The organism is Pseudomonas sp. NPDC098740, from assembly GCF_044760065.1.
Lineage (GTDB): Bacteria > Pseudomonadota > Gammaproteobacteria > Pseudomonadales > Pseudomonadaceae > Aquipseudomonas > Aquipseudomonas rossensis.
On sequence record NZ_JBIWAM010000007.1, the window covers coordinates 169,824 to 253,378 of the forward strand.

Annotated in this window: 72 protein-coding genes, 1 tRNA gene and 4 pseudogenes (1 of these 77 only partly in view); 30 read left to right on the forward strand and 47 right to left on the reverse strand. The window is 58.1% G+C overall.

Going from position 1 to position 83,555, the window contains the following annotated elements:
- From glyA to fdhA, 7 genes are all read left to right on the forward strand, one after another.
- On the forward strand, positions 1-93 hold the 3' portion of the coding sequence (gene glyA, locus ACIQU2_RS11455) for a serine hydroxymethyltransferase (protein WP_347802030.1). The gene continues 1,161 nt to the left of window position 1, outside the view; the window shows 93 of its 1,254 coding nt (coding positions 1,162-1,254); its start codon lies off the left edge, out of view; the stop codon is at positions 91-93.
- 23 nt (positions 94-116) lie between these two features.
- Positions 117-1,367 (forward strand): sarcosine oxidase subunit beta, encoded by a 1,251-nt coding sequence (locus tag ACIQU2_RS11460; RefSeq protein WP_007947735.1) that lies wholly within the window; start codon positions 117-119, stop codon positions 1,365-1,367.
- A gap of 14 nt (positions 1,368-1,381) precedes the next feature.
- The gene (locus tag ACIQU2_RS11465; RefSeq protein WP_008147095.1) at positions 1,382-1,711 is read left to right on the forward strand and encodes a sarcosine oxidase subunit delta; all 330 of its coding nucleotides are present in this window, start codon (positions 1,382-1,384) and stop codon (positions 1,709-1,711) included.
- On the forward strand, positions 1,708-4,725 hold the full coding sequence (locus tag ACIQU2_RS11470; protein ID WP_403140603.1) for a sarcosine oxidase subunit alpha: 3,018 nt from the start codon (positions 1,708-1,710) through the stop codon (positions 4,723-4,725). Before ACIQU2_RS11465 ends, ACIQU2_RS11470 begins: the two co-directional genes overlap by 4 nt.
- 91 nt (positions 4,726-4,816) lie before the next feature.
- The gene (locus ACIQU2_RS11475; protein WP_403140605.1) at positions 4,817-5,449 is read left to right on the forward strand and encodes a sarcosine oxidase subunit gamma; all 633 of its coding nucleotides are present in this window, start codon (positions 4,817-4,819) and stop codon (positions 5,447-5,449) included.
- Positions 5,450-5,651: 202 nt separating this feature from the next.
- A complete protein-coding gene (gene purU, locus ACIQU2_RS11480) occupies positions 5,652-6,509 on the forward strand; it encodes a formyltetrahydrofolate deformylase (RefSeq protein ID WP_131060662.1) in 858 nt (285 codons plus the stop codon).
- Between the two features lie 181 nt (positions 6,510-6,690).
- Positions 6,691-7,890 (forward strand): formaldehyde dehydrogenase, glutathione-independent, encoded by a 1,200-nt coding sequence (fdhA, locus tag ACIQU2_RS11485; RefSeq protein WP_007947729.1) that lies wholly within the window; start codon positions 6,691-6,693, stop codon positions 7,888-7,890.
- 61 nt (positions 7,891-7,951) lie between these two features.
- Here the strand turns inward: fdhA and ACIQU2_RS11490 are convergent, their stop codons facing one another.
- Genes ACIQU2_RS11490 through ACIQU2_RS11500 form a run of 3 tightly spaced genes read right to left on the reverse strand, consistent with a single transcriptional unit; the run spans position 7,952 to position 9,903 of the window.
- Positions 7,952-8,626 (reverse strand): anti-sigma factor domain-containing protein, encoded by a 675-nt coding sequence (locus ACIQU2_RS11490; RefSeq protein WP_403140608.1) that lies wholly within the window; start codon positions 8,624-8,626, stop codon positions 7,952-7,954.
- Entirely contained in the window at positions 8,623-9,258 is a 636-nt protein-coding gene (locus ACIQU2_RS11495; RefSeq protein WP_403140610.1) for a sigma-70 family RNA polymerase sigma factor, read from the reverse strand. Before ACIQU2_RS11495 ends, ACIQU2_RS11490 begins: the two co-directional genes overlap by 4 nt.
- Positions 9,259-9,312: 54 nt before the next feature.
- Positions 9,313-9,903, reverse strand: a complete 591-nt coding sequence (locus tag ACIQU2_RS11500) for a fasciclin domain-containing protein (protein ID WP_347802025.1) — start codon at positions 9,901-9,903, stop codon at positions 9,313-9,315.
- A gap of 320 nt (positions 9,904-10,223) precedes the next feature.
- On the opposite strand from ACIQU2_RS11500, the gene ACIQU2_RS11505 reads away from it, so the two are divergent.
- The gene (locus ACIQU2_RS11505; RefSeq protein WP_403140614.1) at positions 10,224-10,784 is read left to right on the forward strand and encodes a DUF2780 domain-containing protein; all 561 of its coding nucleotides are present in this window, start codon (positions 10,224-10,226) and stop codon (positions 10,782-10,784) included.
- A gap of 20 nt (positions 10,785-10,804) precedes the next feature.
- On the opposite strand, the pseudogene ACIQU2_RS11510 reads toward ACIQU2_RS11505, so the two are convergent.
- Positions 10,805-10,906: pseudogene (locus ACIQU2_RS11510) on the reverse strand (acyltransferase); the annotation flags it as partial.
- Between the two features lie 307 nt (positions 10,907-11,213).
- On the opposite strand from ACIQU2_RS11510, the gene ACIQU2_RS11515 reads away from it, so the two are divergent.
- The 4 genes from ACIQU2_RS11515 to creD all read left to right on the forward strand — a co-directional run bounded on the left by ACIQU2_RS11515 (position 11,214) and on the right by creD (position 15,467).
- Positions 11,214-11,720, forward strand: coding sequence for an ATP-dependent zinc protease (locus ACIQU2_RS11515; protein ID WP_033053442.1), 507 nt, complete (start codon positions 11,214-11,216; stop codon positions 11,718-11,720).
- 74 nt (positions 11,721-11,794) lie between these two features.
- Positions 11,795-12,475 (forward strand): two-component system response regulator CreB, encoded by a 681-nt coding sequence (gene creB, locus ACIQU2_RS11520; RefSeq protein ID WP_403140617.1) that lies wholly within the window; start codon positions 11,795-11,797, stop codon positions 12,473-12,475.
- A complete protein-coding gene (gene creC, locus ACIQU2_RS11525; RefSeq protein WP_347802022.1) occupies positions 12,475-13,893 on the forward strand; it encodes a two-component system sensor histidine kinase CreC in 1,419 nt (472 codons plus the stop codon). Before creB ends, creC begins: the two co-directional genes overlap by 1 nt.
- 203 nt (positions 13,894-14,096) lie before the next feature.
- Complete coding sequence (gene creD / locus ACIQU2_RS11530) at positions 14,097-15,467, forward strand: cell envelope integrity protein CreD (protein WP_403140620.1); 1,371 nt, start codon at positions 14,097-14,099, stop codon at positions 15,465-15,467.
- Positions 15,468-15,642: 175 nt separating this feature from the next.
- Here creD and ACIQU2_RS11535 read toward each other — a convergent pair whose 3' ends face one another.
- The 8 genes from ACIQU2_RS11535 to ACIQU2_RS11570 form a co-directional block, all read right to left on the reverse strand.
- On the reverse strand, positions 15,643-16,272 hold the full coding sequence (locus ACIQU2_RS11535) for a glutathione S-transferase (RefSeq protein ID WP_403140622.1): 630 nt from the start codon (positions 16,270-16,272) through the stop codon (positions 15,643-15,645).
- 68 nt (positions 16,273-16,340) lie between these two features.
- The gene (locus ACIQU2_RS11540) at positions 16,341-16,520 is read right to left on the reverse strand and encodes a hypothetical protein (RefSeq protein ID WP_347802019.1); all 180 of its coding nucleotides are present in this window, start codon (positions 16,518-16,520) and stop codon (positions 16,341-16,343) included.
- Positions 16,517-17,647 carry a PepSY-associated TM helix domain-containing protein gene (locus ACIQU2_RS11545; protein ID WP_403140624.1) on the reverse strand — a complete coding sequence of 377 codons (1,131 nt, stop codon included), beginning with the start codon at positions 17,645-17,647 and terminating at the stop codon, positions 16,517-16,519. The genes ACIQU2_RS11540 and ACIQU2_RS11545 overlap by 4 nt, the downstream gene beginning before the upstream one ends.
- A gap of 72 nt (positions 17,648-17,719) precedes the next feature.
- Entirely contained in the window at positions 17,720-20,149 is a 2,430-nt protein-coding gene (locus tag ACIQU2_RS11550; RefSeq protein ID WP_403140625.1) for a TonB-dependent siderophore receptor, read from the reverse strand.
- Positions 20,150-20,265: 116 nt separating this feature from the next.
- Complete coding sequence (locus ACIQU2_RS11555) at positions 20,266-21,237, reverse strand: FecR domain-containing protein (protein ID WP_403140627.1); 972 nt, start codon at positions 21,235-21,237, stop codon at positions 20,266-20,268.
- On the reverse strand, positions 21,234-21,752 hold the full coding sequence (locus ACIQU2_RS11560) for an RNA polymerase sigma factor (protein ID WP_403140630.1): 519 nt from the start codon (positions 21,750-21,752) through the stop codon (positions 21,234-21,236). The genes ACIQU2_RS11555 and ACIQU2_RS11560 overlap by 4 nt, the downstream gene beginning before the upstream one ends.
- Before the next feature lie 275 nt (positions 21,753-22,027).
- Positions 22,028-22,735, reverse strand: coding sequence for a PolC-type DNA polymerase III (locus ACIQU2_RS11565; RefSeq protein WP_403140633.1), 708 nt, complete (start codon positions 22,733-22,735; stop codon positions 22,028-22,030).
- Positions 22,732-24,672: a putative nucleotidyltransferase substrate binding domain-containing protein gene (locus ACIQU2_RS11570; protein WP_403140636.1), complete on the reverse strand. Its 1,941-nt coding sequence runs from the start codon at positions 24,670-24,672 to the stop codon at positions 22,732-22,734. Before ACIQU2_RS11570 ends, ACIQU2_RS11565 begins: the two co-directional genes overlap by 4 nt.
- A gap of 252 nt (positions 24,673-24,924) precedes the next feature.
- On the opposite strand from ACIQU2_RS11570, the gene ACIQU2_RS11575 reads away from it, so the two are divergent.
- Complete coding sequence (locus ACIQU2_RS11575) at positions 24,925-25,371, forward strand: response regulator (RefSeq protein WP_134420510.1); 447 nt, start codon at positions 24,925-24,927, stop codon at positions 25,369-25,371.
- A gap of 159 nt (positions 25,372-25,530) precedes the next feature.
- Here the strand turns inward: ACIQU2_RS11575 and ACIQU2_RS11580 are convergent, their stop codons facing one another.
- Positions 25,531-27,708, reverse strand: a complete 2,178-nt coding sequence (locus tag ACIQU2_RS11580; RefSeq protein WP_403140639.1) for a malate synthase G — start codon at positions 27,706-27,708, stop codon at positions 25,531-25,533.
- 479 nt (positions 27,709-28,187) lie between these two features.
- On the opposite strand from ACIQU2_RS11580, the gene ACIQU2_RS11585 reads away from it, so the two are divergent.
- The gene (locus ACIQU2_RS11585) at positions 28,188-28,706 is read left to right on the forward strand and encodes a glycine cleavage system protein R (protein ID WP_347802011.1); all 519 of its coding nucleotides are present in this window, start codon (positions 28,188-28,190) and stop codon (positions 28,704-28,706) included.
- Between the two features lie 215 nt (positions 28,707-28,921).
- Here ACIQU2_RS11585 and rarD read toward each other — a convergent pair whose 3' ends face one another.
- The 5 genes from rarD to ACIQU2_RS11610 form a co-directional block, all read right to left on the reverse strand.
- A complete protein-coding gene (gene rarD / locus ACIQU2_RS11590) occupies positions 28,922-29,809 on the reverse strand; it encodes an EamA family transporter RarD (protein ID WP_403140642.1) in 888 nt (295 codons plus the stop codon).
- A 162-nt stretch (positions 29,810-29,971) separates the two neighbouring features.
- Positions 29,972-30,946, reverse strand: a complete 975-nt coding sequence (locus tag ACIQU2_RS11595; protein WP_033056251.1) for a serine/threonine protein kinase — start codon at positions 30,944-30,946, stop codon at positions 29,972-29,974.
- A gap of 207 nt (positions 30,947-31,153) precedes the next feature.
- The gene (locus tag ACIQU2_RS11600; protein WP_403140645.1) at positions 31,154-33,055 is read right to left on the reverse strand and encodes a PhoX family protein; all 1,902 of its coding nucleotides are present in this window, start codon (positions 33,053-33,055) and stop codon (positions 31,154-31,156) included.
- A gap of 58 nt (positions 33,056-33,113) precedes the next feature.
- On the reverse strand, positions 33,114-33,878 hold the full coding sequence (locus tag ACIQU2_RS11605; protein WP_403140648.1) for a TOBE domain-containing protein: 765 nt from the start codon (positions 33,876-33,878) through the stop codon (positions 33,114-33,116).
- A 63-nt stretch (positions 33,879-33,941) separates the two neighbouring features.
- Positions 33,942-34,682 carry a ComF family protein gene (locus tag ACIQU2_RS11610; protein ID WP_403140651.1) on the reverse strand — a complete coding sequence of 247 codons (741 nt, stop codon included), beginning with the start codon at positions 34,680-34,682 and terminating at the stop codon, positions 33,942-33,944.
- Between the two features lie 92 nt (positions 34,683-34,774).
- On the opposite strand from ACIQU2_RS11610, the gene bioB reads away from it, so the two are divergent.
- The 7 genes from bioB to ACIQU2_RS11645 all read left to right on the forward strand — a co-directional run bounded on the left by bioB (position 34,775) and on the right by ACIQU2_RS11645 (position 41,851).
- Complete coding sequence (gene bioB, locus ACIQU2_RS11615) at positions 34,775-35,830, forward strand: biotin synthase BioB (protein ID WP_059407420.1); 1,056 nt, start codon at positions 34,775-34,777, stop codon at positions 35,828-35,830.
- A gap of 136 nt (positions 35,831-35,966) precedes the next feature.
- Positions 35,967-37,145 carry an 8-amino-7-oxononanoate synthase gene (gene bioF, locus ACIQU2_RS11620; protein WP_403140655.1) on the forward strand — a complete coding sequence of 393 codons (1,179 nt, stop codon included), beginning with the start codon at positions 35,967-35,969 and terminating at the stop codon, positions 37,143-37,145.
- A complete protein-coding gene (locus ACIQU2_RS11625; RefSeq protein WP_403140658.1) occupies positions 37,138-37,869 on the forward strand; it encodes an alpha/beta fold hydrolase in 732 nt (243 codons plus the stop codon). The genes bioF and ACIQU2_RS11625 overlap by 8 nt, the downstream gene beginning before the upstream one ends.
- Entirely contained in the window at positions 37,862-38,674 is an 813-nt protein-coding gene (gene bioC, locus ACIQU2_RS11630) for a malonyl-ACP O-methyltransferase BioC (protein WP_403140660.1), read from the forward strand. The genes ACIQU2_RS11625 and bioC overlap by 8 nt, the downstream gene beginning before the upstream one ends.
- Entirely contained in the window at positions 38,671-39,351 is a 681-nt protein-coding gene (gene bioD / locus ACIQU2_RS11635) for a dethiobiotin synthase (protein WP_403140662.1), read from the forward strand. The genes bioC and bioD overlap by 4 nt, the downstream gene beginning before the upstream one ends.
- Before the next feature lie 120 nt (positions 39,352-39,471).
- The gene (locus ACIQU2_RS11640; protein WP_403140664.1) at positions 39,472-39,768 is read left to right on the forward strand and encodes a pyrroloquinoline quinone biosynthesis protein PqqE; all 297 of its coding nucleotides are present in this window, start codon (positions 39,472-39,474) and stop codon (positions 39,766-39,768) included.
- Between the two features lie 277 nt (positions 39,769-40,045).
- Complete coding sequence (locus ACIQU2_RS11645) at positions 40,046-41,851, forward strand: phenylacyl-CoA dehydrogenase (RefSeq protein WP_347803183.1); 1,806 nt, start codon at positions 40,046-40,048, stop codon at positions 41,849-41,851.
- Positions 41,852-41,939: 88 nt separating this feature from the next.
- On the opposite strand, the gene ACIQU2_RS11650 is transcribed toward ACIQU2_RS11645, so the two are convergent.
- Complete coding sequence (locus ACIQU2_RS11650; protein ID WP_403140666.1) at positions 41,940-43,523, reverse strand: hypothetical protein; 1,584 nt, start codon at positions 43,521-43,523, stop codon at positions 41,940-41,942.
- A gap of 404 nt (positions 43,524-43,927) precedes the next feature.
- On the opposite strand from ACIQU2_RS11650, the gene ACIQU2_RS11655 reads away from it, so the two are divergent.
- The 3 genes from ACIQU2_RS11655 to ACIQU2_RS11665 all read left to right on the forward strand — a co-directional run bounded on the left by ACIQU2_RS11655 (position 43,928) and on the right by ACIQU2_RS11665 (position 49,070).
- Positions 43,928-45,217, forward strand: coding sequence for a GGDEF domain-containing protein (locus ACIQU2_RS11655; RefSeq protein WP_403140668.1), 1,290 nt, complete (start codon positions 43,928-43,930; stop codon positions 45,215-45,217).
- Positions 45,218-45,307: 90 nt separating this feature from the next.
- Positions 45,308-47,104 (forward strand): acyl-CoA dehydrogenase C-terminal domain-containing protein, encoded by a 1,797-nt coding sequence (locus ACIQU2_RS11660; protein ID WP_403140671.1) that lies wholly within the window; start codon positions 45,308-45,310, stop codon positions 47,102-47,104.
- 187 nt (positions 47,105-47,291) lie between these two features.
- Positions 47,292-49,070, forward strand: a complete 1,779-nt coding sequence (locus tag ACIQU2_RS11665; protein WP_403140674.1) for an acyl-CoA dehydrogenase C-terminal domain-containing protein — start codon at positions 47,292-47,294, stop codon at positions 49,068-49,070.
- Between the two features lie 227 nt (positions 49,071-49,297).
- Here the strand turns inward: ACIQU2_RS11665 and ACIQU2_RS11670 are convergent.
- Positions 49,298-49,522 (reverse strand): annotated as a pseudogene (locus ACIQU2_RS11670) (LysR family transcriptional regulator); the annotation flags it as partial.
- Between the two features lie 253 nt (positions 49,523-49,775).
- On the opposite strand from ACIQU2_RS11670, the pseudogene ACIQU2_RS11675 reads away from it, so the two are divergent.
- The 3 genes and pseudogenes from ACIQU2_RS11675 to ACIQU2_RS11685 all read left to right on the forward strand — a co-directional run.
- Positions 49,776-49,901: pseudogene (locus tag ACIQU2_RS11675) on the forward strand (addiction module toxin RelE); the annotation flags it as partial.
- A complete protein-coding gene (locus tag ACIQU2_RS11680; RefSeq protein WP_403140677.1) occupies positions 49,894-50,211 on the forward strand; it encodes a helix-turn-helix domain-containing protein in 318 nt (105 codons plus the stop codon). The pseudogene ACIQU2_RS11675 and the gene ACIQU2_RS11680, both read left to right, overlap by 8 nt.
- 83 nt (positions 50,212-50,294) lie before the next feature.
- Positions 50,295-50,453: a YqaE/Pmp3 family membrane protein gene (locus ACIQU2_RS11685; RefSeq protein ID WP_007904205.1), complete on the forward strand. Its 159-nt coding sequence runs from the start codon at positions 50,295-50,297 to the stop codon at positions 50,451-50,453.
- Positions 50,454-50,518: 65 nt separating this feature from the next.
- On the opposite strand, the gene ACIQU2_RS11690 is transcribed toward ACIQU2_RS11685, so the two are convergent.
- From ACIQU2_RS11690 to ACIQU2_RS11735, 10 genes are all read right to left on the reverse strand, one after another.
- Positions 50,519-52,345 carry a S9 family peptidase gene (locus tag ACIQU2_RS11690; RefSeq protein WP_403140681.1) on the reverse strand — a complete coding sequence of 609 codons (1,827 nt, stop codon included), beginning with the start codon at positions 52,343-52,345 and terminating at the stop codon, positions 50,519-50,521.
- Positions 52,311-53,465: a pyrroloquinoline quinone biosynthesis protein PqqE gene (gene pqqE / locus ACIQU2_RS11695; RefSeq protein ID WP_165353321.1), complete on the reverse strand. Its 1,155-nt coding sequence runs from the start codon at positions 53,463-53,465 to the stop codon at positions 52,311-52,313. The genes ACIQU2_RS11690 and pqqE overlap by 35 nt, the downstream gene beginning before the upstream one ends.
- Positions 53,458-53,733 carry a pyrroloquinoline quinone biosynthesis peptide chaperone PqqD gene (pqqD, locus tag ACIQU2_RS11700; RefSeq protein WP_403140682.1) on the reverse strand — a complete coding sequence of 92 codons (276 nt, stop codon included), beginning with the start codon at positions 53,731-53,733 and terminating at the stop codon, positions 53,458-53,460. Before pqqD ends, pqqE begins: the two co-directional genes overlap by 8 nt.
- A complete protein-coding gene (pqqC, locus tag ACIQU2_RS11705; protein ID WP_403140685.1) occupies positions 53,730-54,482 on the reverse strand; it encodes a pyrroloquinoline-quinone synthase PqqC in 753 nt (250 codons plus the stop codon). Before pqqC ends, pqqD begins: the two co-directional genes overlap by 4 nt.
- A gap of 22 nt (positions 54,483-54,504) precedes the next feature.
- A complete protein-coding gene (gene pqqB / locus ACIQU2_RS11710; protein ID WP_403140687.1) occupies positions 54,505-55,416 on the reverse strand; it encodes a pyrroloquinoline quinone biosynthesis protein PqqB in 912 nt (303 codons plus the stop codon).
- 76 nt (positions 55,417-55,492) lie between these two features.
- The gene (pqqA, locus tag ACIQU2_RS11715) at positions 55,493-55,567 is read right to left on the reverse strand and encodes a pyrroloquinoline quinone precursor peptide PqqA (RefSeq protein ID WP_009045898.1); all 75 of its coding nucleotides are present in this window, start codon (positions 55,565-55,567) and stop codon (positions 55,493-55,495) included.
- A 155-nt stretch (positions 55,568-55,722) separates the two neighbouring features.
- Positions 55,723-58,155, reverse strand: a complete 2,433-nt coding sequence (gene pqqF, locus ACIQU2_RS11720; protein ID WP_403140689.1) for a pyrroloquinoline quinone biosynthesis protein PqqF — start codon at positions 58,153-58,155, stop codon at positions 55,723-55,725.
- Positions 58,156-58,261: 106 nt separating this feature from the next.
- On the reverse strand, positions 58,262-59,056 hold the full coding sequence (locus tag ACIQU2_RS11725; RefSeq protein ID WP_403140691.1) for a carbon-nitrogen hydrolase family protein: 795 nt from the start codon (positions 59,054-59,056) through the stop codon (positions 58,262-58,264).
- Between the two features lie 12 nt (positions 59,057-59,068).
- Positions 59,069-60,751: a flavin monoamine oxidase family protein gene (locus ACIQU2_RS11730; RefSeq protein ID WP_403140693.1), complete on the reverse strand. Its 1,683-nt coding sequence runs from the start codon at positions 60,749-60,751 to the stop codon at positions 59,069-59,071.
- A gap of 156 nt (positions 60,752-60,907) precedes the next feature.
- Complete coding sequence (locus ACIQU2_RS11735; protein ID WP_007980298.1) at positions 60,908-61,369, reverse strand: Lrp/AsnC family transcriptional regulator; 462 nt, start codon at positions 61,367-61,369, stop codon at positions 60,908-60,910.
- A gap of 205 nt (positions 61,370-61,574) precedes the next feature.
- Between ACIQU2_RS11735 and ACIQU2_RS11740 the strand changes: the two genes are divergently transcribed.
- A complete protein-coding gene (locus ACIQU2_RS11740) occupies positions 61,575-62,222 on the forward strand; it encodes a peptidase M41 (RefSeq protein WP_403140801.1) in 648 nt (215 codons plus the stop codon).
- 83 nt (positions 62,223-62,305) lie between these two features.
- Here ACIQU2_RS11740 and ACIQU2_RS11745 read toward each other — a convergent pair whose 3' ends face one another.
- Complete coding sequence (locus ACIQU2_RS11745) at positions 62,306-62,581, reverse strand: DUF3077 domain-containing protein (RefSeq protein WP_403140696.1); 276 nt, start codon at positions 62,579-62,581, stop codon at positions 62,306-62,308.
- Positions 62,582-63,074: 493 nt separating this feature from the next.
- On the opposite strand from ACIQU2_RS11745, the pseudogene ACIQU2_RS11750 reads away from it, so the two are divergent.
- Both ACIQU2_RS11750 and ACIQU2_RS11755 read left to right on the forward strand, forming a co-directional pair.
- Positions 63,075-63,439 (forward strand): annotated as a pseudogene (locus ACIQU2_RS11750) (type II toxin-antitoxin system RelE/ParE family toxin).
- Entirely contained in the window at positions 63,432-63,737 is a 306-nt protein-coding gene (locus ACIQU2_RS11755; protein ID WP_056741296.1) for an XRE family transcriptional regulator, read from the forward strand. The pseudogene ACIQU2_RS11750 and the gene ACIQU2_RS11755 overlap by 8 nt, the downstream one beginning before the upstream one ends.
- Before the next feature lie 381 nt (positions 63,738-64,118).
- Here ACIQU2_RS11755 and ACIQU2_RS11760 read toward each other — a convergent pair whose 3' ends face one another.
- The 16 genes from ACIQU2_RS11760 to rpsU all read right to left on the reverse strand — a co-directional run bounded on the left by ACIQU2_RS11760 (position 64,119) and on the right by rpsU (position 83,548).
- The gene (locus ACIQU2_RS11760; protein ID WP_403140699.1) at positions 64,119-65,882 is read right to left on the reverse strand and encodes a hypothetical protein; all 1,764 of its coding nucleotides are present in this window, start codon (positions 65,880-65,882) and stop codon (positions 64,119-64,121) included.
- Entirely contained in the window at positions 65,879-67,003 is a 1,125-nt protein-coding gene (locus ACIQU2_RS11765) for a hypothetical protein (RefSeq protein ID WP_403140702.1), read from the reverse strand. The genes ACIQU2_RS11760 and ACIQU2_RS11765 overlap by 4 nt, the downstream gene beginning before the upstream one ends.
- 861 nt (positions 67,004-67,864) lie before the next feature.
- On the reverse strand, positions 67,865-68,425 hold the full coding sequence (locus ACIQU2_RS11770) for a hypothetical protein (RefSeq protein ID WP_403140707.1): 561 nt from the start codon (positions 68,423-68,425) through the stop codon (positions 67,865-67,867).
- A 191-nt stretch (positions 68,426-68,616) separates the two neighbouring features.
- Positions 68,617-68,889: an antitoxin VbhA family protein gene (locus tag ACIQU2_RS11775; RefSeq protein WP_403140710.1), complete on the reverse strand. Its 273-nt coding sequence runs from the start codon at positions 68,887-68,889 to the stop codon at positions 68,617-68,619.
- Positions 68,890-70,096: 1,207 nt separating this feature from the next.
- Positions 70,097-71,173 (reverse strand): type IV secretion system protein, encoded by a 1,077-nt coding sequence (locus ACIQU2_RS11780; RefSeq protein ID WP_403140713.1) that lies wholly within the window; start codon positions 71,171-71,173, stop codon positions 70,097-70,099.
- Position 71,174: 1 nt separating this feature from the next.
- Positions 71,175-71,438, reverse strand: a complete 264-nt coding sequence (locus ACIQU2_RS11785) for an EexN family lipoprotein (RefSeq protein ID WP_323550995.1) — start codon at positions 71,436-71,438, stop codon at positions 71,175-71,177.
- Positions 71,435-71,737, reverse strand: a complete 303-nt coding sequence (locus ACIQU2_RS11790; protein WP_403140717.1) for a hypothetical protein — start codon at positions 71,735-71,737, stop codon at positions 71,435-71,437. The genes ACIQU2_RS11785 and ACIQU2_RS11790 overlap by 4 nt, the downstream gene beginning before the upstream one ends.
- Before the next feature lie 482 nt (positions 71,738-72,219).
- A complete protein-coding gene (locus tag ACIQU2_RS11795) occupies positions 72,220-72,474 on the reverse strand; it encodes a hypothetical protein (protein ID WP_403140718.1) in 255 nt (84 codons plus the stop codon).
- Positions 72,475-72,526: 52 nt separating this feature from the next.
- Entirely contained in the window at positions 72,527-73,306 is a 780-nt protein-coding gene (locus ACIQU2_RS11800; RefSeq protein ID WP_403140721.1) for a helix-turn-helix domain-containing protein, read from the reverse strand.
- A complete protein-coding gene (locus ACIQU2_RS11805; RefSeq protein ID WP_403140723.1) occupies positions 73,303-73,545 on the reverse strand; it encodes a plasmid-related protein in 243 nt (80 codons plus the stop codon). The genes ACIQU2_RS11800 and ACIQU2_RS11805 overlap by 4 nt, the downstream gene beginning before the upstream one ends.
- 277 nt (positions 73,546-73,822) lie before the next feature.
- The gene (locus ACIQU2_RS11810; RefSeq protein ID WP_403140725.1) at positions 73,823-74,878 is read right to left on the reverse strand and encodes a site-specific integrase; all 1,056 of its coding nucleotides are present in this window, start codon (positions 74,876-74,878) and stop codon (positions 73,823-73,825) included.
- 125 nt (positions 74,879-75,003) lie between these two features.
- Positions 75,004-75,080 (reverse strand) — tRNA-Ile (locus ACIQU2_RS11815).
- A 15-nt stretch (positions 75,081-75,095) separates the two neighbouring features.
- A complete protein-coding gene (locus ACIQU2_RS11820) occupies positions 75,096-78,842 on the reverse strand; it encodes an EAL domain-containing protein (RefSeq protein ID WP_403140728.1) in 3,747 nt (1,248 codons plus the stop codon).
- A gap of 122 nt (positions 78,843-78,964) precedes the next feature.
- Positions 78,965-80,815, reverse strand: a complete 1,851-nt coding sequence (gene rpoD, locus ACIQU2_RS11825; RefSeq protein WP_008147190.1) for an RNA polymerase sigma factor RpoD — start codon at positions 80,813-80,815, stop codon at positions 78,965-78,967.
- Positions 80,816-80,882: 67 nt separating this feature from the next.
- The gene (dnaG, locus tag ACIQU2_RS11830; RefSeq protein WP_403140732.1) at positions 80,883-82,850 is read right to left on the reverse strand and encodes a DNA primase; all 1,968 of its coding nucleotides are present in this window, start codon (positions 82,848-82,850) and stop codon (positions 80,883-80,885) included.
- A 482-nt stretch (positions 82,851-83,332) separates the two neighbouring features.
- Positions 83,333-83,548, reverse strand: a complete 216-nt coding sequence (gene rpsU / locus ACIQU2_RS11835) for a 30S ribosomal protein S21 (RefSeq protein ID WP_002551877.1) — start codon at positions 83,546-83,548, stop codon at positions 83,333-83,335.
- Positions 83,549-83,555: the final 7 nt, after the last annotated feature.

Below are 83,555 nucleotides of genomic sequence, written 5' to 3' on the forward strand. Positions count from 1 at the left end.
GACATCCTCGACAACCTCGGCGACGCCGACGTAGAGGCCAATGTTGCGCAGCAAGTTTCAGCCCTGTGCGCGGACTTCCCGGTTTATCGCTGAGCGCGGTTTTGGAGTAAATGACTATGCAACGCTACTCGGGCTTCGGCCTCTTCAAACACTCCCTCAGCCATCACGAAAACTGGCAGAAGATGTGGCGCACGCCGACCCCTAAAAAGGTCTATGACGTGGTCATCGTCGGCGGTGGCGGGCATGGTCTGGCGACCGCTTACTACCTGGCCAAAGAGCACGGCATCACTAACGTGGCCGTGGTCGAGAAAGGCTGGCTGGGCGGCGGTAACACCGCGCGCAACACCACCATCGTTCGCTCCAACTACCTGTGGGACGAGTCGGCGCACCTGTACGAACACGCGATGAAACTGTGGGAAGGCCTGTCCCAGGACCTGAACTACAACGTGATGTTCTCCCAGCGTGGCGTTTACAACCTGTGCCACACCCTGCAAGACATTCGTGATTCCGAGCGTCGGGTCAGCGCCAACCGCCTCAACGGCGTGGACGGCGAACTGCTCGATGCCAAACAAGTGGCCGACGAGATTCCGTACCTCGACTGCTCCAAGAACACTCGCTACCCGGTGATGGGCGCTACCGTCCAGCGTCGCGGCGGCGTGGCCCGTCACGATGCCGTGGCGTGGGGCTTTGCCCGTGCCGCCGACGCACTGGGCGTGGACCTGATTCAACAGACCGAAGTGATCGGTTTCCGCAAGGAAAACGGCGTGTGCATCGGTGTTGAAACCAACAAAGGCTTCATCGGCGCCAAACGCGTCGGTGTAGTGACCGCCGGTAACTCGGGGCACATGGCCAAACTCGCCGGTTTCCGCCTGCCGATCGAATCCCACCCGCTGCAAGCGCTGGTGTCCGAGCCGATCAAACCGATTATCGACAGCGTGATCATGTCCAACGCCGTACACGGTTACATCAGCCAGTCCGACAAGGGCGACCTGGTGATCGGCGCCGGTATCGATGGCTACAACGGCTACGGCCAACGTGGTTCGTACCCGGTGATCGAGCACACCATTCAGGCCATCGTCGAGATGTTCCCTGTCTTGTCCCGCGTACGCATGAACCGTCAGTGGGGCGGCATCGTCGACACCACGCCGGACGCATGCCCGATCATCTCGAAAACCCCGGTGCCGAACATGTTCTTCAACTGCGGTTGGGGCACCGGTGGCTTCAAGGCAACACCTGGCTCGGGCAACGTGTTTGCCGCGAGTCTGGCCAAGGGTGAAATGCACCCATTGGCTGCACCTTTCTCCATCGACCGTTTCCACAACGGTGCGTTGATCGACGAACACGGCGCTGCTGCGGTTGCCCACTAACAGGAGAAATCCCCATGTTGCATATCTTCTGTCCTCACTGCGGCGAACTGCGCTCCGAAGAGGAATTCCACGCATCCGGCCAGGCGCACATCCCGCGTCCACTGGATCCGACCAATTGCACCGACGAGGAGTGGGGCGACTACATGTTCTTCCGCGATAACCCTCGCGGTCTGCACCACGAGCTGTGGGATCACGTCGCCGGTTGCCGTCAGTACTTCAATGCCACCCGTGACACCGTGACCTACGAGATTCTCGAAACCTACAAGATCGGCACCAAGCCACAATTCACCGACAAGACCGATAGCCCGAAAGCGGCCGCCACGGCTCTGGGAGAGAAGGTATGAGCCAGATCAATCGCCTGTCCAACGGCGGACGGATCGACCGCAACAAAGTGCTGAGCTTCACCTTCAACGGCCAGAGCTACAAAGGCTTTGAAGGCGATTCCCTGGCCGCCGCCTTGCTGGCCAACGGTGTCGACATCATCGGTCGCAGCTTCAAGTATTCCCGTCCGCGCGGCATCTTTGCCGCCGGCGCCGAAGAGCCGAACGCTGTGCTGCAAATCGGCGCGACCGAAGCCACGCAGATCCCGAACGTACGCGCCACGCAACAAGCGCTCTATCAAGGTCTGGTCGCCACCAGCACCAACGGCTGGCCGAGCGTGAACAACGACATGATGGGGATTCTCGGCAAGGTCGGCGGCAAGCTGATGCCGCCGGGCTTCTACTACAAAACCTTCATGTACCCGCAATCGTTCTGGATGACTTACGAGAAATACATTCGTAAGGCTGCCGGTCTTGGCCGCTCGCCGACCGAGAACGACCCGGACACCTACGACTACATGAACCAGCACTGCGACGTGCTGATCGTCGGCGGTGGCCCCGCTGGCCTGGCCGCTGCACTGGCGGCTGCCCGCAGCGGTGCACGCGTAATCCTCGCCGATGAACAGGAAGAGTTCGGCGGCAGCCTGCTCGATTCCCGCGAAAGCCTCGACGGCAAGCCTGCCAGCGAGTGGGTCGCCAGCGTCATCGCCGAGCTCAAAGACACCCCGGACGTGCTGCTGTTGCCGCGCGCCACGGTCAACGGTTACCACGACCATAACTTCCTGACCATTCACGAGCGCCTGACCGATCACCTCGGCGACCGCGCCCCGATTGGCCAGGTCCGTCAGCGCATCCACCGGGTTCGCGCCAAGCGTGTAGTGCTGGCGACCGGCGCTCACGAGCGTCCGCTGGTTTACGGCAACAACGACGTGCCGGGCAACATGCTCGCCGGCGCTGTGTCGACTTACGTGCGTCGTTACGGCGTGGCACCGGGCAAGAAACTGGTGCTGTCGACCAACAACGATCACGCCTATCGCGTTGCTCTGGATTGGCTCGACGCCAGCCTGCAAGTCGTGGCGATCGCCGACGCCCGCAGCAACCCGCGTGGTGCGCTGGTGGAAGAAGCACGTGCCAAAGGCATTCGCATCCTGACTGGCAGCGCCGTGATCGAGGCCCGCGGCAGCAAGCACGTGACCGCCGCTCGCGTTGCCGCGATTGATGTGAAAGCACACACCGTGACCAGTCCTGGTGAGTGGCTCGATTGCGACCTGGTCGCCAGCTCCGGCGGTTACAGCCCGGTGGTTCACCTGGCGTCGCACTTGGGTGGCAAGCCGATCTGGCGTGAAGACATCCTCGGTTTCGTACCGGGTGAAGCACCGCAGAAACGCGTGTGCGTCGGTGGCATCAACGGCGTCTACGGCCTCGGCGATTCCCTGGCCGATGGTTTTGAAGGCGGCGCCCGCGCCGCTGCCGAAGCCGGTTTCAGCGGGGTCGAAGGCACCTTGCCGAAAGCCCTGAGCCGTCTGGAAGAACCGACGTTGGCGCTGTTCCAGGTGCCTCACGAAAAAGGCACCGCACGCGGGCCGAAGCAATTCGTCGACCTGCAAAACGACGTCACCGCGGCCGCCATCGAACTGGCAACCCGCGAAGGCTTCGAGTCGGTCGAGCACGTCAAACGCTACACCGCACTGGGCTTCGGCACTGACCAGGGCAAGCTCGGCAACGTCAACGGTCTGGCCATCGCCGCCCGTTCGCTGAACGTGACCATCCCGCAGATGGGTACCACCATGTTCCGCCCGAACTACACGCCGGTCACCTTCGGTGCTGTAGCCGGTCGTCATTGTGGGCACATCTTCGAACCTGTGCGTTTCACCGCGCTGCATCACTGGCACGTGAAGAACGGCGCCGAGTTCGAAGACGTCGGTCAGTGGAAGCGTCCTTGGTACTTCCCGAAAAACGGTGAAGGCCTGCACGCTGCCGTTAAACGCGAATGCAAAGCCGTGCGCGACAGCGTCGGCCTGCTGGACGCTTCGACCCTCGGCAAAATCGACATTCAGGGCCCGGATTCGCGCGAGTTCCTCAACCGCATCTACACCAACGCCTGGACCAAGCTCGACGTGGGCAAGGCCCGCTACGGCCTGATGTGCAAAGAAGACGGCATGGTGTTCGACGACGGCGTCACCGCTTGCCTCGCCGATAACCACTTCGTGATGACCACCACCACCGGCGGCGCTGCACGCGTGCTGCAATGGCTGGAAATCTACCACCAGACCGAATGGCCAGACCTGAAGGTGTACTTCACTTCCGTGACGGATCACTGGGCAACCATGACCCTGTCCGGACCGAACAGCCGCAAGCTGCTCAGCGAAGTCACCGACATCGACCTGAGCAACGAAGCGTTCCCGTTCATGACCTGGAAAGAAGGTCTGGTCGGCGGTGTGCCGGCGCGGGTGTTCCGGATTTCGTTTACCGGTGAACTGTCGTACGAAGTCAACGTGCAAGCCGACTACGCCATGGGCGTGCTGGAAAAAATTGTTGATGCTGGCAAACAGTACAACCTGACGCCATATGGCACTGAAACCATGCACGTTCTGCGGGCCGAGAAGGGTTTCATCATCGTCGGGCAGGACACTGACAGCTCGATGACTCCGGACGACCTGAACATGGGCTGGTGTGTCGGTCGCACCAAACCATTCTCGTGGATCGGTCAGCGTGGCATGAACCGCGAAGACTGCGTGCGTGATCAGCGCAAACAGTTGGTCGGTCTGAAGCCGATCGATCCGACCAAATGGCTGCCGGAAGGTGCGCAACTGGTGTTCAACACCAAGCAAGCGATCCCGATGACTATGGTCGGTCACGTCACCTCCAGCTACTTGCACAACTCCCTGGGCTATTCGTTTGCCATGGGTGTGGTCAAGGGCGGCTTGAAGCGTATCGGTGAGCGAGTATTCGCACCGCTGGCCGATGGCAGCGTGATCGAAGCGGAAATCGTTTCTTCGGTGTTCTTCGATCCAAAAGGTGATCGCCAGAACATCTGACACAGCGATTCCCTGTGGGAGCGAGCTTGCTCGCGATGGCGGCAACGCTGCTTCCACAGGGAGTACAAAAAGAATTCAGGACAGGTGCTTTATGACCACAGCCAATGTTTACCAACAACGCCCAACCACCGGGGCCAAGGCCGAGTCGTCGCTGCATCACGCCGACCTCGCCAGCCTCGTGGGCAAGGGTCGCAAAAGCGCCGGCGTGATGGTGCGTGAGAAAAAACTCCTCGGCCACCTGACCATTCGTGGCGATGGCCATGATGCTGCGTTCGCTGCCGGTGTGCACAAAGCCCTCGGTATCGAATTGCCGGGCGCGCTGACCGTCGTCGTCAAAGGCGAAACCAGCCTGCAATGGATGGGGCCGGATGAATGGCTGCTGATCGTGCCGACCGGTGAAGAATTCGCCGCCGAGCAAAAACTGCGTGAAGCGCTGGGCGACCTGCATATCGCGATCACCAACGTCAGCGGTGGCCAGCAGCTCCTTGAACTGAGCGGCCCGAATGTGCGCCAGGTGCTGATGAAGTCCACCAGCTACGACGTGCACCCCAACAGCTTCCCGGTCGGCAAGGCAGTCGGCACCGTGTTTGCCAAGTCGCAACTGGTGATCCGCCATACCGCCGAAGACACCTGGGAACTGCTGATTCGTCGCAGCTTCTCGGATTACTGGTGGCTGTGGTTGCAGGATGCGGCCGCTGAGTACGGGCTTAGCGTCCAGGCGTAACACAGCGTTGAGGTCATGACTGCTGTTGTGGCGAGGGAGCTTGCTCCCGCTCGGCTGCGCAGCAGTCGTAAAACCTGAATCCGCGTTCCTTCTGAAGGAATGCGGTTGCTGATTTGGGGTCGCTTCGCAACCCAGCGGGAGCAAGCTCCCTCGCCACAGAGTTCTCTCTGATCACAGATGTAGCAGCAGGAGTCACCGCACTATGAGCCGCGCCCCAGACACATGGATTCTGACCGCCGACTGCCCAAGCGTTCTCGGCACCGTGGACGCGGTGACCCGCTTTCTGTTCGAGCAGGGCTGCTACGTCACCGAGCACCATTCCTTCGATGATCGGCTCTCGGGCCGTTTCTTCATTCGCGTGGAATTCCGTCAGCCCGACGGCTTTGACGAACAAGCCTTCCGCGCAGGGCTCGAAGAACGCGGCCAAGCCTTTGGCATGATCTTCGAACTCACTGCGCCGAACTACCGGCCAAAAGTGGTGATCATGGTCTCCAAGGCCGATCACTGCCTCAACGATTTGCTCTACCGCCAGCGCATCGGCCAGTTGTCGATGGACGTGGCCGCCGTGGTTTCCAACCACCCGGACCTCAAGCCGTTGGCGGAATGGCACCAGATTCCGTACTACCACTTCCCGCTGGACCCGAACGACAAACCGTCGCAGGAGCGTCAGGTCTGGCAGGTGATTGAAGAGTCCGGCGCCGAACTGGTGATCCTTGCCCGTTACATGCAAGTCCTGTCGCCAGAGCTGTGCCGCAAACTCGACGGTAAGGCGATCAATATCCATCACTCCCTGCTGCCGGGTTTCAAGGGCGCCAAGCCCTATCACCAGGCCTACAACAAGGGCGTGAAACTGGTCGGCGCCACGGCGCACTACATCAACAACGACCTGGACGAAGGCCCGATCATCGCCCAGGGCGTAGAGGCCGTGGACCACAGTCATTACCCCGAAGACCTGATCGCCAAGGGGCGGGATATCGAAGGGCTGACCCTGGCCCGGGCCGTTGGTTATCACATTGAACGACGGGTGTTTTTGAACGCGAACAGAACGGTGGTTTTGTAGCGTATTGAAGACCGCCAAAAGATCGTCCGAACGCGGCCCGAACCTTCGGCAGCTCCTACAGGGATATGCGATCGGCGTAGGAGCTGCCGAAGGCTGCGATCTTTTGACTTACCGAGCAATCAACGCGCCGCCGATCTATGGCGACGCGACCGCTACATAAAAACAACAGCGAGGTGAAAGCATGTCTGGCAATCGTGGTGTGGTGTATCTCGGCAATGGCAAAGTCGAAATACAGAAAATCGACTATCCGAAAATGCAGGACCCGCGCGGCAGGAAGATTAATCACGCTGTCATCCTGCGTGTGGTTTCCACCAACATCTGTGGTTCCGACCAGCACATGGTGCGCGGTCGTACTACGGCTCAAACCGGCCTGGTATTGGGTCACGAAATCACCGGTGAAGTGATCGAGAAGGGCAGCGACGTCGAGAACCTGCAGATCGGCGACCTGGTGTCCGTCCCGTTCAACGTCGCTTGCGGGCGCTGCCGTTCCTGCAAGGAAATGCACACCGGTGTCTGCCTGAGCGTTAACCCGGCGCGTCCGGGCGGTGCTTACGGTTATGTCGACATGGGCGACTGGACCGGCGGTCAGGCTGAATACGCGATGGTGCCGTATGCCGACTTCAACCTGCTGAAACTGCCGGATCGCGATCGCGCGATGGAAAAAATCCGCGACCTGACCTGCCTCTCCGACATCCTGCCGACCGGTTACCACGGCGCAGTGACGGCCGGCGTTGGCCCGGGCAGCACCGTGTACATCGCCGGTGCCGGACCGGTCGGTCTGGCGGCTGCCGCTTCCGCTCGCCTGTTGGGCGCGGCCGTGGTGATCATTGGTGACGTCAACACCGTCCGCCTGGCGCACGCCAAGGCTCAGGGTTTCGAAATCGCCGACCTGTCCCTGGACACCCCGCTGCACGAACAAATCGCTGCACTGCTGGGCGAGCCAGAAGTGGATTGCGCCGTCGACGCCGTGGGCTTCGAAGCGCGTGGCCACGGCCATGACGGCGTGAAACACGAGGCTCCGGCCACTGTGCTCAACTCGCTGATGGGCGTGGTTCGGGTCGCCGGCAAAATCGGTATCCCAGGCTTGTACGTGACTGAAGATCCGGGTGCAGTCGACGCAGCCGCGAAGATGGGCAGCCTGAGCATCCGCTTCGGTCTGGGCTGGGCCAAATCCCACAGCTTCCACACCGGCCAGACGCCAGTGATGAAGTACAACCGCCAGCTGATGCAGGCGATCATGTGGGACCGCATTCACATTGCCGACATCGTTGGCGTGGAAGTCATCAGCCTGGATGACGCGCCACGTGGTTATGGCGAGTTCGATGCGGGCGTACCGAAGAAGTTTGTGATCGATCCGCACAAACTGTTCAGCGCAGCGTAAGGCTTCACGCAAAACAAAACGGCGACCTTCGGGTCGCCGTTTTTTATGGCTGGAACGATCATTAAAGGGCTGCCAACGCCCCTTGATACAACACCGGCCCCGTTGGTTGCCCCGTCGGCGAACCGCCCTTCGGTTCAAGACTGACCGCCAACGCAATCGGTTTGCCGATCAACGTCTTCTGCGCATCGCTCAACTCTACGCGCCCCTTACCGTCAGCCGGAATCACCCCAAGTGAAATCGGCTTGCCATCCGCCGGAATCGCCCACAACTCCAGACTGCGCCCCGGATCAACCGCCGCCAGAGTCAGTGGCTCGACCTTCAGGTAGTTCTCGTGCGCTTCAACCTTCAGCGCAGGCTGCGCGTCGGCAGTCAGCAGCGTGGCGCTGAAACGCGCGCTGTCGCGGTTATAGATCACACCCAACGTCACGGCGATCACCAGCGAGCAAACCGCCGCCGTCACTCGCAACCAGCTCCAGAACCGACGTTTTTCCGGCATGTGCAGCACTTGCGGCTCAATCCGCGCCGTAATTCCCTGCCACACCCGCTCCGGCACCGGCTGCTCGGGCAGTGCGTCGGTCAAACTGCTCAGGTTTTCCTGCCACTGCGCCAGTTCCGCGCGCAATGCGGCGTCCTCCAACAACAACTGTTCGAAACGCCGACGAGCGGCAGAAGGCATCAAACCAATGGCGTAATCGGCGGCGAGGGCGCGGCGCAGGGTGGGGGTTTGATAGTTCATGATTCAAGGCACCTGCGCAGTCGCTCCATACCGCGGCGGATCCAGGATTTCACCGAGCCCAGCGGCGCGGCCAGGTGTTCGGCGAGCTCAGAGCAGGACAACCCCTGAAAGTAAGCCACGGTGATCGATTGACGCTGCATGCCGTCGAGGCTTTCCAGGCACCGGTTCAAGGCGTTGGCCTCACGGGCACGGCTTAGCTGTTCGTGGGCCGAAGGGCTTTCATCCACCAGCGCCTGTTCTTCAAGGTCGCTCAACGGCCGGTCGCGGTGTTTGCGCAACTGATCGATGGCCTGATGACGGGTGATGTTGATCATCCAGGTCAGCGGTGCCGACAGATGCGCCTCGTAGCGCGAGGCGTTGTTCCAGATGCGCACGAAGCTTTCCTGCAGCACTTCTTCAGCCAGATCCGGCCGCCCCATGAAACGCAGCGCTACGCCATGCAGCCGTGGGCCGACGCTGCGGTAAAGCGTCTCGAAAGCGCGGCGGTCGCCCAGTGAACACTGGGCCAGAAGCTGCCTGAGCTGATCGGCGTCGGCGATGTGTATGGCAGTTCTCCAGGCAATCGAGGTGGGCTGCGTGAGGTATCGGTTGCAGGCAGAGGTTAGTTCACGGTGCGCGGTTGTTCCATTCACGGGCGGCCACCTCGAAAAACCGCCGACCCCGATGTGCAGGGTCGGCGGCACCCCTCAGCTTTTCGGCATCAGTACTTTGTCGATGACCTGAATCACGCCATTGGACTGGAACACGTCATAGGTGGTGATGTCGGCGACGTCACCTTTTTCATCCTTGATGGTGATGTTGTGCGGGCCGTTCATCATCGCCCACAGCTTGCCGCCTGCGACGGTGGTCAGTTCGGCCTTGCCGCCACCGGCCTTGATCTTCTCGGCCAGGGTCATCATGTCGAGTTTTCCGGCGACCACGTGGTAGGTGAGGACGTGAGTCAGGGTCGCCTTGTTGGCGGGTTTGAGCAGGTTGTCGACAGTACCCGCCGGCAGCGCGGCGAAGGCCGAGTTGACCGGGGCGAACACGGTGAACGGGCCTTTGCCCTTGAGGGTATCCACCAGGCCAGCGGCTTTCACGGCGGCGACCAGGGTGGTGTGGTCGGCGGAGTTCACCGCGTTATCGATGATGTCCTTGCTCGGCATCATGCTCTGGCCGCCGACGATGACCGCGTGGCCCGTGTCTGCCGCTTGCACGGTGTTCAGGACGAATCCGCCACCAAGGGCCAGGATCAGCAGGCTGGCCATCAACGGCGTTTTGATCGAAGTGCGTTTCATGGTGATGATCCTCGTGCAGGGAATCGGCCAGGAAGGTCTGTCCGTGCTTGATATACGCGGGCGGGGCCAGACGGGATGCAGCGCGACTGCATTCTTTTTTGATGTGGACCTGTAGGAGCTGGCGAAGCCTGCGATCTTTTGATCTTCAGCGCATTCAATTCCGCCAACAATCAGGATCAAAAGATCGCAGCCTTCGGCAGCTCCTACAGAATCCGCGACAAACTCACTGGGCTGGGAACAATCCATGGGGATGCCAGTCCAACACACGGTTTTTCGCCGTCCATTGCCGGGCGGTTTTCATGGCACATGAGGATGTCTGAATGAAGATTTCACGCGGTTTTGCACTGGCTTCGCTGATGTGTCTGGCGCCCAGTCCGGTCTTTGCTCAGTTCAGCCTGTTCGATGCGGCCAATGCCCTCTCCGGCACGCAGAACGATGACGCCGCCGCGTCCGCGCCGACTGTGACGACCGCGCAGACGGCCGGTCTGCTGAGTGCGCTCAGCCAATTGAACGTGACACCAGAACAAGCCATTGGCGGTGCCGGGGCGATGCTCGGTCTGGCGAAGAATCAATTGAGCTCGACCGACTACTCGGAGTTGTCCAAAAGCGTGCCCGGCATCGACTTACTGTCGGGTGGCGGCGAACTGGGCCTCCTCAGCGGCTTGCTTGGCTCGTCCGGTAAAGCGGCAGGTCTGGACAACGTCTTGGGCAACGTGAATAACACCAACGACCTGAACAGTGCCTTCAGCGCATTGGGCATGGACACTGGCATGATCGGCCTGTTTGCCCCCGTGCTTCTGCAATTTTTCGGTCAGCAGGGCGTCGGCGGTTCACTGCTGCAAAACCTGGGCGGGATCTGGGGCGCAGGCACCGGTAGTTGATTCAGCGGCGCGCGGCGCGCAATGCGTCGATCCTTCTCGATCCAGAGCTGGTTGACCCAGTTCTGGATGGTTTCGCGGGTCTTGAAGTCGATGATAACCCTCGGCACGTTGCCGCTGATCAGCAATGATAAGCAGCTTCGGACGGCAGGCCAAATCGGCGACGACGAATGTTTCACCTTCGAACCGCTAACCTCCCAGAGTTATGAGATCTCTGTGGCGAGGGAGCTTGCTCCCGCTGGGCTGCGAAGCGGCCCCAAAACCATGCACTTCGATTTTTCAGGTACACCCTGTGAGCCGTACTACGACTGCTGCGCAGCCGAACGGGAGCAAGCTCCCTCGCCACAAGGGTTGTACTGAACCAACTATCGTTGTTTTTTGCGGTCTAGAATTTGGCCTCTGTGCCCCAATTTCCTCAAGGAAGCCCATTACGTGAAATCCCTCCTTGCACTGCTTTCCCTCGTGGCCCTGCCGGTCCTGGCTGCTGAGCCGACCCTGTACGGGCGCTATGAATACATCGCGCTGCCGGAAATCGGTGGTGAAGTCCTCAAGGCCAAGATGGACACCGGCGCCCTGACCGCGTCGCTGTCGGCCAAAGACATCGAAACCTTCACCCGCGATGGCGACGAGTGGGTGCGCTTCCGCCTCGCCACCAAAGGCGCGAGCAACAAGGTCTACGAACACAAGGTCGCGCGGATCAGCAAGATCAAGACCCGCTCCGAAGAAGACGAGGACGACAAGGAAGCGGTCGAGCCCACCAAGCGTCCGGTGGTTGATCTGGAACTGTGCCTGGGCAACGTCAAGCGCACCGTTGAGGTCAACCTCACCGACCGCAGCAGCTTCAACTACCCTTTGTTGATCGGTGCCAAAGCCTTGCGTGAGTTCGGCGCGGCGGTGAACCCGGCACGGCGCTTTACGGCGGACAAACCCGACTGCTGATTTCAAGTGGTCTCATTGACGTGACGTGAGCCTTGGGGCACCGTTCGCCCACTTAACTCCCGGGCTCGGACGCCATGCCTCATATCCTGATTGTCGAAGACGAAGCGGCGATTGCCGACACCCTGATTTTCGCCTTGCAGGGCGAGGGCTTCACCACCACCTGGCTGAGCCTTGGCGCCGCTGGGCTTGAGCATCAGCGCCAGACTCCGGCCGACTTGATCATTCTGGACATTGGTCTGCCGGACATCAGCGGCTTCGAGACCTGCAAGCAATTGCGGCGTTTCAGCGAGGTGCCGGTGATCTTCCTCAGCGCTCGTGATGCTGAAATCGATCGCGTCGTGGGCCTGGAAATCGGTGCCGACGATTACGTGGTCAAGCCGTTCAGCCCACGGGAAGTGGCGGCGCGGGTCCGGGCGATTCTCAAACGCATGGCGCCGCGAGCGACCGCCGCGGTGTCATCGGCGCTGTTTCGCATTGACAGCGAGCGGGTGCAGATCAGCTACCGCGGTCAGCTTCTAACCCTGACCCGCCATGAGTTCCGTCTGCTGCAATCCCTGCTGGACCAACCCGAACGGGTCTTCAGCCGCGAGCAATTGCTCGATGCGCTGGGCGTCGCCGCCGATGCCGGGTACGAGCGCAGCATCGACAGCCACATCAAGAGCGTGCGCGCAAAATTGCGTCAGGTGAAGGCTGACGCAGAACCGATCCAGACCCATCGCGGCCTCGGCTACAGCTACAGCCCGGGGCGTAGCTGATGCCGCTGGGGATCCGGATTTTTCTGGTCTACGTGCTGTTTATCGGCCTCACCGGCTACTTCGTGCTGAACACCGTGATGGAAGAAATCCGTCCAGGCGTGCGCCAGTCCACCGAAGAAACGCTGGTCGACACCGCCAATCTCATGGCCGAAATCCTGCGAGACGACTTCAAGGCCGGCACCCTGAATCAGAACCGCTGGCCCGAGCTGCTCAAGGCTTATGGCGAACGGCAACCGAAGGCGAACATCTGGGGATTGCCGAAGAACCAGGTCAACCACCGGATCTACGTCACCGATGCCAAGGGCGTTGTGGTGCTGGACTCCAGCGGTGTGGCAGTGGGGCAGGATTACTCGCGCTGGAACGATGTTTTACTGACCCTGCGAGGCGAATACGGCGCTCGTTCCAGCCGCAGCGATCCGGACGATCCGAACTCCTCAGTGATGCACGTCGGCGCCCCGATTCGCGACAACGGCCAGATTATCGGCGTGGTTACCGTCGCCAAACCCAACAGCTCGTTGCAGCCATACGTTGATCGCACTGAGCGGCGATTGCTTGCCTGGGGTGCCGGGCTGATCGGCCTCGGTCTGCTGTTTGGCGCGTTGTTGTCCTGGTGGTTGAGCGCGGCGCTGCGGCGATTGACGGCTTATGCACAGGCCGTGAGTGAAGGCCGGCGGGTCGAGGTTCCGCACTACCGTGGCGGCGAGCTGGAGCAACTGGCGACTGCGGTGGAGCAGATGCGTACGCAGCTAGAAGGCAAAGCCTATGTCGAGCGTTACGTGCACACATTGACCCACGAACTGAAAAGCCCCCTGGCGGCGATTCGCGGCGCAGCGGAGTTGCTGCAAGGCGAGATGCCGCTGGCCCAGCAACAGCGTTTTGTCAGCAACATCGACAGCGAAAGCGCGCGGATGCAGCAGTTGATCGAGCGCCTGTTGAATCTGGCCCTGGTCGAGCAACGCCAAGGGCTGGAGGAACGGGTGGCGGTGCCGCTGGCGAAGTTGGTAGATGATTTGCTGAGCGCTCAGGCGGCGCGCATCGAAGGCAAGCAGTTGCGCGTGGAACAAACCATTGCAGTGGATCTGGTGCTGACCGGTGAACCGTTCCTGTTGCGTCAGGCGCTGGGCAATCTGCTGGAGAACGGTTTGGATTTCACCCCGGCTCAGGGTTTGTTGCGATTCAGCGCCGAACGCATTGGGGAGCAAATTGAGTTCAGGTTGTTCAACCAGGCTGAGGCCATTCCCGACTATGCGTTGCCCCGACTGAGCGAGCGCTTCTATTCACTGCCGCGACCGGACAGCGGGCGCAAGAGCACGGGGTTGGGGCTTAACTTCGTTGAAGAGGTGGTCAAGTTGCATGGTGGAGCGGTGAGCATTGGTAACGTCGACGACGGCGTTGAAGTGACTTTGCGCCTGCCTTAAAACCGAGTCGCTTCCATCGCGAGCAAGCTCGCTCCCACATTGGGCTTCGGTTGTGAATTACATCTGTGAACTCACCCAGATCCCTGTGGGAGCGAGCTTGCTCGCGAAGGGGCCGGCCCAGTCTCCACACACTCTCCACATTCCTCCCATAAATCCCCCACACACCCCTCCCAGACTCTCCCCATCCAAACAGGGAGAGTCCCATGAACCGCAGCCTGACCATAAAACTCGGGGCAATTGCCCTTCTCATTCTGTTGTTGCTGATCCCGCTCCTGATGATTAACGGCGTGATCCAGGACCGCCAGCAACTGCGCGACGGTGTCCTCGAAGACATCGCCCGCAGTTCCAGCTATAGCCAGCAACTGAGCGGGCCGCTGATGGTGGTGCCGTATCGCAAAGTGGTGCGCACCTGGAAGCTCAACGAGAAAACCAACGAGCGTTACCAGGAAGTGGGTGAAGAACGCGGCCGTTTGTATTTCCTCCCGGAGCGCTTCGAACTCGACGGCCAGGTCCAGACGGAACTGCGTTCCCGGGGCATTTACGAGGCGCGTCTGTTTCATGCAGACAACCGCATCAGCGGGCATTTCTCGCTCCCGGCTCAATTGGGTATCAAGGAGGATTTCGCCGATTACCAGTTCGATCAGCCGTTTTTGGCGGTCGGAATCAGCGACATTCGCGGCATCGAAAACGCCCTGAAACTCGAACTCAATGGCCAGAAACTCGACTTCGTCCCCGGCAGCCAGGTGGGCTGGTTAGGGGAGGGTGTGCATGTCACCCTGCCGGCGCTCGACGCGAAGCAAGCTACAGAATTGGCCTTCGGTTTCGACCTGCGACTGCAAGGCACTGGCCAGTTGCAGATTCTTCCGGTGGGCAAAACCAGCAAAGTATCGCTGGCCGCCAATTGGCCGCATCCGAGTTTCATCGGCAACTACCTCCCGGCCCAGCGTGAAGTCAGTGATCAGGGTTTCACCGCCAATTGGCAGACCTCGTTTTTCTCCACCAATTTGCAAGAGTCCTTGAGCAGCTGCGTGTCCGGCGGCGGTTGCGAAGCCTATACCGGCCGCAGTTTCGGGGTGAGCTTCATCGACCCGGTGGATCAGTACCTGAAAAGCGATCGGGCCATCAAATATGCGTTGCTGTTTATCGTCCTGACCTTCGCCGGTTTCTTCCTCTTCGAAGTGCTGAAAAGCCTGGCGGTACACCCGGTGCAATACGCGCTGGTAGGCGTGGCCCTGGCGTTCTTCTACCTGCTGTTGCTGTCACTGTCCGAGCACATCGGCTTTGCCCTGGCGTACCTGCTGTCGGCGGGCGGCTGTGTGTTGTTGATCGGTTTTTATGTCTGCCACGTGCTGCGCAGCGTGCGTCACGGCTTGAGTTTTTCGGCGGGATTGGCGGCGTTGTATGGCTTGCTCTATGGCTTGCTCAGTGCAGAGGATTACGCGTTGTTGATGGGTTCGCTGCTGTTGTTCGGATTGCTGGGCGTGTTCATGGTGCTGACCCGCAAGCTGGACTGGTATGGGATTGGACAGAAGTCGGCCAAGCCGCTGGCGTTTGATATGGGAGCGGTGGAATGAGCCGGTCGTTGGGGTTGCGTGAGGATCAGCGGGAAGGAGAGGTGTTGGCGACGCTGATTTACAGGTTGTTTCCCGAAAGATCAAAAGATCGCAGCCTGCAGCTCCAGGAGCACGCGTTCGGCGTAGGAGCAGCCGCAGGCTGCGATCTTCTGAGGCCGGCATGGCCGGCCAAAGATCAGACCTTCGGCATAGTCGCCAGCATCGAGGCCCGCTGACTCACCTCGAAGTACCAGTTCGCCAGCTTCGGATTCGTCGTGCGCCATTCCAGATCCGGATGGCGCAAATCCAGGTAGCCCAACGCACAGGCAACACTGATCGCCGCCACATCGAAATGGCTGGTCAGCTCGGCAATCGCGTCGACTTCCAGCAATGCCAGGCCGCGACGAATCTTCTCGCGCTGGCCATCGAGCCACTCGTCCCAGTGTTTTTCCGGGGCACGCAGGGCGACTTCATAACGAATCAGCACCGCGGCGTCCATGATCCCGTCGGCCAGGGAGGCCAGGGTCAGGCGCCGCCAGCGGGCCGAGCCGTTTCGCGGTATCAGCGGGTTGCCGACGTGCTGGTGGTCGAGGTAATCGAGGATCACCCGGCTGTCATGGATGACGTTGCCATCGGCCAGGCGCAAGGCCGGAATTTTACCCAGCGGATTGTCTTCGTTGAGTATCAGGTCCGGGCTGACTGGTGTGAGCACGCAGTCTTGCAGCGCCACGCGGTCCTGTTGACCGGTTTCGTGCAGCAGCACCATGACTTTGCGAACGAAGGGCGATAAAGGATTGTGGAACAGGGTCATGCTGGCGGCGGACATGGCAGCGTCTCGGTATGGGGCAGTGCTGGGCAGCATAGCGCGTGGATCACGCAACAGGTTCGGTGTTGTTATCGGCGTTGCAGCAGGCCGCGCAGGGCGAGGATTGTGGGAATGCCCAGGCCCAACCAGCTCAATGCGTCCCACACGCCATCCCCCAGCAACGCGGCAAACAACCCCGCGGCGCTGAGCAGGGCGATAACCGTTGGGGTGGAAAAGACCTTCCAGAAATTCGACTGCCGCGGCCTCATGCTGGACTCTCCGCGTTCTCGAGCACCGGTTTCGCCGCCTTGCGCCGCACCACCCACAGGTAAACCCCGCTGCCGAGCACGACGATGGTCAGCACGTCCAGCGTCGCCCAGAGGATCTTCATCGGCATGCCACCGTAATCACCGAAGTGCAACGGTTGTGACATGCCCATGGCGTCCATGTACCACGGGCGTTCGGCCACGGCGGTGACTTGCAGGGTGCTGGCGTCGATCAGCACCGGTGTCAGCAGGTGCGAGGTCAGGTGAGTGCTGCCTTTCATGAACACCGCGTAATGGTGTTCGCTGGAGAAGCGTGTGCCGGGGAAGGCGATGAAGTCCGGCTGCGTGCCCGGTGCGACTTCCTTGGCGATGTCGAGCAAGCGGGTCGCAGGCGCCAATTGTGTCAGTGGCGGCGCATCGCGGTACGGCGCGACCATCGCGCTCAGGCTGTCGTTGCGCCACGCGGCGATCAGCAGGTCGGCGCAGGCGCTGATGACGCCGGTGACACCGACCACCAAGGCCCAGGTCAGGGTTACCACGCCGATCAGGTTATGCAGATCGAGCCAGCGCAGACGGGTGGATTTGTCCTGGCGCACGGTGGCAAATGTCAAACGCCGCATGAACGGCAGGTACAGCACCGTCCCGGACACAATCGCCACCACGAACAGAAGGCCCATGAACGCCAGCAGCAACTTGCCCGGCAGACCGGCGAACATGTCCACGTGCAGGCGCAACATGATCATCATGAAGCCACCGTTGGCCGACGGCATTTCCAGCGCTTCGCCGGTGCGGGCGTCGAGCATGAAGGTGTGAGACGAATTCGGTTCAGTGCCGGCGGTGGCCGCCATGATTGTGATCGCGGCGTTGGGCTCTTCTTCGTCAAAGCCGAAATACTGCATGACTTCGCCGGGACGATGCTGTTCAGCCGCCTGCACCAACTGCTGCAAATTCAGCAGCGGGGTGTCCGCCGGCATCGCCTTCAATTCAGCGGCATCGCCCAGCAGGTGGTCGATCTCGTGATGGAAGATCAATGGCAGGCCTGTCAGCGCGAGCATCAGCAGGAACACGGTGCAGATCAGGCTGGTCCAGGTGTGGACGAAGGACCAGCGGCGAATTGTTTTACTTTTCATTTCATAGCCTTCAGAAATACCAAAGCCGTCCATGTCGGACGGCTCGGGTCTTGGGCGTGTCAGGTCAGGCCATTACCACTTGTAAGTGGCACTGGCGACGACGCTGCGTTGGTCGCCGTAGTAGCAGTAGAAGCTGTCGCACGTGGAGATGTAGTCCTTGTCGAACAGGTTGGTGGCATTCAGTGCCAGGGAGGCGCCTTTCAGGCTGTTGTCCAGACGGCCCAGGTCGTAATGAACCGCGGCGTCGAACACCGTGTAGGCGTCAGCCTTGCCGAGCGAGGTATTGCCCTGGTCGCCGTAGGTATTGCCGGTGTAGCGAGCGCCGGCACCGATGCCGAAACCGTCCAGCACACCGTTGTGCCAGGTGTAATCGGCCCACAGCGAAGCCTGTTGGTTGGGCATCAGTTGCAGGCGATTGCCTTTGAAATCGCCTTTCTGCACTTCGGATTTGGCCAGGGTGTATGCGGCGATGACCTTGAGGTTCTCGGTCACGTCGGAGACGGCTTCCAGTTCCAGGCCTTTGACTTTTACTTCACCGGTCTGGCTGGTGATCGAAACGCCGTTCGAGTTGGTCGTGGTGACGGAGACGTTTTTCTGGGTCAGGTCGTAGACCGCAGCAGTCAGCAGGGTGCTGCTGCCAGGCGGTTGGTACTTGATGCCCAGTTCCCACTGTTTGCCTTCAGTCGGTTTGAACGAATCGGTCGGCGATGCCGTGGCGTTGCTGGTCGGCTGGAACGACTCGGCGTAGGACAGATAAGGCACGAAGCCCGAGTCGAACACGTAGCTGATCGCCGCGTTGCCGCTGAAGTTCTTGTTCCGTTCGGTGTTGGTGGCGTCGCCTTTGTTGAAGAATTTGGTGCCGGTGTGGACCCAGTCTTCACGACCACCCAACGTCAGACGCCATTGGTCGAGGGCCATTTGGTCCTGAACGTACAGGCCGGTCTGGTAGGTCTTCTGGTTGTAGTCGTAAAACGCCGCCGAACGCGGCGGACGAACGATGGGTTGGCCATAGATCGGGTTGTTGACGTTGGTGGTCAGACCGTCGCCGAAGATCGAGGTGTAGTTGGTGTTGGTGCGCTGGTGATCGAGGCCGATCAGCAGGGTGTGACGGATGTCGCCGGTCGCGAAGTCGCCCTGGAAGTTGTTGTCCACGGCGAACTGGCTGATGTCCTCGTCGACACTGGTGCTCGAGCGGCCAACGTTGCCGTCGGCATCGACCTGGGTGAACGGGTAGGCGCCGGGGGTGAGGGCCTGGAAGGACAGGTCCGATTTGGTGTAGCGCAGGTTCTGCTTGAACTGCCAGACATCATTCAAGCGATGTTCAAAGGCGTAGCCCAGTGCGTAATAGGTGCGGTCGTAGAATTCCCAGTCCGGGTCGCCCAGGTTTTTGTGATGGGAAATCTTGCCGAGCGGTGAATGGATCCTGGTGCCTTGCACCGGCAGGAACTGGCTGGTGATGCCGGTATCGTCACGGGTGAACTGGGTGAGCAGGGTGAACCGGGTGTCTTCGTCGATGTTCCAGGTCAGGCTGGGCGCGATGTTGTAGCGCTTGTTGTCGACGTGGTCGATCTGCGTGCCGCTGTCGCGCACCACACCGCTCAAACCGTAGAGGAACTGGCCTTCGTCATCGATCTTGCCGGTGCTGGCGAAGTTGATCTGGCGATGGTTGTCACTGCCGTATTGCACCTGGATTTCATTGCTCGACTCGGCGCTGGGGCGACGGCTGACCATGTCCAGCAAGCCGCCTGGCGGGGTCTGGCCGTAAACCGATGAGGCCGGGCCGCGTAGCAGGGCGAGGCGATCGAGGTTCCAGGTTTCCTGTTTCGGGTTGGCATACACGCCTTTTGGCAGTGGCAGGCCGTCGAGGAATTGTGTCGGTTCGAAACCGCGTACGCGCAGCCAGTCGGCACGGGTGTCGCTGCCGTAGCTGCTGGCGACGATGCCGGGCATGTAGCGCACGGCGTCATCGAGGCTATGCACATTGCGGTCGTCCATTTGCTCGCGGGTGGCGATCGAAATCGAGCGCGGCGCTTCGACCAGCGCGGTATCGGTCTTGGTACCGGCGGCGGTGCGGGTCGCCAGGTAACCTTGCACCGGGCCCCAGGCACTTTCAGTGTTTTCCACGCCAATAACGGCGGTTTCCGGCAGGGCCATCACACCTTGGGGCACGGCCACCAGGCTGTAGGTGCCAGCGCTGCTCTGTTCCAGTTGCAGACCGGTGCCGCGCAAAGCTTCGCGCAGGGCGCCGGCAGCGTCGAACTGACCTTTGACCGGCGCCGAGGTCTTGCCTGCCGCCAGTGAAGGATTCAACGACAGCGCCAGACCGGCCTGGCTGGCGATCTGGTTCAGGGTGCTGGCCAATGGCGCGGCCGGCAGGTTGTAGGCGCGAACGCTGGACGCCTGTTCAGCGGCGATCAGCTGACTGCTGGCCAGAGGGGCACAAAGGGCAATGGCAATCGCCAGCAAGCTGGGGCGCAACAAGGTGTCTAGCGAGCGGGACATACAGCGGCTCCTGAATGGAAATATTTCTCAATTGCCTAGGTGCCGAACGAGAATTCAAAAGTGATAGGGCTGATTGAAAATAATTTCGATTCAGTAAGTGGTCGTTTGTGGCGCGATCACTTGATCTCAGTCTTTGCCGATACCGTCACCCACCACGGCGTGTGCTGTTCGATCTGCACCGGCAGGGTCGGCAGCAGGGCGCTCAGGGCCAGATCGGTGTCGTGCAGCGGGAAGCTGCCGGTGATGCGCAGGTCGGCGATTTCTGGAGCAACGCCAAGATGTCCGCGTCGATAACGACCGAGTTCATGGATCAGGTCTTCCAGCCGTGTGTTGTCCACCACCAGCATGCCGCGGGTCCAGGCATCGGCGCCGAGGTTGAGCGCGACGATCGGCCCGAGGCCATTGCTGCGCATCAGGACTTGTTGGCCTTCACGCAGAATCTGCTCTTCAGGACTCGACTCGGGATGGGCGGCCACCGCTGATTTCAGCACGCTCAGGCGCGTACCTTCTTCTTCACGCTTGACCAGGAACCTTGTCCCCAGTGCACGCATGCTGCCTTCGCGGGTTTCGACGATAAACGGCCGAGCGTCGCCATGGCCGGTTCCGACGAGGATTTCCCCTTCCTGGAGGATGATCAGCCGTTGTTTTTCATCGAAACGTACATCCACGGCACTGTGGGTGTTGAGGTTGAGCAGCGTGCCGTCGGTCAGGCGCAGGGTGCGTTGCTCACCGGTGGCGGTGCGCTGGTCGGCCAGCCAATAGTCGATCGGTAGATAACGATCACCGGCGAACAACGCCAACCCGATCACCGCGACGATACTGGCCACGCCGCTGCCGAGTTTGCGCACTCGACGGCGGATGCTTTCGCGCGATTGCAGTAACGCGGTGCGGGCCGGGCCGCTGGCAACGCTGAAGCGCTGGTCGAGCATGCCCAGTTGGCGCCAGGCTCGCGCATGTTCTTCGTGGGCGGCGTGCCATTTGGCGAACTCTTCGCGTTCCACCGGGTTGCCGGAATCCAGGGACAACTGCCAGGCAATCGCGGCATCCAGCACCTGCGCGGAGACGGGTTTGGAGCTGACCGGACTCATATCGGCTCCCCGTACAACGCGATGTAGCACTGACGAATGCCTTGGGCCAGATACTGACGCACCCGCGGTACTGACACACCCAGACGCTCGGCGATTTCGGCGTGGCCGAGGCCGTCGAGACGGTTATAGAGAAACGCCGCCCGGGCTTTGCTTGAGAGCTTGCCGAGCAGGTGGTCGATGGCTTTGAGGTCTTCGAGGATCAGTTGCTGTTCCTCCACCGACGGTTGTTCACCTGCGGGGATCAGCATCAGTTCGGTGAGGTAGGCCTGTTCCAGCGCGGCGCGGCGGAAATAGTCGAACAGCAGACCCTTGGCAATCGCCACCAGAAACGCGCGTGGCTCGCGCGGTTCCTTCAGCTCTTCACGCCCCAGCAAGCGCACGAACGTGTCCTGACTCAGGTCTTCGGCCCGTTGCGGACAGGCCACATTGCGTCGCAGCCAGGCCAATAGCCAACCGCGATGGTCGCGATACAACGCACCAACGAGCTCACTTTGAGGGCTTTGGACTGACGACACGCAGCATCACCGATTGGGAAGTGTTAACTAACGAGAATTGTTCGCGATTGTGGCAGAGGCGGGGGAGGTAAGCAATTGGCGCTGGTCGGGTGGGGGAAACCAGATTTTTGACCCGCACGGCACCTTGTAGCAGCTGCCGAAGGCTGCGTTCGGCTGCGCAGCAGTCGTAAAATCAGTCACCGCGGTGCATCAGGTGAACCTCGCGGGCAGGGTTGACGACTGCTTCGCAGCCGAACGCAGCCTTCGGCAGCTGCTACAAAGAACTGCGGTGGCTGTCAGAAAGAAGGCGCTCGCTGCCGCCGTTTCCACTGACTCATCCGCTGCTGCAGATTCAACGGGCTATGAATCTGCAGCTGCCGCGCCCGGCTGAACAGAATCAACGCCAGCTCAGCGGTGGCCAACGCATCGGCACTGGCATTGTGGCGCTCGAACACTTCCAGTTTGAACCAGTCGATCCACTCATCCAGACCGGCATCGCGAATGTGCGCCTGAGGGCAAAGCAGCGGTGCGATATCAGCCACATCCAGAAATGGATGCTGCAACTTGTAGCGCAGATGATCTTTCAAGGCGCGCCCGAGCATGTGCTGATCGAACGGCGCGTGAAACGCCAACACCGGGCTGTCGCCAACAAACTCCATGAATTCGACCAGGGCCTGAGCCGGATCGCTGCCCGCGGCAATCGCACTCGGCCCCAGGCCATGGATCAGCACGCTGGGAGCCAACTTCATATCGGCACATTGCAACGTGCGTTCGAACTGCTGGCTGAAATCAATCGCCCCGTCCTCGATCACTACCGCGCCGATGGACAACACCCGATCCCTGTTCAGGTTCAACCCGGTGGTTTCCAGGTCGAGTACTACCCAGCGCTGTTCGCGCAGGCTGCATTCGCCCAGCTCTGCCGCCGAGGGCAAGCGTTGCAGACGTTGTTGGAGTTCGCCGGGAAGGCTCGGACCTGCCGGGCGCAGCCATGAAAACAGGCTCATAGCTGATACCGCAGGGCCAGGCTGCTTTGCAGGCGTTGCGCCTGGCGCAGGGATTCACGCAGGATCCGTCGATCCAGATGATTGAGGCTGTCTGGATCGACCCGATTGGAGTAGGGCAAGTTCTCCCGGGTCTGTAGCTGATGTTGCTGCATGCGGGCTTGCTGGATGAAGTGATAGGCCTCTTCGTACGCGGCACCATCCAGCCGTTCGATGACTTCTTTGTCCACCAGTTGGCGAAAGCGCTCCAGCGTGTTGTTCGCCTCGACCCCATGGGCCAACGCGAGCAGTCGGGCACCGTCGACAAACGGCGTCAGCCCCTGGACCTTCAAATCCAGGGTGGCTTTCTCGCCATTCTTGCGCGCCAGTACGAACTCACGGAAACGCCCCACGGGCGGACGGTTGCGCAGGGCGTTCTCGGCCATCATCCGTTGGAACAGTCGGTTGTCATTCACCTGATCGAGAATGCTCCGGCGCAGTTGCTCGCAGCCTTGCTCGTCACCCCAGACCACCCGCAAGTCGAAATAAATACTCGAACCCAACAGGTTCTCCGGCGTGGCCTCGCGGATAAACGCGGCAAAACGCCGCGCCCATTCGGCCCGAGACAAACACAGTTCGGGGTTGCCGGCCATGATGTTGCCCTTGCACAGGGTGAAGCCGCAGAGCGCCAGGCTCTGGTTGATCTGCTGGGCAATGGGCAGCAATTTGCCGCGAATTTCGGCGGCATGGGCCGCGTCCCGGGCTTCGAACAGAATGCCGTTGTCCTGATCGGTGTGCAGTGTCTGTTCGCGGCGACCTTCGCTACCGAAGCACAGCCAACTGAACGGCACACCTGGGTCGCCTTTCTCGGCGAGTGTCAGCTCGATCACCCGGCACACCGTGTGGTCGTTGAGCAGGGTGATGATGTGGGTGATCTGGGTCGACGACGCGCCATGGGCCAGCATGCGCTCCACCAGTTGACCGATTTCGCCGCGCAGCGCCACCAGGTTTTCTACGCGCTGGGCGCTGCGGATGGTCCGCGCCAGATGCACCAGGTCGACCCGTTGCAGGGAAAACAGGTCACGTTCCGAGACCACGCCGCACAGGCGATGATCCTTCACCAGGCAGACGTGGGCGATGTGCCGCTCGGTCATGGCAATCGCCGCATCGAAGGCGCTGTGGTCCGGCGACAGGAAAAACGGCGCCTGGGTCATGTGCCGTTCGATGGCTTCGTTGAAGTCGTTAGTGCCGTCGGCCACCACATGGCGCAGGTCGCGCAGGGTGAAAATCCCCAGCGGCGCTTGATGTTCGTCAACCACCACAATGCTGCCGACCTGCTGCTCGTGCATCAGGGTCACGGCTTCACGCAGCGGCGTGGCCGGGCTACAGATCACCGGGTGGCGCATGGCCAATTCGCCCAGTCGGGTGTTGAGTGAGTACTGGGTGCCGAGGGTTTCCACGGCTTTTTGCTGGACTTGCTGGTTAACCTGATCCAGCAGGCTGCTCACGCCGCGTAGGGAAAAGTCGCGAAACGCGTTGGAAAGTGCGAACAATTTGATGAACGCCAGCTTGTTCAGCTGTAGGCAAAAGGTGTCTTCGGCCGCGAGGTGTTCGGTGCGGGTTGCACGCTCCCCCAGCAGCGCGGCGAGGGGGAAACACTCGCCGGTGGTGATTTCGAAAGTGGTTTCGGTCCCGCCCTTGGCCGTGTGGGGACGTTCACCCACGACCCGGCCTTGTTTGACGATGTAGAAATGTTCAACCGGGCCGTCGGCGGGCTTGATGATGCACTCGCCGGGGGCATAAAAACGCAGCTGACACTGCTCGACCAGGTACGCGAGGTGGGCGTGTTCCATTTGATTGAAGGGCGGGAAGCGCTGAAGGAATTGCAAAGTGCCCTGGATGTTCTGCAACACCGCGGTTTTCCCTGCCTGTGTGAAGGCGTCCGCTTTACTCATAACCATTACCGCAGTCTTTTTTGAATTGTTGTTGTCGGATGACTACTCATGGTCGGCCCCTGCGTGCAGGGTGCCCATTGGACGTAAGTCTAGGTAGGCAGTGAAGCTGTCGGCATTTGGGATATGTCTGACGCAACTGTGGGAAAAACCTCCTGCATTGGCTATAGGAAAAATTTCCGACGAAGTGCACATTGAAGGTCTGCTTAGCGATGTCTGACGGATGAGCTAGGGAATTGAAATGAAAACGTAGAGTAAGCCATGTCCGACCACGATATTTTGAGTGACGCCGAGCGCGAGGCGCTGAGTGCCGTCATGCAGGAACCTGACCTGCCGCCGCAGCGGGTGCTGATCGTCGACGACGATAAAGACGCGCGTGAGCTGCTGTCGGAGATTCTGGCGCTGGACGGGGTGCGCTGCATGACTGCGGCCAGTGGCGAAACTGCACTCAAGATGTTGGAGACGATGCCATCGATTGGCCTGGTGATTACCGATCTGCGGATGGGAAATGTCGATGGTCTGGACCTGATTCGTCAGGTTCGTGAATCGGTTCGGGCGGCAATGCCGATCATCATCGTTTCCGGTGACGCTGACGTAAAAGATGCGATCGCTGCGATGCACTTGAGCGTGGTCGACTTCCTGCTCAAGCCTGTCGATACCGGCAAGTTGTTGGCGCTGGTCAAGCATGAGTTGGGAATGGATGTGTAAATTGTTAAAGGATCAAAAGATCGCAGCCTTCGGCAGCTCCTACATGGGATTGCGTACATCTGTAGGAGCTGCCGAAGGCTGCGATCTTTTGACTTTGCTTTAAACAGAAAGGCCCTGATCTTTCGATCAGGGCCTTTTTTGTCCGACGTCAGCGCTTAGTTACAGGCCATTGGCAGCCTTGAACTCGCGGCGGCGGCGGTGCAGAACCGGCTCGGTGTAGCCGTTCGGCTGCTTCGTGCCTTCGACCACCAGTTCGACCGCCGCCTGGAAGGCGATGTTGCTGTCGAAGTTCGGTGACAGCGGGCGATACAGCGGGTCATTGGCGTTCTGACGGTCAACCACCGGCGCCATGCGCTTGAGGCTTTCCATGACCTGATCTTCGGTGACGATGCCGTGACGCAGCCAGTTGGCGATGTGCTGGCTGGAAATCCGCAGCGTCGCACGGTCTTCCATCAGGCCGACGTCGTTGATGTCCGGCACTTTCGAGCAGCCCACGCCCTGGTCGATCCAGCGCACCACATAACCAAGAATGCCCTGGGCGTTGTTGTCCAGTTCGTTCTTGATTTGTTCTGCGGTCCAGTCTGGATTGACGGCCAACGGGATGGTCAGGATGTCATCCACCGAAGCGCGTGCACGTTTGACCAGTTCGGCCTGACGGGCGAACACATCGACCTTGTGGTAATGCAGGGCATGCAGCGCAGCAGCGGTCGGCGATGGAACCCAGGCGGTGTTGGCGCCGGCCATCGGGTGAGCGATTTTCTGTTCGAGCATCGCTGCCATCAGGTCCGGCATGGCCCACATGCCTTTACCGATCTGCGCGCGACCTTGCAGGCCGGTAGTCAAGCCGATATCGACGTTCCAGTTCTCGTAGGCGCCGATCCACTTCTCAGCCTTCATGTCCGCCTTGCGAACCATCGGGCCGGCTTCCATGGAGGTGTGGATTTCATCGCCGGTACGGTCGAGGAAACCGGTGTTGATGAACACTACACGCTCGCTGGCCGCCTTGATGCAGGCCTTGAGGTTGACCGTGGTACGGCGTTCCTCGTCCATGATCCCGACTTTCAGCGTGTTGCGCGGCAGACCGAGTACTTCTTCGATGCGACCGAACAGCTCGTTGGTGAACGCCGCTTCTTCCGGGCCATGCATCTTCGGCTTCACGATGTAGACCGAGCCAGTGCGGCTGTTCTTGCGCGAGTTGTTGCCGTTGAGGCTGTGGATTGCTGCGAGGCTGGTGACCAGACCGTCGAGGATGCCTTCCGGCACTTCGTTGCCGTCTTTATCGAGGATCGCGTCGATGGTCATCAGGTGACCGACGTTGCGCACGAACAACAGCGAACGACCATGCAGGCTCAGTTCTTTACCATCGATACCGGTATAAGTGCGGTCGGCATTCATGGTGCGGGTAAAGGTCTGACCGCCCTTGGAGACTTCTTCCGACAGATCACCCTTCATTAGGCCGAGCCAGTTGCGGTAGATCACCACTTTGTCATCGGCATCGACGGCGGCGACGGAATCTTCGCAGTCCATGATGGTGGTCAGCGCGGCTTCCATCAGGATGTCTTTGAGGCCGGCAGCATCGGTCTGGCCGACCGGGGTGCTGGCGTCGACCTGGATTTCGAAGTGCAGGCCGTTGTTTTTCAGCAGAATCGCGGTCGGTGCGGCTGCATCGCCGTGGAAACCAATCAGCTGTGCATCGTTGCGCAGGCCGGTATTGCTGCCGCCTTTAAGGGCGACCACCAGTTTGCCGTCAACGATCTTGTAGCCGGTGGAATCGACGTGAGTGCCGGCAGCCAATGGCGCCGCGTCGTCGAGGAAGGCACGGGCGAAGGCGATGACCTTGTCGCCGCGAACCTTGTTGTAGCCTTTGCCTTTTTCCGCGCCGTCAGCTTCGCTGATGGCATCGGTGCCGTAGAGCGCGTCATACAGCGAACCCCAACGGGCGTTCGAGGCATTGAGCGCGAAACGGGCGTTCATCACCGGAACCACGAGCTGTGGACCGGCCATGCGGGCGATTTCGTCATCGACGTTTTGCGTCGTTGCCTGGAAATCAGCCGCTTCTGGCAGCAGATAACCGATGTCTTGCAAGAAGGCTTTATAGGCCACGGCGTCGTGTGGTTGACCGGCACGGGATTGGTGCCAGCTATCGATACGAGCCTGGATATCACCGCGTTTGGCGAGTAGGGCTTTGTTCTTCGGCGCCAGGTCATGAATAACCTTGTCGGCACCGGCCCAGAACTTATCGGCGGTGAGGCCGGTACCGGGAATGGCTTCGTTGTTCACGAAGTCGAACAGGACTTTGGCGACCTGCAGGCCCCCGACTTGAACGTGTTCAGTCATTGCTTGCCTCACTCTGCTCAGCTATTTCGCTTTTCAGCTCTTCAATTTTGACAATGAAGCCTCTGGCCATTTAAACCACAAACCCGTCTGCCAGTACATGCCCGTTCGGGCGGCTGGGTTCGGTCCAATCAACGGCTTGGATGCCTTGCTGACGGGGCTTTCAGGGTTGCGACTGTGCCTGTGGCAGACATCGATCTAACGTTATGTAGTGCGCGCTGCGGCATACTACATGATGAAATGCGGTTGTGAAAATTAGACCAATTACGTCGTACTGCGACCCCATGACGCATTGCAGTCATGTCGGGGAGCGGGATGTTCTCAAAAAACTGCTGGATTGTTCCAGTTAAATATAAAAACTTGTACACATAATCTTCATTGCCCTGCTATGGGGCGTTGGTTTTCTGAGACGCCGAGCCGATTCCCGCCCCTTGCCTATACTTGCTTTTCTATAACAAAAGTCATGACAAGAGGGATGCGCCATGGACCATCTGGTACTCACTGTATTCGCTCCGGACAAGCCAGGGCAGGTCGAACGCATTGCCCAATGCATCGCCGAGCACGGCGGCAACTGGCTGGAGAGCCGCATGTCACGCATGGCCGGGCAGTTCGCCGGGATTCTTCGGGTGGGCGTGCCGGCCGAGGCCTACGATGAATTGGTGGATGCCCTACAGGCGTTGTCCGCCCATGGCATTCGCGTGCTGATTGCCGAAAGCGGCATCGAGCAATCCTGCACCTGGAAACCGATTGCCATGGAATTGGTGGGCAATGACCGCCCGGGGATCGTACGCGACATCACGCGTCTGCTAAGTGAGCAGGGCGTGAGTTTGGAAAGGTTGGTCACCGAAGTACGTCCGGCGCCGATGAGCAGCGAGCCTTTGTTTCACGCTGAAGCAATTCTGGCCGTGCCGCTGACGCTGTCCCTGGACGTGCTGCAATCGCGCCTGGAAACCCTGGCGGACGATTTGATGGTCGAATTGGTGCTGCGCAGTGAACCCTGAAAAGGTTATCCAAGTTATACGTGCACCTGCCTGTGGATAACCTGTAGAGACAGCCCGCCAGGCCACGTCGGCCGGGGCTCTTCAGAACCTGATCAAAAAACCAGCAGTTTCAACAAGTTGCGCACAAACGCCGGGGATCAGGCTGTGGATAACCTTGGGAAGGATCGGTACAGGCCACATAGAACGTGGCCTGTGGAGATTTGTACGTTTTTTGATCAGCAGCGGCGACGCAAACTTATCACCGCATCGACGCTGTAAACCGCCAGGCCAGCCCAGATAAAGATGAACGCCACGAGGGTGCTGGATGACAAGTGTTCATCAAACAGCAGAACGGCTTGCAGCAATACCAGCGTCGGCGCCAAGTACTGGAGAAATCCCAGCGTCGTGTAAGGCAAATGCCGTGCAGCGGCGTTGAAACATACCAGCGGCACCAGCGTCACCGGACCGGCGGCCACCAGCCACCAGGCTTCGGACGTGGTCCAGAATTCGGCTTGAGCGCTGCTCGCGGTGGGGTTGAACAGCAACCACGCGACGGCAATCGGCACCAGCATCCAGGTTTCCACCACCAGACCAGGTAACGCCTTGACCGGCGCCTGCTTGCGGATTAGTCCGTAGAAACCGAAGGTCAGCGCCAGCACCAGGGAAACCCACGGCAAACTGCCGACTTGCCAGACTTGTTGCGCGACACCGACCGCCGCCAGGCCAACCGCCAGCCATTGCATGCGCCGCAGTCGTTCGCCAAGGATCAGCATGCCCAACAGCACGTTCACCAGCGGGTTGATGTAGTAACCGAGACTGGCTTCGAGCATGCGGCCGTTGTTCACCGACCAGACGTAGGTCAGCCAGTTGGCCGCGATCAGCGTGCCGCTCAGGGCCAGGATCGCCAGCCGTTTCGGGTTATCACGCAACTCGCGCCACCAGCCCGGATGTTTCCACACCATCAGCAGCAAGGCGCCGAACAGCGCGGACCAGAGCACTCGGTGGATGATGATCTCCACGGCGGGCACGTTGGCAATGGCTTTGAAGTAGAGCGGGAAAAGTCCCCAGATGATGTAGGCACTCAGGCCCAGGATGTACCCGCGACGCGGGTTGGCGGCTTGCATGCAGAATCCTTGCTTAGGCAGCTAACAAAGAGGGGATTGTAAGGAGGTTGTATAGATGTGTCGCTTCTGAAAGCAAAAGATCGCAGCCTTCGGCAGCTCCTACAGAGTGATTGCGTCCACCGTGTAGGAGCTGCCGAAGGCTGCGATCTTTTGATCTTGAAATTAAAAGAGCTTCAGTGGTTCTTCATTGAGCGCGGCGAGTTGTTCGCGCAAGGCCAACACTTGGTCGCCCCAATACCGTTCACTGCCGAACCACGGAAAACTGTGCGGGAACGCCGGGTCGTCCCAGCGGCGAGCGAGCCAGGCGCTGTAGTGCATCAGGCGCAAGGCGCGCAGCGGTTCGATCAACGCCAGTTCTCGCGGATCGAAGTCGTGGAACTCACTGTAGCCGTCCATCAATTCCGACAACTGACCGAGACATTCCTGACGATCACCCGCCAGCATCATCCAGATGTCCTGCACCGCCGGGCCCATGCGGCAGTCGTCCAGGTCGACGATGTGGAACATCTCGTCGCGGCACATCATGTTGCCGGGGTGGCAGTCGCCGTGCATGCGGATGTTCTTGTGCGGTGTAACGTTGTAGACCTCTTCCACACGCTTGAGCAGGTCACGGGCCACGGACTCGTAGGCTGGCAGCAGACTTTTGGGTACGAAATTGCCTTCGAGCAATGTCGTCAGCGAGTCATGACCGAAGTTCTTCACACCCAGCGCTTCGCGGTGTTCGAACGGTTTTGTAGTGCCGACGGCGTGCAGGCGACCGAGCAGTTGCCCCAAACGATACAACTGATCGAGGTTACCGGGCTCCGGCGCACGGCCGCCACGGCGGGGGAACAGGGTAAAACGGAAACCGTTGTGTTCGTGCAGGCTGGCACCGTTGTGAATCATCGGTGCGACCACCGGCACGTCGCACTCGGCGAGTTCGAAGGTGAATTGGTGTTCTTCGAGAATCGCTTCATTGGTCCAGCGCTGGGGGCGGTAGAACTTGGCGATCAGCGGCTCGGAGTCTTCGATACCAACCTGATAGACACGATTCTCGTAGCTGTTGAGCGCCAGAATGCGCGCGTCGCTGAGAAAACCGATGCTTTCGACGGCATCGAGCACGAGGTCTGGGGTGAGGGTTGCAAACGGGTGGGCCATGCTGACTCCTGCGCGCAGCAGGCTGCCGCGTCCGGCCAAGCATGGTAGCGCAGACGGGGTGTCTTTAGGGGTTGGGCTTGAGGTAAGTGTTGTTCACACCGACGCCATCGCGAGCAAGCTCGCTCCCACATGGGCCCGTGTTGTGCACACGATTTGTGACACAAAGGAGATCCCTGTGGGAGCGGGCTTGCCCGCGAAGAGGCCCTATCAGGCGCCGACGATCCCTCCATCTTCCCGGGAAATCGCCATCACCGAAGACCGCGGCTTGCCATTCGGCAGATGCTCAGGGAACGTTGACCCACCGTTCTCCCCTGGGTGCTGAATTCCGACAAACAAGGTCTTTTGGTCTGGCGAGAAACTGATCCCCGTCACCTCGCAGCCCACCGGCCCGACCATGAAGCGACGTATCTCCCCGGTGACCGGATCAGCGCAGAGCATCTGATTGTTGCCCATGCCCGCGAAATCACCGGCATTGCTCGAATCGCCATCGGTTTGAATCCACAACCGTCCGGCATCATCGAAAGCCAACCCATCCGGGCTGTTGAACATGTTTTGCGGTGTGATGTTCGATGAACCGCCCTTCGGCGTGCCGGCGTGAACCCCTGGGTTGCCGGCGACCACAAACAGGTCCCAGGAAAAGCTTTTGGCCCCGTGATCATCGCGGTCAGTGCGCCAGCGCAGAATCTGCCCATAAACGTTCTTCTCGCGCGGGTTCGGTCCGCCCACCGGCTGGCCATCGTCGCCACGCTTGGCGTTGTTGGTCAGCGTGCAATAGACCTGGCCATCCTTGGGGCTGACGACGATCCATTCCGGACGGTCCATGCGCGTGGCTTTCACCACGCTGGCCGCGAGGCGGACGTGAATCAACACTTCGGCCTGATCGGCGAAACCGCTGCTGGCGTCGATGCCGTTTTTACCGTGGGTCAGTTCGACCCATTCGCCCTGGCCTTTCGGATGATCGGCATTGCCGTCGCCCGCATCGAAGCGCGCCACGTACAAAGTGCCGTGGTCCAGCAGGTCGCGATTGGCCTTGGGTTTTTTGTGGTTGATCTTGTCGCGGCTGACGAATTTGTAGATGAACTCGCCGCGCTCATCGTCGCCCATGTACACCACGGCGCGACCGTCATTGGTTTCGGCAAGGGCGGCGTTTTCATGTTTGAAGCGACCCAGCGCGGTGCGTTTGACTGGCGTCGATTGCGGATCGAACGGGTCGATCTCCACGACCCAGCCGTGACGGTTGAGTTCGTTGGGGTTTTTCGCCAGGTCGAAACGCTCGTCGTGTGGGTGCCAGTTGATCTCTTTGCTGGCCGCCACCGCGCCGTAGCGTTTCTGTGCGGCGTCGAACTTTTGTTCGGCATTGCTGCTGCCGAAGCAATCGGTGAAGTTCTCTTCGCAGGTTAGATACGTGCCCCATGGCGTCTTGCCGTTGGCGCAGTTCTGGAAGGTGCCGAGGACATTTTTGCCGTGCGGGTCGGCGCTGGTTTTTACCAAGGCGTGGCCGGCGGCCGGGCCGCTGAGGCTGATCGGCGCGTTGCCGTGAATGCGCCGGTTGTAGCGTGAGCCCTGGACGAAATGCCACTGGCCGTTCTTGCGCTGCACTTCGATCACCGACACGCCTTCACAGGCCAGTGCCTTGCGCACGTCAGCAGCCGATTGCGGCATGCCGCCGTGGGCGTAGAGGTAGCGATAGTTGGTGTATTCGTTGTTGATCGCCATCAGCGCCCGGTTGTTGTCACCGGGAAATTCGAACAGGCTCATGCCGTCGTTGTTGTCGCCGAACTGGATTTCCTGATGTTCGGCCGTGCCGTTGCCGCTCGGGTCGAATGCCGGGCCGTTCTTCTGCAGGGGCTGGCCCCAACTGATCAATACCGAAGATTTGTAACCTGGGGGCAGGGTGATGGCGTCGCTGGTGGCGGCGGGAATACTGTCAAAACCCAATAGTTTGCTGGAGCCGGCGCTGACGCTGGCGGCCAGCACGCTGCGGCTCAGCAGGTTGCCGCCCAGGAACATTGCTGCACCGCAAAGGGCGCCGGCGCTGATGAAACCTCGACGGCTGAGGCCGACCATTTTCTCGAGGTCGGTGGATTGGTTGTCTTCTAATAGGCTCACATCAGGCTCCCTGCGGGTTTTTGCAGTCACCTTAATGAGCGTTAATGACACTTGTGTTTCAAAGCGGTGTACCGAGTAAAACGTTGGATGGCGCGAACTGCACCAGCACCGGTTTATCGGCGGCCAAACCGAGGGTTCTCAAGTGCAACGGTTCGGCCAGCGCGCAGAGTGTCTGGCCATTGGGCAGGCCGATGCGCACTTCGCTGGGGCCGTCCTCGGCGTCGAGAATTTCTTCGATGATGCCCTTCAGGCAATTATTGCCGGGTGTTGCCACTTGAGCGATGCCCAGCAACTCCAGCCAACCGGCCTTGATCAGTGCAACCACTTCGGTGCCGGTTTCCAGTTCCAGTCGCAGAGTGCTGTCGTGGGTGATCTGCGCATCGATGCTCAAGCCTTCGGCCAGCTCAAGGCGAATCCGGTCGTTGTGCCCTTGGTTATCAATTGCCACAACCTTGCCATGCAGTTGATTGCGCGCGCTGGTTCTGAGCATCAGTCGGCCGAGCAGGTCCAGGTCGCTGGCATCTTCGGCAGCTTCCAGCACCTGAGCCTGCAAGGCTTGCAGCTTTTGATACAGGCGCAATACGCGCTCGCCTTCGCTGGAGAGTTTGGCGCCACCGCCACCCTTGCCGCCGACACTGCGCTCCACCAACGGTTTTTGCGCGAGGTTGTTCAGCTCGTCGATGGCGTCCCACGCCGCTTTGTAACTCAGCCCCGCGCTTTTCGCGGCGCGGGTGATCGAGCCCTGTTCGGCGATGTGTTGCAGCAACGCGATGCGCTGCGGACGACGGACAATGTGCTGGGACAACAACGTAGGCAAGGACATGGCAAGACGCTTTGGGCGGTGGCGATGGGAAGGACGTTGGCGGCTTGGGGCTCGGGAGTCAAGTCAGGGCGCATCGCCGGGTTTGGGTGTGCGGGCCAGGCAATAGACGTCCACCCGCGCGGCGCCGGCGTCCATCAGCATGCGAGCCAGGGCCTGGGCCGTGGCGCCGGTGGTCAGTACGTCATCCACCAGCGCCAGGTGACGACCTTTGATGAAAGCATCGGGTGCCAGAGCGAAGGCGTTGCGCAGGTTCTTTTTGCGGGCCTCGGCATTCAGGTCCTGTTGTGCGCTGGTGTCCTGAATCCTCAGCAACAGTGTTTCATCGCACGGAATGTCGAGGCTGGTGCTGAGCCACCGGGCGAGCATCGCGGCCTGGTTGAAACCCCGTTTACGCAGTCGGTTGGAGGCCAGCGGAACCGGGATGAGCGCGTCGGGTCGATTCAGGTCTTCATCGAAGCGATGTTGCAGGAACTGAGCGAGAAGTTCGGCGAGCAGGCGACCAAACGGCCACTTCGCAGAGTGTTTGAAGCGTGTGATCAACGTGTCCACCGGAAAGCTGTAAGTCCAGGGCGTAGCGACCCGTTCAAAGGCAGGCGGTTGTTTCAGGCATTGGCCGCAGGTCAGACCAGCTGTGGCCAACGGCAGAGCGCAGGTTTGGCATTGATCGCCCAGCCAGGGCAACTCTGTTTCACAGGCCATGCAGATGGGTGTGCATTCATCGGCAGGTTCTGCACAGAGCAAACAGAATTGGTCGTTTTTTAACCAGATGTAAACCGGTCCTTCGTATCGTGGTTGACAGCGCATGAGTCTTCCTTAAATATGCCGAACATCCGTGTCGCGTCTGTGGGTATTCCATTCCCCAGCCGCTTGCCAAGCATAAAACAAAGGAAACACCCATGAGCGCCAGCACCACTGCAACCCTGCGTCATGACTGGTCTTTGGCCGAAGTCAAAGCACTCTTCGTTCAGCCATTCAACGACCTGTTGTTCCAGGCGCAGACGGTGCACCGCGCGCATTTCGACGCCAATCGGGTCCAGGTGTCGACGCTGCTGTCGATCAAAACCGGTGCCTGCCCGGAAGATTGCAAATATTGTCCGCAGTCCGGTCACTACAACACCGGCCTGGAAAAAGAAAAACTGATGGAAGTGCAGAAGGTCCTCGAAGAGGCCGCTCGCGCCAAGGCCATCGGTTCGACCCGTTTCTGCATGGGCGCGGCGTGGAAACATCCGTCGGCCAAAGACATGCCTTACGTGCTGGAAATGGTCAAAGGCGTGAAAGCCATGGGCCTGGAAACCTGCATGACCCTCGGTCGCCTTGATCAGGACCAGACCGTCGCTCTGGCTGACGCCGGCCTCGACTACTACAACCACAACCTGGATACCTCGCCTGAGTTCTACGGCAGCATCATCACCACCCGCACCTACAGCGAGCGCCTGCAAACCCTGGCCTACGTGCGTGAATCGGGGATGAAGATCTGCTCCGGCGGCATCCTCGGCATGGGCGAGTCCCTCGACGATCGCGCCAATCTGCTGATCCAGCTGGCCAACCTGCCGGAGCACCCAGAGTCGGTGCCGATCAACATGTTGGTGAAAGTCGCCGGAACGCCGCTGGAAAATGCCGACGATATCGACCCGTTCGACTTCATCCGCATGCTCGCTGTCGCCCGTATCCTGATGCCGCAATCCCACGTGCGCCTGTCCGCCGGCCGCGAAGCGATGAACGAGCAGATGCAGGCCCTGGCGTTCTTCGCCGGTGCCAACTCGATTTTCTACGGCGACAAACTGCTGACCACCGCCAACCCGCAGGCCGACAAGGACATGCAACTGTTCTCGCGCCTGGGCATCCTGCCGGAAGCACGCGAAGAGCACGCTGACGAAGTCCACCAGGCAGCGATCGAACAAGCGCTGGTTGAGCAGAAGAGCAGCGAGCAGTTCTATAACGCGGCTGTTTAATCGCCCTATCGATTCCCTGTAGGAGCTGCCGCAGGCTGCGATCTTTTGATCTTGTTTTTAAGGGCAAAATCAAAAGATCGCAGCCTGCGGCAGCTCCTACAGAGGCTCGTGCCACTTTCCCACTCGCGAGGTCCGCATGTCTTTCGATCTCAGCGCGCGCCTTGCTGCCCGTCGTGCCGAAAATCTCTACCGCCAACGCCCATTGCTCGAAAGCCCCCAAGGCCCGGAAGTGGTGGTCGATGGTCAGCCGTTGCTGGCGTTCTGTAACAACGACTATCTGGGCCTGGCCAATCACCCGCAAGTGATCGAAGCCTGGCGCGCCGGTGCGGCCCGTTGGGGCGTCGGTGGTGGGGCATCGCATTTGGTGATCGGCCACAGCAGCCCGCATCACGCGCTGGAAGAGGCCTTGGCCGATTTCACCGGTCGACCGCGCGCGTTGTTGTTCACCACGGGTTACATGGCCAACCTCGGCGCAGTCACTGCGTTGGTGGGGCAGGGCGATACGGTGCTGGAAGACCGGCTCAATCACGCGTCCCTGCTGGATGCAGGACTGTTGTCCGGAGCGCGCTTCAATCGCTATCTGCACAACGACGCGGCGAGTCTGGCCAAGCGTCTCGAGAAGGCGACCGGCAACACCCTGGTCGTCACCGACGGCGTGTTCAGCATGGACGGCGACATTGCCGACCTGCCGGCGCTGGCTCGGGAGGCGAAAGCCAAAGGTGCATGGTTGATGGTCGATGACGCTCACGGGTTTGGTCCGCTGGGTGCCAATGGTGGCGGGATCGTCGAGCATTTCGGCCTGAGTCAGGAAGACGTGCCGGTGCTTGTCGGCACCCTCGGCAAGGCGTTCGGTACCGCCGGGGCTTTTGTGGCTGGCAGCGAAGAGCTGATCGAGAGCCTGATCCAGTTCGCCCGTCCCTACATTTACACCACCAGCCAGCCGCCGGCGCTGGCCTGCGCGACGCTGAAAAGCCTTGAGTTGCTGCGCACTGAGCACTGGCGACGTGAGCATCTGAAAACGCTCATTGCCCAATTTCGCCATGGCGCCGAGCAAATCGGCCTGGAGTTGATGGACAGCTTCACACCGATCCAGCCGATCATGATCGGCGATGCCGGGCGTGCGGTTCGACTGTCGCAGATGCTGCGTGAGCGCGGTCTGATGGTCACTGCGATCCGTCCACCGACCGTGCCCGCCGGCAGCGCCCGACTGCGGGTGACCCTGACCGCTGCGCACAGCGAGGCGCAGGTACAGCTATTGTTAAATGGACTGGCCGATTGTTTTCAACAACTGGGACCGGAGCCAAGCCATGCGTGATCGTCTGATTCTGCTGCCCGGCTGGGGCCTCGGAATTTCTCCCCTGGAGCCCTTGGCGGCAGCGTTACAAGGACTGGATGAACACTTGCGGGTCGAGATCGAGCCGTTGCCGGAACTGGAATCGAGCGATCTTGAGGAGTGGCTCGATGAGCTGGACTCGACGTTGCCTCAGGATGCCTGGCTCGGTGGCTGGTCGCTCGGCGGCATGCTCGCTTCAGAGTTGGCAGCCCGGCGCGGCGATCGCTGCTGCGGCTTGCTGACGCTGGCGAGCAATCCTTCTTTTGTCGCTCATGAGCAATGGCCAAGCGCGATGCCTGCCGAAACCTTCGATGCGTTTCTGGCCGGCTGCAAGGCTGATCCGCGCATGACGTTGAAACGTTTCTCGCTGCTCTGCGCTCAGGGTGCCGAAGACCCGCGCGGGTTGTCTCGGCTGTTGCTCGGTGGCGCGCCACACACTTCGGCAGAGGGGCTGATGAGCGGCCTGGAGTTGCTCGCACAACTGGATACCCGCCAGGCTTTGCAGTCGTTCCGCGGCCCACAACTGCACTTGTTCGCCGGCCTCGACGGACTGGTTCCAGCCGAAGCGGCGGGCGACCTGCTGAAATTGCTGCCGGATGTCGAAATCGGTCTGATCGAGCAGGCCGGTCACGCGTTTCTTCTGGAAGACCCTCACGGTGTGGCGGGGGCGATCCAGGCCTTTTTGCATGAGTCCGGTGATGACTGATTTATCCCTCCCCAACCTGCCCGGCGGTTTGCCCGACAAACGCCAGGTGGCGGCATCTTTTTCCCGTGCGGCGGCAAGCTACGACAGCGTGGCCGAGTTTCAGCGCGACGTTGGCAGTGAATTGTCGAGTCGTTTGCCGGAGGACTTCGTGCCGGGTGTCTGGCTGGACCTGGGCTGCGGCACCGGGCATTTCAGTCGTGCATTGGGCGAGCGATTTCCTGCCAGGCACGGGCTGGCATTGGACATCGCCGAAGGCATGCTCAATCACGCCCGGCCGTTGGGTGGTGCAACGCATTTCATCGCAGGCGATGCCGAGCGGTTGCCGTTGCAGGATTCGACCTGCGATCTGATCTTCTCCAGCCTGGCGGTGCAGTGGTGTGCGGACTTCGCTTCGGTGCTCAGTGAAGCCAATCGCGTATTGAAACCTGGCGGAATTTTCGCGTTTGCTAGTCTGTGCGTGGGCACACTGTTCGAGCTGCGTGACAGCTGGCGTCAGGTGGATGGCATGGTGCACGTCAACCGCTTTCGCGAGTTCGGGGTTTATCAACAGCTTTGCGCGGACAGTGGGTTGAGAGTCGCGAGTCTGGAAACCCGACCGCACGTGTTGCATTACCCGGATGTGCGCAGCCTGACCCATGAACTCAAGGCACTGGGTGCCCACAACTTGAACCCCGGTCGCCCGGGCGGTTTGACCGGCAGGGCACGGATCCTCGGATTGATCGAGGCGTATGAGCAATTTCGTCAGGCCGAAGGATTGCCGGCGACTTATCAAGTGGTCTACGCCGTGTTGGAGAAACCTTTATGAGCGCAGCCTATTTCATCACTGGCACTGACACCGATGTCGGCAAGACCACCATTGCAGCAGGTTTGTTGCATGCCGCTCGGTCGGCCGGTTTGAGCACGGCGGCGGGCAAGCCGGTCGCCTCCGGTTGCGATGTGACGCCCAAGGGCTTGCGCAACGCCGATGCGTTGGCGTTGCTGGCGGAGTGCTCAGTGCCTTTGACTTATGCGCAGGTCAACCCAGTGGCATTCGAACCACCGATCGCACCGCATCTGGCAGCGCGGGAGGCCGGCGTGGCATTGACGGTGCAATCACTGTTGACGCCCATGCAGGAAATTCTCGATATGCAAGCGGACTTCACCTTGATCGAAGGTGCTGGAGGCTGGCGAGTGCCTTTGGCGGATCAGGACAATCTGTCGGACCTGGCGATGGCGCTGGATCTTCCGGTGATCCTGGTGGTGGGTGTGCGCCTGGGTTGCATCAACCATGCGCTGCTGACAGCCGAGGCGATTGCTCAGGACGGTTTGCAGTTGGCGGGGTGGGTGGCCAATATCATCGATCCGAAGACTTCGCGCCTGGAAGAAAACCTTGCAACACTTGCTGAGCGGATCCCGGCACCGTGCCTTGGGCGAGTGCCGAAACTCAAGGTGGTGACGGCTGAAGCGGTGGCGGAGTATCTGCAGCTGGATCTACTGGACTGAGTTTTCTGGCAAGGGTTTTAACTATGACAAGGCACTGTGCCATTAGTGTTTTTGTCGGGCCTTTTGTCGGTGGGTCTGGTTCAATGGCCGCTGTTGATCCTTTGTAGGACGAGTTCTCCCATGGAAATCTCAGGAAACACCGCTTTTTATGCCGGTCTGAGCACTATTCAGACAGGGCAGAACCGTGTCGATCAGGCCTCTGGCCAAATCGCCAACACGACGATCGAGCGTTCGGTGACCAGCCAGTCTTCCGAGGCTCAGGTTGATCGTCTGCGCTCGGTAGATCTCAGTCAGCAGTCGGACCTGGCCAGCAACATGGTCGAGATGTCACAGGGCAAATTTCAGGTTGAACTGGGCGTCAAAGTCGCCAAGGCATCCGATGAGGTGCTTGGTACGTTGATTGATACCTTCGCCTGAACCCTCGCTGAACCCGCTCCCTCAACGCCGCGACTATTCGCGGCGTTTTTCTGCGTGAATCCTTCTCTCTCAACTAATCTTTCCTCCACAGCGTATGGCTCAGGCGACGGTGTTGCGTTGCTGTGGGTCTGGTATTTGCCTCAGGTGATGACGAGCGGCAAAAGATCGGCGCTTGACAAGATTTGGGCGTAAACGTATGTTTCAAACAACTGTTTGACCGTCACAACAAATCAATACGGTCGTTCATCCCCGGTTACATCAGCAGAGGTTTATCGCTATGCCTGACTACAAGGCCCCCTTGCGTGATATTCGCTTCGTTCGTGACGAACTGCTCGGCTACGAAGCGCACTATCAGAGCCTTCCGGCTTGCTCGGACGCAACTCCAGACATGGTTGACGCCATTCTCGAAGAAGGCGCCAAGTTTTGTGAGCAGGTGCTGGCTCCGCTGAACCGCGTGGGTGACACCGAAGGCTGCACCTGGAGCGAGTCCGGCGTTAAAACCCCGACGGGCTTCAAAGAAGCCTACAAACAATTCGTCGAAGGCGGCTGGCCAAGCCTGGCCCATGACGTAGAGCACGGCGGCCAAGGTCTGCCAGAATCTCTGGGCCTGGCTGTCAGCGAAATGGTTGGCGAAGCCAACTGGTCGTGGGGCATGTACCCAGGCCTGTCCCATGGCGCGATGAACACCATTTCCGAGCACGGCACGCCTGAGCAGCAAGAGGCTTACCTGACCAAGCTGGTTTCTGGCGAATGGACCGGCACCATGTGCCTGACCGAACCGCATTGCGGCACCGACCTGGGCATGCTGCGCACCAAGGCTGAACCACAGGCCGACGGTTCCTTCAAAGTCTCCGGCACCAAGATCTTCATCTCGGCCGGCGAACACGACATGGCCGACAACATCGTCCACATCGTGCTGGCACGTCTGCCGGATGCACCGGCGGGCACCAAAGGCATTTCGCTGTTCATCGTTCCCAAGTTCATGCCGAACGAAGACGGTTCGGTCGGCGCACGCAACGCTGTGACCTGCGGTTCCCTGGAACACAAGATGGGCATCCACGGTAACGCCACCTGCGTGATGAACTTCGACGCGGCCACCGGTTTCCTGATCGGCCCGGCGAACAAAGGCCTGAACTGCATGTTCACCTTCATGAACACCGCACGTCTGGGCACCGCATTGCAAGGTCTGGCCCACGCCGAGATCGGCTTCCAGGGCGGTCTGAAATACGCTCGTGATCGTCTGCAAATGCGCTCCCTGACTGGCCCGAAAGCGCCGGAAAAAGCCGCTGACCCGATCATCGTTCACCCTGACGTACGTCGCATGCTGTTGACCATGAAGGCCTTCGCCGAAGGTAACCGTGCGATGGTTTACTTCACGGCCAAGCAAGTCGACATCGTCAAGTACGGCGTGGACGAAGAAGAGAAGAAGAAGGCCGACGCACTGCTGGCGTTCATGACGCCGATCGCCAAAGCCTTCATGACTGAAGTCGGCTTCGAATCCGCCAACCACGGCGTACAAATCTACGGCGGCCACGGCTTCATCGCTGAGTGGGGCATGGAGCAGAACGTTCGCGATAGCCGCATTTCGATGCTGTACGAAGGCACCACCGGTATCCAGGCACTCGATCTGCTGGGCCGTAAAGTGCTGATGACTCAAGGCGAAGCCCTGAAAGGCTTCACCAAGATCGTCCACAAGTTCTGCCAGACCAACGAAGGCAACGAAGCGGTCAAAGAGTTCGTCGAGCCATTGGCTGCGCTGAACAAAGAGTGGGGCGAGCTGACCATGAAGGTCGGTATGGCGGCCATGAAGGATCGCGAAGAAGTCGGCGCAGCGTCGGTGGATTACCTGATGTACTCCGGTTACGCCTGCCTGGCTTACTTCTGGGCTGACATGGCGCGTCTGGCGGCCGAGAAACTGGCTGCCGGCACCACCGAAACGGCGTTCTACACCGCCAAGCTGCAGACTGCGCGCTTCTACTTCCAGCGCATCCTGCCGCGTACCCGCACTCACGTTGTCACCATGCTGTCGGGCGCTAACAATCTGATGGACATGAAAGAAGAAGACTTCGCGCTGGGTTACTAAGCCTCACGCCGCTCTTCAATAAACCGCCGCTTCTTTTGGGAGCGGCGGTTTTTTTATGGGCGCCAGACACGCAACGCTGCAGCGTCCATCAAGGCGTCGGGATAAAAGGTGTGCCGTCGCAATAGAAGTTCCCCGGCAAAACACCCCTGACCGGTACGGGCACCGGGGCTGATCGAATCGCTTGCCCGGCCGCATTGAGCGTCGTATAGAAGACGTACATTACCCCTCTGCCGATCAGGCCCATGGTCGATGGATACGGCACGTTCAAGGTCTGGCCCAGCGTCGCAGCGTCGGCTGACAGCAAGGCAGAGACGGTGACTGGCGGATTGATCAGCGTCGAGCCATCGTCCTGTCGACTGAGTGCACAGTTCACAGTAACCGTCGCATTGGCCCGCAAGAGCACCGAGGGCGGGATAAATACCTCAATGATACGGTTGGAATAGGGCAGGTCGCTGGGTTGCGGGGAGTTGCAGGTGAGATTGCCGTTGTTCAGGTTTCTCATCACTGGCGGCAGCAACTGCATGAAGGTCGACAGATTGAAGATCAGATTCCTGGCGACCAGCCCGTCGAAGTTTACCCCGCCACTGGTGATCCTGAACCTGACGGATGCCGGCGTATCATTGGTGGTGGCTCCCGGAACAGCGGCTTGCACGCGTGCCGCAGGGACCACCAACCGCATCGGCAACGACTGCCCTGCATACACAACAGCCACCGCCGCCAGCGTACCGACGAGCACCGTGATGGAGTTGCCAATCTGCAAACCGTCGACACTGTCCAGCCACACCTCCATCCCGGCTGGGGTGATGTCAGCCAGGGTCACCGTGTTGTCTGGCGCAATAGCCTGCGTCACCCGCGGCACGGGAATATTTGAAGGCGTTATTTGAAGCGCGACCCTGACTTCAAGGATCAATGAGTCTCGAGCACGATTGCCGGCCCGGTCCATGCAACGGTAGGTCAGTTGCTGTAGGCCATTGCCTCGGGCGCGAATAGTTGCCGCTGGTACGGGGATAAATCGGTCAGCCGGAGTGTCGGGCAGCGTAATCACCGCTGGATCAGCGTAAGAAACCTGCATGTGGCTATCCGTATTGCCGTAGTAGGGCACGTAGCGCAGGGCAATCTGGTTATCGATTTCGGGGTGCGGTGGCATCCGGAACATGACGGGGTCGTTGGCGAGCAGATAAGCCTCGCTGATCAGCGCAGTGTCGAGGTTGAGCGGTAGCAGCGGGCGTGGCGGTGTGATGGTCAGGTGGCCAAAAGGTGCAGTCTTCTGAATCAGCAACCGGGTGCTGGCGGTGGCGCTCAGTAAATTGTCGCCGTCATCCAGAACGTACGTGAGCCGATACTCGCCTTCACTGCCTACCTTACGGCGCGGTACAAGCACCTCGAAATCCCCGGCGGGATACGCCGCCATTTGATGGTGGGCAAGGATTTCATACTCACCCGGAGACGGTAACTCTGCGTATATCCGGATAATGGGGCGCGACCTGACGGGACCGGGCTGTGGCAATGCCGGGATGCCAATACGCAGGTCACGTGCCGTCGCCGTCAGGGGAATCAAGCCACCGAAATTGGGTATGGCTTCCACCACGCTCAGCGGTAGCAGCCTGGGTATCGCATCACGAATCAGAGTAAGTGAAGTGGTGCTGACTGCCTCGATAATTGGGTCTTCCATACGTGTCACTCCTGTCAGGTTCGGACGACACTCTCCTATCCCGAAAGTGGTGGTCGGGCTCCGGTGAGTGGTACAGGGAATTAAACGCCGTAAAAATACCGGACGATACTGTCATAACTGACAGTCTCAATGGCGCGCATGTTGCATGAGGCGTGGTGGTGCCAAGCGCGAAGCTCTGAAGGCTTCCTGCTACGGCGATCCAACATCTGTAAAAAAGCCATGGTTGATCGATCTAATGGCTATCAGCCACTTTTTTTCTGAAATACCTGGCAAATCGCTCAGAAAAACCGAATTCCTGCCGTTATAGAGGGTGCGGTGTGATGCAGATCACATTGCGTGTGCTTAATTGCGCCAAGCGAAGGCACAATGCCATCTTTGATTTGCCCGGGCCGGAGCTCAACCCCTTGCCGCGTTCTTCTGCTGTTCATATCAACCATTTCCTGCCGTCCCTGGTCCTGTTACTGGCGGGGCTTGCCGCGGCCTACGTCAAAGATCTCAACGTATTCTTCACGTCATTGTTCAACGTCCTGCCGACCTTGGTCCTGCTGCTTGGCGGGTCGTATTGTGCGGTTTATCGGCGACAGCGCGAGCTGTTCCTGATGGTCACGGTGTACATCGCCTACTTCCTGCTCGACACCCAGACCGACTATTACCGCGACAACGGCAAGGTTCGTGAAGACGCAGCCGTGGTGTTCCATTTGTGTTGCCTGCTGTTGCCGCTGCTGTTCGGCATCTTCGCCGTGTGGCAGGAACGCACTCATTTGTTTCAAGACATGGTGGCGCGGTTCGCTGTGTTGCTGGCGTTCGGTAGTGTCGCGCTCGGTCTCGAACAAAGTTATCCACAAGCGCTGTTGATGTGGCTCTCGGAAATTCGCTGGCCGGCACTGCATGGCGCGTGGATGAGTCTGATCCAGCTGTCGTATCCGGTGTTCATCGCCTCTTTCGTGCTGCTCGCCTGGCAGTACTGGCGCAACCCGCGACCGCTGCATGCGGCGCAGTTGGTCGGTTTGCTCGGCTTGTTCTGGATGTTGCCGAAAACCTTCATCCTGCCGTTTACCCTGAACATCATGTGCAGCCAGGTCATGTTGATGATCGCGGCCGCCGTGGCGCACGAGGCATATCAGATGGCGTTCCGCGACGAACTCACCGGTTTGCCGGGACGTCGTGCGCTGAACGAACGCATGCAGCGGCTCGGCCGCAATTACGTGCTGGCGATGAGCGATGTCGATCACTTCAAGAAATTCAATGACACCCACGGTCACGATGTCGGCGATCAGGTACTGCGACTTGTCGCCAGCAAGCTGTCGAAAATCGGTGGTGGCGGTAGGGCGTATCGGTACGGTGGTGAGGAATTCGCCCTGGTGTTCGCAGGCAAGACCCTCGAAGAGTGTATGCCGCACCTGGAAGTGATCCGCGAGTCCATCGCCACCTATAACATTCAGCTGCGCAATCAGGACAGCCGTCCTCAGGACGACCAGCAAGGTCGTCAACGTCGCGCAGGCTCGGGCGCCTCAAGTGTGTCGGTCACCGTCAGCATCGGCGTCGCCGAACGCCTGGAGCAGCGCACCCCCGAAAAAGTGCTCAAGTCCGCTGACGAGGCGCTCTACAGTGCCAAGGGTGCGGGGCGAAACTGTGTGGTGGCATTCGGTCAGAACCGTCGTGGCGCAGTGCGCATGGACGCCGCTACTGATTGAGTGATGATGGCGCATTCAGCGTCTGGACTGTGATTGTGAGGCCGGGGGCGCGGCAGTAGGTTTGGGGAATCTGCTGCCGGAGAAATGATCATGCCTGAGTACAAAGCTCCCCTGCGCGACATGCGCTTTCTGATCGACCACGTCTTTGATTTTCACAGCAATTACGCCGCACTGGGTGCCACCGATGCCAGCCCGGACATGGTCAACGCGATCCTCGAAGAAGGTGCAAAGTTCTGTGAGAACGTTCTCGCACCGCTGAACCGCAGCGGCGACGAAGAAGGATGCCATTTCGACAATGGCGTGGTGACTACGCCTACAGGCTTCAAGCAGGCCTTCGCACAATACGTTGAAGGTGGCTGGCACGGTCTGGCGGCTGATCCGGTTTACGGTGGCCAGGGGTTGCCGAGTTCGCTGGGGCTGGTCATTAGCGAAATGGTTGGCTCCAGCAACACCTCCTGGGGCATGTACCCCGGTCTGACTCACGGTGCAATGTCGGCGATCCACGCCCATGGCACTGAAGAACAGAAGCAGACTTACCTGAGCAAGCTCACCGCCGGCCAATGGACCGGCACCATGTGCCTGACCGAAGCCCATTGCGGCACTGACCTGGGCATCATCAAAACCCGCGCCGTGCCTGCGGCCGACGGCAGTTATGCGATCTCCGGCAGCAAGATTTTCATCTCTGCCGGCGAGCACGACATGAGTGAAAACATCATTCACTTGGTGCTGGCGAAACTGCCGGACGCTCCGGCAGGCACCAAGGGCATTTCGCTGTTTATCGTTCCAAAATTCCTACCCAACGACGAAGGTGAGGCGGGAGAGCGCAACGGCGTTTCCTGCGGCTCGATCGAACACAAAATGGGCATCAAGGCCTCGGCTACCTGCGTGCTGAACTTCGACGACGCCAAGGGCTTCTTGATCGGTGAGCCGAACAAGGGCCTGAACTGCATGTTCACCATGATGAACCACGCACGGCTCGGCACCGGCATGCAGGGTTTGTGTCTGGGGGAGGCGAGCTTTCAGGGGGCGATCAAGTACGCCAACGACCGCTTGCAAATGCGCGCGCTGACCGGCCCGAAAGCACCGGATAAACCTGCCGACCCGATCATCGTTCATCCTGATGTGCGCAGGATGTTACTGACCATGAAGGCCTTCAACGAAGGCAATCGGGCGCTGACTTATTTCACCGCGCAGTTGCTGGACGTGGCGCATCTGAGCCCGGATGAAACGGCGCGTCAGGATGCCGAAGACCTGCTGGCGTTCCTCACGCCGATCTGCAAAGCCTTCATGACCGATACCGGGCTGGAAGTGACCAACCACGGCATGCAAGTGTTCGGTGGTCACGGTTTTATCCGCGAGTGGGGCATGGAGCAGCTGGTACGCGACTGCCGGATCGCACCGATCTATGAAGGCACCAACGGCATTCAGGCGCTGGACTTGCTCGGAAGAAAAGTCCTCGGCAGCCAGGGCAAATTGCTGCGCGGGTTCACCAAAATCGTCCACAAATCCTGTGCGGCAAACGCCGGACATCCGCAACTTGCCAGCTACGTGGCGCAGCTCAACGACCTGAATCAGCAGTGGGGAGAGGTGACCACCAAGGTCGGCATGGCGGCGATGAAAAATCCGGATGAAGTCGGCGCGGCTTCGGTGGATTACCTGATGTACAGCGGTTACATCATCCTCGGCTATCTGTGGCTGCGCATGGCGTTGGTCGCTCAGGCACAGCTCGATTCGGGCAGCGGCGATGCCGATTACTGCCAGGCAAAACTGGCGACCAGCGAGTTTTACTTCAAGCGATTGCTGCCACGCACGGCGGCTCATCGTGCGTCAATCGAGGCGGGCAGCGATTGTTTGATGAACCTGCCTGCGGAGTTATTCGCACTATAGTGTTTCAAGCCGACGTAAAAGAGCCCGCCTAGTTGCGGGCTTCTTTAATGGTTCACTTTTCAGTGACTAAAAATAACAAAACGGTCATGAGCTGACCCTATGTGTCGTAAAAGTTGTTGGGTTACACTCAAACTCAACGAAAGCACCACTCCTACGAATCACCTGTTTAGATCTTGCGAGGTTTGCCATGGCTGACTACAAAGCGCCCCTGCGCGATATGCGCTTCGTCCTCAATGAAGTTTTCGAGGTCGCCAAACTCTGGGCCGAGCTGCCTGCGCTGGCCGAGACTGTCGATGCTGAAACGGTCGAAGCCATTCTTGAAGAGGCCGGCAAGGTCACCAGCAAAAGCATTGCGCCCCTGAGCCGTGCGGCTGACGAAGAGGGTTGCCATTGGGCGGACGGTGCCGTCACCACGCCGGCAGGTTTCCCACAGGCTTATCAGACTTACGCTGAAGGCGGTTGGGTCGGTGTCGGTGGCGATCCGACCTACGGCGGCATGGGCATGCCCAAGGCCGTTTCGGCGCAAGTCGAGGAAATGGTCAACTCCGCCAGCCTGTCGTTCGGCCTGTACCCGATGCTGACCGCTGGCGCCTGCCTGTCGATCAACGCCCACGCCAGCGAAGAGCTGAAAGCCGCCTACCTGCCAAACATGTACGCCGGCGTCTGGGCTGGCTCCATGTGCCTGACCGAGCCACACGCCGGTACGGACCTGGGCATCATTCGCACCAAAGCCGACCCTCAGGCCGACGGTTCCTACAAAGTCAGCGGCACCAAGATCTTCATCACCGGCGGTGAGCACGACCTGACCGAGAACATCATTCATTTGGTGCTGGCCAAGCTACCGGACGCACCGGCGGGGCCGAAGGGTATTTCGCTGTTCCTGGTGCCCAAGTTCATGGTCAATGCCGATGGCAGCCTGGGCGCGCGCAACCCGGCGACCTGCGGTTCGATCGAACACAAGATGGGCATCCAGGCGTCCGCGACCTGCGTGATGAACTTCGACGAGGCCGTGGGTTATCTGGTCGGCGAGCCGAACAAAGGCCTGGCCGCGATGTTCACGATGATGAACTACGAACGTCTGGGTGTTGGCATCCAGGGCCTGGCCACCGGAGAGCGCTCGTACCAGAACGCCGTCGAGTACGCCCGCGACCGTCTGCAAAGCCGTTCGCCGACCGGCGCGCAAAACAAGGACAAGGTCGCTGACCCGATCATTGTCCACCCGGACGTGCGTCGCATGCTGTTGACCATGAAAGCCTCGAACGAAGGCGGTCGTGCCTTTTCGACGTACGTGGCCATGCAACTGGACACCGCCAAGTTCAGCGAAGACGCCACGACCCGCAAACGCGCGGAAGATTTGGTGGCCTTGCTGACCCCGGTGGCCAAGGCGTTCCTGACCGACCTAGGTCTGGAAACCACCATTCACGGCCAGCAGGTTTTCGGCGGCCACGGTTACATCCGTGAGTGGGGCCAGGAGCAACTGGTGCGCGACGTGCGCATCACCCAGATCTACGAAGGCACCAACGGCATTCAGGCGCTGGACCTGGTAGGACGCAAGATCGTCGGCACCGGCGGGGCGTTCTACAACCTGTTCGCTGACGAGATCCGTCATTTCACCGCGACCGCCAGCGCTGATCTGGTGGAGTTCACCAAACCGCTGAACGATGCGGTGACTACCCTCGACGAACTGACCGCCTGGTTGCTGGATCGGGCGAAAAACAACCCGAACGAAATCGGTGCTGCCTCGGTCGAGTATCTGCAAGCATTCGGTTACGTGGCGTATGCGTACATGTGGGCACTGATGGCCAAGGCCGCTTTTGGCAAAGAAGCGCAAGAAGATTTCTACGCGAGCAAGTTGGGCACGGCGCGCTTCTATTTCGCACGTCTGCTGCCGCGTATCCACTCGTTGAGCGCGTCGGTGAAGGCCGGTAGCGAGTCACTATTCCTGCTGGACGCAGGACAGTTCTGACAATGTAACGTCATGTAAGCATTCTCTTACATGGCGTGCTGCTCTTCTCCCATAGATGAAGATTGGATCCACAGCTAATCTACTTCACATGGACGTCGCGCAGGAAGCGCAAAGCAACAACACGGACACGTAGGATTCTGCCAGGACGGCGGAGTGAAATGGATGTCAGGGATACAGTCTGCAAAGCCCCGCTTCGGCGGGGTTTTCTTTTACCTGCGGAAAAGTGCTCAGCTCATTTCATCCAGTGTTGCCGGGCTGCTCAAACGCACATCCGTGCCATTCATCACTTCTTCCAGCAACGTACGCAATAAGGCCAGCGAGGCCTGTTGTCGCTGCACATCCCGACACACCAATCCAACTTTAAGCGACACCCTCGGCTCGCTCAATGGTTTCCACAACAGTTCCTTGTTGCCGTGTGCCTGTTGTGAGCGCCCCGGCAGCACCGTCGCCAGTCCTCCCGAGTGCGCACCGCTCAACTGCAATGCCGCAAAGGGATTGCCGTCTGATCAGACCCGCCCTACACGAATTCCCGAACCGTCTCGCGGTATAACGCATCGCCCCATGCCTGATTCTTTTGGCGTGGGGCGTTTTTTGTCTCTGCGTTTTGCCAACTGCATTTCCGTGCTTGAGCGATTGCTAGATAAGTGGCTTTTTAGGGGGGGGGGCGGTAGAAATTATCCGTTTCTGTAGGGCAAGAAAGATCAGAGCAATATCAGTCAGACTGAGCTGATCGGTTTTCGGAAAATGACGAAGACCTATGAGGGGCTGACCGAGATGCAAGTCCAGCACTTGCTGGACGCTAAGGAGTTTGTGGAGATATCCCATGAGTAAAAAATTCAAAAGTGAAGTATTTGAATCGATACACGAATCGGCCAGTGCCTTGTTTGCCATCGGTGCAATCAGCAAGACAACCATGCGTGAGTTCGATGAATCGCGCCTTGCAACGGTTCCAGACGCGATCCCCGCTGAGCAGATCAAAGCGCTGCGCGAGCGCAACAATGTCGGCCAACCGGTGTTCGCGCGTTATCTGAACACCAGCGCTTCGACGGTTAAACAATGGGAAGCGGGAGACAACCCCAGCGGCATGGCGCTGAAGTTGCTGAGCATCGTTCAGAAACACGGTCTTGAGATACTGGCCTGAAGAACCGCACTGAACCCTGACGAACGGCAAAGGTCGATTAGCTGTAGGCTCACACGAGCCAACTTTAATCAGGAGCTGACCCCATGGACTTTATTCGCATCATCATCGCCATTCTGTTGCCGCCACTGGGTGTGTTTCTGCAAGTCGGTTTCGCCGGGGCGTTCTGGCTGAATATTCTGCTGACGCTGTGCGGTTACATCCCCGGGATCGTGCATGCGGTGTATATCATCGCCAAGCGCTGAGTTTCGCGGCGTCAGATAGATTGCATTCGCGGGCAAGGCTTGCCCGCGAATGGAACGCTGCGATCTCAGTCCGCCAACGACATCACTCTTCGATAAAACAACCACTCCTGCTCCAGCGCATGGGCCTGATTGCCGGCCTTGCGAAAGCCATGGCGTTCGTCAGCGTAGTAATGCGCTTCAACCAGAATGCCGTTGTCCTGTAGCGCCGTGACCATGTCGCGGGTCTGTTGCGGCACTACCACGGCGTCCAGTTCACCCTGAAAGAAAATCACCGGCACACTGATGTTGCCCGCATGCAGCAACGGCGTTCGTGCGGCGTAGCGTTCGGCATCCTGCACCGGGTCGCCGATCAGCCAATCCAGATAATCGCCTTCGAACTTGTGAGTCGTCCGGCCCAGCGCCACAGGATCACTGACGCCATACAGGCTGGCGCCGGCGCGGAAGACGTTGTGGAAGGCCAATGCGCACAGGGTGGTGTAACCACCGGCACTGCCACCGCGAATAAACGCCTTGTCGCCGTCGATCAGTCCGCGTTCGGCAAGATGAGCGACGACTGCGCAAGCGTCTTCCACGTCCACTTCGCCCCAGCTCAAATGCAGCGCTTGTCGATAAGCCCGGCCATAGCCACTGCTGCCGCGGTAGTTGAGGTCGGCCACGGCGAAGCCACGTTGCGCCCAGTACTGGATACGCGGATCGAGCATGGGGTAGCAGGCCGAAGTCGGGCCGCCGTGGATGAACACCACCAGAGGCGGTTTCGCATCACCGGTCATCGCTGGATAGAAGAAGCCGTGTGCCTCGCCCGAGCCTGTCGGGTAGTGCAGGGTTTGCGGGACGCTGATCTGCTCGGCAGGCAACGGTGCAATACCGCCAGCCAGTGTTTTGACCTGCCGGGTCTGGCGGTCGATGGCAATGACTGACGACGAACTGACTGACGAAGCGGCGATGCAGTAAATGAACTGCTCATCCAGTGCGAGAGAGCGGAAGCGGCTGTAATCGCCCGTGAAATCTTCACAGGCGTCACCACCAAGACCCAGTTTGCCAAACCCGTCTTCGGTCCAGCTCGCCAGATAGCTGCCTTCGCTCAGCGGCAACCAGGTGCTGCCACCCAACTGCCACGGCGCTGGCCCATGATCCGCTGCTGCACTCGGCAGCGGGCTCAGACCGTCTGCCGATTCCACCCAAGGCTGCCAGTAGCCGCTGCGATCTGTCAGGCAAAACAGATGGGCGCTTGTATCGAACCTCGGTTGTTGCAGCGATTCCTCACCGTCTTCGCCCGCCACGCAACGCGGCAGAGCAAAACGGCCATCGTTCTGGCGTTCGGCAACCATCAGGCGAGTCGCGGTCCATGGCTGATCCGGGCGGCTCCATTCTATCCACGCCAATCGTTGTGCGTCGGGACTCAACGTCGGCGCGGCATAGAAATCAGCGCCTTCGGCCAGCAGATGACGTACCCCGTCAGCCACATCGATAGCCACCAGACGGTGCCGGTCGCGATTTTCTTCAACCGCCAATACCTGCCCGTTAGCGAACTGCAGATCGCCGTATCGGCATTCGCCTGAGCTCAGTAACTCAGGTGTCTCGCCGGCCAGCGACTGTCGATACAGCTGTTGGTCCGCCTCGTTGACGAACACTATCCCGTCATCGGTCAGACAGAACGCGCCGCCGCCGTATTCGTACACCCGACTGCGCACACTGAAGCCCGCAGGCGTCACGCAATGCGCCTGGCCGTCACGCCAATGCCAGATTCGGCAGGCGGCGTCCTCGGGACGGTACTCGTTCCAGAACAAGCCATGTGGGCCGACCTGCAACTCGGCGAAGTCGATGCCGGCCGCGACGGCCCTGGCAGCGCTGAAGGGTTCAGCTTTTAGCGATGAGTCGTGAATTTCGTTCATTGCGAAAGGCCAGTTGTTCAATGGTCTGGGTCGCGTGTTCGGCTTCTTCGCGAGCCTTGAGGATCACGCCGTGATGTTCCGACTTGCTGCACACCGGGTCGGCGTTGCTCGCGTCACCCGTGAGCATGAATGCCTGGCAGCGACAACCGCCGAAGTCTTTCTCTTTCTCGTCGCAGGAACGGCACGGCTCGGGCATCCAGTCGTAACCGCGGAAGCGGTTGAAGCCGAACGAGTCGTACCAGATGTGCTGCATGCTGTGGTCGCGCACGTTGGGAAACTGCACCGGCATCTGTCGGGCGCCGTGGCAGGGCAGAGCGGTTCCGTCCGGCGTGACTGTCAGAAAAATACTGCCCCAGCCATTCATACAGGCTTTCGGGCGTTCTTCGTAATAGTCCGGGGTGACGAAAATCAGCTTGCACGGATGCCCTTCGGCTTCGAGTTTGGCGCGGTATTCGTTGGTGATGCGTTCGGCGCGGACCAGTTGTTCCTTGGTCGGCAACAGACCGACCCGGTTGAGCTGCGCCCAACCGTAGAACTGGCACGTGGCGAGTTCCACAAAGTCCGCCTCAAGGGCGATGCACAGCTCGATGATCCGGTCGATCTTGTCGATGTTGTGCCGATGGGTCACGAAGTTCAGCACCATCGGATAGCCGTGGGCTTTCACTGCGCGGGCCATTTCCAGCTTCTGGGCGAAGGCCTTTTTCGAGCCGGCCAGCAAGTTGTTCACTTGCTCGTCGCTGGCCTGAAAGCTGATCTGAATGTGGTCCAGGCCAGCCTTCTTGAAGTCACTGATTTTCTGCTCAGTCAGGCCGATGCCGGAGGTGATCAGGTTGGTGTAGAAACCCAACTTGCGCGCCTCGGCAATCAGCTCGGCAAGGTCCTGGCGCACCAGCGGTTCGCCGCCGGAGAAGCCCAATTGCGCCGCGCCCATTTCCCGCGCTTCGCGAAAGACCTTGATCCACTGTTCGGTGCTCAGTTCTTTGCCTTGCTCGGCGAAGTCCAGCGGATTGGAGCAGTACGGGCATTGCAGCGGGCAGCGATACGTCAGCTCGGCCAGCAGCCACAGCGGCAGGCCGATTTCCGGTTTGGGCGGTAACTTGTCTGACGCGCAATCAGGCAAGTTCGATCCAGTGCTGAGCACGGGCTACCTCCATGAATTGATCGATGTCGTCACCGAGCTCGGACACACCGGGGAACTGCGCGTCCAGTTCGGCGATGATCGCCGCAACGTCACGCTCGCCGTCGATCAAACCGCCGATCAGTGCGGCGCTTTCGTTGAGTTTGATCATGCCTTCCGGGTAGAGCAGCACATGACCTTTCTGCGCCGGTTCGTACTGGAAGCGGTAGCCGGTACGCCAGCTCGGGGTCTTGCTGCGATCAAAACTCATAAGGTGATTCCTTTATGCCAGACCCGTTGCTCGGTCACGCTGTGATACGGCGGGCGTTTCAGTTCGTAGGCCATGCTCATGGCATCGAGCATGCTCCAAAGAATGTCCAGTTTGAACTGGAGAATTTCCAGCATGCGCTCTTGGCCGGCCCGCGTCGTGTAGTGCTGCAAAGTGATCGCCAAGCCATGTTCGACGTCGCGGCGCGCCTGGCCCAGACGCGTGCGGAAATACTCGTAACCGGCCGGGTCGATCCACGGGTAATGCTGCGGCCAGCTGTCCAGGCGCGACTGGTGGATCTGCGGCGCAAACAGTTCGGTCAGCGAGCTGCTGGCGGCTTCCTGCCAATTGGCACGGCGGGCGAAGTTGACGTAGGCGTCCACGGCAAAACGCACGCCGGGCAGTACCAATTCCTGCGAGCGTAGCTGATCCGGGTCGAGGCCGACGGCCTGGCCCAGACGCAGCCAGGCTTCGATGCCGCCGTCTTCGCCGGGGGCGCCGTCATGGTCGAGCAGGCGCTGAATCCACTCACGACGAATCTCGCGGTCCGGGCAGTTGGCGAGGATTGCGGCGTCCTTGAGCGGGATGTTCACCTGATAGTAGAAGCGGTTGGCGACCCAGCCCTGGATCTGCTCGCGCGTTGCCCGGCCTTCGTACATCGCCACGTGATACGGATGATAGATGTGGTAATAGGCGCCCTTGGCTCGCAAGGCTTCTTCGAACTCGGCGGGGGACATTGCTGTATCAGTCATTTCGGTTCTCCGGGGCCATCCGCTACAACACAATACTCATGCCGTCATACGCCACTTCAACATTGCGCCGAACCAGTTCTGCACGCTCTGGCGAATCCTCATCGAGAATCGGGTTGGTGTTATTGATGTGGATAAGCACTTTGCGCTGTTTGGGCAGCTGTTCCAGCACTTCCAGCATGCCGCCGGGGCCGTTCTGTGCCAGGTGGCCCATTTCCCGGCCGGTGCGGGTACCGACGCCACGGCGCTGCATTTCGTCGTCATCCCACATCGTGCCGTCCACCAGCAGGCAATCGCTGCCGGCCATGATCTCCAGCAGCGGTGCGTCGACCTTGCCCAGGCCCGGTGCGTAGAACAGTTTGCCACCGGTGCTGAGGTCTTCAACGATCAGGCCGATGTTGTCGCCCGGGTGCGGGTCGAAACGGTGCGGCGAGTACGGCGGTGCGGCGCTGCGCAGCGGCAATGGGGTGAAGCGCAGGCTCGGGCAGGCCGGGATGGTGAAGCTGCGGTCGAGCTCGATCTGGTTCCAGGTCAGCCCGCCGTTCCAGTGGGTCAGCATGGTGAACAGCGGAAAACCGGTGCTCAGGTCTTCGTGGACCATGTCGGTGCACCAGACCTGGTGCGGGCACCCTTCGCGCAGGCTGAGCAGGCCGGTGGTGTGGTCGATCTGGCTGTCCATCAGGATGATCGCGTTGATGCCGGTATCGCGCAGGGCGCGGCCCGGTTGCATAGGGGCGAAGCTCTGGAGCTGGGCGCGGATATCCGGCGATGCGTTGCACAACACCCAGTTCACGCCGTTATCGGAAATCGCGATGGACGACTGGGTCCGCGCTTTGGCGTTCAGGCTGCCATCGCGAAAACCGGCGCAGTTCACGCAGTTGCAGTTCCACTGGGGGAAACCACCGCCGGCGGCGGAACCTAGAATCTGGACAAACATGGCCGCTCCATCATTTTGAAAACTGAAAATAAAAACGCCTCGGCGAGCCGAGGCGTTGCACTGCGCTACAAAAAGATTAGCGGCTTGCGAAGTACATGGTGACTTCAAAGCCGATACGCAGGTCGGTGTAAGCAGGTTTGGACCAGGACATAGAAGCGCTCCTTCAGGTGATGGGACAGTTGAGATCTATACATATAGTCCACCTCCAGCCGGAGATGTTCAGATAGTTAGGTGGCTATGTTACTCAAAATTTCAGGGCGATTGGCCGGGAATCTTTGAGAAAGCTAATTGCAGCACCGGTAATGATCATTTTGCCGCTTGCCAAGGCGAGGTCGGGCAAGGTCCGCTGGCCAGACAGCGCCAACCGCCTTCGGCCTGATTCAGTCGTTGTGCTGCGGCCAGTAACGTTTCACGTTCGATCATCAGAATTGCCTGAGGCAGTTGAGTCAGATATTCCGACGAGTGGCCGGCCAGTTTGCCCTGCCAGAGCAGTTCGGCGGCCTGCGCATTGGGCAGTGCCGCGCTATCGAATTGATCGGCCAGTGCCTGGCGCTGGTCGATGAAGGTCTCGTTATTGATGTCTTCGATCATCCCGGCCAATCCACGCAGGAAATGTTCGAGGTGTTCCAGCAGATCCAAAGGGGCGACGCTGGGTGATTGCACGCCGAACAGCAGCCCGGTCTGCCCATGGACCTGCCGCAGGGCGCTGAACACCGCATAGCCGAGCTGCAGTTCTACCCGCAGGCGTTGGTAAAACGGCGTCTGGCAGACGTGAGCAAGCAAGCGCCAGGCGGCTTCGTCAGCGATGTCCGCGGTTGCGGTCGGGCAGAAGAGCAACAAGGCGTGTTCGCTGGACCCGGTATCGACCGCGCTCCACAGATGCTGCGCGTTGATCGGGGAGGGTGGCGTCAGTTGATTGTCCGCAGTGCCAGGCACACGACTCAAGGCGAGGCCCATCGCCGCCTGTGTCTGGGCGGACAGGCCGGTCGCCAGACCATCCCAGCGCGCGCTCGACCAAAGCTGCATCAAATCGTCCGAGTCAGCGGTGCGCTCAAGGCAGTGATCAGGCAGCGCTTTAAGCAACTGTCGAATCGGCATCATCGCAACGCTCGGCGGCTCCTCTTGCGAGAAACCGGCATCAGGTGTTGTCAGTTCTTTCAGCGCGTGTTCGAGGATGGTCGGTATCGGCTCCTGTAGCCCGGTCATTTTCAGCAGCCATTCATTGCCTGATGCGCTGAAGGAAAAATCGACACCTGCCTGACGAGCGTCTTCACGCAACGGCTGAAGGCGGTGTTCCAGGCTCGCCTGAAGGTTGCTGCGAGGTGCCAAGTCCAGACGCCAGCGCAGGTAAACGGCGCCTTCGGCACTACTATCGGGCAACGCCTGACTGAACTGCATGGGTGACCGTTCGCGACGACCGCGCGAACGATCCTGAGCAAAGGTCCGCAAGCCTCGGTGTTTGCTGGTCTGGCCGCGGATCAGTCCGGCACTCGGGGCCGGAGCTTCGGCGCGTAAAAACGGATTAGGTGTTGGCAGTTGCCATTGGCCGGTGAAGTTATCCACAGCGCCGATTTGTTTCAGGACTTCCTTGAGGGCTGAAACGCCCGATTCGGATAACCCGGCTTCACGCTGTTCGCTGTCCAGTCGGGCCAGTTGCAGGGCGCCGCTGATTTGCTGCTGACGTTGCAGCAGGGCGGCGTATTCTTCCTGCAAACCGGTCCAGGGTTGCTGTGAGGCAAAGAATCCAAGCCAATCCAGTAGCCGCTCGCGGATCCCGTTGGGAGTCGCGTCGGCAGGCAACGTGAACTCGATGTGCAACAAAGCCTGGCCGGCGAATTGATACAGTGGCGCAGCTTTCAGGCTGTCAGCCAGCCCGCGCTCGCGCAATTGCGCCAGCAGACCACCGGGTTTCGCGGCATTCAGCCAATGACACAGGAACGCCAGTGCCTCGGGCGATGAATCGGGCAGCGCGTCGAAGGCAAACAGCAGATCCAGTCGACGTGCACCAACCTGTTGATAACTTTTGTTCGAAGAATCCATCAGCGATGTAGGTGCTTGTTGCGGGACCTTTTCCCCTACGGGAATAGCCGCGCCAAAGCTCTGAGCCATCGCCCTCAACTCATCGATGCTCTGCGGCCCGGCCAGGTTCAAGGTCATCTGCCTGGTCTGATAAAACCGCTTATAGAAATCCAGCAAAGCGTGCTGGAACTCAGGTTGCGGGACCGGCAGGCTGTAGCGGTTACCGGCATGAAACGCCCGGAGTGGATGCGCCGCTGAAAGACCGTCGACCAGCGCGAATCGCTGTTGAGCGGTCGTATCCCGAGACCATGCGACAAATTCTGCGTGCAGCACTTCCCGTTCCCGCCGCTGATCGTCCGGATTCATACGCGGATGAGCGAGCATGTCCGACAGGCGCTCCAGTCCCCCGGTAAACGACTGAGGCGGTAACTCGAAAAAGTAGTCCGTGGTGCGTTCGCAGGTCCGCGCATTCACCTGGCCGCCATGACCCAGGACGTAGGCCATCAGCCCAAGGCCTGCAGGAAAACGCTCTGTGCCGAGAAACAGCAAGTGCTCGAGAAAATGCGCCAGTCCGGGCCAGGCCAGCGGCACGTCATGGCTGCCCGCCGCGACGCGCAACGCCGCAGCACTGCGCTTCAAATCAGGAACATGACGCAGCGTCACCCGCAGACCGTTGGCCAGGGTTTCAGTGTGAAGGTGGGGGTGGTTCAGCGCAGGCATGAGCACTTCCAGAGCAGAGAAGCGCTAATGCTAGCGGATTAGGGGGCGTTCTCAATTAGTTTCCACACCGCGCCGGGGAAACTAATTGAGAACGCCCCCTAGGTGGTCAGCGCTTGTTCAGCTCGCTGTAAAGCTCTGGGCGGCGATCGAGGAAGTAGCGATTGGCGGCGCGGGAATCGACCATCAACTGACGATCCAGCTCGCCGACAATCAGTGCTTCATCGAGGCCGGCCTGGGCGATGCGATTGCCATCCGGCGCGGCGATGCTGCTCTGGCCGCAATACTGGATCTCGCCTTCGTTACCGCAATAGTTGGCGTAAGCCACATAACACTGGTTTTCGAAGGCCCGGGCACGGACGGTGACGTCGGCGATGAAGTCGTAGGGAACCATGTTCGCCGTCGGCACCAGAATCAGCTCGGCGCCGGCCAGGGCCAGGCGTCGGGCGTTTTCCGGGAACTCCAGGTCGTAGCAGATCAGGAAGCCGAGCTTCCAGCCATTGAGCTCGACCAGCGGGAAATCATCCCCTCCGGCGCTGAACATCGAGTGATCGAGGTCGCCGAACAGGTGAGTCTTACGGTAGTTGCACAACCGCTCGCCATGAGCGTCGATCAACTGTACGGCGTTGTAGATCTGGCCGTCCTCCGTACGCTCGGGGTAGCCATAAAGAATGGCGATCCCGGCCGTCTTGGCGATGCGCGCGATCTGCTGCGCCGACTCACCGTTGTGCACCTCCGCCAGCACGCTGACCGCGTCGAGGCCGATGTTGTAGCCGGTCAGGAACATCTCCGGCAGCACCAGCAAATCCGCGCCCTTGGCCTCCAGCGCCAATTGATGCAGACGTTGCAGATTGCCGGCGACATCCAGGGGCAGCGGTGGACATTGGTAAAGGGCTACGCGCATTCGGGATTCCTCTTATTCGGGCAGGGCGATCGGACCGATCTCGTTGAACACATCTCCTGGACCCGGGTTCTCGACGTGAGTTTCACCGCCGAAGTGTTTCATGATGCCCCACACCGCATTGAGCGAGGTCTGCACCGCGCCTTCGACCCACGCAGGCGTCCACGAAACATCGTCGCCGGCGATGAAAATCCCGCGCTGCTCGGCCGGCATGTCGGCCTGCATGAAGTGTGCGTACATACGCTGGTTGTAGCGATAGTGGCCGGGCAGGGCGCCCTTGAAAGCACCGAGGAAATGCGGGTCGGCTTCCCAGGACACGGTGATCGGATCGCCGATGATCCGCGCAGCGATGTCGACTTTCGGGTAGATCTTCTTCAACGCATCCAGCGCCAGCTTCACGCGTTTTTCCACCGGTTGCGGGAGCATTTTCAGCGCGTCGCTCATCCACGAGTACGACAGGCAAATCACGCCCGGCTTGTCGTCGCCGTTGTCGAACAGATAAGTACCGCGAGTCAGGCGATCGGTGAGGGTCATGCTCATCAAGTCGCGGCCGGTTTCCGGATCCTTGTCCTTCCAGAATGGCCGGTCGACCATCACGAAAGTTTTCGACGATTGCATGTAGCGGGTGCGGTCGAGGGCCATCCACATCTTTTGCGAGAACAGGGTTTCGTCGCATTCGATCTGGGTGGTCAGCAGCCAGCTCTGGCACGTGGTCAGCACCGCTGCGTATTCGCGGGTGTCGCCCCAGTTGTCGGTTACGGCAAAGCGCCCGTCTGCCGCGTGGGCAATTTTTTTCACGCCGGTACGCGGCGCGCCGTTGTGCAAGGAGCTGAGGCTGGTGCCTTCAGGCCAGTGCACGCAACGTTCCGGCACATGACGCCAGATCCCCAATGGCACTTGTTCCACGCCGCCGACCACCAAATGCTGGTGATCGTCGCAGTTGGTCATGACTACGCGGAAGATTTCCAGCATCGAGTTCGGGAAGTCCGAGTCCCAGCCGCCGGTACCGAAACCGACCTGGCCGAACACTTCGCGATGATGGAAAGAGAGCTTGGCGAAGGCTTTGGAAGTGGCAACGAAGTCGTAGAAGGTGCGGTCGTCCCACAGCGGAACGAGGGTGTTCCACAGGTCTTTGAGGCGCGGTACATCGCGGTCGCGGATTGCTTGCTGGATGTCAGCGAACTGCGAACCGGCTTCCAGCGCATCGGCCCAGGCGTCGGCGACTTCCTGGAACAGTGCAGGAAGATCCGCCAGTTTCTGTGCGTAATGGGTCTGACCTTCGAGGTCGATCACCGTGCTGCCCGAGGCAGGCGTCAGCGGGTTAGGGAACGGTTTGGTTTGCAGGCCGAGCTTGTCGACGTAGTGATAAAACGCGGTGGACGACACCGGGAAACGCATGCCGCCGAGCTCGGCGATGATGCCTTCGGCGCCATTGAACGCCTGCGAGCGCAGACGACCGCCCATTTTCGAGGCTTCGTAGACGACGGGTTTTAGGCCCAGTTTCATCAATTCGTACGCTGCCACGAGACCTGCGATGCCGGCACCGACGATCGCTACCTCAGCGCCATGATTGTGCGCAGGGATGCTGCCCAGGCCGGCCGGGTGTTCGATCCAGTCGTCGAAGGCGAAGGGAAAGTCCGGACCGAAAATGGTGACTGGTTTTTTACCGTCTGCAGGATGGCGATTGTTCTTGTTCATGGCTGACCTTGCTGGCGACCGGACGCGGAATGCGCGTCTGAGTATAGGAAAAGATGGCAGCCATTCTAGAGAGCGTAGAACACGTTAATAAGACACAATGTGTCGTCGTTTTGCTTGTAATTACTTCAATTAGACGAGTGCGGCGAACAAATTGGATTAAACCGGCTGGCCGCGATCAATCTTGCTGCTGAGAATGATTGAGGTCGTGGTCTTCTCCACCCCATCCACACTGCCGATCTGATCCAGCAACTGATCCAACTGCTCAGGTGAATCGGTGCGCAACCACGCCACATAATCAAATTCGCCACTCACCGCACACAACTGCTGCACCTGAGCCATCGCACTGAGACGTCGCAACACTTCCTTGCCCGAGCGCGGTTGCACCGTGATCCCGACGTACGCCTGCAATCCGCCATCCACGACACGTTGACCCAAACGCACGCCGTAACCGGTGATCACCTTGGCTTTTTCCAGCCGGGCCAATCGCGAAGTCACGGTGGTGCGAGCAATGCCCAATTGTCGCGCGAGCATGGCCACGCTTTCGCGGGCATTGATCTGCAGGGCTGCAATCAATTGTCGGTCGATTTCGTCAAGAACGGGCGGGCGAGTGTCAGGCAAGGGTCGTCTCCAGCGGCACAGATCAATGGGTTGGCATGTTACAGGCACATCTCGCACAGCGGATGTTTGATCTCGCCTCAGTACCATTCATACCGTTTTCTACATCTCGGGTTTTTCTTTGGCTTGAGCAAGGCGCGATCGACAGGATGGACACCAACAGTCAGTCGTAGTCGAATGCGAAATCGAGGGATGCGAGGCAATGGAAATGACAAACAAAATACCTCCCGCATTGCGGGATCATGCATTGCAGATTGCCAATCATGAAATGGCTCATTACGTGATTGCCCGAGCCTTGGGGTTTGAAACGGGTGGCGTGACCCTGACAGTGACCATGGACTTAAGGCATCAAGGCGGGGCGTCCATAAGCTTGGCGCGGTCAATTTCGTCGATAGAAGCCATGAGGGAACATCTGGAAGCGCGGTTGATGGTCCTGTTTGCTGGCGCTATGGGGCAGGCATTAGTTTCAAAGCATGCGCCCGAAAAGCGCGTGGATAAGTCGAAAGCGACAGCCATCCTCAAAGGAGAGCTGGGGGCGGAACAGGATTACGCAAAAATAAGGGAGTTACGGCACTTGCTGCGCAATATCGCCTATCCCAATACGGATCCGGCGTCGTCTGACCGCATTACGGCCGAGCTGAAAGAGATTACTGATCGTGTGTGGTTTCGGACTCAAACGATCGTAGAGCAATTGGCCGATACGATTACCGAATTGGGACGCGTACTGGTCGACGGCATGGTCATCGTGGAGCAGTGGGGCAGGGCGGCGGATATGTATGAAGTCGTATGGACGGGTGAAATGCTTGAGCGGATGCGGCCCGTGCAGGCCATTCCAGCGTTAAGTGTTGCTTCTTAAGCTGAGGGTGAAAGCCCCGATAACTCGGGGCGTATTCATGGGGGCTGCCGCTACTCTTCAGATTTCGTCGCCGTCCGAGCAGGTCAGCGTGTCAGCACCTTCACCACATAATCAATCACCGCTTTACTCATCGCCGTCAGATAGTGTGCGGCCCATGCATGATGGTCGGTTTCTTTTGCGTAGGCGGCATCCACGGCGAGCGCTTTGGCGAGGAACAGCAGATCGGAAGCTTGGGCCAATGCATCGCTGATCGGGACGCCGGCGCGGACGTTGAACAGCGCTTGATTTGAGCGGTAGATGAAAGGTGTGAAACCGATAGTTTTCAGTTCTGAAGGTTCGGACGGGTTTGTTTTGGTCATGCTCAATCTCCTGGGTTCAAGGAGCCGGCAAATTCGTTTCCAAGCGAATGGGTGACGGCTGTACGCAGGTTGGAAAACCGGGAACCAAGGAACCGGCACGCCCGAAGGCGTCCCACGCACAGCCGCCATAACACAGGTCTTGCAATCGTATAAAACGTCCGCAGTCCTGATGGGGTGCTGTTGCGCTGAGGTTCGACGGGTTTCCAAGCCCGATCGCTGAATGGTCAGCGACGTCCGAGAGTATCCCGTCGAAGAAAAGCGCAACATGGCAGCAGAGTGCCAAAATGCAATTTTCGGAGTTTGCCTACAAGGTCCTCAGGCGTCATCCGATATTTCGACACCTTAGGTAAACACAACCAAACGCCAGGCACCGAACACCCAGATCCAACCAGAAACCACCGTTAACAATTTCATTGGCAACCAAGGTGGTCGCACGGCCGTTAAAGCCTAAAGTTATTCCCTTGAGGTCATATTCCTTGGGTGGCATATTGGTATGGGCTGGGAGATTGAATACACCGATGAATTTGAAGGTTGGTGGGAGGGGTTGGATGCAAAGGAGCAAGCCTCGGTTTCAGCCAGCGTCGATCTGCTGGGGTTTTTCGGGCCGGGTCTGCGTTACCCGCATAGCAGCGATATTAAAGGCTCGCGACTGGGCAATCTCCGAGAGTTGCGGGTCCAGTATGCGGGTCGGCCTTATCGTGTGCTCTATGCGTTTGATCCACGCCGATGCGCGTTACTTTTAATCGGAGGGGACAAAACCGGTCGAAACCGTTGTATGACGAGCATGTCCCGCAGGCGGAAACATTGTATGACGACCATTTGGAAACATTGCGTAAAGAGGGCCGCAACGATGGCTAAAAAATTTGCTGAACTTCAAGCTCGCATGACGCCGGAGTCTCGCGCTAACGCAGAGCGGTTGTTCCAGCAGCACCTGAAAGAAATGCCTCTGCACGAGCTGCGTAAGGCCCAAGAGCTGAGTCAGGAAACGCTGGCCAAGACGTTGCACGTCAACCAGGCAGCGATCTCCAGAATGGAGCGGCGCACAGACATGTACATCAGCACCTTGCGAAACTACATCCGCGCCATGGGCGGCGAACTGGAAATTATCGCGACCTTTCCTGAGGGCCAGGTCAGGATCGAGAATTTCGCCAACTGAGTGATGTTTCGGCAGGCGGTCGTCACGATTGAGTTATTCCAACAGGCACGAAAAAGCCGCGCATTGCGCGGCTTTCTTGTTTGGTGGGCCCACACGGACTTGAACCGTGGACCAAAGGATTATGAGTTGCTGGGCGACGTGCTATGCCTAGAGAAATCGTTCGTAGGTGAACGTAGGTTGGCATAGCTGGAGGCCCCGTATTTGATGGTGTTGAGCGTAATTTAGTGAAAGCTTCAGAAACTTGGTACTGTACTGCGAGCGTACCGTTTTCCACCGAGAAATGGCAAACTGACCGTTTCTTGTGGGTTAGCAGTGAGTGGGTTCTAGACTGCTGCTAGAGGAAGTAAGCTCATCATATATAAGGGCTACTATTCAATTTATTCACACACTTGTTATCTCGACGGTGTCCAAGTAAATTTCTTGATAATCATCTAGGGCTTGAGACAGAAAACTACGCTCTAGTCGACCCGCCCCAATGTAAATAATCTTTGTGTTTTTCGGGAAATAAGTATCGTTAATTTCACTGACTTTGATCTTTTCTATTGGTTTGGCACCTTCTTCGTTTGTGGTAGTGTCTTTAATATGTTCAGATATAGAAATGAAGGCTTGGGTATCCGCAGGTAGATTTTTTCCAACAAATGACAAAATAGTCGTCAGGCTAGTTTCGTCGATATCCTCTTTGAGTATCGCGTCTAACAAAAATGGTAACCTATGAGCGGATTTCGACTTTGCAATAATAGCATTCAGCGCAAAATGATAAGCCATTACGGTCTTGTGAAGCTCAACGCCTTGACGTGGAAAAGAACTGATTTTGTACAAGTCGAGATATTTAGGGTCGGTCAGCGGCTTAAGTGCTAGCAGCGACATGTAGCCTGAAAAAAGTCTCTTGAATTCAGTTTCTTTATCTGTCCGTTTGGTTAGGGTTTCCTTTTCTGTAGTCATAGAGCCCAGAGCAATCTTGACATCCTCTAGCTCGCGCTCTGATTTTTCAATGTCAACTTGCATTTTTTTGTAGAGCGCGATGTTTGCCTTGTTAGATATCCATTGATCAAACGTAAGGCCATCCACAGTTTTGCTCATTAGAACGCCATAATCTTCAGATATTTCTTTCCTTACAGCTGTCATTTTTTTATTAGATGTGTGTATTTCGGATTTTTTATCAGTTAGCTGCTCTGCAATGTGTGACTCAAGTTCGACAGTATCATTGTATTTTTGATAGTGGCTGTACAAGCCTTCTAAAGAATATGTCAGTACCTGCGTACATGCCGGGCAGCGATCCACGTTGTTGTAGTTTTGCTTCTTTATATTACTTTTGGTTCTCTTAAGTATCTTGTGATGGTTTTGCAGTAACGAAAGTTTGTTGCAGATATGTATGTAGTTATTTCGCTCTTTTTGCAAGAGGCTCGTTTTTGTAACGTAGCCTTCGATGTGCTTTTCTGCGTATTCTCCAAACTCTTCGTCGACCAAGCTGGCGAACTGAAAATCTGCGTTTTTTCCATATCGTTTAAGATTATTAATATCTGCCGAAAGCCTCTCCCTTCTTTGCGTCAAGCTTCTATGCTCGACGCGATCAAAGTTATTGCTTATCCCGAGATAATAGTCTAGGTAGTCGTCTTTAAAACCCTTATAATATTCGAGGTTTGAGAATGACTCGCGTAAATATACCCATCCTACAGACTGAGAAATGTAATATGGCAAAAACAAACTTTCGAGCGGGCCCGGTTTGAGCTCGCCTTTTTGCTCGAGTTGTAAAGTAAATCCGACTAAATTTCGCACGTATTCCTTTAGCGCCATGTGCTCAGCACTATTGTCAGCATTAATGCCGTGGAACGGAACCACCTTGCCAGTTGGCTCCTTCACGTAAATCGATTTTTGGGTCCTTACAATTGTATACTTTTCTTCGATGCCATCGACAATTTTGGAGAAGTCTAATCTGAACGTCGGCTGATACTTCAGGATCTCATCCAAATTTTCTTTGATGTCATTGACGCCAAAAGTAAATAATAAGCTCTGGATTAGTGAACTTTTCCCTGATGTATTACGGCCGCTAACAATGTTTGCCGCTGGCGAAAACTCGTCGCAGAAGCAAACTCCATGTGATTCGGAACTGACAAATAGCCGGTTAAATCTGAGAGTTGTATTCATGTTAAATTCTCGCCGTAGTACTCCACGAATGCACATAACGAAGAAAAGAAAATATCTATATCCTTCAGGTTTAGATGGTTCTTGTCTTTAATGATGGCAACGTATGCTTCAAACATATCTTCGTAAGTCGAATGATTCATAGAATAGTTGTTTTGTCGAATAAAGCTCTTTATTATTTGGTGTTCGTTGTTGCTCATGTCTTTTAGTAGTTCGAAGGTGTCACTTATGCGGCTTTCGTAGTTGTTTTGTATGTCTAGAGAAACATTAAACTTGCGAGATAATTCTTTGGAGTAATTTCGCCAGAGCTTGAATGTCTTTTGCTCTGTTTCGATGATATTAATCGCCTTTTTTATCTCTTCGCCTTCAACCCTCTTAGTGCTATCGAGCAAGTTGATAACTTTGCCCTGATTGTAGACTGCTTCTACATCTCTAAATAGGCTAAGAAGCAGCTCGACTGCTGATAAAGGGTCTGAAACATGAGGGAATTTCCTGTGCATCAGCCCGACTAGGATATCTTTTTGGGAGCTTTTGTTGCGCGGGAAATCTATCCACTGCATATGTAAATTACATAGCTCAGTCTCGTGGAAAAAAATTGACTCTTGATTGCAATGGTCACGTACTTTCTTATCGATTTTGTTCTTTATGTCTTCAGCTATTTCATTATATTTGCTGTTAGAGTTCTGCTCATTAAGAAGATGGGTCGCTTCTCCTTTGCCTTTTTTCTTCTCTTGTGGCGTAGGCTTGTAATTTAACTTGATGTCGGTGTTGGAAACGAAAGTTAATTTATGTGTGTAGCTTGTGCCCTTAGGTGCTGAGTCGGTTTTGAGATTGTTCCCCACCCCGAGCATTTTTGCTATGATTTCGGCAAATCTTGCATCTATTGTCCATATGTTGCCCGAAAGTTTTTTCGCTTGATATGAGTGAATTACTTCTAAATTGCTGCGGCAATCGGATCTGTAACAAAATAAAAAATCATCATGATGTTCTATGCATATAAAAAATTCTCGATTTATGATCTGCACGTAGTCATTCAGCAGTAAGTACAGTGCGCAGTTACGCTGAAACTCAAAACCTAGTAGGGCATCTATGCCGGAGTTCGCTGCCTTATTTTTTTGGGTCAAAGCATCACCTTTTAAACCAGAAGCATTTAAATTTAATCTAGCTCTATTCGGTTAGGCATAACGTCATGCTTCATAAAGATGGACATGTTTTGTGCGCTTATGTACTACCACTTTCAAACCTGGCTCAAGTATCCAAAGCAAGGTCAGTGATGCTTTTTTGTCACGATAGAGGCAAACCTCGATTCTACGCTGGTTCTCTTCATACGCTCCGCATGGTTCGGTACGAGGGGGAAACCAAGCACCCCCCAAATCGCTGACCTGCTTTTGTGTCCGACTTGACGGTACACATGTGCTGCGCGCTGTCGCATCCCTAGCATCGCCGCTCGGCTGCCACCTCTCTAAGGCGTTCAAGGTTTTGCAAATGCTCGCAGGGGCTGGCGAGGGGCGAGCGGTTTGCAGGGCGTTAAGCATGGCCTGAAATACGGCTGGGATAAACCAGATCAGCATGCCCCACACTTGGGCAATGACAGAGGTGAAATCCATTTCTCGACCTTTTGGAAAGTCCGGCGTTAACCGAATAGTACCGAAATTTGACGTAATGGCCCGATAATATTGCTGGGTCGCTGTGTCGGCCATTACGACCGGACAGCAACTACTAAGGCCACGTCCTCCGACGACCAGAGTGCTGCCTGACAGGGCGAGTAATTAGGGTCGTAGGCGCCTACCTTACCGGCGGTTAGCCTATCCTGCACTAGTGCTCCACCGTCTTTCAAATTTGTTCATGAACAAGGAAAAATCGTAGTGGAGGTGGCGTTGTGTAATACAGCTTTCCGGTGAAAGCCTATCCTGCACTAGATCTCCAATAGGCCAAGTTCTTGTTCATGAACAAAGCCCGGACGGATTCAGCTACGGAGCCTGGCGCTATAGATTCAAGAACGTATCACCTGAAAATGTGTGTTCTTCTTCGTAAAGCGAGGTGTAACGCAGCTCAATCGAGACGTCTTTCGTTGTTAGGAACGTAGCCAGCGCAAGCTCGCAACCAGAGTTGAACAGTTTTGACTTGCCCAGAATTTCGATTTCCATTCCGGGCCTTAAGGCGGCAACCTTGGTTGGCCAGCCAATAGAAAAGCAAAGCGGTTCCAAGCCCATATCGCGCAAGATTTTCGGCCATTGATTCTTGCCTAAGCCTGCATAGACTTTCCCCGATACGGAAACGCTCAGGGAAGTAAGTATCCCGAGACCGATACCTTCATTGGTGAGAAACAGCCCGTTCTTTCCGTTGGCACCTGCGAGGTGAGGCGTGACCATCAGGTAAGGTCTTACGGAAAGCACATTGTGCTGCTTAGCCATATCAAGCTGCCATAACGACACGCATAGGGCGCCAAACGCAACGGCAAGTGCGGCGAGAGAGATCAGACGTTCCGGGGAGCTATCGATTCGTTTCCAGATTGACGCTGGAGGCTTTAGGCGTGGGCGCTGCATGCTTGCCATCCCCCTTCTCTCAGAGGGCCGGTGAAATCTGTTGTGGGGTCATGCATAGGGGGTCCTTTCTCAGGCATATGCTTCTTGTTTTTTCACTGCTGCGCTGCCAGTCGGCGTGCAGTTGTTGTCTTGTTAGTTCGAAAAATGTCGGGTATGCGGCTCAAGATGTTCAAGCATCGGTGAACTTACGCTCACTTCGGTAGGGAATAAGAGCTCTCTTGCTGCGAGATCGACACAAACTCGTCCAGATCAATTTCGCCGCTGATGTAGCGCTCGCAGAGGCGTTTCATACCCTCAGTGATTTCAAATCCAGACAGTTTTACCGAGGCGTTGGCAAAGTCCACGGTTTCCTTCCGTTTGCTCTGCTCAGACTCCGATATCTGGTGTTCCTTGAGCTGGTCAATCTCGGCTGATAGGGCAGCGTTGTCTTGCTGTTGAGTGGTTTTATGATTTCCTGAAGTCATGCTGTTTTCCTGACGAGTTTTGAGAAGTCTTGTTCATGAACAAGGAATTTAGATTTGAAGCAGTCCCGGTTGCGCGCAAGCACGCCTTGTAATCTGCGAATGTGATGGAGGTACATGGCACATGTGAAAGTGTGCATTGATCAAAGTACCAAGGTTTTTGCTGGATGTGGTGTCAAGGGCGGCACCGGAGGCCGCATGCGGAGCGGAGCCGAAGGCGAGCACCGAACGGGTGAGGATGACGGGCGTAGCCGCACCCTTGACTCCACAGGAAGCGCTCAGCCTATCGCCAGGGGTAGGTCAAGGGCTTCGCCCGCCGTGCCTGCCCCGCAGCCAGTCCGGCAAGTTCGGACACGGGATGCAACCGAAGGGGTTGCCCAAGCGGAGCGCGGAGCTTCAGGATCGGTATTCAAACGTTCCCATCGCTTGGGTTTCTGATCGGTGTAGGCATCTCCTCCGGTGCCTTACTGGGGAGAACCTCGGTTAGACTAGTGGTTCTTCAAGGAAACTTTTCAAAGGAGTGAATCGGTGCAAACCAACCGAACCGTCAGTTGCCCACATTGCATGAACAACGTTCCATGGGGCGCCTCAGTTTGTAGAGGCTGTCATGCTGAAATTTCCTATGGCACCCCTCGGGCAAGTGTCGTCGTTTTCATTATCGTTTCGGTGGCAGCAGGCTGGTATGCGGCGAAGCTCGTTCACGATCACCTGTCTACCAATTCGACTTTCCTGTGGGCTGTGTTTGGGGTCGTCTTCGCACTGGTAGGCGTTCTGTCCATAAAGATCTGTAAACGCCTTTATACCGGCAGGACCTGGTTTCGACGGATCTACCGGACCAAGTGACCACCTGTCCCGGGATGGGTTTGCACGCATGACTCATCAAAACAAGAACGCTGAAATTGTCTTGTTTTTGAGATTAGTTCATTAAATTCATAGTGTTAACGTTCTTTCATATCCCATCCCCCCGCCCTTCCCGCAAGCGGGAAGGGAGCGAGTCGCCCTCTGTCGTCAAGGGTGCAGGGGAGGCCTGCGGCCTTGATCCCCTACACCCATGCCGTGAGCGTTGGTCGCTCCTGCCGCGTCAAGGGGCCGAGTCCTCGTTGCTTCGCTCCTGCGGGCCGCACCAACCCCTTGACCCGTCATCCGCTTGTTGAAGGTACTCAAAAAAAGACCCCGCCGAAGCGAGGTCTGATGAGCCGTGCGTCAGGGGCTACTGATTAACTTTGCCCCCGGTAGCACTCCCCCAGTTTTTGCCCATGTTCTGCATGACGTGCTGTCGGTAGGCTGGGTTCCAGGCTGTGTTACCGGCTGCGAGGTGGTTCAAGCGTCCAGCAGTGACCATTTGCCCCGACTGCATGTCGCGGCGCGTGGACTGTCGGTTGAGCCCTTTGGTGATTGGTGAGGCGGCACCGCTTGCGATTCCACGTAGGGTGAGCCCTGCGCTGGATATTCCCCCTGCAAGGCTGCCAGCGACGGCATTGGCTTGCTGCAGCATGTACAGCACAACGACCGTCACCACCAAAAGCTCCAGGAAGGTGGATATCGGGTAGTCACCGGGTGTCGCGAGTATGTCGCTCGTTAGCGATGAGAAAAACTTGATCCCGAAACTGAGCACCGTGACAACCAGTGCGATTTGCAGGATGTAGGTGATGACCTGGGCGAACCAACTATCGAACCATTTGGAAGTGAACTGACCAAACAACAGCATCATGATAAAAATTGGCCCGATGCCAAGCATGATCGACAGCATTCCCTTTGCAACGATGATCATTGCCCCCGCTGGAACCGCGATAATAAGTGTTGCCGCGTATACGATTATGGCGGTCAACAAATCAAAAAATATCATTCCGACGTCGTACCCAGCACGAAGTCCCATCTTCGTTAGAATATCGGCGCCTATTGCCCAGCCGTCGGACATGGCCTTGTCCACTACCTGAAATACAGACCTTGAGGCCGTTGAGTCGCCAGTAGCTGAAAAGGCAGAAGCAACCCCTGTTTCCAGGCCGTGTAGTGCCTCCACTACCCACGACATATAGGTGTCTGCGTTCATTGCCAGCCCGCTGATAAGCAGAAACTTTCCGCAGGTCTTGAGGAAATGGGATGCGGGTTGCTCGATTGTGCCGGTGATCATCATGAAGCCCATCATGGTTAAATAGAGCGTTCCACAAAGCGTTACCGTTAGTGAAAAGTCATCGATGACTTGGCTGGAGGTGACGCTTATGAAGGTCTGTAGGGTTTGGTCCATGCTCCCCGCCATCCATTCGAATATTCCTGTCGTGGTCGTCATTCTATTTTCCCTGAGAAGAAAAATTGATTGGTTCGCGGTGTTTGTAGCCGCGGAGCTCCAGCGTTATTGCATTCGCGGCCGATGACGCGTTGATGCAGTTCGCAGAGATCGAAAGCTCTCCAGGGCTAGCCTTGCACCTCTCAAGCACCTTCAAACGCTCAGATGTATTTGCCTTGTACCAATCGACGGTTTGAACGGATTCTTGTCGTTCGCAGCCAGCAAGAATTGACGTTGTGATGAGTAGGAGGGCAGGAATACTTTTCATTTTTTCACCTTGTGATCAGTGTTGCTGGTTGAATCAGCGCTCGTCATGTTCGCGTTGCGATTGCTCAGGACATTCAGCGCTGAGGCCAGCTCTGCTTGATCAATGATTCGTAGCGCCGCGACCGTACGCAGGGCGCTTTCCCTGGTTCCGGCCCAACTACCCGCTAGGCGTCCAAAGGTATTGTTGAGAATGCCTATGCAGGCGCACACGCAGCAGACTGAGAGCAGTGCAGCGAAGCCTGGAGGGATGGGGGCTGACTGGCGGGGGAGCGTTATTTCGAACCAGTCGATGGCGGCCATTGAAAACGGCACCATCGCAAGTACTGCGGCCGTGAGGTCTCGTTGCAATAACGATGGCGCCCGTCTAGAGATCTCTTTCATGTATCCGAGCCGATCTATGCATACCCAGTATCGGCGGATTGATATGAGAGCGAACGTGCAAAAGGTGAGAATCGGTAGGTAGAGGTACGAAATCATTGTGTTGCTCCTTTGGTTAAGGGCGAACGCAGTGCTGTCTTTCCAGCCGTCCGGCGACTCTTTTTATCGAGCTACTTTTCCCGCCAGTCAGGGCTTGTTTAAGGCCCGTATCCAGTGCGCTTACGTGGCGCTCTTGGGATGTGGTCTATACGGCGCGTCTTTCCGCTGCTTGTCCGGTGGCTCTTTCTATCGAGCTGCTGTTCCCACCTGTCAGGGGTTTTCTTTTCAGCCCCAGCACCCAGTACGCAGGAGCGTTCTTAGGGTATAAATAAGCTGCGCTCAGTGGTCGGTTGTTTGATTTTTAATCAAGACCAGAATTTTCGATCAATTACAATCTGGTCAGCAATATACGGAATGTTTGCAAGCTCATCTAATGCCATTTCTACTGTTCTAAACCAGTAGGGGCGGTTTTCTTCGTCGATGACTGCGTGATCAATTACACCGTCCGATACGCTGAGCGCGAAGCCGTTTTTGTAGTGTGCTCGAAGGATAACTTGTATGTCGCCTGTTCTGTCCAGGCTGTCGCAATAGCTTTCAAGTTGTTTAAAATGGAGTGACATTTTCCGTCCTTTTAATGCTATTTGTTTGGCGTGCGGTTCAGGTGATTGATAGTCACTGAGGTTTAACTTTGTTCCCTATCAATCGTTTCAAGGCATTTATGCTGTCTTTTTTGTTTTCAGTGCGCACCCACGATGGTTTGTCGCTGTTGTGACTTTCATTGGGTGCTACGATTCTTGGCTTCGGCTTACTTGGCTTTGCAAGAGGGCAAAAATCGCCTTTCAAATAGTTTTTCTTCAAACCATAAAACCACCGCTGGGGGGTTGTTGTGATCTTTCCTGATTTCAGTGCCTCCGAAAGCTCATCAAGAAGCATTTGGTGATCATGTCTCGGGATGTCGTTCAAGAGTTGAACGATCCATGCGCGGTCTCCATCCTTGAGCTGCTGGGGGAGGCGCAGATCATCATCTGTTGTTTGTAGTAGTTCTTTTTTGGGTTCTCTTGTTAGTTCTTGGCATGTCACCGCTGTGTCATTCCCCCCGTGACACAGTGCTGTCTGGGGCAGGGGTGTCGTAGATGACATCCCCCCGGTGACAGCCTTGTCAGTGGGGGCTGAGGCTTTTACTGCTGGAAGCGCTATGCAATATATATTCGCCGTTTGACCGCCATCGCCACGATATTTTTTTTGGATGGTTAACAGACCTGCGCGCTCAAACTCCTTGAGTTGACGTTGCACTGTTCTGGAAGAAATGCCGCAAAACTCTGCTAGGGTTCGCACTTTTGGCCAGCACATTCCATTTTCGTCCGCATGTTTAGCTACAGCCATCATTACGAGCTTCGCGGTAGGTGAGCCAAACTTGTGCGTCCAGACCCAGTCGTAGGCCTTGTAGCTCATTGCAGCTTGTCCTGGGGACTTACCTCAGAGTCTAAGTTAAGAGCGTCATTGATCTGCATTGTCCTGAAATATACGCGGCGGCCGATCCGGATCATTGCCGGTTTGAGTTTGCGGGAGATATCAGTGTCGGAATAAAGAGAGACCCTCACTCCATCAGGAGAGCGCCCTAGTAACGTGGCAACGTCTGGAATGCTCATTAAGGGGCCGAAACGATTAAGTAGATACTCTTCAGTTGTCATGTGTAAGTTCGCAGTGTCTGGAGAAGGTCTGCGAATTCTTGAGGTGTATTGGCGTATTGTCAAACTGGCTCATGCGCCTAAATTACCAATATATAGTATCTTGGTTGACTGATTTATACGGCTTGGTAGTCTTTGGTTGGCTATGTTGGTTTTGAAATTAAATGGTGGGTGTCTGATAAGGTCTATATATGCCGGATGTTTACTAGTGTTTTTTAGTTTTCGATGATGCGACTATAAAAATAGTCGCATTTTTTTCACGATTTTTTATAAGAACTAGTCATCTTGAGATTTTGTCCAGTTTATCCACCAGGTCCTCAGCTCGAAGATGGGTGTATCGCTTGAGCATCTGCATCGACTTATGACCACTGATGGCTGAAACCTCTTGGTCAGATAGCCCGCCTTCGACAAGCCGACTTACAGCTTCATGGCGGAGGTCGTGAAACCTGAAGTCAGGCAGATCGAGCTTCTTCTTCAGCTGTCCCCAAATTTTCGTGAAGGTATACGGTCGACGTTTCTTGTCCTTCCCAGGCTCACCAAAAAACACCAGATTGCAGTCGATTGGTCGCACCGGGTTGTCCATCGCAGCTTTGAACACTTCAGTGGCGCGCTTGCTCAGTGGAACGGTTCGGGAGCCGTCGTTCTTCGTGTCTGAGAGACGTATGACACGCTTTGCCAGATCCACTTGGGGTCGCCGTAGGGATGAGATCTCTGACGAGCGCATACCCGTTTCCAGAGCGATGCAAACAATCCAGCCCAGCATAGGGTTGCTGTGTCGATTCACGGCCGCGAGCAGAAGGCGTTCTTCCTCCGGTGATAACCTTCGGTCACGACCATCCCCAGGGCTTGGCTTACGGATGTTCAGCACTGGGTTGAACGTCAGACCTAAACCCCACTCCTGAATAGCTACCGTGTACAGGTGGCTCAATAGGGCCAGTTCGAGGCGCACGGTGTTGTTGCTGATGGTCCCACCACGGCTGGGTTCGTTCAGGCGCTTGTCACGATATCCGGCGATGATTTCAGCGGAGAGGGCAGCCAGTGAGTATTTGCCCAGGTGCTCAATGAGTTTCTTGGCTTTCGAGGTTTCGCCCCGCTGAGTGGTGGGCTTCTTGGTGGGGGTTATGTCGCTCAGGTAGCGCTTGAGTGCAGCCTCTAGCGTCATTTTCTCCGAGCCGCTACGCCGGATGTACACGCCACGCACCATTTCTTCTTCGGTACGCCTCGACCAGTCCTCCGCATCACGCTTTGTGCGGAAGGTTTTGGCGACAGTGGGCCAGCCATTTTTACGAATGAGCGCCTTCCAGGTGCCGGAAGGAGTTTTGACGAGAGTAGCCATGAGAGGGTGCTCCTAGGCGGCTGGCGAACCAGCACTGTACCTAATTTGTACCCTTGGACCATAGGACTGTATCTGTGATGGACCAGCCAGAAACGCGAAAGCCGCGCAATGCGCGGCTTTGGAGTTGGTGGGCCCACACGGACTTGAACCGTGGACCAAAGGATTATGAGTCCTCTGCTCTAACCAACTGAGCTATAGGCCCTCAGTAGGCCGCGGATTATAGCGACGGTTTCTCGGCTGTGCTATCCGAAAAGTCTGAAATGGCTATACGAAGAAACGTCGCGGCAAATTCTTCCGGTGGCAAGGGCAGGCTGACGATGTAGCCCTGGATCTGTTCACAGCCTTCGGCCGCGAGGAATTGCTGCTGTGCGAGGGTTTCGACGCCCTCGGCAATGATGGTGAATTGCATGCTGCGGCCCAGGGCGATGATGGCGCGAACGATGGCTGCGTCGTGGGGATCATCCGGCAGGCCGCGGACGAAAGACTGGTCGATCTTGAGAATGTCCAGTGGCAGACGTTTGAGGTAACTCAGGGACGAGTAACCGGTGCCGAAGTCGTCGATCGCCAGTTGCACGCCCAGGTGTTTGAGTTGATGCAGCACTGCCAGCGCTTCTTCAGCCTGGCTCATGATGAAGTTTTCAGTAATTTCCAGTTGCAGGAAACCGGGTTTGAGGCGGTTGTCCTTGAGCAATTGTTCGATCCGGCCGAGCAGGTTCGGCTGGCGCAATTGAGCGCCCGCGAGGTTGACCGACAGCGGGCCGACGGGTTCGTAAACCTGATTCCACTCGAACATCTGCCGGCAGGCGGTTTCGAGAACCCAATCGCCGATTTGCAGGATCATGCCGTTTTCTTCGGCCAGCGGAATGAAGTGCTCCGGCGGTACATCGCCGAAGGCCGGGTGGTGCCAGCGAATGAGCGCTTCTGCGCCGACCAGGCGATGGTCGACCAGGCTGATCTTCGGTTGATAATGGAGGTGCAGTTCGTTGCGCTCGATAGCGCGTCGCAGTTCATGTTCCAGTGCCACTCGCTCGCTGGCTTGAGCGGTGAGGTCGCGGGTGTAACTTTCGACCCGGTTGCGACCCTTGGCCTTGGAGCGGTACATCGCCGCATCAGCGTTCTTGACCAGCGTGGCGACGTCGCAGCCATCCTTGGGATACAGGCTGGTGCCGATACTGGCGCTGATAAAAAACTCATGTTCGCCGGCCTGGAACGGTGCACCGAAGCAATTGAGCAACTTGGTCGCGATGTTGTCGGCGTCGCTGGCTTGCTGCAGACCGGGCAGCAGGATGATGAATTCGTCGCCGCCCAGGCGCGCCACGGTGTCGATGTCGCGCAACTGTTCCTTGAGGCGCACGGCAATGCCCTTGAGCAGCAGGTCGCCGACCGGGTGACCCAAGCTGTCGTTGATGTGTTTGAAACGGTCCAGGTCCAGGAACAGCACCGCGCCCTGGCCGCCGTTTTCCTGTTGGTTGTTGAGCGCGGTCAGCAATCGGCTCTCGAACAGCGTGCGATTTGGCAGCCCGGTCAACGGGTCGTGGTGGGCCTGATAATCGAGTTTGGCTTGGGCGTGTTTGAGGCTGGAAATGTCCGCGAACACCGCGACAAAGTGGGTGATGAATTTGTCCCGGTTACGCACCGCACTGATGGTCAGCCAGCTCGGGTAGAGCTCGCCATTCTTGCGTCGGTTGGAAATTTCGCCCTGCCAATGACCTTCGGCGGTCAGTTGATGCCACATGGCGGCATAAAATGCGCTGTCGTGCAGGCCCGAGGCGAGCAGGCGAGGGGTGTGGCCCAATGCTTCGCTCTCGCTGTAGCCGGTGATTTCGGTAAACGCACGGTTGACCGCGCTGATGTGCTGTTGGGTGTCGGTGATCAATACACCTTCGGCGGTGCTCTCGAATACCGTGGCAGCCTGTTGCAGTTTCTCCTGCATCAGGTGTCGCTCGGTGATGTCCCGGGCGATGGTCAGCATGCAATCTTCATCGCCGATCGGTAGCGGACGGCTGGACACCTCGCAGAGGCGGATCTGTCCGTCGCTGCGGCGTATATGGCAACTGAAGTCGCGGACGAAACCGTCCCGGTGCAGCAGATCGAGCATCTGTTTGCGTTCGTTGAGATTGACCCAGATTCCCAGCTCGAGGGCGGAGCGATCCACGGACATCGCGCTGTTGAAACCGGTAATGCGACTGAAACCCTCGTTGACCTCAATCAATAAACCGTCGCTCTGCCGTGACAGTAATAAGCCGTCGGGTGAGGCATGGAAGGCCTTGGCGAATTTCTCTTCGGAGGTTTGCAGCTGTTTCTGGGTTTCTTTGAGCTGGGTGATGTCCCGCACGACCACTACCAGCGCAGGGGTTGTATCGAGGTCGAACGGCTCAGCGGAGATCAGGCCGGTAAACACTTGGCCATTGTTGCGGCGAAAGGGCATCTCCAGGTTACGGATGCTGCCGGCCTGCAACCGTTGCAACAAGCCCGGCCCGACGCCGGGTATGCCCCAGATGTTCAGGTCGGTGGCCGTCTGGCCGATGACGTCTTCGGCCTTGAGACCGATCTGTTCTTCGAACGCTTCGTTGACCTCCAGCAGGCAGCCGTCGGAGAGTCGTGCGATGACCAGAATGTCCGGGCATTGCTGGAACACCGAGGCGAACTTCTGTTCCGACAGGCGCAACGCCTCTTCGGTGCGCTTGGCTTCGCTGATGTCGATCATCAGCCCGCGCATCACCGGTTCATGGCCGTGCTCGATCAGGCTGACGATATCTCGCACCCAAATGCAGCGGCCATCGGCGGTGATGACCCGGTAATCGAGGCTGTGATCGCGTCCGGCCAGTACTTCGTGATCGCAGAAGGTCTGGGCGCGGGTCAGGTCGGCCGGGTGGATAATGTTGCGCCAGAAGCCCGGAATCAGCCAATGAGACAAGGGGTAACCGAGCAGATCCTCGGCATGGGGCGACACATAGCTGTACGTGAAATCGCTGATCCGCGCTTCCCAGGCGATGGCCGAAAGGCTCTCCACCAGCCCGCGGTAGTGGTATTCGCTGCTGCGCAGTTCTTGTTCCAGGTCGACCCGGCGGGAAATTTCTGAACTCAGCCGGCGGTTGATCCGGATAACCATCGCCAGCACGATGATCAGCAGCAGCAACCCCGGCAGACCGTAAACCAGCAGATCGTTCCAGAATGTTCGATGATCGAGGACGTTGCCGACCCAGTGCTCCTGAATCTCATTGATTTCATTCGGGGTCATGTCCGCCAGGACTTTATCCAGAATGCCGACCAGTATCTTGTTGTCCCGGGGCACGCCCATCGCCAATTGATAGCGATAGGGGGTTTCGCCGCTGACGTAGAGCCCGTCGAGCTTGAGCTGACGCAGGCTCCAGACGCTGGAGGCGAGATCGCCGACCACCGCATCCACTTCATCGGTAGCCAGCGCCTGCAGCGCTGAGCTGACGTTAGGCATCGCCACCAGATTGAGGTCGGGATTGTGGGTGCGCAACAGCTCGTGGGGTGCGTAGTTTTCCACCACGGCGACTTTCAGCCCGTACAGGTCTTCGAGTTTGCGTGGCTGGGGACCTCCGACATGGGCAAGGATGACAATCGGAAAGTCCAGGTAGGGGCGGGTGAATGACAGATAAGTCTGGCGCTCCGGGGTCGACATGATGCCGGGCAACAGGTCCAGCTTGGCTTGTTTGGCCTGCTCCAGGACGACTGTCCAACTGACGGGCTCGATGGGCGTGAGCTTGATGGCCAGGCGTTGACGGATCCGGTCGATATAGTCTGCTGCAAGGCCCTGATAGCGACCCTGATCGTCGCGAAACTCGAAGGGTGGCCATGACGCATCGACACCCAGGCGCAAGTCCGGGTGAGCCGCCAGCCAGCTACGTTCTTCGTCGGTGAGAGTCAGCGCGCCAGCCGTTGCGGTCCAGGTCAATAGCGACAGCAAAAAAAGCACGGTCGGCAGTCTGGGCATAACGGTCTCGTTATGGCTCTGGGAATGTTTCGAGTGTAGACGGGCAATTCGGAGGGAGGGAGGTGCGGGGGATTTAATCTGTATAAAAGCAAAACCCCCGGCCTGGGCCGGGGGTTTTGTTGTTACTCGTCGAGGAAGGAGCGCAAATGCTCGCTTCTCGTCGGGTGGCGCAGCTTGCGCAGCGCCTTGGCTTCGATCTGACGAATCCGTTCACGGGTCACGTCGAACTGCTTACCAACCTCCTCGAGGGTGTGGTCGGTATTCATGTCGATACCGAAGCGCATGCGCAGAACCTTGGCTTCACGGGCAGTGAGGCCGGACAGAACTTCGCGAGTCGCTTCTTTAAGGCTCTCAACAGTGGCGACATCGATTGGCGACTGCATGGTCGAGTCTTCGATGAAGTCACCCAGATGGGAGTCTTCGTCATCACCGATCGGGGTTTCCATGGAGATCGGCTCTTTAGCGATCTTCAATACCTTGCGGATCTTGTCCTCAGGCATTTCCATGCGTTCGCCCAGCTCTTCCGGGGTCGGTTCGCGACCCATTTCCTGCAACATCTGGCGGGAAATGCGGTTGAGCTTGTTGATCGTCTCGATCATGTGCACCGGAATACGGATGGTGCGGGCCTGGTCGGCGATCGAGCGAGTGATCGCCTGACGGATCCACCAGGTGGCATAAGTCGAGAACTTGTAGCCGCGGCGGTATTCGAATTTGTCTACCGCTTTCATCAAACCGATGTTGCCTTCCTGGATCAGATCGAGGAATTGCAGACCACGGTTGGTGTACTTCTTGGCGATGGAGATCACCAGACGCAAGTTCGCTTCTACCATCTCTTTCTTCGCGCGGCGGGCCTTGGCCTCACCGATCGACATGCGACGGTTGATGTCCTTGATCTCGGCGATCGTCAAACCGGTTTCGGTTTGCAGCGCGGTCAGCTTCTGCTGGCAACGAATGATGTCCGGTTGCAGGCGACCAATGGCTTCAGCGTATTTGCTTTTGCCTTTGGCCAGTGCATCGGTCCAGCTTTCGTCAACTTCGTTGCCCGGGAACTGGCGCAGGAAGTCGGCACGCGGCATGCGGGCATCACGAACGCAAAGTTGCATGATCGCGCGCTCTTGCTGACGCAGACGATCCAGGGCACTGCGAACACGCTCGACCAGGCCTTCGAATTGCTTCGGAACCAGTTTGATCGGCATGAACAGCTCAGCCAGGAGCACCAGCTCGGCAATTGCCAGCTTGTTGCCACGACCGTGCTTTTTCAGCGCCTTGCGGGTGATTTCCATCTGATCGGAGACAGCGCCAAAGCGCTGAGCTGCGATAACCGGATCCGGACCGCTTTCGGCTTCTTCTTCGTCGTCGGTACTGGCTTCAGCGTCATCGTCGTCGGTGTCGTCGTCCGCTTTCACGGCTTTCGGGTCGACAGGCGGCGGCACTTCTGCAGCAGGCGGCGCAATGCCGTCGTCCGGGTCGATATAACCGCTCAGGACGTCGGACAGGCGGCCACCTTCGGTGGTGACGCGAGTGTATTCGGAGAGAATATGGTCAACCGTGCCAGGGAAGTGCGCAATTGCGCCCATCACTTCGCGGATGCCCTCTTCAATACGTTTGGCGATTTCGATTTCGCCTTCACGTGTGAGGAGCTCTACCGTACCCATTTCACGCATGTACATGCGCACTGGGTCGGTGGTGCGACCAATGTCGGTCTCGACCGCTGCCAACGCTGCTGCTGCCTCTTCGGCCGCGGCTTCGTCGGTATCGGCGTCGGCCAGCATAAGGGAATCCTTATCTGGCGCAACCTCGAATACGTTGATCCCCATGTCATTGATCATGCGGATGATGTCTTCCACCTGTTCCGGATCTGAAATATCCTCCGGCAGGTGGTCGTTGACCTCCGCGTAAGTCAGGTAACCCTGCTCACGACCAAGTGTGATCAACTCTTTGATACGAGACTGCTGTTGCGCTTTTCCGGACATAACACCCTATCCACTGAAGGTCTTGGCGGGCAAAAAACAAGCCGAGGATTATACCTGAGCTATGACCTCACGCGCCAGTTGAGGTCGGGCTTGTTGCGGAAACATTGCGACTTAATAGGTCGCGCAGTTGATTTTTCTCTTCGGCACTCAGTTCACTTTGACGTGCTTTCCTGAGAAGTTGTTCCAGGTTTCGCTCGCGTTGGCGGGCTGACAAGCTAGTAATGGTGTCGAAAAACTGTTGTTCAAGGTTATCTCCATCAATCAGCCATTCCTTTTCCGCCAGCGCCTTGAGCAAGCGTCCTTGCTCCGTACCGTGCCAGCGTGCAATCAACTGAAATGAGTTTAGCTTGGGATTCTTCTGTACGGCTTCGAGAAGGGCCACCAGCAATTGCGTGTTGGTGTGATCCTCGGCAGCAAAGTGCCCGGCATCCTCGACTTTCTCGGCCAATTGCGGGTGATGCAATAGCGTGCGCAAGGCGGCCAGGGTCGGCGGCTCTACAGCGGCCGGCACCCGTGGCGCGCGGGGTTGATCGTGATCACCACCGCGTTTGCCGTTTTTGTCCCATGGTTTTTTGTCCCATTTTTTGCCGCCGGCGCCGGGTTTCTTCGGCGTCCATTCCTGCTGCGGCACATACATCTCTTGTGCCTGTGGCTGATGGTAGTCGCTGTAATCTGGCATGGCGTCGTAATCGATGCCCGGGTCGTACGCCGGCGGTGCTTCCTGAGGTGCGCTTTGTACCAGTTGGCTCACGGCTTCACCGCTAAGCCCGGTAATTTCGGTCAGGCGCTGACGCATCAGGATGCGCAGGTTTGCACCCGGGACTTTGTCGATCAGCGGCGCGGCGAGGGTGGCCATGTGGGCCTTGCCTTCGAGCGAGCGTGGGTCCGATTCCTCGGTCAGCTGTTGAAAAAAATAATCCGCTAATGGTTGGGCGTGCTGGTTGATCCGTGCACGGAAGGCATCAGTGCCTTCGGAGCGGACCAGCGTGTCGGGGTCTTCGCCTTCGGGGAGGAACAGAAAGCGTGCGCGCCGCCCGTCCTGCAGGCTCGGCAGCGCTGCCTCCAATGCCCGCCAGGCGGCATTTCGACCTGCCTGATCGCCGTCGAAACAGAACAGCACGTTGGGCACGACGCGAAACAGGCGCTTCAAGTGCTCTTCGCTGGTGGCGGTGCCCAGGGTCGCGACAGCATTGCGCAGGCCTTGCTGGGCGAGGGCGATAACATCCATGTAGCCTTCGACGACGATGATTTCGTCGAGGTTGCGGTTGTTCTTGCGTGCTTCATAAAGGCCGTAGAGTTCCTGGCCCTTATGGAATACCGGGGTTTCCGGTGAGTTCAGGTATTTCGGCTTGTCGTCGCCCAATACCCGGCCGCCGAAGGCGATGATTCGTCCGCGGCTGTCGCGGATCGGGAACATCACGCGATCGCGGAAACGGTCATAGCGTTTGCCGGTTTCGGCGTTCTCGATCAGCAGGCCGGCATCGATCATGGCTTTCTGTTGCAGGGTGTCGCTGCTCAAGTGCTTGAACAGATTGTCCCAGCCAGGCGGGGCGAAGCCGAGGCCGAAGTCTCGGGCGATTTCGCCGGTCAGTCCGCGACCTTTCAAGTAATCCACGGCTGCTTTTCGCGATGGATGGCTTTTCAGTGCCTGACGGTAGAAGTCGGCGGCGGCGGTGAGTAGCGGGTAGAGCGGCGAATCGGTCGGCTGCCGCGGTTTGTGCGGCCGTCCGCTTTCTTCGCGGGGGATTTCCATGCCGGCGGCTTTGGCCAGTTCTTCGACAGCCTGGATGAAATCCAGATTATCGTGGTCCATCATGAAGCCGAGGGCGTTGCCGCCAGCGCCGCAGCCAAAGCAATAATAGAACTGCTTGTCGGGGCTGACGCTGAAGGAGGGGGTTTTCTCTTTGTGGAACGGGCAGCAAGCGGTGTAGTTCTTGCCGGCCTTTTTCATTTGCAAGCGCGAGCTGACCACATCGACGATGTCGGTGCGGTTCAGAAGGTCGTCAATGAAGCTCTGGGGAATTAGCCCGGCCATGGCGTTCTCGTCATCTGCGCTGCAATGGATCCGAAACGAAGAGCGGCTGAGCGCGGGTCGTTGTTTGAGGCGCGCGAAATGTGCGGCTCGACCAGTGTCGTCTGCGTAATCGCTGTCGGGAAGTGTATCTGCCGAAAATCCACTGACGTTAGTACCAATCAGTACTCGACTATTTGAAAGTGTTGCGCTGAATCCGGCTACGGCCTGTCGATGGCCTCGGATAGCTCATAAGCTGGCACGCAAGAAGGTGCCTTGGGCTGATCGTCGTGAGAGGAATCAGTGGGTGTGCTCGTCAGTAGCCTTGGAAGGCTCGTCAGAAAAGACGTGCACCGCTGGCAAAAGAGCCAGGTCTGACGCTGTGAAGCAGATTTGTCTTGGTCGCGTGTGCGGCTTTGACGGTGAAGCATCAAGCGTTGTCCGCAAATGCCATTAGCCCGGCTGAGGGCCGGGCTTGGCAGAAGCTTGCTACGAACGTCTGTGTATTAGTACAGACGAACGGCGCGGCGCTGTTCGCGCTGTACTTTCTTGGCGTGACGCTTAACAGCGGCTGCTGCTTTACGTTTACGCTCAGAAGTAGGCTTCTCGTAGAATTCGCGGCTACGAACTTCAGCCAGTACACCGGCTTTTTCGCAGGAGCGCTTGAAACGACGCAGAGCTACGTCGAAGGGTTCGTTCTCTTTTACTTTGACGGCTGGCATCCAGAGC

What these genes read in the sequence shown, in the direction of transcription:
- ACIQU2_RS11460 (WP_007947735.1), top strand. Translation starts at nt 117, where the DNA reads ATGCAACGCTACTCGGGCTTCGGCCTCTTCAAACACTCCCTCAGCCAT.
- ACIQU2_RS11465 (WP_008147095.1), top strand. Translation starts at nt 1,382, where the DNA reads ATGTTGCATATCTTCTGTCCTCACTGCGGCGAACTGCGCTCCGAAGAG.
- ACIQU2_RS11470 (WP_403140603.1), top strand. Translation starts at nt 1,708, where the DNA reads ATGAGCCAGATCAATCGCCTGTCCAACGGCGGACGGATCGACCGCAAC.
- ACIQU2_RS11475 (WP_403140605.1), top strand. Translation starts at nt 4,817, where the DNA reads ATGACCACAGCCAATGTTTACCAACAACGCCCAACCACCGGGGCCAAG.
- purU (WP_131060662.1), top strand. Translation starts at nt 5,652, where the DNA reads ATGAGCCGCGCCCCAGACACATGGATTCTGACCGCCGACTGCCCAAGC.
- fdhA (WP_007947729.1), top strand. Translation starts at nt 6,691, where the DNA reads ATGTCTGGCAATCGTGGTGTGGTGTATCTCGGCAATGGCAAAGTCGAA.
- ACIQU2_RS11490 (WP_403140608.1), bottom strand. Translation starts at nt 8,626, where the DNA reads ATGAACTATCAAACCCCCACCCTGCGCCGCGCCCTCGCCGCCGATTAC.
- ACIQU2_RS11500 (WP_347802025.1), bottom strand. Translation starts at nt 9,903, where the DNA reads ATGAAACGCACTTCGATCAAAACGCCGTTGATGGCCAGCCTGCTGATC.
- ACIQU2_RS11505 (WP_403140614.1), top strand. Translation starts at nt 10,224, where the DNA reads ATGAAGATTTCACGCGGTTTTGCACTGGCTTCGCTGATGTGTCTGGCG.
- creB (WP_403140617.1), top strand. Translation starts at nt 11,795, where the DNA reads ATGCCTCATATCCTGATTGTCGAAGACGAAGCGGCGATTGCCGACACC.
- creC (WP_347802022.1), top strand. Translation starts at nt 12,475, where the DNA reads ATGCCGCTGGGGATCCGGATTTTTCTGGTCTACGTGCTGTTTATCGGC.
- creD (WP_403140620.1), top strand. Translation starts at nt 14,097, where the DNA reads ATGAACCGCAGCCTGACCATAAAACTCGGGGCAATTGCCCTTCTCATT.
- ACIQU2_RS11535 (WP_403140622.1), bottom strand. Translation starts at nt 16,272, where the DNA reads ATGTCCGCCGCCAGCATGACCCTGTTCCACAATCCTTTATCGCCCTTC.
- ACIQU2_RS11540 (WP_347802019.1), bottom strand. Translation starts at nt 16,520, where the DNA reads ATGAGGCCGCGGCAGTCGAATTTCTGGAAGGTCTTTTCCACCCCAACG.
- ACIQU2_RS11545 (WP_403140624.1), bottom strand. Translation starts at nt 17,647, where the DNA reads ATGAAAAGTAAAACAATTCGCCGCTGGTCCTTCGTCCACACCTGGACC.
- ACIQU2_RS11550 (WP_403140625.1), bottom strand. Translation starts at nt 20,149, where the DNA reads ATGTCCCGCTCGCTAGACACCTTGTTGCGCCCCAGCTTGCTGGCGATT.
- ACIQU2_RS11555 (WP_403140627.1), bottom strand. Translation starts at nt 21,237, where the DNA reads ATGAGTCCGGTCAGCTCCAAACCCGTCTCCGCGCAGGTGCTGGATGCC.
- ACIQU2_RS11565 (WP_403140633.1), bottom strand. Translation starts at nt 22,735, where the DNA reads ATGAGCCTGTTTTCATGGCTGCGCCCGGCAGGTCCGAGCCTTCCCGGC.
- ACIQU2_RS11570 (WP_403140636.1), bottom strand. Translation starts at nt 24,672, where the DNA reads ATGGTTATGAGTAAAGCGGACGCCTTCACACAGGCAGGGAAAACCGCG.
- ACIQU2_RS11575 (WP_134420510.1), top strand. Translation starts at nt 24,925, where the DNA reads ATGTCCGACCACGATATTTTGAGTGACGCCGAGCGCGAGGCGCTGAGT.
- ACIQU2_RS11580 (WP_403140639.1), bottom strand. Translation starts at nt 27,708, where the DNA reads ATGACTGAACACGTTCAAGTCGGGGGCCTGCAGGTCGCCAAAGTCCTG.
- ACIQU2_RS11585 (WP_347802011.1), top strand. Translation starts at nt 28,188, where the DNA reads ATGGACCATCTGGTACTCACTGTATTCGCTCCGGACAAGCCAGGGCAG.
- rarD (WP_403140642.1), bottom strand. Translation starts at nt 29,809, where the DNA reads ATGCAAGCCGCCAACCCGCGTCGCGGGTACATCCTGGGCCTGAGTGCC.
- ACIQU2_RS11595 (WP_033056251.1), bottom strand. Translation starts at nt 30,946, where the DNA reads ATGGCCCACCCGTTTGCAACCCTCACCCCAGACCTCGTGCTCGATGCC.
- ACIQU2_RS11605 (WP_403140648.1), bottom strand. Translation starts at nt 33,878, where the DNA reads ATGTCCTTGCCTACGTTGTTGTCCCAGCACATTGTCCGTCGTCCGCAG.
- ACIQU2_RS11610 (WP_403140651.1), bottom strand. Translation starts at nt 34,682, where the DNA reads ATGCGCTGTCAACCACGATACGAAGGACCGGTTTACATCTGGTTAAAA.
- bioB (WP_059407420.1), top strand. Translation starts at nt 34,775, where the DNA reads ATGAGCGCCAGCACCACTGCAACCCTGCGTCATGACTGGTCTTTGGCC.
- bioF (WP_403140655.1), top strand. Translation starts at nt 35,967, where the DNA reads ATGTCTTTCGATCTCAGCGCGCGCCTTGCTGCCCGTCGTGCCGAAAAT.
- ACIQU2_RS11625 (WP_403140658.1), top strand. Translation starts at nt 37,138, where the DNA reads ATGCGTGATCGTCTGATTCTGCTGCCCGGCTGGGGCCTCGGAATTTCT.
- bioC (WP_403140660.1), top strand. Translation starts at nt 37,862, where the DNA reads ATGACTGATTTATCCCTCCCCAACCTGCCCGGCGGTTTGCCCGACAAA.
- bioD (WP_403140662.1), top strand. Translation starts at nt 38,671, where the DNA reads ATGAGCGCAGCCTATTTCATCACTGGCACTGACACCGATGTCGGCAAG.
- ACIQU2_RS11640 (WP_403140664.1), top strand. Translation starts at nt 39,472, where the DNA reads ATGGAAATCTCAGGAAACACCGCTTTTTATGCCGGTCTGAGCACTATT.
- ACIQU2_RS11645 (WP_347803183.1), top strand. Translation starts at nt 40,046, where the DNA reads ATGCCTGACTACAAGGCCCCCTTGCGTGATATTCGCTTCGTTCGTGAC.
- ACIQU2_RS11650 (WP_403140666.1), bottom strand. Translation starts at nt 43,523, where the DNA reads ATGGAAGACCCAATTATCGAGGCAGTCAGCACCACTTCACTTACTCTG.
- ACIQU2_RS11660 (WP_403140671.1), top strand. Translation starts at nt 45,308, where the DNA reads ATGCCTGAGTACAAAGCTCCCCTGCGCGACATGCGCTTTCTGATCGAC.
- ACIQU2_RS11665 (WP_403140674.1), top strand. Translation starts at nt 47,292, where the DNA reads ATGGCTGACTACAAAGCGCCCCTGCGCGATATGCGCTTCGTCCTCAAT.
- ACIQU2_RS11680 (WP_403140677.1), top strand. Translation starts at nt 49,894, where the DNA reads ATGAGTAAAAAATTCAAAAGTGAAGTATTTGAATCGATACACGAATCG.
- ACIQU2_RS11685 (WP_007904205.1), top strand. Translation starts at nt 50,295, where the DNA reads ATGGACTTTATTCGCATCATCATCGCCATTCTGTTGCCGCCACTGGGT.
- ACIQU2_RS11690 (WP_403140681.1), bottom strand. Translation starts at nt 52,345, where the DNA reads ATGAACGAAATTCACGACTCATCGCTAAAAGCTGAACCCTTCAGCGCT.
- pqqD (WP_403140682.1), bottom strand. Translation starts at nt 53,733, where the DNA reads ATGAGTTTTGATCGCAGCAAGACCCCGAGCTGGCGTACCGGCTACCGC.
- pqqC (WP_403140685.1), bottom strand. Translation starts at nt 54,482, where the DNA reads ATGACTGATACAGCAATGTCCCCCGCCGAGTTCGAAGAAGCCTTGCGA.
- pqqB (WP_403140687.1), bottom strand. Translation starts at nt 55,416, where the DNA reads ATGTTTGTCCAGATTCTAGGTTCCGCCGCCGGCGGTGGTTTCCCCCAG.
- pqqF (WP_403140689.1), bottom strand. Translation starts at nt 58,155, where the DNA reads ATGCCTGCGCTGAACCACCCCCACCTTCACACTGAAACCCTGGCCAAC.
- ACIQU2_RS11725 (WP_403140691.1), bottom strand. Translation starts at nt 59,056, where the DNA reads ATGCGCGTAGCCCTTTACCAATGTCCACCGCTGCCCCTGGATGTCGCC.
- ACIQU2_RS11730 (WP_403140693.1), bottom strand. Translation starts at nt 60,751, where the DNA reads ATGAACAAGAACAATCGCCATCCTGCAGACGGTAAAAAACCAGTCACC.
- ACIQU2_RS11740 (WP_403140801.1), top strand. Translation starts at nt 61,575, where the DNA reads ATGACAAACAAAATACCTCCCGCATTGCGGGATCATGCATTGCAGATT.
- ACIQU2_RS11745 (WP_403140696.1), bottom strand. Translation starts at nt 62,581, where the DNA reads ATGACCAAAACAAACCCGTCCGAACCTTCAGAACTGAAAACTATCGGT.
- ACIQU2_RS11755 (WP_056741296.1), top strand. Translation starts at nt 63,432, where the DNA reads ATGGCTAAAAAATTTGCTGAACTTCAAGCTCGCATGACGCCGGAGTCT.
- ACIQU2_RS11760 (WP_403140699.1), bottom strand. Translation starts at nt 65,882, where the DNA reads ATGAATACAACTCTCAGATTTAACCGGCTATTTGTCAGTTCCGAATCA.
- ACIQU2_RS11770 (WP_403140707.1), bottom strand. Translation starts at nt 68,425, where the DNA reads ATGCAGCGCCCACGCCTAAAGCCTCCAGCGTCAATCTGGAAACGAATC.
- ACIQU2_RS11775 (WP_403140710.1), bottom strand. Translation starts at nt 68,889, where the DNA reads ATGACTTCAGGAAATCATAAAACCACTCAACAGCAAGACAACGCTGCC.
- ACIQU2_RS11780 (WP_403140713.1), bottom strand. Translation starts at nt 71,173, where the DNA reads ATGACGACCACGACAGGAATATTCGAATGGATGGCGGGGAGCATGGAC.
- ACIQU2_RS11785 (WP_323550995.1), bottom strand. Translation starts at nt 71,438, where the DNA reads ATGAAAAGTATTCCTGCCCTCCTACTCATCACAACGTCAATTCTTGCT.
- ACIQU2_RS11790 (WP_403140717.1), bottom strand. Translation starts at nt 71,737, where the DNA reads ATGGCCGCCATCGACTGGTTCGAAATAACGCTCCCCCGCCAGTCAGCC.
- ACIQU2_RS11795 (WP_403140718.1), bottom strand. Translation starts at nt 72,474, where the DNA reads ATGTCACTCCATTTTAAACAACTTGAAAGCTATTGCGACAGCCTGGAC.
- ACIQU2_RS11800 (WP_403140721.1), bottom strand. Translation starts at nt 73,306, where the DNA reads ATGAGCTACAAGGCCTACGACTGGGTCTGGACGCACAAGTTTGGCTCA.
- ACIQU2_RS11805 (WP_403140723.1), bottom strand. Translation starts at nt 73,545, where the DNA reads ATGACAACTGAAGAGTATCTACTTAATCGTTTCGGCCCCTTAATGAGC.
- ACIQU2_RS11810 (WP_403140725.1), bottom strand. Translation starts at nt 74,878, where the DNA reads ATGGCTACTCTCGTCAAAACTCCTTCCGGCACCTGGAAGGCGCTCATT.
- ACIQU2_RS11820 (WP_403140728.1), bottom strand. Translation starts at nt 78,842, where the DNA reads ATGCCCAGACTGCCGACCGTGCTTTTTTTGCTGTCGCTATTGACCTGG.
- rpoD (WP_008147190.1), bottom strand. Translation starts at nt 80,815, where the DNA reads ATGTCCGGAAAAGCGCAACAGCAGTCTCGTATCAAAGAGTTGATCACA.
- dnaG (WP_403140732.1), bottom strand. Translation starts at nt 82,850, where the DNA reads ATGGCCGGGCTAATTCCCCAGAGCTTCATTGACGACCTTCTGAACCGC.
- rpsU (WP_002551877.1), bottom strand. Translation starts at nt 83,548, where the DNA reads ATGCCAGCCGTCAAAGTAAAAGAGAACGAACCCTTCGACGTAGCTCTG.